General features: G+C 47.5%; 71 protein-coding genes, 1 pseudogene and 2 riboswitches. Of the genes and pseudogenes, 43 read left to right on the forward strand and 29 right to left on the reverse strand.

The genetic code is table 11. From position 1 onward, the window contains the following. The first annotated feature begins 348 nt into the window (after positions 1–348). The gene (locus KNQ13_RS05505) at positions 349–1,653 is read left to right on the forward strand and encodes an ankyrin repeat domain-containing protein (RefSeq protein WP_261974194.1); all 1,305 of its coding nucleotides are present in this window, start codon (positions 349–351) and stop codon (positions 1,651–1,653) included. A gap of 41 nt (positions 1,654–1,694) precedes the next feature. Here the strand turns inward: KNQ13_RS05505 and KNQ13_RS05510 are convergent, their stop codons facing one another. Continuing rightward, complete coding sequence (locus KNQ13_RS05510; protein WP_209548195.1) at positions 1,695–3,791, reverse strand: 5'-nucleotidase C-terminal domain-containing protein; 2,097 nt, start codon at positions 3,789–3,791, stop codon at positions 1,695–1,697. An 814-nt stretch (positions 3,792–4,605) separates the two neighbouring features. Here KNQ13_RS05510 and KNQ13_RS05515 point away from each other — a divergent pair. From KNQ13_RS05515 to galU, 3 genes are all read left to right on the forward strand, one after another. Next, positions 4,606–5,415: an ABC transporter permease gene (locus KNQ13_RS05515; RefSeq protein WP_014971349.1), complete on the forward strand. Its 810-nt coding sequence runs from the start codon at positions 4,606–4,608 to the stop codon at positions 5,413–5,415. Between the two features lie 14 nt (positions 5,416–5,429). After that, positions 5,430–6,383 (forward strand): ABC transporter ATP-binding protein, encoded by a 954-nt coding sequence (locus KNQ13_RS05520; protein ID WP_209548194.1) that lies wholly within the window; start codon positions 5,430–5,432, stop codon positions 6,381–6,383. 117 nt (positions 6,384–6,500) lie between these two features. Continuing rightward, the gene (gene galU / locus KNQ13_RS05525) at positions 6,501–7,379 is read left to right on the forward strand and encodes a UTP--glucose-1-phosphate uridylyltransferase GalU (protein WP_209548193.1); all 879 of its coding nucleotides are present in this window, start codon (positions 6,501–6,503) and stop codon (positions 7,377–7,379) included. A gap of 464 nt (positions 7,380–7,843) precedes the next feature. Here the strand turns inward: galU and KNQ13_RS05530 are convergent, their stop codons facing one another. Continuing rightward, the gene (locus KNQ13_RS05530) at positions 7,844–8,425 is read right to left on the reverse strand and encodes an LOG family protein (RefSeq protein WP_209548192.1); all 582 of its coding nucleotides are present in this window, start codon (positions 8,423–8,425) and stop codon (positions 7,844–7,846) included. 130 nt (positions 8,426–8,555) lie between these two features. Here KNQ13_RS05530 and KNQ13_RS05535 point away from each other — a divergent pair, with 130 nt between their 5' ends. After that, a complete protein-coding gene (locus tag KNQ13_RS05535; protein ID WP_209548191.1) occupies positions 8,556–8,729 on the forward strand; it encodes a hypothetical protein in 174 nt (57 codons plus the stop codon). A gap of 295 nt (positions 8,730–9,024) precedes the next feature. After that, positions 9,025–9,258, forward strand: coding sequence for a hypothetical protein (locus KNQ13_RS05540; protein ID WP_209548190.1), 234 nt, complete (start codon positions 9,025–9,027; stop codon positions 9,256–9,258). Here KNQ13_RS05540 and KNQ13_RS05545 read toward each other — a convergent pair whose 3' ends face one another. Further along, the gene (locus KNQ13_RS05545; RefSeq protein WP_209548189.1) at positions 9,259–10,131 is read right to left on the reverse strand and encodes a helix-turn-helix domain-containing protein; all 873 of its coding nucleotides are present in this window, start codon (positions 10,129–10,131) and stop codon (positions 9,259–9,261) included. A 146-nt stretch (positions 10,132–10,277) separates the two neighbouring features. Between KNQ13_RS05545 and KNQ13_RS05550 the strand changes: the two genes are divergently transcribed. The 4 genes from KNQ13_RS05550 (at position 10,278) to KNQ13_RS05565 (ending at position 12,951) form a co-directional block, all read left to right on the forward strand. Next, entirely contained in the window at positions 10,278–10,424 is a 147-nt protein-coding gene (locus KNQ13_RS05550; RefSeq protein WP_209548188.1) for a hypothetical protein, read from the forward strand. Between the two features lie 82 nt (positions 10,425–10,506). Then, positions 10,507–11,718, forward strand: a complete 1,212-nt coding sequence (locus tag KNQ13_RS05555) for a hypothetical protein (protein ID WP_209548187.1) — start codon at positions 10,507–10,509, stop codon at positions 11,716–11,718. Further along, the gene (locus KNQ13_RS05560; protein WP_209548186.1) at positions 11,711–12,454 is read left to right on the forward strand and encodes a hypothetical protein; all 744 of its coding nucleotides are present in this window, start codon (positions 11,711–11,713) and stop codon (positions 12,452–12,454) included. The genes KNQ13_RS05555 and KNQ13_RS05560 overlap by 8 nt, the downstream gene beginning before the upstream one ends. A gap of 179 nt (positions 12,455–12,633) precedes the next feature. Continuing rightward, positions 12,634–12,951 (forward strand): hypothetical protein, encoded by a 318-nt coding sequence (locus KNQ13_RS05565; protein WP_209548185.1) that lies wholly within the window; start codon positions 12,634–12,636, stop codon positions 12,949–12,951. A gap of 75 nt (positions 12,952–13,026) precedes the next feature. Here the strand turns inward: KNQ13_RS05565 and KNQ13_RS05570 are convergent, their stop codons facing one another. After that, positions 13,027–13,446: a helix-turn-helix domain-containing protein gene (locus KNQ13_RS05570; protein WP_209548184.1), complete on the reverse strand. Its 420-nt coding sequence runs from the start codon at positions 13,444–13,446 to the stop codon at positions 13,027–13,029. A 226-nt stretch (positions 13,447–13,672) separates the two neighbouring features. On the opposite strand from KNQ13_RS05570, the gene KNQ13_RS05575 reads away from it, so the two are divergent. Then, positions 13,673–14,167, forward strand: a complete 495-nt coding sequence (locus KNQ13_RS05575) for a VanZ family protein (protein ID WP_251027344.1) — start codon at positions 13,673–13,675, stop codon at positions 14,165–14,167. 95 nt (positions 14,168–14,262) lie between these two features. After that, the gene (locus tag KNQ13_RS05580; RefSeq protein WP_209548183.1) at positions 14,263–15,255 is read left to right on the forward strand and encodes an ATP-grasp domain-containing protein; all 993 of its coding nucleotides are present in this window, start codon (positions 14,263–14,265) and stop codon (positions 15,253–15,255) included. 69 nt (positions 15,256–15,324) lie between these two features. On the opposite strand, the gene KNQ13_RS05585 is transcribed toward KNQ13_RS05580, so the two are convergent. Both KNQ13_RS05585 and KNQ13_RS05590 read right to left on the reverse strand, forming a co-directional pair. Beyond that, positions 15,325–16,083, reverse strand: coding sequence for a hypothetical protein (locus KNQ13_RS05585; RefSeq protein WP_209548182.1), 759 nt, complete (start codon positions 16,081–16,083; stop codon positions 15,325–15,327). A 31-nt stretch (positions 16,084–16,114) separates the two neighbouring features. Further along, positions 16,115–17,404 (reverse strand): O-antigen ligase family protein, encoded by a 1,290-nt coding sequence (locus tag KNQ13_RS05590; RefSeq protein ID WP_251027345.1) that lies wholly within the window; start codon positions 17,402–17,404, stop codon positions 16,115–16,117. A 327-nt stretch (positions 17,405–17,731) separates the two neighbouring features. Here KNQ13_RS05590 and KNQ13_RS05595 point away from each other — a divergent pair, with 327 nt between their 5' ends. From KNQ13_RS05595 to KNQ13_RS05655, 13 genes are read left to right on the forward strand one after another with little or no spacing between them, the layout of a single operon-like run. Then, positions 17,732–18,382, forward strand: a complete 651-nt coding sequence (locus tag KNQ13_RS05595; RefSeq protein ID WP_071500720.1) for a YveK family protein — start codon at positions 17,732–17,734, stop codon at positions 18,380–18,382. Positions 18,383–18,404: 22 nt separating this feature from the next. After that, the gene (locus tag KNQ13_RS05600) at positions 18,405–20,276 is read left to right on the forward strand and encodes a polysaccharide biosynthesis protein (protein WP_209548181.1); all 1,872 of its coding nucleotides are present in this window, start codon (positions 18,405–18,407) and stop codon (positions 20,274–20,276) included. 12 nt (positions 20,277–20,288) lie between these two features. Further along, on the forward strand, positions 20,289–21,551 hold the full coding sequence (locus KNQ13_RS05605; RefSeq protein ID WP_209548180.1) for an oligosaccharide flippase family protein: 1,263 nt from the start codon (positions 20,289–20,291) through the stop codon (positions 21,549–21,551). 13 nt (positions 21,552–21,564) lie between these two features. After that, positions 21,565–22,857, forward strand: a complete 1,293-nt coding sequence (locus KNQ13_RS05610; protein ID WP_209548179.1) for a hypothetical protein — start codon at positions 21,565–21,567, stop codon at positions 22,855–22,857. Beyond that, positions 22,847–23,884 carry an NAD-dependent epimerase gene (locus KNQ13_RS05615; protein WP_209548178.1) on the forward strand — a complete coding sequence of 346 codons (1,038 nt, stop codon included), beginning with the start codon at positions 22,847–22,849 and terminating at the stop codon, positions 23,882–23,884. Before KNQ13_RS05610 ends, KNQ13_RS05615 begins: the two co-directional genes overlap by 11 nt. Beyond that, complete coding sequence (locus tag KNQ13_RS05620; RefSeq protein WP_209548177.1) at positions 23,874–25,223, forward strand: phenylacetate--CoA ligase family protein; 1,350 nt, start codon at positions 23,874–23,876, stop codon at positions 25,221–25,223. The genes KNQ13_RS05615 and KNQ13_RS05620 overlap by 11 nt, the downstream gene beginning before the upstream one ends. A gap of 12 nt (positions 25,224–25,235) precedes the next feature. Then, positions 25,236–26,579: a nucleotide sugar dehydrogenase gene (locus tag KNQ13_RS05625; protein ID WP_251027346.1), complete on the forward strand. Its 1,344-nt coding sequence runs from the start codon at positions 25,236–25,238 to the stop codon at positions 26,577–26,579. Beyond that, a complete protein-coding gene (locus KNQ13_RS05630; RefSeq protein WP_209548176.1) occupies positions 26,567–27,676 on the forward strand; it encodes a glycosyltransferase family 4 protein in 1,110 nt (369 codons plus the stop codon). The genes KNQ13_RS05625 and KNQ13_RS05630 overlap by 13 nt, the downstream gene beginning before the upstream one ends. Before the next feature lie 16 nt (positions 27,677–27,692). Next, on the forward strand, positions 27,693–28,313 hold the full coding sequence (locus KNQ13_RS05635) for a sugar transferase (RefSeq protein ID WP_209548175.1): 621 nt from the start codon (positions 27,693–27,695) through the stop codon (positions 28,311–28,313). After that, a complete protein-coding gene (locus KNQ13_RS05640) occupies positions 28,294–29,361 on the forward strand; it encodes a lipid II:glycine glycyltransferase FemX (protein WP_071500729.1) in 1,068 nt (355 codons plus the stop codon). Before KNQ13_RS05635 ends, KNQ13_RS05640 begins: the two co-directional genes overlap by 20 nt. After that, on the forward strand, positions 29,358–30,512 hold the full coding sequence (locus KNQ13_RS05645; protein WP_251027347.1) for an aminotransferase class I/II-fold pyridoxal phosphate-dependent enzyme: 1,155 nt from the start codon (positions 29,358–29,360) through the stop codon (positions 30,510–30,512). The genes KNQ13_RS05640 and KNQ13_RS05645 overlap by 4 nt, the downstream gene beginning before the upstream one ends. Before the next feature lie 23 nt (positions 30,513–30,535). Beyond that, positions 30,536–31,279, forward strand: coding sequence for a hypothetical protein (locus KNQ13_RS05650; protein ID WP_209548198.1), 744 nt, complete (start codon positions 30,536–30,538; stop codon positions 31,277–31,279). A gap of 34 nt (positions 31,280–31,313) precedes the next feature. Next, positions 31,314–32,279, forward strand: coding sequence for an LCP family glycopolymer transferase (locus KNQ13_RS05655; protein WP_209548174.1), 966 nt, complete (start codon positions 31,314–31,316; stop codon positions 32,277–32,279). 190 nt (positions 32,280–32,469) lie between these two features. Here the strand turns inward: KNQ13_RS05655 and KNQ13_RS05660 are convergent, their stop codons facing one another. Then, positions 32,470–33,081 carry an AmiS/UreI family transporter gene (locus KNQ13_RS05660; RefSeq protein WP_209548173.1) on the reverse strand — a complete coding sequence of 204 codons (612 nt, stop codon included), beginning with the start codon at positions 33,079–33,081 and terminating at the stop codon, positions 32,470–32,472. Between the two features lie 154 nt (positions 33,082–33,235). Beyond that, positions 33,236–34,489 (reverse strand): serine hydrolase, encoded by a 1,254-nt coding sequence (locus tag KNQ13_RS05665; RefSeq protein ID WP_209548172.1) that lies wholly within the window; start codon positions 34,487–34,489, stop codon positions 33,236–33,238. 159 nt (positions 34,490–34,648) lie between these two features. Between KNQ13_RS05665 and KNQ13_RS05670 the strand changes: the two genes are divergently transcribed. Then, positions 34,649–35,557, forward strand: coding sequence for a Gfo/Idh/MocA family protein (locus KNQ13_RS05670; protein WP_209548171.1), 909 nt, complete (start codon positions 34,649–34,651; stop codon positions 35,555–35,557). A gap of 101 nt (positions 35,558–35,658) precedes the next feature. On the opposite strand, the gene KNQ13_RS05675 is transcribed toward KNQ13_RS05670, so the two are convergent. From KNQ13_RS05675 to KNQ13_RS05685, 3 genes are all read right to left on the reverse strand, one after another. Further along, positions 35,659–36,288 carry a hypothetical protein gene (locus KNQ13_RS05675; protein ID WP_209548170.1) on the reverse strand — a complete coding sequence of 210 codons (630 nt, stop codon included), beginning with the start codon at positions 36,286–36,288 and terminating at the stop codon, positions 35,659–35,661. Next, entirely contained in the window at positions 36,285–36,974 is a 690-nt protein-coding gene (locus KNQ13_RS05680) for a zinc ribbon domain-containing protein (RefSeq protein ID WP_209548169.1), read from the reverse strand. The genes KNQ13_RS05675 and KNQ13_RS05680 overlap by 4 nt, the downstream gene beginning before the upstream one ends. 356 nt (positions 36,975–37,330) lie before the next feature. Next, complete coding sequence (locus KNQ13_RS05685) at positions 37,331–40,876, reverse strand: CDP-glycerol glycerophosphotransferase family protein (protein ID WP_209548168.1); 3,546 nt, start codon at positions 40,874–40,876, stop codon at positions 37,331–37,333. Between the two features lie 195 nt (positions 40,877–41,071). Here KNQ13_RS05685 and KNQ13_RS05690 point away from each other — a divergent pair. After that, positions 41,072–42,075, forward strand: a pseudogene (locus KNQ13_RS05690) (glycerate kinase). A gap of 123 nt (positions 42,076–42,198) precedes the next feature. Further along, entirely contained in the window at positions 42,199–42,768 is a 570-nt protein-coding gene (locus KNQ13_RS05695) for a hypothetical protein (RefSeq protein ID WP_209548167.1), read from the forward strand. 91 nt (positions 42,769–42,859) lie between these two features. Here the strand turns inward: KNQ13_RS05695 and KNQ13_RS05700 are convergent, their stop codons facing one another. Then, positions 42,860–43,339, reverse strand: coding sequence for a glutathione peroxidase (locus KNQ13_RS05700; RefSeq protein WP_209548166.1), 480 nt, complete (start codon positions 43,337–43,339; stop codon positions 42,860–42,862). Between the two features lie 170 nt (positions 43,340–43,509). On the opposite strand from KNQ13_RS05700, the gene KNQ13_RS05705 reads away from it, so the two are divergent. The 5 genes from KNQ13_RS05705 (at position 43,510) to KNQ13_RS05730 (ending at position 49,758) form a co-directional block, all read left to right on the forward strand. After that, positions 43,510–43,704 carry a hypothetical protein gene (locus KNQ13_RS05705; RefSeq protein ID WP_071500743.1) on the forward strand — a complete coding sequence of 65 codons (195 nt, stop codon included), beginning with the start codon at positions 43,510–43,512 and terminating at the stop codon, positions 43,702–43,704. Positions 43,705–43,944: 240 nt separating this feature from the next. Beyond that, positions 43,945–44,097: riboswitch (cyclic di-AMP (ydaO/yuaA leader) on the forward strand. A gap of 321 nt (positions 44,098–44,418) precedes the next feature. Next, positions 44,419–46,059, forward strand: a complete 1,641-nt coding sequence (kdpA, locus tag KNQ13_RS05715) for a potassium-transporting ATPase subunit KdpA (RefSeq protein ID WP_209548165.1) — start codon at positions 44,419–44,421, stop codon at positions 46,057–46,059. A gap of 17 nt (positions 46,060–46,076) precedes the next feature. Further along, positions 46,077–48,140 carry a potassium-transporting ATPase subunit KdpB gene (kdpB, locus tag KNQ13_RS05720; protein ID WP_209548164.1) on the forward strand — a complete coding sequence of 688 codons (2,064 nt, stop codon included), beginning with the start codon at positions 46,077–46,079 and terminating at the stop codon, positions 48,138–48,140. Positions 48,141–48,154: 14 nt separating this feature from the next. Beyond that, the gene (locus tag KNQ13_RS05725; RefSeq protein WP_209548163.1) at positions 48,155–48,676 is read left to right on the forward strand and encodes a potassium-transporting ATPase subunit C; all 522 of its coding nucleotides are present in this window, start codon (positions 48,155–48,157) and stop codon (positions 48,674–48,676) included. Beyond that, positions 48,673–49,758 carry a universal stress protein gene (locus KNQ13_RS05730; RefSeq protein ID WP_209548162.1) on the forward strand — a complete coding sequence of 362 codons (1,086 nt, stop codon included), beginning with the start codon at positions 48,673–48,675 and terminating at the stop codon, positions 49,756–49,758. The genes KNQ13_RS05725 and KNQ13_RS05730 overlap by 4 nt, the downstream gene beginning before the upstream one ends. Before the next feature lie 124 nt (positions 49,759–49,882). On the opposite strand, the gene KNQ13_RS05735 is transcribed toward KNQ13_RS05730, so the two are convergent. Both KNQ13_RS05735 and KNQ13_RS05740 read right to left on the reverse strand, forming a co-directional pair. Next, positions 49,883–53,467, reverse strand: a complete 3,585-nt coding sequence (locus KNQ13_RS05735; RefSeq protein ID WP_209548161.1) for an SH3 domain-containing protein — start codon at positions 53,465–53,467, stop codon at positions 49,883–49,885. Between the two features lie 198 nt (positions 53,468–53,665). Continuing rightward, complete coding sequence (locus tag KNQ13_RS05740) at positions 53,666–55,699, reverse strand: thioredoxin domain-containing protein (RefSeq protein ID WP_209548160.1); 2,034 nt, start codon at positions 55,697–55,699, stop codon at positions 53,666–53,668. Between the two features lie 759 nt (positions 55,700–56,458). On the opposite strand from KNQ13_RS05740, the gene KNQ13_RS05745 reads away from it, so the two are divergent. After that, positions 56,459–59,206 carry a chitobiase/beta-hexosaminidase C-terminal domain-containing protein gene (locus tag KNQ13_RS05745; protein WP_209548159.1) on the forward strand — a complete coding sequence of 916 codons (2,748 nt, stop codon included), beginning with the start codon at positions 56,459–56,461 and terminating at the stop codon, positions 59,204–59,206. A 22-nt stretch (positions 59,207–59,228) separates the two neighbouring features. Here KNQ13_RS05745 and KNQ13_RS15955 read toward each other — a convergent pair whose 3' ends face one another. Both KNQ13_RS15955 and KNQ13_RS05755 read right to left on the reverse strand, forming a co-directional pair. Next, complete coding sequence (locus KNQ13_RS15955; RefSeq protein ID WP_483297465.1) at positions 59,229–59,594, reverse strand: transposase; 366 nt, start codon at positions 59,592–59,594, stop codon at positions 59,229–59,231. A gap of 262 nt (positions 59,595–59,856) precedes the next feature. Beyond that, positions 59,857–60,213, reverse strand: a complete 357-nt coding sequence (locus KNQ13_RS05755; protein ID WP_209548157.1) for a hypothetical protein — start codon at positions 60,211–60,213, stop codon at positions 59,857–59,859. Between the two features lie 355 nt (positions 60,214–60,568). Between KNQ13_RS05755 and KNQ13_RS05760 the strand changes: the two genes are divergently transcribed. After that, on the forward strand, positions 60,569–61,453 hold the full coding sequence (locus KNQ13_RS05760; protein ID WP_209548156.1) for a CAP domain-containing protein: 885 nt from the start codon (positions 60,569–60,571) through the stop codon (positions 61,451–61,453). A 342-nt stretch (positions 61,454–61,795) separates the two neighbouring features. Here KNQ13_RS05760 and KNQ13_RS05765 read toward each other — a convergent pair whose 3' ends face one another. The 8 genes from KNQ13_RS05765 to KNQ13_RS05800 all read right to left on the reverse strand — a co-directional run bounded on the left by KNQ13_RS05765 (position 61,796) and on the right by KNQ13_RS05800 (position 69,724). Further along, the gene (locus KNQ13_RS05765) at positions 61,796–62,611 is read right to left on the reverse strand and encodes a MetQ/NlpA family ABC transporter substrate-binding protein (RefSeq protein ID WP_209548154.1); all 816 of its coding nucleotides are present in this window, start codon (positions 62,609–62,611) and stop codon (positions 61,796–61,798) included. A 33-nt stretch (positions 62,612–62,644) separates the two neighbouring features. Next, the gene (locus KNQ13_RS05770; protein WP_209548153.1) at positions 62,645–63,310 is read right to left on the reverse strand and encodes a methionine ABC transporter permease; all 666 of its coding nucleotides are present in this window, start codon (positions 63,308–63,310) and stop codon (positions 62,645–62,647) included. Continuing rightward, positions 63,300–64,313, reverse strand: a complete 1,014-nt coding sequence (locus KNQ13_RS05775) for a methionine ABC transporter ATP-binding protein (RefSeq protein WP_209548152.1) — start codon at positions 64,311–64,313, stop codon at positions 63,300–63,302. The genes KNQ13_RS05770 and KNQ13_RS05775 overlap by 11 nt, the downstream gene beginning before the upstream one ends. Before the next feature lie 83 nt (positions 64,314–64,396). Then, a riboswitch (SAM riboswitch) is annotated at positions 64,397–64,500 on the reverse strand. A 62-nt stretch (positions 64,501–64,562) separates the two neighbouring features. Further along, a complete protein-coding gene (locus KNQ13_RS05780) occupies positions 64,563–65,750 on the reverse strand; it encodes an aminotransferase class I/II-fold pyridoxal phosphate-dependent enzyme (protein ID WP_209548151.1) in 1,188 nt (395 codons plus the stop codon). 130 nt (positions 65,751–65,880) lie between these two features. Next, positions 65,881–66,552 (reverse strand): beta-phosphoglucomutase, encoded by a 672-nt coding sequence (pgmB, locus tag KNQ13_RS05785; protein ID WP_209548150.1) that lies wholly within the window; start codon positions 66,550–66,552, stop codon positions 65,881–65,883. A gap of 12 nt (positions 66,553–66,564) precedes the next feature. Further along, positions 66,565–67,389 (reverse strand): carbohydrate ABC transporter permease, encoded by an 825-nt coding sequence (locus tag KNQ13_RS05790; protein ID WP_028105685.1) that lies wholly within the window; start codon positions 67,387–67,389, stop codon positions 66,565–66,567. Between the two features lie 12 nt (positions 67,390–67,401). Continuing rightward, a complete protein-coding gene (locus tag KNQ13_RS05795; RefSeq protein ID WP_209548149.1) occupies positions 67,402–68,361 on the reverse strand; it encodes a carbohydrate ABC transporter permease in 960 nt (319 codons plus the stop codon). Between the two features lie 76 nt (positions 68,362–68,437). Further along, on the reverse strand, positions 68,438–69,724 hold the full coding sequence (locus KNQ13_RS05800) for an ABC transporter substrate-binding protein (protein WP_209548148.1): 1,287 nt from the start codon (positions 69,722–69,724) through the stop codon (positions 68,438–68,440). A 304-nt stretch (positions 69,725–70,028) separates the two neighbouring features. Between KNQ13_RS05800 and KNQ13_RS05805 the strand changes: the two genes are divergently transcribed. Next, the gene (locus KNQ13_RS05805) at positions 70,029–71,039 is read left to right on the forward strand and encodes a LacI family DNA-binding transcriptional regulator (RefSeq protein ID WP_209548147.1); all 1,011 of its coding nucleotides are present in this window, start codon (positions 70,029–70,031) and stop codon (positions 71,037–71,039) included. Positions 71,040–71,102: 63 nt separating this feature from the next. On the opposite strand, the gene KNQ13_RS05810 is transcribed toward KNQ13_RS05805, so the two are convergent. Beyond that, on the reverse strand, positions 71,103–71,849 hold the full coding sequence (locus tag KNQ13_RS05810) for a DUF1189 family protein (protein ID WP_209548146.1): 747 nt from the start codon (positions 71,847–71,849) through the stop codon (positions 71,103–71,105). 164 nt (positions 71,850–72,013) lie between these two features. Between KNQ13_RS05810 and KNQ13_RS05815 the strand changes: the two genes are divergently transcribed. The 3 genes from KNQ13_RS05815 to KNQ13_RS05825 are packed head-to-tail and all read left to right on the forward strand — an operon-like array spanning position 72,014 to position 77,362. Then, positions 72,014–74,398 (forward strand): glycoside hydrolase family 65 protein, encoded by a 2,385-nt coding sequence (locus KNQ13_RS05815; RefSeq protein ID WP_483297466.1) that lies wholly within the window; start codon positions 72,014–72,016, stop codon positions 74,396–74,398. Next, on the forward strand, positions 74,395–75,738 hold the full coding sequence (locus KNQ13_RS05820) for a glycoside hydrolase family 32 protein (RefSeq protein WP_209548145.1): 1,344 nt from the start codon (positions 74,395–74,397) through the stop codon (positions 75,736–75,738). The genes KNQ13_RS05815 and KNQ13_RS05820 overlap by 4 nt, the downstream gene beginning before the upstream one ends. Positions 75,739–75,757: 19 nt before the next feature. Further along, positions 75,758–77,362, forward strand: coding sequence for an alpha-glucosidase (locus KNQ13_RS05825; protein WP_209548144.1), 1,605 nt, complete (start codon positions 75,758–75,760; stop codon positions 77,360–77,362). Between the two features lie 357 nt (positions 77,363–77,719). Here the strand turns inward: KNQ13_RS05825 and KNQ13_RS05830 are convergent, their stop codons facing one another. The 3 genes from KNQ13_RS05830 to KNQ13_RS05840 all read right to left on the reverse strand — a co-directional run bounded on the left by KNQ13_RS05830 (position 77,720) and on the right by KNQ13_RS05840 (position 79,911). Beyond that, positions 77,720–78,448 carry an MBL fold metallo-hydrolase gene (locus KNQ13_RS05830; RefSeq protein WP_209548143.1) on the reverse strand — a complete coding sequence of 243 codons (729 nt, stop codon included), beginning with the start codon at positions 78,446–78,448 and terminating at the stop codon, positions 77,720–77,722. A gap of 101 nt (positions 78,449–78,549) precedes the next feature. Further along, positions 78,550–79,353: an SMP-30/gluconolactonase/LRE family protein gene (locus KNQ13_RS05835; protein WP_071500758.1), complete on the reverse strand. Its 804-nt coding sequence runs from the start codon at positions 79,351–79,353 to the stop codon at positions 78,550–78,552. A gap of 33 nt (positions 79,354–79,386) precedes the next feature. Next, positions 79,387–79,911: a YceI family protein gene (locus KNQ13_RS05840; RefSeq protein ID WP_071500759.1), complete on the reverse strand. Its 525-nt coding sequence runs from the start codon at positions 79,909–79,911 to the stop codon at positions 79,387–79,389. Between the two features lie 131 nt (positions 79,912–80,042). Here KNQ13_RS05840 and KNQ13_RS05845 point away from each other — a divergent pair, with 131 nt between their 5' ends. After that, positions 80,043–82,241, forward strand: a complete 2,199-nt coding sequence (locus tag KNQ13_RS05845; protein ID WP_209548142.1) for a phosphodiester glycosidase family protein — start codon at positions 80,043–80,045, stop codon at positions 82,239–82,241. Between the two features lie 95 nt (positions 82,242–82,336). Here the strand turns inward: KNQ13_RS05845 and KNQ13_RS05850 are convergent, their stop codons facing one another. Further along, positions 82,337–82,600, reverse strand: a complete 264-nt coding sequence (locus KNQ13_RS05850) for a metal-sensitive transcriptional regulator (RefSeq protein WP_014971295.1) — start codon at positions 82,598–82,600, stop codon at positions 82,337–82,339. Positions 82,601–82,829: 229 nt separating this feature from the next. Here KNQ13_RS05850 and KNQ13_RS05855 point away from each other — a divergent pair, with 229 nt between their 5' ends. From KNQ13_RS05855 to KNQ13_RS05865, 3 genes are all read left to right on the forward strand, one after another. Then, positions 82,830–83,375, forward strand: coding sequence for an RNA polymerase sigma factor (locus KNQ13_RS05855; RefSeq protein WP_014971294.1), 546 nt, complete (start codon positions 82,830–82,832; stop codon positions 83,373–83,375). Further along, positions 83,375–84,127, forward strand: a complete 753-nt coding sequence (locus tag KNQ13_RS05860; RefSeq protein WP_209548141.1) for an anti-sigma factor — start codon at positions 83,375–83,377, stop codon at positions 84,125–84,127. Before KNQ13_RS05855 ends, KNQ13_RS05860 begins: the two co-directional genes overlap by 1 nt. A gap of 176 nt (positions 84,128–84,303) precedes the next feature. Further along, entirely contained in the window at positions 84,304–85,344 is a 1,041-nt protein-coding gene (locus tag KNQ13_RS05865) for an MHYT domain-containing protein (protein ID WP_251027348.1), read from the forward strand. Positions 85,345–85,398 lie beyond the last annotated feature (54 nt).

Here is an 85,398-nt window from a genome sequence, read left to right on the forward strand (position 1 = left end):
TCAATGGGAGACCACGGAAATGTCTCAACTGGAAAACTGCATACGAGGTCTTCTCGGAAGAAGTGTTGCACTTAATTTGACAAACCGTCTTAAGAAAACAATTCTCCGATAAAATATATTTTAAAAGAGATGACTCAAAAACAGAAAAAATCAACTTGGAATTTTTATGGAATTATCGGTATGATAAAACAGAATAAGAAATTTAGAATAGGGAAAGTGAGTCGAGATTAATTCATGGTAAACGAAACTAGACCAAACAAGTTGCATATGGAACGGGTGACAAAGCGAGAGCATCTATACTTTGGTCTGTTGTTAATAAGTACTATATTGACATTATGTGGACTCGTCGTGGGAGTTTTTGCACTCGGAACGATTGGTGTCGCTCTCGTCGGGATTCTCTCGCTTCTGTTAGGAATCATCTGGATGCGTCAGTGGGTCCGTGTGATGGCGATACGGGCAGACGGAATTTTTATGAGTGGAAAACAACAACCGCTGGCGTATGAACAACTTCGTCAAGACGCCAAGCAATTGGGTTTTTGGAAAGTACCGGAGGTCATCTTGACCTATCACCGGACCATTACACGACCACGAACGATGGGGTTGTTTCAAAAGTATATGCTTGTGTTACCTGCTGATTATAAGCTGGATGAAACGACACGGTTTGAAATCTTACGGGAACTTGTCCACTTGAAGCAGAGTCACGAAGAGAAACGGATGTTGTTGTTACTCGGAAGCTGGGTTCCCTTTTTACGAAGTGCCTACTTACGAGCCTGTGAGGAGACGGCAGACCGTCTCGCCTTGGCGCAATTGGAGGAAGTAAACCGGATTCCAGCCCTTGTCCGGTCGGTCGTTGGTCCGGCGATATGGAATCGGTTGGATTTGACGAACTACATAGAAGAAAAACAGCAAGCCCCTTCACTCGCGATGACGCTCAGTGAACTGTTCCGCCCTCAACGATCCGTTTCATGGCGGTTAATGACAGCTGGACTAAAGACGCCGTCCCGCGCGCCGCGCCTGGCGACTGGTCTGTTCGTCAGTCTGAGTTATGTTGTGCTCGCAAGCCTCGTCTTTTTCGCGACGACGTTTGCGACACCGGAGTGGCTGACGAACTGGACAAAACCCGTCGAACAAGCAGTCGGAACGAAACAAGACCTAGGCGAAACGAAACTGATGGCGGCGATTCAAAAAGGGACACTCGACGAGATCAACAAACTGATTCCGACGAGTGACATGAAAGCCGTCGATGCAGACGGGGATACGGCGCTGCATTACCTCGGGTACAGGAAATCAAGTGAAGGGCTAGAAGACGTGTTTGATGCCTTGCTCACTGCCGGGAGTGATCTTGATAGCGTCAATGAGTTCGGAGAACGTCCGTTCATCACCGCTGTCTACAGCAACAATAAGGAGCTGGTCGCGCTTTATCTGAAACGAGGCGAAGCGATCAACCAGCAGGACGACGAGAAGTACACCCCGTTGCATCATGCGGTCGAGGGGGAAGGGACGCAGACCGTCAAGCTGTTGCTCGATCAGGGAGCAGATCCAGCGCTGAAAAATGCCGATGGGTATACCCCCCTGATGATGGCTCAGGAGTATGAACTCGATGACGTCATCGTCCTACTGAAACAAAAACAAACCCAGACCCAGACCCTATGAAAAAGGACGATCTCCCGCTTGGGAAATCGTCCTTTTCGTGATTATTTTGATTCTACTTTTGTATCGATGATGCGGCCTTCGATTGTGTACGTGACTTCGCCGAGTGACTTCGTGAAGTCACGGAGGTTTTCCCAGTCAGAGAGACCAAGATCCGTTACGCGTCCTGCTTTGTACGCGACTTCGAACGGTGTCAGACCGTCTCCACCTTTTGCTGTGAACGCATTCGTCGCGATGACGTACGTTTTCGCAAGGTCGATGGCTTCAAACGTTCCGTTGTTGTTGACTTCCATCTTCGTGACACGATCACCTTTTGCGAGTTTGCTGCTGTATTCGAACTTCATGCCCGATACGTGGAGGAATCCACCGTTTTCGATTGGTGCGACACCAACACTGATTTCAAGCAAGTTTTTGATTTCCTGACCTGTCAATTTCGCTGTTGCAAGTGTGTTACCAAACGGAAGCGTCGTCAGGACTTCACCGACTGTGAGTGGTCCGGCGTTGATTGCTGCCCGGATTCCACCGCCGTTTTGCATGGCAATGACCGTTTCAGCATTGTATTCTTTTGCTTTTTTAAGCATGCCGTCTGTAATCAAGTTCCCGAGTGCCGTTTCACTGTTCCGGACACTGACTTCTCCACGCGGGTTGACGAGTTCGTTGACGATGTTCGCGCCGACTTCCTCATTTTTCAACTCTGTGATTTGATCTGCGTACGGTTTAAGGATCTCTGCTGCTTTTACGTCTTCTGCTGCTTTCGACACGTCGACCAATGAACCGGTGTACTCTGTCAACTTCCCTTTGTAGTCGAACGTCAAGTTGAGATTGCCGAGAAAATCGCCGTATTGATAGGCTTGCGCGATGATCGTTGGTTCTGCTTTACCAGGAACGATTGTGTCATCAACGACGACTGGTGTTTCCAGTTTCGTATGCGAGTGACCACCGACGATGACGTCAATGCCGTCGACATTACGCGCAAGCAACTGATCATTATCGACTGCCGGGTTGTCGTCAAAGCCAATGTGTGTCAACGCGACGATCTTGTTGACGCCACGGTCTTCGAGCTTTTTGACCGCTGCTTTTGCGCTAGCGATGTAGTTCGCGAAGGCAACAGTTCCCGGACTCGAGATGTCCGCTGTCTCTTCTGTCGTCAAACCGAAGAAGCCGATTTTTTGTCCTTTGTATTCCTTGATGACACCTTGATAAATTTTCCCTTTTTCAGGACCGGCTGTGATCGTTTTCGATTGCAGACCAGCGAGCAACTCATTTTTGCTGAAATCGACGTTCGCTGTGATGAACGGGAATTTTGCTTTTGTGACGAAGTCTTGTAACGCTTGGTGGTTGTCTTGATCTCCAAGATCGAACTCATGGTTTCCGAATGTCATCAAGTCGTATTTCATATAGTTCATGAGCGCGAGATCCGCTTGACCTTGGAACTTGTTGAAATAAAGCGATCCCGAGAAGACATCGCCTGCGTCAAGTAAAAGTGACGGTGTACCGTCTGCTTTATAGGCAGCACGCAAATCTTTGATGACCGTCGCCCGTTTTGGTGCTTTATCGAGATTGGCGTGCGTATCATTCGTGTGCAACAAGCCGATTGAGAAATCGTCTTTATTGATATCGAGGACGTTGATTTTTGCTTTGAGTGTGATTGTTTTGCCGAGACGTGTGTAACTCGCGACGGCATACTTCGTTCCGGCTTCGCTCGTGTCGACGTTCGACCAGCGGACCGGTTTATCATAGACACGGCCTGTCGCATAGAGGACAGCCAGTGTTTTTGGAAGTTCTGGTTTTTCACCGACATAGATCGTCTGTTCTTTGACACTCTCAACGAATTTCACGGCATAGTTTTGGATCAGGATTTTGACTTCAATCGGCGATTTCTTCTTGCCATACGTCCCTTTGACCGTCTGATAGCGGTTGAAGATATGACGATCATAACTGTTCCACGTAATCTTCTCGCCCTTATATGTAGCAGGTAATTTGACCGGGGCACCTTTTGTGAAGACGAGCGACTTGAGTTTGACCGTTTTGACTTTGACATGCGTTGCTGCGGATACAGTAGTCTGGGCAACGGGCACGATTGCCGATGTCGTCAGAGCGACAGCAACGGCTGCCGCGTAAAGCGGTTTTGATTTGTACATACGTAGAAATCCTCCTTCAAAGTGGGTGTATGAATACAAGGTCGAAATGCGATCGTTGACCTCTTCTTCTACTATAAGTCGTTCTGTCCATCTGTTGCGATAAAACTTTTGTAAACTTCGTAAATTCTTAGGTCGGACGACATGACAACTCGCTCAAGACGTTTGATTTCGTCTTGTTTTCTAGTTAATTCGACCTAAAGTGATAAAATGATAACGTTTTCATTATAATCTTCCTGCGGGAAAAAAGAAACGAAAACATACATCGAAACGTCAAACATTCCCATTATTTGATAATCTATTGGTGGAATTCAGAGCAGGAGTTCTGTATGATGAAAAAATGAGGAAATTGCGGGAGGAGAGCAACAAGACGATGAAAGAGACGATTCAAGGGACAGTGATCATAGTCATTTTATGTGTGATGAGTATTCTGTTGATCTGGGGATTGTCCTCTCCACCGACGACGATTGAATTTCCATTTCCATACCATTCGCAACCGGCGCTCAGCGATGTCTTTGACATGGTTGAAGCGCTTTTTTTTGTTACCCAGAAAGCTACAGTTTGGTGTCGGTTTGCCCAATAGATTGACACGAATTTTAACGATGGCTAGAATTGATTAAGTGTATGGCACCTGCTGCCTGCTTTTTTAATAGGAAAAGAGTGCTTTGAAGAGAAGGGAGGAATATGTAACGTGCAGACAAGGAGTCTGTGCACGGTCCATCGTTCGTTTGAAGATTCGCGAACGGAGTCCGTCTTTTTTAGTCGATGCAACTGAACTAAAATACATGTACCTTTACAGATCGGAAGGAATTTAATTATGTGGAAAGAAATGAAAAGTATCATCCGCGAACAGGTGGAGAATTTTCCACTGATCCGCCGTCTTGCCCGTTATGAGATCAAATCGGCGCACGCGGAACAACGGCTTGGTCTGTTATGGGAGCTGCTCAATCCAGGCTTGCAAATCTTCATTTACTGGTTCGTCTTTGGGGTCGGACTGAAAGGGAATAAAAACGTCGACGGGGATATCCCGTTCATCGTCTGGCTTTTATGCGGGATCGTCGTCTGGTTCTTCATCAATGACGCCTTGCTCCGCGGATCGAACTCGATCAATAACCGGCTCGCAATGGTGACGAAGATGCGTTTCCCGATGAGTGCCATTCCGTCCTATGTGATTTTGTCCCGGATGTATCAGCATTTTGCGATGCTTGTAATCGTCTTTTTCGTCATCATCCTGAATGGAATCCCGATCACGTGGAAACTGCTCCAGTTACCTTATTATATGGCGGCGACCTATATTTTCGTCTACGCCTTCTCACTTTGTTTCTCGACATTGATTACGCTCGTCAAAGATATTCAACTGTTCTTGCAATCGATGATGCGGATGCTGTTTTATCTGACACCGATTCTTTGGAACATCGAGCGCTTCCCGGATGTCTTACATGGTGTTCTGCGTCTGAACCCGGTCTTCTACCTCGTTGAAGGATACCGTGCCAGCTTACTCGGCGGTGCCTGGGTCTGGCAGGAGTGGCCGACCGGACTTTATTTCTGGAGCGTGACATTACTCTTGTTCACAGCCGGAACGTTTTTACACATCAAGTTCCGTAAATCATTCACCGAGCTCGTTTAAGGAAGGAAATCGCCATGTCTATGATAAAACTCGACCATGTCACGAAACGATTTGATATGGTCACGACGACCAAAGAAAAATTTAAGCTGTTATTTAAGAACCAAAGCAAAAACGTCAAGACGTTTACGGCGCTCCGTGATGTGTCCATCGATATCGGATCGGGTGAAGTCGTGGGTCTTGTCGGAATCAATGGTTCCGGAAAATCAACGTTATCGAACTTGATTTCGGGGATCATCTACGCCAATGAAGGGGACGTCGCGATTAATGGGGAAGTTGCGATCATCGCCGTCTCGCAAGGCTTAAAAAACGTTCTGACGGGACGCGAAAACATCCACTTGAAATGTTTGATGCTCGGAATGGATGACGCCGAAATCGAACGCCGGATGCCGGGCATCATCGATTTCGCCGACATCGGGGACTTCATCGATCAGCCGATTAAAAAGTATTCGAGTGGGATGAAGTCGCGGCTTGGTTTTGCGATCGCCGTCAATGTCGATGCCGACATCCTGATTGTCGATGAAGCCTTATCGGTCGGGGATCAGACGTTTTATAACCGTTGTATCGACAAGATGAACGAGTTCAAGAACGAAGGCAAGACGATCATCTTCGTCAGTCACTCCTTGACACAAATTAGAAGTTTCTGCGAACGCGTCATCTGGCTTGAGTACGGACAAGTCAAACTTGATGGGACAACGAAGGAAGTCGTGCCGGAATACAAGAAGTTCCTGACCGAATACAAAAAGCTGACGAAAGAAGAGCAGCATCAGTACCGGAAGGATCGTCTGAAGGAACAGGCACAACAGGCGAAACCAGGGAAACAAAACGTGGATGCGGAAGATACCGTCAAACATCCGGGATGGATTTTGTCAGGCATCAGCCTGCTGGTCATCGCAGCCGGCAGTCTAATGGTCATCGATGAGACACCGTCCTTCGTCACCTTTAGCGAAGCGTTATCTAAATTGTTTTAAGATTAAAGATCATGGACGTGACCGTTCATGGTCTTTTTTTCGATGGAAACAGGGAATAGCTACTAGAAAAAAGAAATAAGAACAAAGTAGAAGTAAGTACATGAGCGGAGGGCTGTCATGAAAAAAATCAGAAAAGCCATCATCCCAGCGGCAGGGCTTGGGACACGTTTCTTGCCGGCGACAAAAGCGATGCCAAAAGAAATGTTGCCGATCTTAACGAAACCAACGATTCAATACATCGTCGAGGAAGCGGTCGCGTCTGGTATCGAACAGATCATCATCGTCTCGGGACGCAATAAACGAGCGATTGAGGACCATTTTGATCATGCACCGGAGCTTGAAAACATTTTGCGAGAAAAAGGAAAACTCGAATTGTTAAAAGAAGTGGATGCCTCGACGACGATGGCTGAGATTCATTATATCCGCCAAAAAGAACCAAAAGGACTCGGACACGCGATTTGGAGTGCCCGTCATTTTATCGGTGACGAACCGTTTGCCGTCTTACTCGGTGACGATATCATCGTCTCGGAAGAACCTGGTCTCAAACAACTGATGAAGCAGTATGAAGAACTCGACGCATCGGTCGTCGGGGTCCGGCACGTTCCGACAGAAGACACCCACCGCTACGGCATCATTGATCCACTGAATCAGACCGGACGCCGTTATCAGGTCCGACAGTTCGTCGAGAAGCCAGCACAAGGAACGTCACCTTCCAACATGGCCATCATCGGACGGTATATCCTGACACCAGCGATTTTTGAGTTCCTCGCCAATCAGGAAGCGGGGGCTGGTGGTGAAATTCAGCTGACGGACGCGATCGAACGCTTGAATGGACAAGAGAACGTCTACGGTTATGAAATCGACGGAAGACGTTTTGATGTCGGAGAAAAGATGGGTTACGTCGAAACGACACTTGCCTTTGCACTCGAAGATCCAGAGATTCAAGCGGATGTCAGAGCCTTATTACGTCACCACGTCGAAAGCTGGATAGACTAATTGAACTACCTCCACCTACGCTTCGCTAAGAGGTGGAGGATTCCTGAGTTATTCAACCTAGCGGTCAAAAATTTATCAGGCTAACCCCGTCGTCCCGACGGTTGAACGTTGATCTTGTCCGTTTCTTTTATGCGGATGCCTACTCTGCTTGGTTTTCGCTACTTCGGTCATCCGCAAGGTGAACGTTGAAGATTTTACGTGACAGACGAACTTCCTGTCACAACCCTATATCTTCAGTTTTCAAAGAACATGACTCTTTTTTTATTCCTGATTTTAATTGTTTTCAAACCAAGAGTGTCGGACAATTGACGTGTCGCAAGACACGCCTTGCCCGAAGACGATTCATCTCCTACTTGCACTTGGGCTTCTCCCTGAACGTTTAGAAGTGGGAGTATTCTCGTCTAATTTTGATAAACAAAAACAACAAAGCTCGTCAGTGAGCTTTGTTGTTGAGTCAACGTCAGTCAGGTTTGTTTCGTATTCATGTAGGTTTTTACGTGGGGTGCCGTATACGTACGGAACCGTTCGAGTAATCGTTCGGGTTCCGATTCGACAAGCAGCATGGCGGCATGTTCTGGAATCAAAAATCCCTGTGTTTCCATCTGTTGGAACAGCGTGACGAGGGGATCATAATAACCGTCGATGTTTAAGATGCCACACGGTTTTTCATGTAAGCCGAGCTGCGCCCAGGTGAAGACTTCAAAAAATTCTTCCATCGTTCCGGGACCACCCGGTAGAATGATGAAGCCGTCCGCAAGTTCAGCCATCTTCGCTTTTCGGTCGTGCATCGATTCCACGAGATGGAGTTCCGTTAGATCGGGATGGGCAATCTCTTTTTCCTGTAAGAAGTGGGGGAGAACTCCGATTGCTTGTCCGTTTGCTGCGAGTACGGCATCGGCGACAGCCCCCATCGTTCCGACGCGTGAACCACCATAGACGAGATCGAGTTTTTGGTGAGCAAGGGCTGTACCGAGCGTCGTCGCTGCTTCCCGGAAAATCGGTGTTGCTCCGTCTTTTGAACCACAAAACACTGCAAGCTTTTTCATTCTTATGTCCTCCTTGTTAAAAATCGTCTTCTGTCAACATATCATATCAAGACAATTCGAATAAGAGGGGTTTTGTAACGTTATCACGAAAACGAATAGATAGAAACACGTCAAAGTGAAGGAGGAAAAGATGAGACCAAAAACCATCGTATGGCTCGTATTGCTGATTGCGGCAATCAATCTTGCAATCGGGATTTGGATACCGGAATCACCTTCCCGGACAACGATCAGTAGCGTCTTGCTTGGGCTGGTCGTCCTGCTGGGAGTAGGATATTTCATTGCGCTGCGCCGTTCATCAAAATAAAAAGGAACCCGCTTCGTTTGCTTAGATGCAAACAGAGCGGTTTTTTAGGTCATGAGCCAATTAAAACGGAATGAAGGAATATTCTAAAAAATCTATTTTTATACACGCATTCGACATAAAGTCGGATTAAATGTAAAAAAGATACACGTTTAGTGACCTAAGACCTAGGTCGAAAGATACATTAAGTGTAAATAATGTGCAAAATGAGTGAAATATTCGTATTCGAATATCTGAAGGGGGTCTAAGGATATATGATGTTGTTACAAAGCTAGACAAAAAAATTAGGAGGTTGTTAATGATGAATTTAAAAAAGAAATTACTAATTTTAGCTGGTATAGTAACGATTAGTTTTCCAAGTACTACTATAAACGATACTGATGCAATTAATAAATCAGCAAAAAATGATTTACCTTATGAGTACTCTATGAAAAGAACAGCGAAAAATGATCTACCATATGAATATTCAATTAGAAAATTAGCAAAAAATGATCTACCATATGAATATGTTATCAGTAACAAGAAGGCATAATTAATTTAAAAAATGAGCTTTGTTTTTAAAGATGATTTGCTTATATTCTTCCATATTCAATAAATCAAAAAATATACTTGCTTTAAAATAAGATTGTTTTACAGTCTCGTAATCATAATTTAGGTTTTCTAAGCAAAATCCTTGTTGGTAGTAGAGTTGTCCTAGCAAAGACATGTCTTTAAAGCGTAAACTCTGTTGAATTGCTTCTTCAACTATGTTTAAGGCTGTTAACGAATCTTTTAAATGCAAAAGTGTTTTTGAAAAATTATACAATATTCTGATTCGATCTAATAGCAGTTCGTCACTTTCGAAATCTAAAGCAATTAATTCTTCGTAAACTTTCCTACTATGAGAATAATTTCTATTCTCAGAATATAAATTTGCTATTGCCGATTTAATTCGAATAATCATACTAGGTGAATAAAAAGTAGAAGAGTATTTGTCAGAAAGTTGTCTTAAAACTACAATACAGGTTCTGTAATCCGTTTTTTTTAGCCGATGTGCAGAAATACTATTATAAAATTTTAATAATAATGAAATTTCTTCATCTAGATGATTTTGTTGAAGTTTTAATGTAGTTTCTTCATACACTGTTTTAAATTCTTGATTTCTAAATTTAATTAATAACTCATCATCTAGGTGGAAAAAAGATTCTCTATAATTGGCATGATCAAAAAATGATGAAAATGGGACTTGTAGTTTTTTAGATAGTGCAAAGAGCAAATCAACAGTCGGAGAATGTGTCCCGCTTTCAATCTTACTGATTTCCGCTTGACTGCAAATGCCGTTCGCCAAATCCTTCTGAGTCAGATTGTGTTTCTTCCGAAGGCGGCGAAGGGCGAGACCAATCTGCGGTGACGTGAATTGATCCATCGGGTTCTGTCCTTTCTGTCCAGTGGATTTGAGAAAACGATACCTTTCTTATTATAAAAGGGAAAGGTGTCCGATACCAAGTTTTTACTTCGAAAAATCGTCAACGTGTTGTCCACCATTTTATCCGAAAGAAAGGGGTAACTCCTATGAACTTCACCTTTAAAGAATCGCGCCGGACGATGACGTCTTACGGCTGGTGCTTAAATGCTGCTAACGTCTCGGTCGCACCCTTAGCTAGTCGAGAAATGGACCGGATCAAACCACCGGCGAAACGCGAACTCAAAACTTCATAATAACGTCTCTCGACGACGTGGCTTCATTCCGTCAAAGGTCTGAAGCCCTTTTTTAAAATCATCTACTGAAAGGAGCATGGACATGATCGGACTAACGATTCTTTCTGAAAGTGAAGGCTGGCTCCACCAACTTGATCCTACTGATGCGCTTGTTCAATTTTGTGAGCAACACCGTTTTTCAATGGATCGTTATGATTACGATCAGCATACCTTTTTGGATTTCCTCGACTATATGGACTTTCAAGAATTTGAACATTATCTGTTCATCTTGCGTGGACCGGGTGAACGGACCTTGCGACTCGTCGCCTATTTACAACAACGTATGTTACATGTCCAGTTCCATTTGGTGAATGAACGAGGCGATGTCTTGTTTGGTGATCCGTATTTCTTAGAAAAACGACAGGTCCCACTGGATGCATCCATGATTCACGAACAACCGATCGAGCTACAGGACGCGATGATGTCCTTGTTCACAGGAGTCTATCCGGATACAGCAACTCGTCAGCCACAACCGTTACGCCACGTGTATGTCGAACACACCGCATTGCTGGATTCGATTGAACCTTCCTTGTTTGATCAAATGACGATCAACAGTTTGTTGTATATCGATCAGTCGACCCGGCATGACTTGCCGGTCATCGAACTGATGAGCCGGACACCGGTCCTGCTCGCGTTTTCGGATACGTTGCCGTTTCCTATCAAAGAGCGCTTGGCGACTTTTGAACGGGAGGCGTTGCAAGCTACGATGGAGCAGTGGCACGAGACGAGTGTCGTGTCTAATCCCGCGCACCATATTGGCATCCTGGATTATGCGACACTTGCCGGAATGTCCGTCTCGCACCGTTTATTCATCTGTAGTGACGGGATATTCGCGGATTACGGAAAACAAATTTCACTCAGTTCGACGTTTGATCTGAACGTCTGTCAGTTACGCGAACGGCAGTTGCTGCAAATGGATCCCTTAGCTCCAGTTGCACAACTTACGCTGTATCCTGTCCTGTTTCAGCTCGCCTCGGCCTTTCAGGGGACCAGTCAGTTCGTGACACCGTACAGCCTATTCGAGTTACCCCGGACGAATGGAAAGATTGGACCTTTGTCCATGATCGGCATTCAAAATTCGGAAGGGTGTTTTGCTTTCGAATTGACGACGAATCAGTTGTTTGAGACGGATGAGGTGTTCCTCGCGATACTCGAGGCAGATCAGAAGGAACGGTTTGATGTGTTGCCAAAACGGCTCGGTGCGGACTATGAAGCAGCGATTCAGACGTACAAGGAGTTGATCTATCATGGATAACGCATTATTATTTGGCCCGTTTTCACGAAAAGGGAGCTATTCACGTGTTCAAGTCCTCGATAATCTGTTTGCTGACGACCGATTCGTCGCCCTTTACCAAGAAACATCCGCGTTACCGGAAATCGACGAACTGATGTTGTATCGTCGCTATTTACAAAAAGAAGACCGTGTCCTGCTGTATGGGACCTTTTCACCAAACTTATTTAATAGCTTGTGTCAGGAAGGGTACGATCTTTATCTCGTCGAACCGGAACTGAACCGGATCGCCGGAATTTCGTCTCGTTATTTGGATCGCGTCTATGGATTAAGTAATGAACTGATTGATGTGATGGGAAGTGGCGCCTTTGATAAAATCGTTTTACCCGGAACGACGATTGCACGGTATTCGCGGGGAGAACTGTTAATGTTTTTCCGAAACGTGCGACAGCTGTTGGCGACAGAAGGACAATTGCTCGTCAATATCCATAATGCGCAATATTTGAAGCAACATGTTCAACCGATCGCCTCACGACGAATTCAGGACTGTACGTTATTTTACGGTCAGAAGGTCGACAGCAATCGACTGATTTTTAATCTGTATCTGAAATCAGGAGAGGACGAAAAGGTCAGCTACATGATCGAGCATCTGTATGAGCCGGATACGTTATTTGAGTTCGCGAAACTGTCCCGTTATACCGGGCGGACCTTATATGCCGGTAAAACAGTCACTATTTTGGAGTTGGATAAACTCGGGTGAAAGAAAAAGATTCTGCGTCCATCGGGCACAGAATCTTTTTTGACAAAAAAGTTCCTCAAATTGGATATAAATATTTTGAATACTAGTTTAACTAGGTCTAAAGGTGGGGTATTAAAGAAAGCAGTGCTTAATAGTCAATGTTACGATGCCAACATACAAACGGAGGATAGGTAGATGTTATGGATGAGAAGACGGCACAAGTAAAAGCGTTACAAGCCAGTTGTTTATCCTTTATCACAGCATTGTTTCCAGAAGAGACGTTTCAGTTCGTCGAGAAACAAGTTCTTCCGGACGCTTTTGGCCATACCGGAACGCATCTGACGTTCAAGTCAGCTGAGCGGGAACTGAAACTCAGTTTTGTCAGTCAAGCACATAGTCGCTTTGAACGTGTTTTTTTGGCAGAAAAAACATCGAAATCCCCTTTTTTCAGCCGAATGATGGAAGCGACATATGAAGAAGGACAGTTGTACATTCATCATGTCTTAAAGTCCGATTAAGGTGTATGAAAAAACACGATGAGACGTGTACAGGAAGGATCCTGTTCGCTTCTCATCGTGTTTTTATGCTGAAAGTTAAACTTTGATGGATTGTAATCCTTGTTGCAAAGCTTGATTGATCGACGTTGCCATCTGATCCCGCACTTCTTGGGTGAGTAGACGCCCGTCAAAATAGACTTCGGTCGAAAGTGTTAGATGGACGAGGACATCTTCGAGGACGAGTTTGAAATCAAGTGGTTGAGTCGGCTCGAGAGACTGAGCCATGAACTCCTGCAATGAAGGATGTTGGACATACTGAGGGTCGATCAGATCAATCACTGTCGTGTTCAAAGCAAGTGCAAGTCGTTCCAGTGTTTGTGGATTCGGCATACGTTGACCACGTTCGTAGGCAGAAATCGATGTGACGGTTTCTCCGCATCGCTCTGCCAAATGTTTTTGGGTGTATTGATGTTGTTTACGTAATTGCATGATTTTTTTTCCGAGCGTACGTTTCACAGGTCTCAACTCCTATTTTTGCGTCCTTGCATATAGTACTAAATAACCATTCTCATTATAGTGCAAACCTATGAAATGTAAAAAAAAGTTTTTACGGAAAAATAATTGCATGATTATGTATGTAATGGGTCGGAAATTCAGAATTTTTTTTGGTTTGGCGAATTTAGGAATGGCTAAAAAAAGAACATGCTATTCTAATACAAGAGAAATAAAGGAGGTAGACATATTGAAAAAAATTCCTTGGTCCGGTTATGTGACCGTGTTGATTGTCATCATCTTGTTCATATCCAGTTCGATGCCGTATGAAGAGCAATCCTTAAAACCCGGTTTGTCTCGATACTTAAATTTAGATTTCGTCGAACAGTTGCGGTTCATTTCCTTTGATTATCACGGAGAGGTCAGTGTCGCAGCACTGGGGGCGTCCGGATTCGTCGAGTTTTTTATTCGAAAGGCTGCCCATGTCTCGATTTTCATCGTGCTTGGAATCGCGCTGATTGATCTGACCATACGGTTGCTTCGTCCTTACCTGTTGGCGGGACTATTTGCGTACACGGTAGCCATCACGATTGCTGTCTTTGACGAGTTCCATCAGATTTTGACGGGCGGACGGACAGGACTGATTCAAGATGTCTTGCTCGATGGAACAGGTGCCTTGATTGGTATTGTATTGTATTTTTCGTTTTGGGAAAAAAAGACAAAAAAACATTTGGTCCGGATATAAGTCTTCTGTCCTAGTTTTTTTAAAAGTCAGCAGGTGTTCACGCGGTGAGGTCGAATCATTAAGGCTAACACGATTAACAAAAAGGAGTGAATCGTATGCAAGGACCTCATCTATTGATCACGAGCGCCGGCCGTCGCGCGAAACTGGTCGAATACTTTGTCCAAGAGTTTAAGACGGGACGTGTCAGCACTGCGGATTGTAATCCATTAGCACCGGCACTATATATGACGGATCAACATTACATCGTACCGAGGATAGATGAGGTTAATTACATCGACCATTTACTGCAGTTATGTCAGATGGAAGGTGTGACCGCGATCATGTCACTGATTGATACGGAACTCGGTTTACTGGCACGAGCGGCTGAACGTTTCGAAGTACTTGGTGTGACCGTTGTCGTCTCGCCTTTTGAAGCGTGTCAGCTCTGCTTGGATAAATATACGATGTATGAGTATTGTCTCAATCGAGGAATCGCCCACGCGAGAACGTATCAGGCACTGGAACCGTTTCGTGAAGCTCTTTCTTTAGGGGAAGTCCACTTACCAGTCTTCGTCAAACCGCGTAGCGGAAGTGCCAGCATCGAAGTCAGGCAGGTCGAGACGTTCGAAGAGGTAGAACAGTTATTTTTAAAAAATACGGATTTGATCGTTCAAGAACTACTGGTTGGTCAAGAGCTTGGTGTCGACGCCTATGTGGATTTGATATCGGGCCAAGTCACATCGATTTTCATCAAGGAAAAGTTGACGATGCGAGCCGGTGAGACCGACAAAAGCCGTTCGGTCGTCCGAGAAGATGTTTTCGAATGGATTGAACATGTGTTAGAAGATTCCGGACTGGTCGGTCCCCTTGATTTTGATCTGTTTGATGTTGCGGGGACGCTGTATCTGTCAGAAATCAATCCACGGTTTGGTGGGGGGTATCCTCATGCGTATGCGTGTGGTGTCAATTTCCCGGCACAACTGTTCCGTAATTTACTGCACCAGACCAATCCGCCGGAGATCGGGCAATACGCGGGTGATTTGTATATGCTAAAACATGATACGGTCACGTTGATTTCAGCGGCCGAACTGCAACACATTAAACGGTAAGCGCAAAAAAACGAGGAATGATTTCTTAGAGAAATCCATTCCTCGTTTTTTTTTGTGAAAAGAACTACGTCAAGAAATTGAAATCCGGGCTCGTTTCAAACACTGGACCGCCGATGTCCAGCTCCCGAATAAGGCGTTGATGGTCGACGTGCTTGGGACAGACCGTCCTTCCGCCCATTTCCGGTAATGGATGATGCTGAGGGCAGGGAGCTCGCGCTGAGCTTGTGTCAATGCATCGAGCACATCTTCCTCGACCCACTTCCGGCGTGGTGGTGCAATGTCGAGGCAAGCGAGGGCATCGACCCACGATCCATACTTTCGGGCAATCGTCGCGACCGTCGGATGTCCGTTTTCCTGCGCCCAAATCGAATAGGTCTGGGTCGTCAAGCGCGGAAGGACGTCCGATGCTTCGAGGAGCGCGTTGATGATGCGTTCTTCCGTCATACAGATCGAACGTGTCATCTCGATATGTGCTTCCTCAAGGGCCCGTGACCATGACCCGAAACGTAGATTGATTAACGTCAATGAGGGACCATGTTTCGCTTTTGCCCATTCCCGGTAACTGTTGCTGTGGAAGGGATGCAGACGTTCCGATGCTTCTTTGATGAACGCCAGGATTTCCTGATCGGAATAGTATGGGCGGATCGATGATAACCCAGCAGCATGTAACGCTTCACGCCATGAACCAAACACGTTGATGATCGTCGTGATCGACGGGATTTCTTTTCCGGTAGACCAGCGGGCGTAGGTTTTTGCATCTAAAGCAGGATAGGCGATACTCGCTTCGATTAAGCTATCGATTACTTGTTGTTCTGTCCATTTCTTCATGATGTCATACCCCTTTCGTGTAGGTGTTCGTCTAGGTGTGGGTACTTTCTTGTGAGGTCGTGCGACGGCGTGTCGCATAAATCAAAAAGCTGAGCCAGATGAAATAAAATCCGCTTGGTCGAATCAGGACACTTTCCGTGAACTGCAGCAACAACAACCAAAGGCTGAGTAACAACAAGATGACCGATAAGGAATCGTCGTGACGGTAATCCCGAATGAACCGGACAAGCATCAAGAGGAATGAAGCGAGATACAGCAACAGACCGATTAATCCGAATTCATACAGGTAGACGATCGGTGTACTGTGGAACGTATAGAGTGTGCTTGGTCCGAGTTGTTGTTCGAGTCCGACGACAGAAGAACCGAGACCATGTCCAAACCAAAATCGATCCACGGAAGCGCTCAGACCGGCTTGCCATAACGCACTACGTCCGTTGAGACTGATCAATTGCGCAAACAATGCATTGTTGAAAGAGATGGAACCAATCAGGATACCGGCACCTAACAGGTAAAGACCGGTGACCTGGTACCGCAATCGTTTTTCTGGAATCAGTAAAAGGGTCGTCAACAACGCGAGCAAACAAAATGAGTAAATGCCAGTCTGAGAAGCACTGAGTAATAAACCGATGAAAATCAACGACAGGACCAATCCGAAAAAGACGAGCGACCGAAGGCTACGTCGAGCGAGTGCCTGCAAGACATACATCCAGGCGATCAGACCACCGGGAACGAGCCAGGCCGCAAACGCGTTCGGGTTATTGGTCAAACTGGCAGACCTTAGAAAACCACCTTGTTCCCCGACATAAAGCTGCGACAAGGAAATCGGACCGAGTCGTAACGATTGGATGTTATCGATCGGTACATATTCCTGTCCGAACGAGACGAGTAAGGCATAAGCTGCAAGACATAAGGCTTGGTATAAAAGAATGAGGTTCAACAGTTGAAACCAACTGACGAATGAGCGAGCAGTGAGTGATAGGACGATGATGACAAAAAACCACGTCGTAAACAGATGGAGTAACGAAAGCGAAGAAGCGGTAGCTGGGCGAAATAGAAACATGATGGTGTGAAACGTAACATACAGTAAAAATAAGGTAACGAGTCGTTGTGTCAAAGCACGTGGTGGAAAATACATCGGACGGGTGACGAGATAAAAAACGACAAATAGGACGAGATAGACGAGTGTGATCAGTACATTCCAGTGATTCGGCAGGACTTCATCCGTGAATGATAACGGACGTGTCCATAAATCGACCGTCACCCAAAGTATCAGGATGAATAAGCCAATCGATTCAGGTATATTGACTGATTTTAACATCATTACTAGTATCTATCCACCCTTCATATAGGACTTATTACCGATTTTGGAGGTTCTTAATCATCAAATTTGTATTTACCCTTAATTTATTGAATATTTGCGCTTTTATTGGATGATTTTGATGAAACGGCGATCATTTTTATGTGAATCGTCTTTTTTTCGTGAAACAATCTTTTTCGATGAACTAACGATATGCAAGCATGATGACTCCTCAAAAAAATATAATCATTTCCATCAAGCTCTAATTGTTTTGGTAGCCGTTTGGAAATAAGGTGTAACCATAACCAATGTCCAGCGAACGTGTCAGGTAACGAGAAAGAGGTGAACAACGTGAATTCCATTCATCAAAAAAAGACATTCAGCGACCATGTGACGACATTAAAAAAAGGCTGGTGGATTTTCTGCTTACTGGCCATGTTATTAGCGGGTGCCGGATATGCCGTCAGCACCTACGTGATTCCTCCGACGTATGAAGCAACCGCCTACATCCTTGTCGTCCCACAGGCAAATGCGGAAACGACATCGACGACGACACTTGTCAGTACCTATCAGGATATCTTACGAAGTCCGGAAGTCATCGATCAAGTCGCCCAAAAGATGGACGTGACCGATAAACGGATCTTCGATTTGACGGATCGCCTGACCGTCGCAAGTAACTTGGACTCCCAAGTCATCGCCTTATCGGTCACCGATCGGTCAGCCGAGCAAGCGGCGATTCAAGCCAATACGATGACAGAAGTCTTTCAGGATTATGTCCCACAGTTGATCAAAACGAGTAGTACGGAAGTCTTCTCGACTGCCCGGATCCCGACTAAACCGGTCTCCCCAAACATCCTGATGAATACCGCGATCGGCGGGATCCTTGGTCTCTTATTCGGCTTATTGATCGTCTATTCCCGGGCGCTCGGAAAAAAGTCAGTCGCTGAAGAAACGAAAGAAACCGCCTATCCCCAAGCTGTCAGCCGTCCAAGCCGTTCATGAATCGAGAAAGGAGGAGCACATCATGCAGCCCCCACCATTTCAGCAGTACCGCAGACATGTCAAGATCGGTCTGCTACGGTTGATCGATGCGACGGTCATCATCGCAGCGACCGTCGTGACGTTCTATTTCTTTAATCCTCTTAATCTCACGGCAAACTTTGAACTGATTGATGCCGTCGAAATCGCCTTGATTCAATGGGTCGCACTGACGCTTGTCGCTCACTGGATGCGCTTTTATCAAATCATCTGGCGATATGCGAGCCTCCGGGACTTAGGTGTCTTACTCGTCGTCGTCGTCGCGAGCAGCTTTGTCCTCCTCGGACTGGAATATGCATTATTCGACTTTGCCGTCGAACGAGCCGTCTTTCTCCAGACCGGTCTTGTCCTGAATGGGATCTTGTTCGTCCGACTGTTGATCCGTGGACGCAGCCTGGAGCTGAAACGAGAAAATCGGACGCTTGGGAAACGGACCTTGATCATCGGTGCCGGTGCCTCGGGACAGATGATCACGAAAGAGTTGAAACAGAAAAAAGCGCATATCCTGAACGTCGTCGGACTCCTCGATGATTTGCCGGAACTAAAGGGGATGATGATTCATGGTGTACCGGTCATCGGTACGATCGAGCAGCTCGAATGTATCATCGAAGAATTCAAAATCGAGGCTGTCGTCCTGGCGATTCCGTCCTTATCCTATCCCGACCGGGTCAGCCTGCTGAACCGGATCAAACAGACGAAGGTCGAAGCGCATACGTTACCGATGCTCGTCGAACTGGCCTCCGGTCAAGTCTCCGTCAATCAAATCCGGGAAGTATCGATCGCCGATCTACTCGGACGGGAGCCGGTCGAACTCGATATCACGGAAATCGAAAAAAGCGTCAGTCAGGCGACGGTCCTCGTGACGGGAGCGGGTGGGTCGATCGGATCAGAAATTTGTCGCCAGCTTGTGAAGTTTAAACCGGAACACCTCATTTTACTGGGTCATGGTGAGAACAGTATCTATCTGATCCGGCGGGAGCTCGAAGCCACGACGGAAGGCATCACGTTACATTCGGTCATCGCCGATGTTCAGGATGCGGACCGGATGATGGACGTGATGCACCGCTTCAAACCGGATCTCGTCTATCACGCAGCCGCCCATAAACATGTGCCGCTGATGGAAGATAACCCAAGTGAAGCCGTCAAAAATAATGTCTACGGGACACGTAACGTCGCCGTGGCAGCAGAAGCAGCGGGCGTCAACCGGGTCGTCATGATTTCGACCGATAAGGCGGTCAATCCGACGAGTGTGATGGGGGCGACGAAACGGATTGCCGAGATGGTGATCCAACAGATCGCAAGGAACAGTCAAACGACCTTTGCCGTCGTCCGGTTCGGAAACGTCCTTGGGAGCCGCGGGTCCGTCATTCCTCTCTTTAAGGAACAGATCGCAAAGGGTGGTCCGATCACCGTGACCGATCCCGCGATGACCCGGTACTTCATGACGATTCCAGAGGCAAGCCGGCTCGTCATCCAAGCCAGTGTTCTCGCTGAAGGGGGCGAAGTATTTGTCCTCGATATGGGAGAACCGGTCAACATCACGACCCTGGCCCGCAACTTGATTCACCTGAGTGGTTTTACGGAAGAGCAGATCCCGATCGTCTACAGCGGTATTCGTAAAGGTGAAAAGTTGTATGAAGAGTTACTCGCAACGGAGGAGGTCCACGAAGAGCGGGTCTTCGAGAAGATTCTCGTCGGTAAGACATGCCCGTTCGGATCAATTGATCCGTATCTGCGCAACATCGCGGCAGCAATCGATGATGAACAAGCTTTACGGACGTATCTACTGGAAGCGACGAATCGAACCGACAAGATGCCGGAAACGATTCCACCGGCGATTCGGATCGCCCGGGAATGAGGGGGAGACGATATGAAATCAGCCCGGCAACTCTCACGTTTTAATCTCATCTTCATTGCGGATACGGCTTACTCGCTCCACCAATGGATGATTTTGACGCTGTTGATCAAATGGAGTACACCACTCAACATCGGTTACTTCAATTATGCTCTCGCCTTGACGGCACCAATCGTCATGTTTTGTTGGCTGAATGCCAGTACGATTTTGACGGCGGAACGGTCGGGGTTAAAAAACTTCAATTTGTTCATCAAAACACGATTTTCCTTATTGACGGTCGGCGTCTTTGTCCTTCTCGTCGTCTATTATTTCTTCGGAGAAGCCGACATTCTGTGGCTGACGTTACTCGTCTATCTGAATAAGTACATGGAGTCGTTTGCGGATCTCGCATATGGATTCCTACAAGGACACATGGCCTTCAAGGAAGTTGCTGTCTCGAAGATTTTCCGAAGTCTCGTCAACGTCTCGGGTGCGGCCTTGATTCTGTTCACGACCCATTCGATTCACGGTTTCGTTCTCGCTTTGGTCGCCGGTAACCTGATCATGCTGATTCTTTACGATTTACCGACCGTCCGGCGTGTCGGTCACGGATTCGAAAACCAGCTGATGAGCGAGCGGTATCAGACGGGGCGACAACTGTTCATCAAAGCTGTCCCACTCGGCTTCGTCGCCTTGTTGATTGCCTTGAATGCCAACATCCCACGCTTGTTCGTCGGCCATGCGATCGGCACGGAAGAACTGGGCTACTACGCGAGTATCGCCTATCTCCTTGTGCTAGGAAGTCTCTTCATCCACTCGCTTGTCGCCGTCTTGTTGCCAAACTTTTCTTCTGAAAGTGGTGAACGGCAAAGCTTACCGGAGTTGCGGAGGCTGACCCGCTCGATGCTACTGATGACGAACGCAGTCGGGATTTTGCTGATCATCGGATCAATCTTTTTTGGGAAGTGGGGACTGACGCTCTTCTACAATGCGTCATTCGTCCAGTACCATACGATTTTCGTCCTGATGATGATCGCGTCGCTCTTTTTCTATAATTCGACCGTCGTTCAAGCGTTGTTGACCGGGTTTCAACAATTCCGGGTCCAGACGATCGCCATCTTCGGCAGTGTCGTCGTCAACATCGTCGCCTGCAGCATCCTGATTCCGATGTACGGCTTGTACGGTGCGACGACCGCGTATGGGTTATGTGCCATCACCCAGATCGTTCTGTTGATTCCCGCGCTCTATCGTTCACTGTATCCCCGGAAACTGGCACTTGCGATCGAACAAAGTAGCTAAAGGAGGAGAAAACATGCGGCCGATCCTGATTGTCGTTGTCCTTGAAGCATTGCTCAGTCAACTGGTCCGACCGCTCTTTTTGACTTCTGAAGGTTACGTGGCGACACTTCTTGCCATCAATTCGGTCCTGTTGATGTTTTATCTGCTGAAACAGGCGGACACGACACCGCTGTTTCTGATTTTCGTGACAGCTTTTCTGCTCCGCTTGACGTTGATGTTAGTCGATCTGGAACTGTTCCGGCTCCCACCACATAGCGGTGACGATACGGAGGCATTCCACCTGGAAGGCTTGTTGATCTATACCGATCCGACGATGTTCAATGAAGTCGTTCGGGGCAGCTATTCGAAATTTCTTGGTCTCTTTTATCTCGCATTCGGACCGGAGCGGATGTTGGCCCAGTATTTTAACGTCATTCTCGGTATTGTTTCGATCGTCATCTTTTCGAAAACCCTGATGTTACTGAGGTTACCGATGCATTACGTGCTGATCGTAACCGGGATGTTTGCTTTCTTCGCGCAAGGGTTGTTGCTTTCACCGATCCTCTTACGTGATCAACTGGTGGCGATCGGGATCGTCTACACCTTGTACTATATGGTGCACTGGACGATGCACAAGTCGATGATGGATCTGGCACTCGCCTATACGGGCTATTTCATCAGTACGATGTTCCATTCAGGACTTGCGGTCGGGATTCTGGTCCTTCTCGTCTACTTTTCCTTCTACAATCACGAGACGCAGCGGATGGATTTCGAAGCGTCGAAAGTCCAGCGTTTGCTCGTCCAGGTCGTCATCGTCGGTTTTATCGTCTACAGCTTCCAGGAAGTATTGTTCGCGAAATTCACCCACGTCTCGGAAAACGGGCAACTGTTCAGCGGGATGAGTTACGACCGTGGGGGATCCGCCTATCTGAACGGATTGACCGTGACAGGGCCACTCGACATGATCTTGTACGCGCCGCTCCGGATGATCTACTTCCTGTTTTCACCGTTTCCATGGCAATGGTCGAGCGTGATGAACATCGCGATTTTCTTCGCGGACGCGGTGTTTTATCTCGTGCTGTTTGGTCTGACGATCTTGCACCTGAAGTATCTGAAACAACATCCTTTTGGCAGTGTGCTTCTGTTCATGTTGCTTCTGTTTCTCGTCAATGCCGTCATCTTTGGTCTTGGGACAGGGAATGTCGGAACGGCGATTCGCCACCGCTACAAACTGTTTCCGATGCTGTTGATTGTGTATACATCGATTCATTACATCCGCTATCAGGTGATTCATCACTTCGAGGAGGTCGAGAAACGTGCAGAATAAAACGATTTTAATTACCGGGATTGCAGGATTCATTGGATTTCATGCGGCACGTCGTTTTTTAGCAGAAGGGTACCGGGTCGTCGGGCTCGATGAAGTCAACGATTATTATGATCCGACGCTCAAAGAGGCTCGGTTGATCGAACTCGACCCAAAGTGTTACACGTTTTACCGCGTTTCTCTAGAAGATACCGAAGCGGTCGATCAAATCTTTGCGACAGAACAGATTGATTTGGTCCTCCATCTGGCGGCCCAAGCCGGTGTCCGGTACAGCATCGATCGGCCGGACGTCTACATCACCTCGAACATCGTCGGTTTCCTGTCGATTCTTGAAGCCTGTCGGCATCATCCGGTCGAGCAACTGATCTACGCCTCATCGAGTTCCGTTTACGGTTCGAATACGAAGATGCCGTTTGCGACGACGGATGCGGTCGACCATCCACTCAGTCTCTACGCCGCTTCGAAAAAAGCGAACGAACTGATGGCGCATACGTACAGCAGTCTTTACGGGATCAAAACGACCGGTCTTCGCTTCTTCAGCGTCTATGGACCGTGGGGACGTCCGGACATGGCCCTGTTCAAGTTCACGGAAGCGATCGCGAACGGTCAACCGATCGACCTGTACAACTACGGTGAGATGGGACGCGACTTCACGTATGTCGACGACATCATCGAAAGCATCTATCGGTTGATGCAGACGGAGCCGGTTGCGGATCCCCAGTTTGATAAAGCGAATCCACTTCCCGACCGAAGTTTCGTCCCGTACCGTGTCTTCAATATCGGCAGTCACAGTCCGATCCGACTGAACGAATTCGTCGCCTTGATTGAACAGCGGCTCGGCAAAAAAGCCATCAAACATGAATTACCACTCCAAGCGGGTGATGTGCCGGAAAGTTTTGCGGATGTGCAGTCCTTGTTTGAAACAATCGGTTATCGTCCACAGACGACGATCGAAGCAGGCGTCGATGCATTCATCGACTGGTATGAGCAGCATTATCGGCTGAAGGAGGGAGTTCAAGATGGCGCTTAAAGAAGAGTTGTATTATAAATCCCCGATATTCATTCAGAATATCTTAACTTCTCTTTACGGGAAAAAGTTGATGCAGGAACGATATGGTATGGGTTATGAGGAAAAAATCAAAGAATTAAGAGAAAAAGATCGAACGATCGACTACCGGATTGAACAGCTCGAGCGATTGAATGCCTTTCTGTTATTCGTTCAGACACATACACCTTACTACCAAAAACTGTTTCAAGAACATGACATTCGACTCCCCTTCAGCTCACTGGATCAGTTACAGACGATACCGGTGCTTGAGAAGGAGACGCTCAGGCAACAAAATGCAGCATTCCTGTCAAACATCGACGCCCCGGTCCGCGGGCGGACTGGCGGTACGAGCGGAAAGTCACTTCAAGTCGCCTTCATGCGAGAGGATGTCCAAGAACGGATGGCGCATCTCGATTACTTCAAAGAGTTACATGGATTTTATTCCGGCATGCGGCGGGCGAGTTTCACGGGTCGGACCTTGACGGCGGTTGATCAGAAAAAACCGATCTTCTGGCGGATGAACCGTCCGTTGAATCAACTCCTGTTATCGATTTTCCACATGAAGGAAGAAAATTTACCGGCGTATATCGAAGAGTTGAACCGGTTCCGACCGGCGGCACTTGACGGGACACCAACGGCGATGCTTGAAATTGCGCTGTACATGCTCAAACACAAGATTCAACTTGATTTTAAGTTGAAAGCGATCTTTCCAACAGCGGAAACGGTGACACCCGAGATGCGGCGGTTACTTGAAGAAGCCTTCCAAGCACCCGTCTTTGACCAGTACGGTTCGTCGGAAGGGGCACCGATCATCTCGGAGTGTCGCGAGCGGAAACTCCACCTGCACCACGAGACGGGGATCATCGAACCATACGGAGAGGGCGGTGAAGTCATCGTTACCTGTTTTACGACCCGCGGGACGCCGCTGATCCGTTACCGGATCGGTGACCGGATGACGCTGAGTGACGCAATTTGTACATGCGGACTGAACGGTCCGGTCATCGAGTCGATTGATGGTCGCGGAACCAGTTATATCGTCAGTGAAAAGCGGGGCAAAGTATTCGAAGGAGACATCACGACGATCGCCCGTGAATTACCGAACTCGGTCTTACGTCTGCAGGTCGAACAATACGCATTGAATCAAGTGACACTCCGCTACATTCCGGATGAACAATTGTTTGTACCGAAACACGAAAAGATCTTATTACGCGAGATGCACAAGCTCCTGGGCTCCTCGATGCAGGTGACGCTCGAGCCGGTCCGGCAGATGAAGCAGGAACCGAATGGGAAAACACTGATCGTCAGACAGTCGATGAAATAGGAGGAATCCATCATGAATAAGGCAGTCAAACACATCATAGATACGACAGCAGCCGAAACACGATCACTCCCTATCGCCAACCGTTCGATTGCCGTCGTCGGCCTCGGATACGTCGGTCTTCCCGTCGCCGTCGCCTTTGGCGAAAAAACGGAAGTCATCGGCTTTGACATCAAGGAACAGCGGGTCGCGGAACTAAAAGAAGGTATTGACGCGACACTCGAACTCAGTCCATTCGTCCTGAAGAATGCAGAAGTCGAGTACGTGACGGACGCAGGAGCCTTACAGGCAAGCGACTTCATCATCATCGCCGTCCCGACACCGATCAACGCTCAAAACCAGCCGGACTTGACACCACTCCTTCGTGCCTCGCATCTTGTCGGACGACAACTGAACAAAGGCGACATCGTTGTCTATGAATCAACGGTCTACCCGGGCGCGACCGAGGAAGATTGTATCCCGGTCCTTGAGGAAGCATCAGGACTTCAAGCCGGTGTCGACTTCTTTGTCGGCTACTCCCCGGAACGGATCAATCCTGGTGATCACGAGCATACGTTCAAGACGATCAAAAAAATCGTCTCCGCTCAAAACGAAGAAACGCTCGACATCGTCGCGGAAGTCTATGAAGCGGTCGTTGAAGCCGGCGTCCACCGGGCCTCTTCGATCAAGGTCGCAGAAGCGGCAAAAATCATCGAAAATACACAACGTGATTTGAACATCGCCTTGATGAACGAACTGGCAATCATCTTTGATCGAATGAATATCGACACACTTGAAGTCCTCGAAGCTGCCGGGACGAAGTGGAACTTCCTTCCGTTTCGCCCGGGGTTAGTCGGTGGGCATTGTATCGGCGTCGATCCATTCTACTTGACGATGAAGGCGGAATCACTCGGCTATCATCCGGAAGTCATCTTAGCCGGACGCCGGATCAATGATACGATGGGGCGTTTCATCGCAACGTCGCTCGTCAAGAATTTGATCAAACAAAACATGGCCGTCCTCGGGGCTCGCGTGACCGTCCTTGGTCTATCGTTTAAGGAAAACGTCAGTGATATCCGGAATTCAAAAGTCGCGAACCTCGTCAAGGAAATCGAAGAGTTTGGAATCGAAGTCCAAGTGGCGGACCGGCTCGTCGCAAAAGAAGAGGCACAAAGAGAATACGGCATCGATTTAGTGGATCTTTCGGACTTAAAACCGGCAGACGTGGTCATCTTCGCCGTCTCCCATGAAGAGTACGTCGAAGGGAACTGGCTGCTCGCGCAACACTTGCTCAAAGTCGGTCGCGGAATTGTCATCGATATCAAAGGGATGCTGACACCAACAGACAAACCGGAAGGGGTGCATTTATGGCGACTCTAAAAATCCTCCAAGTCTGCGCCCTCGATACGACGGCAGAAACGATGCTTCAGCCTTTGTTGCTCGCTCTCAAAAATGCCGGACACGATGTCGGAATTGCCTGTGCGGACACGGGAGCGGCGGACAAACTAGCCGCTCAAGGGTTTACGATGCATGATATCCCGATTGAACGGAAAATCGACTGGACAAGTAACTGGAAGACGATTCGCTCGATCGTCCAGATCTTAAAAGACGAACAGTACGACGCCGTCCATGTCCATACACCGGTCGCAGCGGCGCTCGGACGAGTCGCTGCCAAACGGGCCGGAACGAAACATATCGTCTATACGGCACACGGTTTTTACTTTCACGAAAAGATGGGCCGCGTCACCTATCAACTGACGTACTCGGTCGAGAAGTGGCTCGCCCGGTTTGCGACGGACTACCTGTTGCTCCAAAGTGCCGAAGACTACGAACTGGCGAACCGGAAACGGTTCAAAAACACGACCCGGCTGATGCACCTCGGAAACGGGATCGATTTGACCCGCTTTTATCCCAGCCCGCGTCAGACGAATGGTAATTTTACGTTTTTGTTCATCGGTCGGATCGTCGAAGAAAAAGGCATTCTCGAACTGTTGAACGCGTTTGAAGAGGTCGTTGCGGTTCAACCGGATACGCGGCTCGTCATCGCCGGTGAAATGATGGCAAGCGAACGGGATCAGACGACGAAACATACGTTCATGAAACGGATCCGGGAGATTCCCAACATCGATTATCTCGGTTTCGTCGAAGATGTGCCGACGCTCCTCCATCAGGTCGATGCCTTTGTTCTTCCCTCACATCGCGAAGGTGTTCCACGCTCCATCATCGAGGCGATGGCGACGGCAAAACCCGTCATTGCGACGAACATCCGCGGTTGCCGTGAAGAAGTCATCGAAGGGAAGACCGGTTATTTGGTAGAGGTCCGGGATGAGCAACAGTTGACCCGGCGGATGCTCGATCTCGTTCAGCATCCAGACGCGGCATCGGAAATGGGACGGGCAGGTTTTGAACGGGCGATGAAACACTTTAACGAAGCAGATGTCATCAAGCGGCAACTCGATCTCTTTTCGACCTTATAAAAAGGAGGACGCCACCATGAAACGGACATTCGATTTCACAGTCAGTCTACTCGCTATCCTCGTCCTGCTGCCGGTCTACCTGTTCGTCGCCTTGTTCATCTTTACGAAGCTCGGACGCCCGATTTTCTTTAACCAGGTCCGTCCCGGCTATAAAGGCGAACTGTTTAAGATCTATAAATTCCGGACGATGTCGAACGAGACCGATGCGGACGGTAAACTACTTCCGGACGCCGAGCGGATTCCGAAATCGGTCGAATGGGTACGGCGGTTGAGCCTGGATGAAATCCCACAGTTTTTTAACATTCTTCGGGGACAGATGAGTTTCGTCGGACCACGCCCGTTGCTCGTCAGTTACTTGAACCACTATACACCGGAACAAATGACCCGCCACGACGTCTTACCGGGTCTGACCGGTTGGGCACAGATCCACGGGCGGAACGCAACGACCTGGCAAGAACGACTCGAACAGGATCAGTGGTACGCAGCGAACCAGACGTTCCGACTCGATCTGTATATTTTGTTGAAAACTGTTAAGATTGTCGTCTCTTCAGAAGGGAACTCGACCGATCATCAGACGGGAATGGGCGAATTCAAAGGACTTGACGGGGGTGTCCATCATGATGTCGTTAAGCGCTGAACGATTGATCCATGATCCGCGGGAATGGAATGCCCTCGTCGCGCGTTACGCTTTAGATTGTTATTACGACTACGCCTACTTCGAGCTCGCGGAAGAACCGGCAGCGATTCCGGAGATGTATATCTACCCGACAGAATTCGGCATCCTGCTTTATCCGTACCTGAAACGAAAAATCGATGGAACGAATTTTCAAGACATCACGACTCCCTACGGGTACGGCGGACCGGTCTTCATCGGCATCTGGTCCTGCGATCAAGTCGAGGAGGTCCGGCAACAATTCCGTGAGTATTGCCATGCGGAACAGATTATCACCGAGACGATCCGCTTTCATCCGGTACTTGAAAATCAGGAACTCGGTCAAGTGTGGTGTGACACGGCAAACATCTTGCAGCAGACGGTGACGGTCAAGTTGACGGATCCGCTAGACGTAATTGAAAAGCGTTTTTCCTCGATGACGCGGCGAAATATCAAAAAAGCCCGACGCGAAGAGGTGACGGTCCGCGTTGCCCGTCCCGAAGAATATGCAAGTTTTATCCATCTGTATCGGTTGACGATGGAGAAACGTCAGGCCGATGCCCGCTATTACTTCGACGATGATTACTTTCAGCAACTGCAAAACGGGCGCTTACCAGCAGAATTGCTCGTTGCCGAACGAAACGGTACGATCATCGCCGGTTGCATCGTCCTCTACGGACAACAATTCGCCCATTATCACCTCGGGGCGTCCGATCCAGCAGAACTCGCCGCCCGTCCGAATCATCTGTTGTTCGCCGAAATGATCCGCCGGGCCAAGCACCTCGGAAAAACGGCCCTTCATCTTGGTGGTGGGACGACGCGGGAAAATACCGACAGCCTACTCGCTTACAAACGTTCCTTCAGTGATCTGCAGACAGCGTTCAGCCTTGGAACGTCGATTTTAAATCCCATGGTATACGAACAATTGTCGAACCGGCACTTGGAGCATCACGGATCGTCATCGCAGGACTGGTTTCCGCTCTACCGGACCCCAGTGCGTCAGCTGTCACGAAGAGGGGGGGAGTCATCATGAAACGTATTCCATTATCAATTCCACATCTCAGTGGTCAGGAAATACAGTATGTCACGGAAGCACTCGAAACGAACTGGGTGGCACCGCTTGGTCCGAATGTCGAAGCCTTCGAAGCGGGAATCCGTACCTATAGCGGTGCAGAAGCCGCACTTGCGACGAGTAGCGGAACAGCGGCCATCCATTTAGCGTTAGCGACGCTTGGCGTGACGGTCGGAGATGATGTCTTCTGTCAGTCCTTGACCTTCATCGCCTCGACCAACCCGATCCGGTATGTCGGTGCACGCCCTGTCTTGATTGATTCAGAACCAGACACGTGGAACATGTCACCTGCCGCCTTGCGCCGAGCGATGATTCAAGCGGCGACACGTGGCCAGCTCCCAAAAGCTGTCATCGTCGTTCATCTGTACGGGGTCGTCGCAAAAATCGAGGAGCTTGCAGCAATCTGTCAGGAATATGATGTACCGTTGATCGAAGACGCAGCGGAATCGTTAGGATCGACCATTAATGGTCGGATGACGGGCACGTTCGGCACGTTTGGTATCTACTCGTTTAATGGCAACAAAATCATTACGACGTCAAGCGGCGGGATGTTGGTCTCGTCTGATTCAGGTTTGATCGAACGGGCGTTTTATCTCGCGACGCAAGCCCGGCAACCGGTCTTACATTACGAGCATACGGAAGTCGGCTTTAATTACCGGATGAGTAACGTATCGGCCGGAATCGGACGGGGACAACTCGAAGTGATCGAGGACCGGATCAAGGCACGCCGGACGATTTTTAACCGCTATGTCCGAGCGTTTGACGGCGTCGAGGCACGTCACTACCAACAGGAAATCACCGGTAGTCGGGCGAACCGGTGGCTGACGGCATTGACGGTACCCGGTGGAACGGAGCAACGGGATCAATTGATTCTACAGTTGCAGCAAAAAAATATTGAATCGCGCCCCGTCTGGAAACCGATGCACCTGCAGCCGGTCTACCGGGATGTGCCGTACATCACGGCGAATGACGTGGACGTCAGCCGTCGTTTGTTTGAAGAAGGGATTTGTCTACCGTCTGCTTCGCAAATGACGTTTACCGAGCAGGCGCTGGTCATCCGTTCGGTTCGTCAAGGACTCGTTGAAGACGTTCGGCGAAATGTGCAGCTATGAATGTATGGGAGGGAGACATCGTGATGATCGATTTGGAGGAAGCGATTGAAGCACTCCGTCTCGCTGCGAACGGGAAAAATGAACTGACGGCAAATACCTACTTTCGCTGGCAACTGAATACACAGTACCCAAGCGTCGCAGAAATCCTGATTTTATTCGGATCTTGGCAAATTGCTCTCGAGCGAGCCGGAATCGGTCACGTTCGGGTAGCCTTTACTAAATCGGATATCATCGAGGCCTTACGCGCTGCGAAGGAGGAACTGGAACCCTTCACGAGTGCGACGTACCGTGAATGGGCCCAGCAACATCAGGCGCCGAGCTTGACCGATATCGTCCATCAATTCAACTCGTGGCAGCAGGCATTATCGGAAGCAGAAATCCTAAAGGAACGGGTGCAAGAGATGGAACGCCGGATCATCGAATCGTTACTCGAAGCGCAAGAACTCTTACCTGTTTTGACAAGTCAGACCTATATGAAATGGGCAGTTGGAAAAAACCGACCGACTGTCGCGACCATCGCTAGACGGTACGGATCCTGGAGTAATGCGTTAGAAATCATCGGTATTGAACAACCCCGCAAACGTTGGACGGAAGAAGAAGTACTTCGCATCCTGACCGAAGCGGCAGATGAACTGGACGGTTTGACGATTGCCCATTATCAACAATTCAGTGTGGGACGGGATACGCCGAGTATTGGTGTCATCACAGCCTTATTCGGCAGTTGGAGTAACGCCGTGATGATCGTCTCGAACCAACGGCAATCGTAAATCGACTTGATCCGAAAGAGAAGGGGAAATCAACATGAGAAAATGGAAGTGGCTGATCTTAACGCTGTTTGGTATCGGGTTGCTCGTTTTTTTCGGATCAGGTGGGTACGTCTATCATCAGGACAGTCAGACGGTCGAGGAAGTGGATGAACCGGTTCAAGCGAGCGTGGAAACGGCAGCATCGGGCCAATCGGATACGGACCAATCGGATACGGACCAACCGGATACGGACCAACCGGATACGGATGAGAAGTCAGACAAACCAACCGAATCGAAAGCATTATCGTTTTTATTGCTGGGTGTCGACCAACGCGGTAACGAAGCAGGCCGGAGTGACACGATCATCGTCGTGACGGTCAATCCGGAAACGGGTTCAAGCAAGATGCTCAGCATCCCGAGGGACTTGAAGACGGAGATCATCGGCAACGGTTCAACGGATAAGATCAATCACGCCTATGCGTTTGGTGGACCAGAGATGGCACGTGAGACCGTCGAACACTTACTGGATCTGCGAATCGACTACTTTGCAGAAATCAATCTCGAGGGCTTCACAGACTTAGTGGACGCAGTCGACGGAGTGACGGTCGAAAATGATATCAATTTCTCCTATTACGAGATGCAGTTTCCAAAAGGGAAGTTGGCGTTAGACGGGAAAGAAGCACTCGCTTATGCGCGGATGCGTTATGACGATCCGCGAGGCGACTTTGGGCGGCAGATCCGTCAGCGGCAAGTCGTCCAAGCCGTCGCTGATAAATTGACGGCTGACTTTTCATTGATCCGTTTCAACGACGTCTTGAGTGTTCTTGGTAAAAACGTCAAGACGGACATCCCGTTTCAGGTCGTCCGGAAACTCGCGACGGATTACCGCGCCAGTTTAAAAAATGTCGAAACGTTATCGCTTGAAGGAAGCGGGGGGATTGAATCAGATAAGATTTATTACTGGCATCCGACACCAACGTCTCTGAAACAGGTCCGGACGACGTTACAGAACGAGCTTTAATGACGAACACTTTTCGTAAACCAATCGGAGCTGAATCAAAAGGGATTACTCTTTCTTTTACGTGCTTTTTCATGTAGGAGTCTCGTGCATCAAATGATTGTTTTGAAATGAAAGCAGGGAGACGGATTTTGATATCCGCCTCCCTGCTTTGTATAAAACCGATGCTTAAGTGAACCTGAACGGTCTGTTTTTAGTTTTTTGAGCGGACAATCGTGCGGACGGGCAGGAACTTAACGGTCGCATAGATGAAATACAAAACCGTCATGATGGCAGCTGCACTCCAGACGAGTTGATAATTCACACCCGTCGTACCGAACCGGAGACCGACGAGAGCGGGCACGATCAACGTCAGCCAGCTGAGTACGATGGCGACACGTGCCGTCAAGGCATCGATGTTGAGGTTTAATCCCATACCGAGGAAGAACAGCCCCCACAGGATGAACCAGAAGACCCATGTGGCGCCACCGATCCAGTCACCTGTACTGAAGCTGACTCCGGCATAGAAGAGGGCAGCGATGGCGACGAACAACGAAAACCAGCCGACGCCACTGCCATCGAGTCCAAATAAAAACGTGATCCCGACATACAGATACGTAAAGGCAAACAAGTAGATACTGGCATAACCGAACGTCAACGCCGGATCACCGGCTGCTCCGATGACGAGCCATGTCGCGATGAAGGTCTGCAACAACCCGGTCAACAAACTGAATAGACCGGCACTCTTCAAATTGACTTTGCCGAACAACGACAGACTATTTAGAAAGAGCGCAACGCCCCCGAATAATAAACTTACATTTCCCACATGAATTCCTCCATTAAGACGTCAGACGTCTGATTGTTAGCTTAACCATATGATGAATTCGCTTCCAATGCAAGTAAATTTTCGATGGGGAAATCAAGCCGAAAAAAGACTCTTGATGTCCCTTTCAGAAGAAAGCGAATCCAAGAGTCTATTCTTAACGATTGAGGACGGAGCGTAACGTCGTCTCCGTTTGGGGGAGCGTTCCTTTTAACGTGACAAGACCGTAACGCGTCGAGCCTTTTTTGATGAAGAAGACACGTGTATAGGCTGATTCCGGTGTATACCCCGTCTTGCTGGCGTAGACACGCGTGTCTCCCGGAAGTGACGTGTTCGTATGGTACCACGTCAACGTCCGTGCATACGGTCCTTTAACGGCGGTCTGGTACGATTTACGTCCGCTGACCGTCATCAAGTAACTGTACTTGGCATACGTATTGGCAAGCTTCTGCATATCAGCTGCTGTCGTATAGTGGCTTGAATGATAAAAACCATGTGGATTCATGAAATGACTGGCGGACATGCCAATCGCTTTCGCCCGACTGTTCATCATGGAAACGAAGTTCGATTCCGAACCGGCTGTCCGGACCGCGATCGCTTTCGCCGCGTCATTGCCGGACCGGATCAGCATCCCGTTCAAGAGTTGGCGCATCGTGACTTTGTCACCCGACCGGAAACCAGCGGAACTGCTGTCGGCAGGAACGGACAACATCGAATATGTCAGTGTGAATGTCTGATCGAGTGTCCCTTTTTGGGCAGCCGCGTCATAGGCGACAAGGGCCGTCAATAATTTCGTCGTACTCGCCGGGTATCGGCGGGCAAAACTTTCTTTCGTCAGTTCATAGCCGGATGATCCAAGCTTGAAATAGCGCATCGAAGCAACCGGATAGCTGCCACTTGATGGCGCAGGTGAGCTGGTTGTCAGTTTTCTGGCGACCTGGTCGGAGACATAATAATAATTCACGGTCCCTTTGACCTTGTACCAGCCATTCGAATAAGAAACGGCGTTGAATGTAGACTTGTATGTAGCAAGCCGTTTGATGTTTTTAGATGAGGCTGTACTTGGTGATGTTCTGACATTGGCACCGGCTGTCGAGTAGACGATGATTTTGTAGGTCTTGACGGAACTGGTCCCGACTTTCGCCGCCACCTGGTTCGAGAGGTAGCGATAGGCGTTTCCGTCCTTGATCTTGTACCAACCGTTTGAATAGGAAACAGCTGTAAATGTGGCCTTGTACGGGGCGCGACGTGTGATTGTCGCGGATGAACTCGTACTTGGCTTCGTCCGAATGTTCGCACCAATCGTCGATGTGACGATGACCTGATAGCTGGCAGCTTGAGCAGGTAAGGCTGGGAGACATAATGTAATAAGTAGGACGAGTGTCAAACAAATCCTGAATAATGACTTCATAAAAATCTCATTCCCTCCTTTTGCAAAATATGTTCTTATCATAAAACAAAAAAAGGAAATTCTCTTTTTTTTCAAAAAAGTTACTCTTCCTACACCGGAAGCATGAAACCCGGTAACATAGGGAATGAGAGCAAAAGACGTGTTCAAGGAGGAAATCAGATGAAAATTGCAGTCATTGGTTTAGGGGATATCGCCCAAAAAGCGTATCTGCCTGTTTATGCAGAGCGGACGGATTTAGAGGTTTACCTCGTTTCGACGGACCGGGAAAAAGCCGAGCGATTGCGGACGGCCTATCGGTTCGCCGGAACGCTTGATTCGATTGAGGATGTGATCACAACCGGGATTCAAGTGGCGCTGATCCATTCAGCGACAAAGGTTCATGCCGAGCAAGCCGGACAGTTACTGGCTGCCGGCATCCATGTCTACATCGATAAGCCGGTTTCGCTCGAAGTCGAAGAAGTCCGGGCGTTGACAGAACAAGCAGCAGCCAAAGGGTTACATTTCATTACCGGTTTTAATCGCCGGTTCGCATCGGCGCACCGTGCCTTGCTTGAAGTCAAAGAGCCGAACGTAATCGTCATGCAAAAAAACCGGACTTCCTTCATCGAAGATGCCAAAACGTTTATCTTCGACGATTTTGTCCATGTCGCGGATACGCTTCGTTTCTTGACGGGACGCGGGAAAATCGAGAACCTGCAAGTCCGCGGCAAAAAAGAGGACGGTCTATTACACCATGTCACGATCCAGTTCGAAGCAAATGGCATCACGGCGATCGGTATCATGAATCGGAACAACGGGGTGACGGAAGAACGGGTCGAAGTGATGGGACCAAATGAAAAACGTGTCGCAACCGACGTCACGTCGGTCGAACAGATGACAAAGGGTGGAACACTTCGATTGCCGCTCGATAACTGGGAACCGACATTACGCAGACGTGGTTTCGTCGAGATGGTCGATGCGTTCATCGAGACCGTCCATGGTCATCCATCGGCATCGGTGACAGGGGAAGACAGTCTGGCGACGCACGAACTCTGCGCGGAAGTCGTCAAACGGTTGGACGAATTGTAATCATATTCGAACCGGTCATGTCGTCCGGGACAACATCAAAAAACGAACGGTTTCTCTCGACCAAATGAGAGGAATCGTTCGTTTTTTGTATCTTGTTCTGATTAGATTTTTTTCAATTGATAGACAAGTTTTCCGCCGGGACCTTCGAACGTCAATGTAAAACCAGATCGGTTAAAGACGTAACTGACAAGACCTTCCGATAAGGCGAGGCGGGCGGACAAATCCGGTTCGAAGCGAATCGATTCCGTGTCATTGCGGGGCGCGTCGACCATTCCAAAGTCTTGATAGTCAATCGTTGCAACCAGTCCATCGCGTTTCGCGAAGGAGACGTCAATTTGTCCGGTCGCAGGAAACGATCGTTCTTTCAGACCCGTATCGAGTGTACTCCGTTCGATTTGATAGGTGCCTTCGACTTGTTTCAGTTGAACAAACATCGCTTCTGCGCTTAATTGAAGGGACTTTGCCCGGAGCCGGATTGGATTGTCTTGCGCCAAGGCGAGTTGGTCGATCTTCCGGGCAATCTTAACGACTTCTTTGAAGTGATAGCTCGCTAATGCCGTTTCAAGCTGCACCATCAGTTTGGCAGGATCGTGCATCGTATCTTGACGTGTCGATTGATCGACGGCTTGCGTGTACTGTCCGAGCTCGAGTTCGGACTGGACGCCGGATGGCGGCACTTCTGTACAACCAGCCAACAGGACACAAAACAGAATGATCACGAATTGTTTCATGCCTTCACCTCCGTGCGGACGATATGTGTGATTTGCAGATGATCCGTATGTAACCGAACGTTGTACCGGACATCATACGTGACCAGATGTTGACCGGCTGATCGGGTCAGTTGATACGTCTCGACCGTCTTGATTTGAAACGATGCGCCCTTTGAAACAAACCGTTCGAAGTCAACGGTGTGCGGACGGGGAGGAATCGGGCTGTCAGACGCAGCTTGAATCGTCTGTAAGGCGGCGACTTCCGAATGAAACGTCTCGAGCGTCGCGAATTGAATCGCCGAGAACGTCTCAAGCGTATCCGTTGTTTTCGAATAGGTGGCGGTTTCCGGCACTGTTTTCGTATACTGGCGGACAAATTTCAGGACGTCGTAAGACGCCGGTGGGTCTTCTGACGAATAGGTTTGGTTATAGGCAGACATGTCATCGGACCAGTCTGCTATCGGTGAAGCCTGAACAGGCGGAGCAAGCGTCGTATGCGTGGATTCCGTTTGCGTCAGCCCGTACCAGGTGCCGACAGATCCAAGACCGATGACGAACACGATGATGAAGGATAACAAGCGTCGACTGGACGCAAGGGGATTCGGTGGGTCCAGTGTTTTTGTTTTTTTGAGGACAGGGTGTTTGCAGTAGGAACACGCTGTCTCGTCTGTTTCTAAAGGGGTTCCGCAAAGTGAACAACGTTCCATTGACAAGCCCTCCTAACGAACTCAAGAGTATATTGATGAAGATGAATCGTATTTTTGAATATCTTATTCAGAATAACATTAATTGGAAATCAAATCAAAAGCAGATTGTCTATAACCTTTGAATTCAGACGGGGTGACGCCAAAAAAGGAGTCCCTCTTTTTTCACACGCTTTCCTCAGGCTTATGTCTCTGACAGCGTACGTTTACGCTTTTTCCTGTAGGCGTTCGCGTGAAGCGAGTGATTCCTTTTGAACGAGATAAGGGTGGCAGACTTGTCATCTGCCACCCTCATTTTCTGTATGGAGAGTGACGTTTGAGTCAGTCTCTTTTGCTGTCATGTTAGTTGGTGGCACTACTCAAACGGAATAACTGCCATCCGGTTGTTCGGTTACGTCCAGTGCGTCCTCTGCAAAAAACGTATCGACGACACGTGATGCGGCCAACCCATCTTCCATCGCGCAATAGGCTTCGCGGAAAGTGTCGAGTTGCGACTGATAGTCGCTTGTCAGGCGTGGGATATCCGATAAGGCATTCAGGAACGCGTCCTCGGTTTCGAGAATCGGTCCCGGTAAATCCTTGTAGTAGTCAAGATAGAATCCACGTAATGTATCCCGGTACAAATCAAGATCATACGCATAAAAGAACATTGGCCGGTTCATGTTGGCGAAATCAAAGAACACGGACGAATAATCCGTAATCAACAGATCCGTGACCAGATACAGTTCCTGAATGTCGGGATAACTCGTGACATCGATGAAGCGCTCACGGTGTTCAGCCGGAATGCTCGGCTTCTTCGTCACGAGGACGTGCGTCCGAATCAGGAAGACGTATTCGTCACCGAGTGCCTCCGCGACGCGGTCGAAATCAAACGGATAATCAAAGAAGAACTTTCCGTTGCCAAGCGACTGATGATCACGGAAGGTCGGCGCGTATAAGATGACCTTTTTATCGTCCGACAATTGCAGCTTCGTCCGGATCGTCTCGATGGTCTTCGGCTGATTGTTCGAGAAGAACAAATCATTCCGGGGATAACCGGATTCAAAAATCGGTCCGTCGTACCGGAACGCACTCTTGAAGATCGTCGACGCATACGAACTTGGTGACAAGAGGACACTCCACTGGTTAATCGAGTTCGTGACCCGGTCGACATAGCCTTCGTCCCGTCCATGGATCTCATCCAAGTCGAACAACATCTTCTTCAACGGTGTTCCGTGCCAGGTCTGGATGTAGGTCGTCTCTTCACGACGTCTGAAGTAATGCGGGAAGTTTTGGTTGTTGACCCAGAACTTTGCCGTCGCCAGATAATAGAAATAAGCGGGCGATAACCGTTTGATGACCTTGGCGTTCGGATCACCGAGATAAAGGCGCTTGTTGTAGACCCAGACAACTTTATAGTCGAGATTCCGGCGTTTCAGTTCCTCATAGATATAACGTGGACTGTCGGAATATTGTTTACCGAGTCCACTCTCAAAGACAACGAGTTTCGGGTCGACCGGCAATCGTTGCATCAACCGGTATGCAAATTTCATCGATGGGAAGTAGAACCGGCTTCGACGATACAGGCGGAAAAGAATGTTGGCCGCTTCTGCTGTCTGAATCTGTTCGATCCAACTCCGTTTCTTTTTATAATCGACGATCGTCTGCAGAATTTTTTCCGAGTACGACGATTCGACCGGTTGCAAGAATGCTGCAGCACGTGCCTGATATTCAGGTGCCATCAAAAATGAACGTGCGGCGGTCGCCTCAAGATCTTCAAACAGTTCATCAAGCGTCGATGAAATCCGACCAGGCAACTCCTGTTCCAAATCGAGATAAGAACCTTTTGGTCCAATGAACCGAATCGGGTCGAACTGGAAGTAATGGACCGGACGATTCAAGAAGCTGAAATCGAACGCGACGCTCGAATAATCCGTCACAAGGAGCAGGCTTTCTTTCATCAAGCTTTGGACATCGCGTTCGCCTTGATGAATGACTGTGATCGGTAAGTTTTCAAAGTGACTCGTGTATTGTTGCATGTTCGGATGGAGACAAAAGACGATTTCGAGTTGATGCTCTGCAGCGAACTTGTGGAGTCGATCACTTGAAAGCAGCGTTTGGTACTGGTGATAATACTCCGACTCAAAAAATTGGAGTGGAGTTTGTAACCACGAACGCCATGTCGGGATGATCAACATCTGGCGTTTGACCTCAACGTCCTTTCGGAGCAGGGCATCGAAACGGGACAGACCGGTAATCCGGACTTCACGTTCCGGGTAGCCCATGTCTTGTGTCACCAGTCGTTTTTCCCGTTCTGAACTGACGAGGAATAAATCCGTATCAAAGGCCGGTGCAAATTTTCCGTACTGGTCATCCATATTTTTGGTACCAAGGACACCATGTTGGATGAAAATCCGATCCGCTTTCATCTTCCGTTTAAACGGTTCGGATTTTAGGGGATACAGGTATTCCGCATGGTGTGTCCCGATGACTTTTTTCGCCATCAAGGCATGATAGATATGTTCCTTGGACTTGAACGGTAACGCATGACCAAGTTGTTCGACTTGATTGTATTCGTTCGAATCGGGATCGATGACATAATAGACAGGACGGTCCGGGTATGTCTCACGCATATATTTAAAGAAATGATACCCATTGTCTTGTGCTTTGTAAGGACGTTCCCCGACGAGCCAGGTATTCTTTTCGGCAAACAGGCGATACAGGGGTGCAAATTTCATCATGTGGTTCAAATACGTATAATTGTCATTGGTGAATTCGGTCATCTCAAACGAGAGATTCCGATGACCGACCGTGAAGTACGGGATGATATGCATCGTAGTCGCCTCGCCCTGACCCCGTGTCTCCGGCGTCAATTGACGTGTGATGTAACGTGCCCGTCCGAGACGAAGCAATGTCGATTCAGCTCGGTGATAATACTCAAGCGCGACAAACGCGTCATAGATTCCTTCCTGCAGGACCTGATGTTCGCGGTGCAGACGGGTCCAGTCGATGACGGTCCGGTACGTATACCGGTAGAGACCAAATTTGTCGGCACTGCGGACATTGTCATAGACCCAGTCGATCGGCACGGGAATCTGCTCACCCGTTTCCCGGTGAACGAGCTGTAACGTTCCTTTTTGGATGAAGGCATGCCGAGTGAAGATTTTCCCTTTGATTTCCGTTTGATCGGCGACGGGACAATCAATCAAATCGATTTGCATCTTCGGTTTGACTTTAGGCTCTGTATTTAACAACATCCGCAGATTACCTTTGAGATCCGTATACAGATGGGCGGTATGTTGGAAATCCGGATCAATTAACGGTTTTAAGGGAGCGGCAATCCGTGTTTCCGAAAAACGACCGAGGATGATTTCACGTGTGAAGAGATCATCGGTAATCGTGGCGCGACTCGGTAAGCCGTTTGTTTCCCACTTCTCGAGCGTCGTGGGTTGGAAATCGGCTAGACGTTTCGAAAATTTGAGCCAAAACGAAAAACGTCCGGAAGGTAGATCGGATTCCATTTCCGTTGTATCTTCGGACTCATCTGCTTCTACTGCGGTCAGTTCGTCTTCCGCTACGTCTTCAAGCGATGCCGTTTCTTGCTCGGTGAGACTCTTGTTTTCCAAAGCACGGTCGACGAGAGTCGGCAGCACGTCATGCGTCAGTGAAAATGAAAAATGACTGCCGCCTGTCGTATGGATATTGAGTAATTCGATGACCTCATTTAATTGATGATCGCGAATCAGTAGGGATTCGACCGTCACCGCCGGGTCAGACAGTTGACCTGTAATGGTCTGTTCTTGGAATGTCGAGTCGAGCTGCAAGCTTTGTTTAAACTTGGCGCGACGTGAAGTTGTTTTTTTCGGTTTTGGCAAGACGGAATTTCCGAATCGTGCCATCCGTAATAATGTTTTTGAAAGACTCACAAAATAGGACCTCCTCATGAAAAAATCGTCTGTTTTCGACGTCGAAAACAGACAAAACGTGTCGTGTGCATGACAATTATCATATCATATTTTAATTTTTTTGGATGGGAAAAATTGAGACGCATGAATTGGGAGGGATCAGGATGCATCACTTCATCTGCATCGACAGCTTCAAAGGCTGTTTGAGTTCGTCTGATGCAGCGCGTGCTATCCGTATGGGTGGACCCTGACGCGACAATCGACTGGAGTCCTGTAGCGGATGGGGGAGAAGGGACACTTGCAGCGTTATCCGCGAATGGATTTCGGGAACTAACAGCGATGACGATAGACTTAGCCGGTCGTCCGATTCGGGTAACCTATGTCCAAAAAGGTCAGACCGCCGTGATCGAAGCCGCGACAATCTGTGGGCTGCACTTGAAACGGCCGGAAGATGCTGCACTTTTGCTGGATACACGGGGTATCGGGCGTCTAGTAAAACAGACTTTGGCGACCGGCGTATCGGATCTGTATCTTGCACTCGGGGGCACCGGGACGACGGACGGTGGGCTTGGTTTGTTGTCTGAACTGGGCGCTCAATTGTTGACGAAGACCGGTCGGCCGATTCCTTGGCAGACGAACCCGCTGCTTGAGACGAAGCAGATCCGATTGCCGAAAGTGATTGACGGCTTACATGTCTTGGCAGACGTCACCGCGACGTATGCCGGAAAAACGGGGTCTGCCCACGTGTTTGGTCCGCAAAAAGGATTGACGGCACAACAGATAAAGTTACTGGACGCCCGGTTAAGTCATCTCGGACAACAACTTGGAGTGGAACATGTGGCGGGAGCCGGTGCTGCCGGGGGACTCGGTGGAGCGGCTTACGCACTAGGGCATCGATGGAGTCAGGAGCGGCGTACATTCTACAGCAGATTGGCGTCGAAGCGCGGATCCGTCAGGCGGATTATGTCTGGACAGGAGAGGGGCGGATTGATCGCCAAACAATGATGGGAAAACTTCCGGCAACGGTCGTCGCTTTCGCAAATCGCTCGAGCGTCCCGTGCATCCTGCTCGCAGGAGAGGTCACCGAACGGTTGGAACAAGCATGGATATGCGAAACGATTCATGACCCGGACGAAGAAATGACGCTTGACCCAGTCATCACGAAAAAACGACTGACGCGCCGCGCGGAACAAATCGTCCGACGGCTCATGACGAGATGAACGGGACAACAAAAGACAATTTCTTTAATTTAGGGGAATGGTTGGTGGGAACAGGAATGAAGGACTGCGGCTTAGGGTAAAAGAAGTTATACTACTCTATCAATTGGAAGGCAGGTCACAATCATGATCAATCAGTCGATTCAACTCTCGTTTCGGCAAGTGCGGGCACTCGTCGAACATACATTATTGTTATTTAAGGAGCTCGATCAACAACTCGCCAATCGGGGATACGAGCCGATTCTGCCGGACGTCGTCCAAACGGAACATGGATTAAGTATCCATCAAACCAAGGACAGTGCAGAGTCTCTTGTCCCGCATTTTCTGACACGGTCCTACACCCGTCAAAATGAGAAGGTCTCGAACCATGCGTTGATCGTCTCGGTGCAATATACCCATCCGTTACACGAACGATTTGATCCGATCGTTTTGGTTGGTGACGTGATGTTCAAACAGCCGAAACAGACGACAAAATTATTACTCGACAAACCGTGGTTGTTAAAATATGCCGCCTTTGAATCGACGGCGGCTGCTTCTTTTGAACCGACGGGAAAACGTTTCCGGACGCAACCGATTGAAGAAATCGAGTGGCTGGACGTCTGGGGACATCCGTTCACTGAAATGCGGGATGTCGAAGACGTCAAAGTATTGGCAGAAGAAATGATAAAAGGACACTTAGAACCAGGAACAGCTTGAGTGGATCTGGATGAATCCGACATCAAAAAAGTTCTATTTCGATGATTTATCGAAATAGAACTTTTTTTGTGATTTGTTGGTTAAATCGACTTTAGACAGTGACGACGATCCGCTCAATGGCTGCCACTAAATCAGTCGGGTTCGTTTTCGGCGCAAAACGAGTCACTTCCCCGTCACGCGTGACTAAAAATTTCGTGAAGTTCCATTCGATCTCCTGCTCGCCCGTCGTGTTTGGTGCAAGTGCCTTCAGCTCGGCGAACAGAGGGTGTGCCGTTTCACCGTTGACGTCGATTTTTGAGAAAACAGGGAACGTCACGCCGTAGTTCATTTGGCAAAAACTTTGAATTTCTTCATCCGTTCCCGGATCTTGACCGGCGAACTGGTTACCGGGAAAACCGAGGACGACGAGTCCTTGTTTCCGATAATCTTGATGGAGTTGCTCAAGTCCTTCGAACTGTGGTGTCAAGCCACATTTACTTGCCGTATTGACGATCAGCCAGGCTTGTCCCGGATAATCTTGTAACGTTGCGTCGGTTCCGTCGATCCGTTGAAAAGTCTGTTCTTGTAACATCTGATGATTCCCCCTTATCGTCTTAAAATCAGTGTACCAAACGGGTTTGACTTTCGCCTGAAAAACGTCTGCCTGGTGACAATCCTTTCACAATACGGTGTCAGCCTCCCAGAACGATTATGAAATTTGATAGAATACAAAAGACTTTGGAAGGAAAGGAGAGATGCCACATGAGAAAGATGTTGAAACAATCGCGTGTTGTCATGATCGCGACGCTTTGTCTTGTCCTGGTCGCAAGTGTAATCGTTTTGCTGACCCTCGAATTCGAACGCGATATTGTGATTCTTGTTTCTGGAGTGGTTGCCCTATGGGTGACGATGCTAGCTCCTTTGACGGTCCAGACCAAATGGAATGAACAATCTTAAGTCTTGTTTATTCAAAAAAACCGCAGCCCGATTCCTGCTGAAAGGATGTGTTCCATTCAGATGAAGGAACCGGTAACTGCGTTTTTTTTCCTTCTATAGCACACGTTCTAAAAACACTATTTTTGTAAAAGAAGTCATCAAAAAGTCTGACTATATTTTTTTTAGAAATAGGCTTTACATCCTTAACTAATCGGAGTAATATCCATCTCATCAACGAACACTAACATGTTAATGCTTCGATCTCAAAGTACGCCGAGTTCATGATTGAAGCGGGGGACCCAACCGTCACGACACGTGACACGGGGTGAATCTTCTCAGATAAGAGAAGTAGGGCGAAATCCTAGGTATGCCCGAATCCGACAGCTAACCTCGCAGGCGTTTTAGGAGGGAACGACTCTTATTCAGTGATGCCAATTTTTAAAGGCGATGCTGGGGCCGTTACTGCCTCGCATCGTCTTTTTGTCGTGTTTAATTGTAAAAATATTGAATAATATGGAGGTAATTGTATTATGGGCGAATTGTGGGTACTCCTTATGTTTGGATCGTTTTTTGCCGTCTCGTTTGGTCTGATCCGACTGATTGAACGGGTGCAGTGGAAAGCGGGTGATCGGAAATGACTTGGTTTTTACTCGCTACCGGTTGTATCGTCTTTTTATATTTAAGTTATTGTCTGATGTATCCTGAAAAATTCTAACAGCATAGGAGAAAGAAATCATGTGGACTCAATTCATCGTACAATTTTGGATTTTACTTGTCATTGCGCTCATTTCTGCGGTACTGCTCGGACGCTACATCGGCACATACTTCGCACCGGTGCATCTTCGGAAAAGTGATTCGCTCGGACGAGTCGAAAAACGTTTCCTGCACATGCTTGGCGTCGATGAACGCAAACAAGACCAGTCGTGGGTCGGTTACGCGAAAAGCTTGTTGCTCGTTAATCTGTTGTTTTTTATCGGAGGATATCTGCTGCTTCGTTTTCAGGGAATGTTACCGTTTAACCCGAACGGTGCAGCGAATCTTGATTGGTCGACGGCGATGCATACGACGATCAGCTTTATGACGAATACCGATCAACAACATTATTCAGGCGAAGCACTGTCGTACTTGTCACAGACCTTTGTCCTTGGAACGATGTTGTTCGTTGCACCAACGATGGCGTTTACAGTCTGTATGGCCGTCATTCGTGGACTCGCGAATCAGCCGCTCGGTAATTTTTATGCCGATTTCGTCCGCTTCATCGTCCGGATCTTGTTACCGATTTCATTTGTATTCGGATTACTCATGATTCTGCTCGGTGTACCGCAGACATTTGGTGGTGCGGTCACGGTCACGACGCTTGAAGGAGCAAAACAATTCATCTACCGTGGTCCCGTTGCTGCGTTTGAAGTCATCAAACAGCTGGGGAACAACGGCGGTGGATTCTTCGGAGCTAATGGCGCGCATCCGTTTGAAAATCCAAACGGACCTGTCAATTTCATTCAGATGTTCTTGATGTTGCTGATTCCGATGTCGCTCCCGATTGCGTATGGGAAAATCATCAACTCGGCAAAACAAGGCCGTCTCTTCCTCAGTGTGATGACATTGTTGTTCATCATGATGACGTTTGGTATGGCCGGAAGCCTATTTGCGAATCCGACTGCGCACGGTCAAGAGTTACGGTTTGGTCAAATCGGATCGGCTTTATACAGCTCGATTACGACGGCAGCTGAGACGGGGGCCGTCAACTCGATGCATGATTCACTCCATCCACTCGCTGGACTAATTCAACTCGGCAATATGATGTTGAACGTCGTCTACGGCGGGGCGGGTGCCGGCTTCCTGAACGTCTTACTCTACGCTTTCGTCGCTGTCTTCTTGACGGGCCTCCTGATTGGTCGGACACCCACCTTCCTCGGGAAAAAACTGGAAACGTTTGAAGTCAAACTGATTGCGAGTACGTTACTCGTTCCGCCGTTCTTGATCCTGGTCGGGACAGCGATCTCGATGTCCGTCGCTCCGGGACTCGGCGCGATTTCAAATCCTGGTCATCACGGTTTATCACAAGTGTTGTACGAATTCACATCAGCAACAGCGAACAATGGATCTGGTTTTGAAGGACTGGGGGATGCCAATGTCTACTGGAACGTCTCGACGTCGTTTGCGCTGTTCTTCGGTCGCTATATTCCGTTGATTTTAATGCTGGCGATTGCTGGATCGTTAAAGGCAAAACCGTCCGTCCCACAAGATGAATTTTCGTTTAAGACAGATACACCACTTTTCGGCACAGTCTTCCTCGGTACGGTCGTACTCGTCGGTGCGCTGACATTCTTGCCAGTGCTCGTACTTGGACCGGTCGCGGATTGGCTGACGATGTGAACAGGAGCTAATGAGAAATGATGGAACAAGTAAAACACCAACCAACTGAGCAGGAACCAAACCTTCCTGAAAGAGAAGCGAAATCTGCCGTCAATCCATCGATCGCGAAACAAGCGACGATTGATGCTTTCAAAAAATTAAATCCGGTGCATATGGTGAAGCAGCCGATCATGTTCGTCGTCTGGATTGGTTGCCTGCTGGCAATCGGCTATACGCTCTTCATCGATGAGATGCGCGGTTTCAACTTAGCGGTCAGCATCATCTTATTTTTGACCGTCTTGTTTGCGAACTTCGCCGAGTCGATTGCCGAAGGGCGGGGGAAGGCGCAGGCAGACTCGTTAAAAGCCTCGAAAGCCGATGTCATGGCCCGGAAACGGGTTGGACAGATGATTGAAAGTGTTTCATCGGCGACGCTGCGAAAAGGCGATATCGTCTACGTCCGGACCGGCGAGTATGTACCGGGTGATGGGGAAATCATTAAAGGGCTGGCCTCGATTGATGAATCTGCGATCACGGGCGAATCGGCACCCGTCATCAAAGAAGCGGGCGGCGATTTTTCATCGGTCATCGGCGGAACACTCGTCGTCAGTGATGAGATTGAAGTCCGGATCACGAGTAATCCCGGAGAATCGTTCCTCGATCAAATGATCGCCCTCGTCGAGGGAGCGAGTCGTCAAAAGACGCCGAACGAATTGGCGCTGTCGACACTCTTAACCAGTTTGACACTCATTTTCTTACTTGTTGTCATGACGTTACCCGTCTTCACAAACTATTTGGGATTTGAATTATCCGGTCCTATCCTGATTGCCCTGCTCGTCTGTTTGATTCCGACAACGATTGGTGGGTTGTTATCTGCGATCGGAATTGCCGGGATGGACCGGGTAACCCGCTTCAACGTCATCGCAATGAGCGGGAAAGCCGTTGAAGCAGCAGGGGATATCCAAACGATCATCCTTGATAAGACCGGGACAATCACATTCGGGAACCGGATGGCGTCCGATATCACCCCGGTCGGCGATGTGACGCAGGAAGCGGCGTTTGCAGGCGCGATCCTCTCTTCGCTTGCGGATGAGACACCAGAAGGACGTTCGGTCCTGGAACTGGCAGAACTTCGGGAGATGCCGATCAATCACGACAAGTTGCAAGGGGCGGACATCATTCCGTTTCGGGCCGAGACACGGATGTCGGGACTTGATTTAACAGATGGACGACGCGTCCGCAAAGGGGCGGGACAAGCGATTCAACAATGGGTCACGGAACAAGGTGGTGTGATTCCGGATAACCTTCAAACGACGGTCGATCAGATTGCCCGTCTCGGCGGCACACCGCTCGTCGTCGCCATCGATCAGACGATCTTAGGTGTCATCTATTTGAAAGATACGGTCAAGCCGGGGATGCGGGAACGGTTCGACCGCCTGCGTGAGATGGGGATTAAAACGGTCATGTGTACGGGCGATAATCCGTTGACGGCAGCAACGATTGCCCGGGAAGCCGGTGTCGATGATTTTGTCGCGGAATGTACACCGGAAGATAAGATTCGAGTCATCAAGCGTGAGCAGGAAGCAGGTCATCTGGTTGCGATGACCGGGGACGGCACGAATGATGCGCCGGCACTGGCCCAAGCGGATGTTGGACTTGCGATGAACAGTGGGACTCAAGCGGCCAAGGAAGCGGCGAACATGATTGATCTCGATTCCAATCCGACAAAAATCATCGAGGTCGTCGAAATCGGCAAGCAGTTACTGATGACGCGTGGCGCCTTGACGACGTTTTCGATTGCCAATGATGTCGCGAAGTACTTTGCGATCATCCCGGCGATGTTCATGGTCGCGATTCCGGAGATGGAGTTGCTCAATATCATGCGGCTCGATTCACCGACGACCGCGATCCTGTCGGCATTGATCTTTAACGCCATCATCATCCCGATGCTGATTCCGCTCTCTATGAGAGGGGTTTCCTATAAACCGATGACAGCCGATCAGTTACTTGGACGGAATTTATTGATCTATGGTCTCGGTGGGGTCATCGTTCCCTTCATCGGCATTAAAATCATCGATGTCTTGCTCGCAAGCATCCTATAAGGAGAAAAATAACAATGAAACAAGCCATACGTGTGACGGTTTTCATCACAGCATTATGCGGGATCGTCTTTCCCGCGTTACTGACCCTGTTTGGTCAGTTGCTCGTACCGGATAAAGCAGAAGGTTCACTCTTGCAACAAAATGGAAAATTCATTGGATCGGAATTGATCGCCCAACCTTTCACGTCGAAGCAGTATTTCCACGGACGTCCATCGGCAGTCGATCAATTAGCGGGAGCATCTGCTGGGGATAACCTAGCAGCATCCAACCCGGAGCTTGGTACGAAGATGATGGAATTAGAGAAACAGAACAAACTGGTCGGACGTTCGCTTCCGGACGATGCCCGCGTGACATCCGGTTCTGGCTTCGATCCGCACATCTCGCTTGACTATGCACGGGCACAAGTAAATCGTATTGCAACCGAACGGGATCTCGCGCGTGATGAAGTCCGACGGTTGATTGATCAAGAAGCTGGTAATCACGAATATGTAAATGTGCTGTTGCTGAATCTCGCGCTTGATCGGAGTCAATCATGACACGAGGGAAGTTGAAGCTGTACATCGGCTCAGCTCCCGGTGTCGGAAAAACGTATAAGATGCTTGCAGATGCTCATGCCTTAGTTCGGGAAGGAAAAGATGTCGTCATTGGTCTGATTGAGACGCATGGTCGCCGTGACACGGCAGAGATGATTGGTCGATTGGAGCAAGTCCAGCTACTCGACGTTCATTATAAGGAAAAGGTTTTTCTTGAAGTGAACGTCGATGCGATCATCGCCCGGCAACCGGACATCGTCCTGATCGATGAGCTGGCGCATACGAATGCGCCGGGATCCATCCGTAAAAAACGGTATCAAGATGTGTCGACGCTGCTTGACGCCGGAATTAATGTCTACTCGGCCGTCAACATCCAGCATTTCGAGAGTCTGCTGTTTAAAGTCAAGGAAGTGACCGGCGTCGAGGTCCGGGAACGGATTCCCGATCCCTTCCTTGGTGAAGCAGATGAAATCTTACTGGTCGACGTCACACCGCAAACGTTACGGGAGCGACTGGAACACGGGAAAATCTATAAAAAAGAGAAGATTGAACAAAGTTTGAATGCCTTTTTCTCGCTGCAAAATTTAGCGAGCTTACGTGAACTGTCGCTCCGACAAGTCGCGGACGAGGTCGACGACCAAGTCTATCAAGCCCGTCTGCTGATCGAAAAAGATCCGACATTGTTGCAGGAACGAATTCTTGTCTGTGTTCAACTGAATGAGAATGCCCGGAAGTTAATTTACCGGGGATTTCGGATGGCGAGCCGGCTGAAGGCAGATCTATACATCCTGACGATTTTACCCGGACCGGAAAACAAACTTTCCGCCAATCAAAAAGAAGTCCTCGCCATGTTGCGCGAGAGCGGTTCGCTTTTTGATGCGGAAGTTTTGATCCGGATTCAAGGGGATCGTTCGATTGCCGCGACCATCACGGCAGTCGCGAAGCATCACCGCATCACACAGATCGTGCTCGGTCAATCCGCCCGGACCCGGTGGCAGGAAATCCGGCGCGGCTCGATCGTCAATCAGATCATGCGTCAAAATCGGGGCATCGATCTGCAAATCGTCGCTGATGATCAAGTCTGACAGGATGTCTCTTCCGCGTAAATGCAGGAGATGTCTTCCGCTAGGCTAGGACGACTGAAAGCACAAAAAAACATCCAGGCAACGAATCGGTTGATTCAATGTCTGGATGTTTTTGGTGTGTCGTTTAACGTGCGAAGACCGGAATATCGAAGACAGCCGTATAGCTTTCCATCTGTTGATAGAGGTTATAGATCTGAGTCGTTTGTTTAACAGCCCAGCCCATATCCGTCGCGTACTGGTGAACACCAGGACGCATCGGACTCCAACGCATCTTGTAGAGGGTGTTTTGATCATATTGATTGTGGATATACTTTGTACTGATAAATTCAGCGCCGCCGATGATCGCGGCTTCTGGTGTGAACCAGCCTTGGCTGTAAGCGTACGCTGCGCCTGTGTTGATGGCGTCGTAATCGTATGCGCCGATGCCGTACATGTTATAGACAGTCCGTCCGTTCCAGACGACACCTGTTGCCAGTGTCGAAGAACCGTTACCTGTTTCAAGCAAGGCATGTGAAATCAGGTAGGCTTCGTTTAATGAATACTTCGCTCCCGCATCGATGAAGGCTTGTCCACAGCTCCCTGTCGTACACTTCCCGAAGATGCCTTTTGTCGCAAGAATCTTGTTCAGTGTCGCAGCCGTTGCACCTGTTGATTTTGATAAATCAAGGAATTGATAGTAAGCCGATGATTGGCGATCGACTTTCAATGGATCAGCCGTGTTACGGACATCTGCTTCGAGCGCATTCAACCAATAAATCGTTGAATAGCGTGTAGTGGATGTATAGACACGCGGATACGTCGTATAGAAACCACTGACGTTTTGATACACCTTGATCATCGTGCTCGGTTCAAATTGACCGTAGACATGACTGGCTGTCGTCGCGCCGGACCGGATGTTAAGAGGTGTCGTTGCCGTGACGCTGGCAATCGTGCCGTTGACCGGATCAAGTGATCCACCTAAGCGGACATAGCTCGCGCTGACATACATCAGTTTCGAGGCATACAGATCTGTTTGCGGTGGTGGATTCAGTTTCATTTGGGCACTGATGAAGCTGTCAAACGTATACGGCGTCGCGACTGAATTGTAGATATTTAATTTCGACGACGTCATGACGAGTGTCCCGTTGTACGCATACAGCGTCTTCCCTTCGTAGGAAACTTCATACCAGTTGCCGATTTTCCCTGTGACGGGTAATACCGTATCAAGTGGAACCGAGGCAACTAGCTGATACGCATCACCGACATATGACCGGAGCAAAGTCGTTCCTGTTGCCCGGATAAACGATTTTTCGATTGGTTCATAACTGATTGGTGAAGTCGGTTGACCGAGTTTGATGTAACCGGTTTTTCCATTGACGGTTACTTGATGCCACTGTACGTTTGCAGACGTCGTGACAAGCGTTTTTGTCGTATAGACGTTGCCTTTGTTTAATGTGGCAATCGTTGCGGATGAATCTTTTGCTTCACTTTTAACAGCGATTGGTGCATCAAGTAAGAAGCGGACTTCCGGAATTACGTTTGTTTCCGTAAATTCACTTAATGTCGAAACAGCGGCATAACCGCTTTTCGCACCATAGGTGATCTTCATCCAGTTCCCGACTTGTCCCGTTACAGTGATGACGGTATCACTCGGAATCGTCGTGAGGGAAGCGTAAGAAGGACCGGCATATGAACGAAGTGGTGTCGTGCTAGACGTTTTATACTTCGTTGCGGGCAAGGTTTTGTAGGCAATCGATGTTCCTTGATTTACGCGAACGTAACCCGTTTTTCCATCGACTGTCATCCGGTGCCATTGTTCAGAACGACCGTTCGTGACAAGTTGTGTCGTGTAGTAGACGTCGTTGTTCGTTAACGTCGTCAACGTATCGGCTGTCGAGTGATGCGATGTTTTGACATCAACCGATTTCGACAAGACAAATCGGGAAGCCGGAAGTGTCTTTTTCGTAATCAGTTCCGTCATCGTGTTCGCAGTGACATAACCGGTTTTACCGTTAGAAGAAACTTTGTACCAGTCTTGGATTTTTCCGATGATCTGGACGTTGGTACCGTTCGTAATCGTTGCGATAGCCGCATACGAATTACCCGCATATGTACGCAATGCTGTAGTAGCGGTTGCTTTCATTGCCATATTTTCCGGTGCATAGGAGACCGGTGTACCTTGGTCGACCGGGATGTAACCTGTCTGACCGTCTTTTGTCACACGGTGCCATTTCGACGAACCGTTCGTAACGAGTTGATTGGTTTGGTAGATATCGTCTGTTTTAAGCGTCGTGATCATCGTTGCTGTTGCTTTTGGCGCAACTTTCATCGCGACGTCCGTTTTAAGCTTGAAGTCCGCTGTCGGAATCGATTGTGTCAAAACATGATCGGTGAAGGTCGCGCCTGACGCATAACCTGATTTCCCGCCGTACGATACTTTATACCAGTTGCCGATTTGACCTTGGATCTTGATGACGGTGCCACTTGGAATCGTTTTGACGACACCGTAAGAAGGACCGGCATACGAGTGAAGGGAAGTCGCCGTCGTTGTTTTCAAAGAAAGATCGTGCGTCGTATAATACTTGATCGTTTTTCCTTGATTGATTTTGACGTAACCTGTTTTACCGTCTTTTGAGATTTTGTGCCACTGCTCTCCCGTCGAATTCGTCACGAGTTGAGTCGTGTAGTAGACATTGCCTGTTTGTAAACTGGCAAGTGTCGCACTAGATGAAAGTGGTTTTGTTTTAATCTCGACTTCAGTTGATAATAGGAAACGAGATGCTGCTAATTTCACAGTCGTCGTGTATTCAGCAAGTGTTGCAGTTAAGACATAGCCTGTTTTTCCAGCATACGTCACACGATGGTAGAGACCGGATAAAGCGGTCGATTTGACGATGGATCCGCTTGGAATCGTCACGAGTGGACGTTTTGTACCAACCGTCGTATCATACAAAACTGTCGAAGCTTTTGTCTTGAAGGCCGTTTCTGGAATCGTCGTAATCTCTTGTTTAGATGAACCGACGAATGCTGCCTTATGCATGTAGCCTGATTTTCCGGCATACGTGACATTGTACCAGTCGCCAATGCGTCCCGCTGTTTGAAGCGATGTCCCGGTCGGAACGACGAGCTGGCGGGGGTAAGAAGTCCCGGCATACTGACGCAAAATGTATCCATCTGTCGTCGTCAACGTCGCTTTTGATAATTTCGTGTAGCTGATTGGTGTTGCGTTGAGCGAACGAACATAAGCGGTCTGACCGTCATACGTCACGCGGTACCAAACTTCGCCCAATGAATTCGTGATCTTTTGTGAACTGTAGTACGCATCCTGTTCATTTAATGTTGCGATGACAGGAGCTGTCGTCGACGCTGATTTGTGAAGCGTCGTCTTTTTTGAGACGAGAAAACGTTGTCCCGTGATGCTTTCTTTCTTGTCGTATGCTGCTAGATATTTTGACGCGACATATCCCGTTTTTCCGTCGTATGAAACTCTTCTGAAGTGGCCAGAAGACGACACATACGTGGATGAAACGATAGTTCCGGTCTTGATCGTCAACAAGCGTTTCCGTGAAGATGTCGTTTTATCATACAGATAAGTATCGGTAGACAAACGATAGGTCGTTGGTTTCGTCGTCGCGGCCTCAAGTGAGGGGCTGTAAGAAACGAGAATGCCAAGGACCATAATGAAGCTGACCAGCATCTTCAAGATTTTCGTGAATAGTGTCGTGTTCAAAGATCGTATCCTCCTAGTTAGAATTCGTCCGAAGACGTATCGGGCTCTAGGATGTCAATTCTAAGGTGTGAAATTAATTTGCCTATTCTTACTATCGACAATAAAACATTTATCTACAGTATATTTAGATTTTTTTTGAAAAAAGGGGTTTAGTTTTTTGAAAAACCCTTCTGTTTCAGGAAACAGAAGGGAATCGAATCATTCGATGATCTGATGGAGGAGTTCCGAGAGGTTCGTTGTCGGGCGTTCGCACTGGAAGTCTTGGCACAGATAAGCAGTCGGCTGTGAATCGATGAGATGATAGTCCGCGATAAAGGGGGCGACTTTTAGAAGAGTTTCTTTTTTGCCGACGAGCAACGAAAGTTCCGGCAGGCGTCGTTTATGAAGGTCTGCCAAGAACGGTTCAATCGTTTCGAGTGAATCCGTCAACACGATTAATTCTTTTGGTTCTAACCAGGTCCGGACATAGGCACTTAATAAACTCGCAAAACCGGTTGGCTGTGACTCGACTTCCAAAGCAAGTGCCGAAAAAACGTGCTGGGCAAGCTCGCGATAATCCGTTCGCCCTGTCAGCTGTGACAGACGAATGAGATTCAAGACAGCGGTGCTGTTTCCAGCCGGCTTCACACCGTCATAGACATCTTTTGGGCGTACGAGCAGCGTCTCATTCTCGACAGAAGTAAAGAAAAAGCTACCCTGCTCATCACCAAAGTCCTGAATCATTCGATCCGTCAGACGGAGTGCTTGCTGGATGTAAACGGTCTGTTGCGTCGTTTGATGCAATTCCAGATAGGCTTCCGTCAAAAAACTGTAGTCGTCAAGAAACCCATTTCCCTGGATGTGACCTTCCCGATAACGAACACGCAGCCGATCGTCATCCATCAGATGGGTCTCGAGGAAGGTCAAAGCGCGTAGCGCGACATCGGTGTAGTGGTGGTTATCAAACACCCGTCCTGCCTTCGCATAGGCGGAAATCATCAAAGCGTTCCAAGCTGTCAGGATTTTGTCATCTCGAAATGGACGGACGCGTTGAATGCGGACGTGGAGTAAGGTCTGTCGTTCTTGTTCGAGTTGGAACAATGTTTTCTGAACGGTACGTCCGATATCGTCCGCAAATTGTTGAACGGATTGATTGGTCCGTCGAAAGACATTGCGGCCGTCAAAGTTCCCTTGCGGCGTAACTTGATAAAACTGTGGGAAAAGGGCGTCTTCGCCAAGGGCATCCAGGAGCTCGTCATAGGTAAACGTATAAAACGTCCCTTCACGACCTTCGCTGTCCGCATCTTCTGCAGAGTAAAAGGCACCATCCGGAGACAACAAATCGCGTTCGATGTACGTAAACACTTCTTCCGCATACTGTTTGAAGCGTTCACGACCGGACACTTGATATGTCTCGATGCATGACGTCGCAAATAAAGCATTGTCATACAACATTTTTTCGAAGTGGGGAATGTCCCATCGTTCATCGACCGTATATCGACAAAGACCAAAACCGACATGATCGGTAATTCCACCATCGCGCATTGCCGTCAGCGTCCGCATGACCATCTGCAAAGCCGTTTCATCTTCTGCGAACCGGTAGTAATCAAGCAGGAATGTCAGCAGTGAAGGAGACGGGAACTTCGGTGCTTCGCCAAATCCTCCATTTTGGACATCAAACTGACGCATCGCTTGATCAAATGTGTCATGGATCAGTGTTTCATTTAATTGACCTGTTGTGTTGGCGGACGTCACATCCGTCAATGCTTGAATGATTTCGTTACCAACACGTTTGATTTTTTCCGGATCCGTCCGGTAATGTTCACTCAGTTGCAAGATGACTTGGCGAAAGCTGGGACGGTTGAATTGAGGTGTCTTCGGAAAATAGGTCCCGATGTAAAACGGAGACTGATCAGGTGACAGAAAAACGCTTAGGGGCCAACCGCCTTGTCCGTTCATCAGTTGTGCTGCCGTCATGTAAATCTGATCGATATCCGGACGTTCTTCACGATCGACTTTAATCGAGACGAAGCGTTCGTTGAGCATACGTGCCGTCTCTTCATCCTCAAAACTTTCATGCGCCAGGACATGGCACCAGTGGCAGGTCGAATAACCAATCGATAAGAAGATCGGCTTGTTCGTCGCTCGGGCGATGGAGAACGCTTCTTCTCCCCACGGATACCAGTCAACCGGATTCGTAGCATGTTGAAGCAAGTACGGACTCTTTTCATGGATCAATCGGTTCGTCATCATCTGTCTAAAACCTCTTTTCTTCTATAATAATGTCGTTAGGAACAGCGTTCACTTAACGATACCGATTTTTTTAAGACGAATCAACGTAGAGCCGATTTCGTAGAAATAGATATTCCCAGAAAAAGATTGACTTTATAAAATAAAATGTGATATATTAAATTTTGTCATGAATCGGGGATGATCACTCATGTGAGAATCCATCACTAAAATACACAATTTAATAATCAGGTCAGGATTTTTAGACCTTACTGACAAATGAGTCAGACATAAGTCATCGCTTTTATTTTGTCCTTCTTCTGTTCTTTTAGAAGAAGTTGACCCAGCAAGATAAACCTTCCATTCGATACTTTTCAGCTCATTCCGAGCGAAATTCTAAAAATCCCAGTAAATACGCAACCCAACGCGTAACTTGATTCTTGCTAAAACGCTTGATTCAGCTGGCGCGGCCAAGGAGCCGTAACAACGAAAGAGAGGTAGGGCTTTCGTCGTTTCAGGTGTTTTGATCACCTGTATCCTCGATTCTCATGACACCTAAAAAACAGACACGCTGAGAAGGCGTTTTTTTTATGTCTTTTTTTAATCCTTTTAACAGACAAGAGAATTGAGATGACACGTAAAGGCGAATGATTATTTTTTGTAAGCGTTAACAATTAATTCTTTTACGAATATTAGGGTCTTTTTTTACATAAAACATACACTGTTAGCAAATATATCTGATAATATAAAGAAGTGTCAGAAAATTCATAGGGGGTCAACATCATGAAGAACGGCAGTACGTTTGGGAAGTGGGCATTGGTCGGAGCGTTAACAGCAGGAATTCTTCCACAAGCAGGAATCACGGTCGGGGCAGAAGGCGAAGGCGTCATCTTGTCCGAGTACATAGAAGGATCGAGTAACAACAAAGCGATCGAGATTTATAATGGTTCGGGGCAAATCATTAACTTAGCCGATTATACGCTTGTTCAATATACGAATGGTGGACCAACGGAAGCAAAAATCACGCTTTCAGGGACGATTGATCCGGGCAAAACGTTTGTCATCGCGAACTCAAGTGCCAATGCAGACATTAAAGGGAAAGCACAACAAACAACAGGATCATTGAACTTTAACGGAAATGATCCGGTCGCCTTGAAAAAAGGCGATGTCGTCCTCGACATCATCGGACCGGTCGGATCAAGTACCGACTTTGCAAAAGATACGACACTTGTCCGCAAGACCAACGTGACAGCAGGATCAAAAACGTACGAGCCGTCGCAGTGGACAAGCTTACCGGTCGATACGCTGACGGACCTTGGGAAACATGCTGCAGAAGCGGGTGACATCGTCGTTGCACCAACGGCCTCACCGGTCGGAGAAGTGGAACGTGGCGATCAAGTCACGTTGACAGGTGAAGGAACAATTCACTACACGATCGACGGTTCGATACCAACGGCAGAAAGTCCGGTTTACTCAGGACCGATCACGATCAATGACGCACTGACGATTCAGGCGATTGTCGTCAAAGATGGCAAAACGTCTTCCGTATCAACATTCAAATACTACATCGCTCCGCCAATCACGAAAATCAGCAACATTCAAGGCGTCGCACATACGTCTCCATACGCGGATCAACTCGTGCGGACGACAGGTGTCGTTACGTATATCGTCGATGCAAACAACTTCTACATGCAGGACCCGAATCCGGATAACAACAGTAAAACATCAGAAGGTGTCTTGGTTTATGCGAAAAACCATGGTGCAGCAATCGGACAAATGGTCGCGACGACAGGTTACGTCAAGGAATGGTTGCTTGGCGGATACAGTGACAAATTCGATACGGATCTTGCCGTTACAGAAATCAGTACGGTCAATCTCGTCAAGGGTGCCTTGAATACAGGATTGCCAGCAAGTATCGTTCTCGGGGAAAATGGTGTCTTGATTCCGACGCAAGTCGTCGATAATGATTCGTTTGCTGAATTCGATCCAGCTGAAGATGCAATCGATTTATATGAAAGTGTCGAAGGCATGCGCGTCGCACTTCCGAACGCCATCGTCACGGGACCACAAGCGAACCGGACGATTCCAGTACGGACACAGACGGCGAGCAAGGACTACACGAAACGTGGAACACCGATCTTAACGGCAGATAACGTCAACCCGGAGCGCCTGTTTGTTGAAATGGGTAGCAGCTCATACCGGGCGAAATCGGGCGACCGTTTTGAAGGAACGATTGAAGGCGTCATGAGTTATAACTATTCGGCATACAAAGTTCTTGCCAAAGCAGTGGATTTACCGACATTGATTACGAGTGAAGTCGATCGTCAGCCAACGAATATCGAAACAGGTGATTCACGTCTGACAGTCGCCTCATACAATGTAGAGAACTTTGCCTCGACAGCAGATGCCGGAAAAGTCGACCGGGTTTCAGAAGGTATCGCAACATTCCTGAAAACACCGGACATTGTCGGTTTGACAGAAATGCAAGACAATGACGGCGCGACAGACAGCGGCACGGTCGATGCCTCGAAGTCGTTCGAGACTCTGATCGCCGCAATCGAAGCGAAGACCGGTGTCCGTTACGCGTATACCGATATCGCACCGGAAGATAAAAAAGATGGCGGACAGCCGGGTGGAAACATCCGCGTCGGTTTCTTGTACAATCCGGCACGTGTTTCGCTTGCGCCAGGTGAAAAAGGGACAGCAACGGAAGCAGTCTCGGTTGAGAATGGTAAAGTGACGAAAAATCCGGGACGTATTCAACCAACGGATCCAAACTTCACAAGTTCACGGAAACCGCTTGTCGGAGAGTTCATCTTTAAAGGTGAGTCGTATCATATCATTGCCAATCACTTTAACTCTAAAGGTGGAGACGGAGCAGACTTTGGTAAAAATCAGCCACCTGTCCGTAAAAGTGAAGTCCAACGTCATGCGATTGCCAAAATCGTGCAAGATTTCGTCAATGAACTCGAAACAGAAGTCAAAGAAGCGAACGTCGTCGTTCTTGGTGACTTAAATGACTTCCAGTTCTCAAAAACACTTGATATCCTCAAAAGCGATAACTTATGGAACACGGTGGACGATCTTCCAAAATCAGAACGTTACTCATACGTCTATAACGGAAATGCCCAAGTGCTCGACCACATCTTGATTTCAAAAAATCTAAAACCGTATACGTCTTCTGATATCGTTAACATCAACTCCGATTATATGGAAGCGGACGGTAGTGCGAGTGACCATGACCCGGCAATCATCTCGATTCAAGGAATGGAAAGTGCTGTTGCGGTCAACGGAAAAGCGGAAATTGGAAAATGGCGTGCCGTTCAAAAAGGAAAACATATCTTCATTGAACGTCAACTTGCTGGGAAGTGGGATAAAGCGAGTGAAACGCATGCTGATCAACAAGGGGATCTACTTGAATTACGTGTCTCCCAAGGTCGCCCGTACATCCAAGTGAAAACGAAAAAAGGAAAAACGATCTGGCTCGAATTATCAAATGGTTATAAATTAAAAGAAACAACGAAATACTGATAGCAAAATAAAAAAAGCGGACTTAATTGTCCGCTTCAGATTGTAGACAAACCCTCATTTCAACGTTGAAATGAGGGTTTGTCTTATGTAGTCGTATAAAACGGTGTGAAAAACAAGGATTCCCACCGGAATCCCATGACCAGTTCGCTAATTTTTTGAGGTTCAGGGCACTAAAAGTAAGCATCGCTTGTAGCGTTGTTTTTTTCAGACCCCGATATCGGGCCCAACGCATGCCATGCTTTTCTTTTGCGTCTGCGAAGACACGTTCGATGCTAGGTCTGCCGTTATTTTCACAATACAGTTTCTCTACTAAAGGATAGATGAATTCAAAGTCCATGACTTGATTCACTTTTCGAACAAGATGGTCCTGCGGGACCAGTTGTTCCAATGTGATGGTGTTGGTCTCTTTTTACCATCATAATGATTCCTCCTCTTTCGAATATCTATGCTAGTTTTATACCCGGAAGCGTGAAAGAAAAAGCGTTTTTTCGCGCAAAATCGCTTCCTAGGGAAAAACAAGCAGGAGCGACCCAGCAGCGCAGCGATGCGGCGCGATGCTTGTCCCAGGAAAACGATTTGAAGCGAACAAAAAAAGCGGTTCTTCTCAATCAAGAGAAAAACCACTACTTTGTCTTCAGTCTGAAGCGGACTTAATTGTCCGCTTTTTTGTCTGTTTGGATAAAAAGTGAGAAAAAAGACAGCAAACTGATGGAAAGAGTAAGTAGTAAAGCGAGGTGTAACGGGATGGAACGGAACATGTACATGAAGTGGATAATGATCAGCAAAAGGATGATGGCAAGACCAGGAATAAATTGTTTGCGTAATAAATGACCGACACCCGGCACAAGCAGTTCAAAACCAAACCGCTGACTGATATGGACTTCTTCATGGGCATTGGCGATACTGAACGAAACGGTCAGTAAAACTAAAATCATCCATCCGGAAAACAAATACTGCTGGATTGGCAAAAACGTAATCGATTCGTAAATAAAATAAAGTAGGATCATGGCATACTCCTTTGGAAGTAGATATTATATAGAATTTCCTTATTTTTTCCTTACGAGTTCTAATGATAGCGAGGGTTTTCGGGAACGGCAACAACATTTAAAGGGAATAAAAATAAAAGAATGTTCACACATTTTAACAACAGGGAAAGAATAGTTTATTTTATGTATGATAATGGTATGAGAATGTGATGAACAAAGACGTCAGACCTCTTTTACATAGAAAGTCAGAAATGTGTCGAAAGTGTGAAGGGGAATACGGAATCGTGTGATTTCACTTGAAACGATAGCTTAGGCTGTTCGAACGGACTCGTTTCTTTTAAAATTAGGGTAATGGAACAAATGAGGAGGCAGACACATGAAAAAGTGGTTAGTGCTTGGAGTAGCGGCAGTCGCTTTCTTTAGTTACGAAAACACCCCCATGGAACAGGCGGAGGCGGACTACCCGAAAAGCGGGGGAACGCTGATTGATCGATATACGAGTGAATACCCGGGTTATGACTGGGAAGTGAGGCGAACAGCGTCTGAAGAGTTTGTGGCGCTGACAAAAGACGGTAAAGATTACGGGAAGTACCGTTCGAAAAACGGTGTGACGACGCAAGGAGCCGTCCTGAATAAAGATACGGAAGCGACGCTTGCGAAAAAAGGCTGGAAAGCCGTCAAATCGTACCGGAAGGGGAATACAAATTATTTGTTGAACCTCGATCATGCTGCCGTCTATGAAAAAAAGGACCGGTATGTCACGTACTTCTTTGATCAGCACGACGGCAATAAGGTCAAAGCGACACTTGCCATCCCGAAAGACGTGGAAGCGAAAAAAAGTGGTTTCTATGGAACGGCTTCGAGTGCGTTACGGACAACGGATGAGAAATTGATGTTGCGCCTGATGAACTGGGACCGTGCTGATTATAAACGCGGGACACTTGCACCCTATCAGGCGTTAAAGCCGGTTACGCGTGCGCACAGTGAGAACATGGCAAAAAATAATTTCTTCTCCCATACGGATCCACAAGGACGCGACCCGTTTGATCGGATGAAAGCAAAAGGGATCCGTTTCTCGACAGCTGGAGAAAATCTGTCGATGGGATATCCAAATGTCTTTGCAGCACACTGGGGTTTGATGAACTCGAAAGGACACCGCGACAACATCATGAACAATGATTTCAAGCAGGCGGATGTCGGTGTGGCTTTCCGTGACAACTCACCGTACTTTACGATTAATTTCCGGACACCGTTGAAGTGAAATTTAAAACCAAGCAGTACTCTTAGCCTCAATTTTGCGAAAGCAGGATTGAGGTTTTTTTGATGAGAAGAATACTGTCCTGTTTGCTGTCCCGTCTTTTTCCACTCGCTTTTCTCGGGCGGAACGCAAGCCGTGGTCATCTGTTCGATGACCGGGTCTCGCCTGTTCCTGACGGAAGCGAAGCTTCCTTTTCCCGTAGAAGTCGAGCGGAAGCCGTGACGTCAGATTCACTATAATTGCTTCACTCAAAAACCCTCTCCATCATTTCCATCCTTGAAAAAGGACGTGGAGAGATGTAGAGGGTTTTTATGAGGCATTCATGAATCGATCGGAAAACTTAGATTATTTTGCCCAATCCGGTTTACTGAATCCTTTGAATGACTTTTCAATGACGGCATTAAAGTCATCCGATTTGACGACAGCCGTCAATTCTTTCGCCAGTTGTTTATCTGCATTGGACGTTTTGATGGCGACCAGGTTACGATACTGCTCATCCATTTTTTCGAGTGCCAACGCATCGAGTAAATCAAATTTCGCTGCTAACGCGAAGTTGCCCGGAACGGCAGAAATATCAACACTCTCAATGGCACGCGGTAATTGGGCAGCCTCGAGTGGCTTGATGACAAGTTTCTTTGGATTCTTGACGATATCTTTTTCAGAGACCGTCAATGGATCCACATCGGCTTTCAGTTCAATCCAACCTTGTTCAGCGAGCAGGTTCAGTGCCCGGGCCTGGTTCGTCGGATCGTTTGGTGTTGCGACTTCTGCGCCTGTCTTGACGTCATCAAGCGACTTATAGGATTTACTGTATAAGCCCATCGGTGCCGTCGGAACAGTGATCAGCCCTTTAAGATCGAGGTTCTTTTCCTTCGCGAACGTCTTCAGATAGATCGAGTGTTGGAACAAGTTCGCGTCGATGTCGCCGCTGCCGAGCGCGATGTTCGGCTGGATATAATCGCTGAATTCAACGATTTCGACTTTATAGCCTTTCTTTTCAAGACCAGGCTGAATCGCTTCTTTGACCATGTCACTGTAAGGACCGCTCGTCGCACCAATCTTGATGGATTTGGTTTCTTCTTTCGCACTGCTGTCACCGCAACCGGCAAGAATCCCGGCTCCCAGTAATCCTGTTGCTAAAAAGGCATATCGTTTTTTCATATTCATTATCTCCTTTAAATTTCTCTATTTTAGTTACCGTTTGTCGGCACGACGGGCCAGTTGATTGCCGAGTCCTTGAATGCTTTGGACGATGACGACGAGCACGATGATCGTCACAATCATGACGACGTTATCGTACCGGTAATAACCGAAGCGGATGGCGAGGTCACCGACACCACCGCCGCCGACGATGCCAGCCATGGCAGAAAAGCCGATCAAGCTGATCGTCGTCAACGTCACTGCTTGGATGATCCCGGGAAGGGCTTCCGGTAACAGGGCGCTGATGATGATACGAAACGGTGTTGCGCCACACGCCTCAGCAGCTTCGATTAAGCCCGGTGGAATCTCACGGAGTGAGGTCTCGACGAGTCGGGCGAGGAACGGAATGGCAGCAACACTTAAGCTGACAGAAGCGGCCGTCGGTCCGATCGTATTATTGAGTAACAGTTGCGTCAGCGGAATCAAGGCGACGAGTAAGATAATGAACGGTAACGAACGTACGATATTGACGAAAAAGTCTATGATGCTTCGAACGAAGATGTTTTGGAAAAACAGTCCCCGATCGGTGATGAACAGAAAAATTCCCAGTGGAATCCCGATGATGAGGGCGAAACCAAGTGAAATTCCGACCATCAGGGCCGTTTCGCCTAACGCTTTGAGTAAGTCGGGTAACATCGTTTGGATCCGATCAAGCCACATCTTGAATCACCTCAAGTGTGTGGAGTTGTTCTTCAAGCCAAGTGAGCGCCCGGTTGACATGAAGCGTCGGACCGGTCAGGCTGACGATCAAGACCCCGAAGGCGACGTTCTGGATATAATCGACCTTGCCGTGAAGGATGCTGACCGAGATATCAAACTGTTTGATCGCTTCCGATAACGTACTTTCACCGGTCTTCTCACCTGTGAATTGCAGGCGGATGATTTTACCGGGTGTCGTTCGGAGTATCCGTTCCGGCAACTCGATTTGAAGCGCCGTATCGACGTAATGTTTCGTGACGGCATGTGTCGGTTGGCTAAATATGTCGTAGGTCTTTGCAACTTCGACGACTTCACCGTGCGCCATGACGGCAACACGATGGCAAATCTGTTTAACGACTTCGATTTCATGTGTGATCAAAATGATCGTCAAGCCAAGTCGTTCATTCAAATCCTTGAGAAGGTCGAGGATTTGTAAGGTCGTGACAGGATCCAGTGCCGAGGTCGCTTCGTCACATAACAGGACACTCGGATTGTTGGCAAGCGCTCGGGCAATCCCGACACGTTGCTTTTGACCACCACTGAGTTGGCTCGGAAAATTCGTTTCGAATCCTTCCAGTCCGACAAGAGCGACGAGTTCCTTGATCCGGTTTGGAAACTCACTACCTTTGACGCCAGCTGCTTTTAAGGCGAACCCAATGTTGTCGGAAACATTCCGCGATTGAATCAATTGGAAATGTTGAAAGATCATCCCGATCTTTAGGCGCAACTCCCTTAGGCTGCCTTTTGAGAGGTCGGATAGTTTGATTCCCGATACTTTGACCGTTCCTTGTGTCGGTGTTTCGAGTCCGTTGATTAAACGGAGTAACGTACTTTTTCCGGCACCGGATTCACCGATGATGCCAAAGATTTCTCCTTGCTGAATCGTTAAGTTGACGTCACGCAGGGCGAAAATCGGTGTCCGGTCCCGTACGAACCGTTTGGTGATGCCTTTGAATTCAATCATCTGTTGTTTCCTCCCTATACAAAAAAATCGCCTTTTTCCAGTTAAGAGCAACCAGAAAAAAGCGACGAAGTGTAAGATTTCGTAACTTATCTCTCAGAATGAAACATTCTGTAGGATGTGGCACCGTTCCTTAAAGGTGGTTGCCGGACGTCGTTGGGCCTAATCCCTCGGTCGCTCTCGATAAGTAGTTATGCTGTTGGGATTTACTTTAACGGAAATCATTCCCATCTGTCAAACGTTTTTTCAGAATTATTCCGCAACGGCTTGCTGAAACAGATTGAGCTGACCAATCCGTTCGGCGGCTTCGACCAATCGTTCGGCGTCGGCAATCAAGCTGATACGGACGTAGCCTTCGCCATATTCACCGAAGAAATGTCCCGGTGTGACGGCGACATGTGCCTCGTCCAGCAAGTGGTCGGTAAAGCTTTGTGACGTAAAGCCGGACGGGACCGGCAACCAGACGAAGAACGAACCACCAGGAATCGGTCCGTCCCATCCGATGTTTTGTAATTTACCGAACAAGGCATCGCGACGGGCTTCATACAGTGTACTCAGCTCACGGACGCACGTCTGATCACTGGAGAGGGCGACGGTCGCTGCGTGCTGGATGGGTGTGAAGGCACTGACGTATAAGTGTTCCTGGTACGTTTCGATACTTGAGATGACGGATGGATTCCCGATCGCAAAGGCGATGCGGAAGCCGGACATGTTGAAGCGTTTGGATAACGAAAAGAGTTCGATTCCGACGTCTTTCGCTCCTTCGGTCTGGAGGAAACTTCGGGTCGGACCATCAAAACTAATGCCGCCGTATGCCAAGTCATGGACGACACAAATGTCGTTCGCGTCAGCGAAGGCGACCGTCTGTTCAAAGGCTTCCGCCGTCGCCGTCGCACCGGTCGGATTGCTCGGGTAGTTGAGGAACAACATCCGCGCCCGTTCGACATCCGTCGTATCGAGTAACGTGTAGTCAGGTAAAAAAGCATTTTCCGCAAGGAGCGGTAATGTGATCGGATAAGCACCTGCTAATGCCGCGCCGGACAGGTAGTCGGGGTAACCGGGATCGGGAACAATGACACCTTCACCCGGATTGACAATCGTTTGCGGCAAGGCGACGATGCCGGCTTTACTGCCGAGCACAATGGCGACCTCAGAAGCAGGATCGATCGTCACACCGAACTCGGATTGATAAAAATCGGCTACGGCCTGCTTCAGGAAATCATGGCCACGAAATGGGGGATACTGTAGGTTGGTCGAGTCGTCAATCGCCTCCTTCAAGGCATCCAAAATATGTACAGGTGTCGTTTGGTCCGGGGTTCCTTGACCAAGTGTGATGACATCGTGGCCGGCTGCTTTGACGGCACCAATCCGCTGAGCGAGTTCAGCAAAGACCGGAGTGGGCAGCCGATCAATCGCGATCGATGGGGCGAAATGTTTCATCTGTTTTCCTCCTTGTTAGGTATTGTCGTCAAGGATAGCGAATTTTCAGTCAAAAGAAAAGGGTTTTTTCAAAAAGAAAAACACAGGACTTTTAAAAGGGGATGTTCCCTCAAAAGTCCTGCGGTGAAAATTATTTTGAGAATACGCCGGATAAGGTGGAAAATGAAAGCTTCGATGTATCGGTCAGCACAAGATCCGCTGCGCTTAAAATATCTGCGTCACCAATGGCGATTGCGCGCATTCCAGCGCTCTTGATAGCCTCAACACCAGCAGAGGCATCCTCAATTCCGAGGCAATCTGTTGGAGCGACGCCGATAGCTGTTGCTGCCTTTAAAAATACCTCTGGATGAGGTTTAGACTTTTCGACTGTCTCTGCATCGACGATATGATCGAAATAGTGATCGACCTCAAGTCGTTCTGAGACAAACTGTGCATTTTTAGAAGCGGAAGCCATTGCGATTTTGATCTTGTTTTGACGCAAATCCTTCAGTAAATCGATGATTCCGGGAAGAACATCCTGTGGCGTCAAATGTTGAATGGACTCAACATAATAACGGTTTTTCTTTTCGGCCAGAGCCAATTTTTCAGCTTCAGAATACCGGTTATTTGCTTGTCCGAGTGAAAGGATACGCTCAAGCGAGTCCATGCGGTTAACGCCTTTAAGTGTCTCGTTGAATTGACGGTCGAACGGGATAGAGAGTTCCTGTCCGAGTTGTTGCCAAGCCAGAAAATGATGTTCGGCAGAGTCTGTGATGACGCCATCTAAATCAAAGATGACGGCCTGTGGATAAGGTGTAGACATAAAAGTTCCTCCTTACTTATCTCCACCGATTCGTAATCCTTGCATGAAATACCGGTTGAGTAAGATGTATAGAATGATGATTGGAATGATCGAGACGACGGACGCTGCCATGATGTAATTCCATTGGGTGGCGTTTTGACTTTGGAACGATTGAAGACCAAGCGTTAACGTATATTTTTCTGGCGACGTGATGTAAAGCAAGGGCTTCATGAATTCGTTCCAGAAACCAAGGAAAATGAAGATAGCCTGAGTAGCAACGGCAGGACGCGCCATCGGAAAGACGATTTTCCAGAACGTCTGGAAACGATTTAATCCATCGACTTGAGCGGCTTCCTCGATTTCCTTCGGGAAGTTGATGAAAAATTGTCGCATCATAAAGATATATGCGAAGTTGATGGCACCTGGCAAGATAAGGGCAGAATAAGAATCAAGTAACCCAAGTGATTTCATGATGAGGTAATTCGGAATCAGCAGAATCTGTCCGGGAACCATCATGACGGCAAGAATGAGTAAAAACCAGTAATTTCGACCGGCAAAACGAAGACGTGCCAGTGAGTAACCAGCCATTGTGTTAAAGATGACGTTCAAGATGGTTCCGGTCGTTGCGACGATGAACGTGTTCATGACCCATTTCGGAAAGAGTGGATCACGGGTAAAGATATAAGCAAAATTATCGAGGGTCGGCTTTTCGGGAAGTAGATTCAATCCGCCGGATACGATTTCTGCATAAGGTTTAAACGCAGCAAGAACTGCCCACAAAAAGGGATACAGCGTCACGAGTCCGTAAAGGATAAGGACGCAATACAGTAAAACACGGGGCCATTTTTTCGGTTTCATATTCGGACCTCCTTAGTAATGAGACTCTTCTTTATTTAACCGTCGGGCAATCATCGAGACGGTGAAAATGACAATCGTCAACAAGATGGCAAGAGCTGATGCATATCCCATCGTTCCGAGCGTCTTGAACGCATACTGGTAAATCAATAAGGAGAACGTCAGTGTCGCGTTATTCGGACCGCCCGATCCGCCGGAGATGATATAGGCTTGGTCAAATAGTTGGAAACAGCCGATCAATCCCATTAAAATCACGTAGTTTGTAATCGGAGCAAGGTTTGGAACTGTGATTTTCGTCAGTTTTTGCCAAGCGTTTGCTCCGTCTAAATCGGCTGCTTCGTACAGTGATTTCGGAATGTCTTGAAGCCCTGCTAAATAAATCGTCATGTAGTAGGGGACGGTTGCCCAAATGTTCATGACCATGATTGAGGCAAGGGCAAATTGTGTTTCATTCACGAAGTTAATCGGTTCCGGTAAGATACCGACTGAAACCAGTGCATTGTTGACAGGACCGTTTAAGCTGAACAGAAACATGAAAATCATCGTTAAGGCGGAGCTTGATGTCAACGTCGGTAAAAAATAAATGGTTCTAAAAGTATTTTGAAAACGAATACCTGAATTGAGAACCGCCGCCATAATCAGGGCGATGATGGTTTGGATCGGAACGACAAAGGCGACGTATCGAACCGTATTTTTGAGTGCAATCCAGACACGTTCATCCTGTAAGGCGTTCGAATAATTCGTTAGACCGGTGAACTCAAAACTGACACCGCCAAATAGATTAACCCGTGTAAAGGAAAGGAATAAGGAATAGCCAATCGGAATCAATGTAAAGACCAGCATGATAAAAATCGTTGGCAACATGAACGTATAACCCTGTAAACTTTCGCCTTTACGTGCCCGTTCTTTTTTGGGTTTCGGGGGGCGGCTGGTTGGAACAACGGGTTGCTGATTAGAATGAGGAACACTTGTCATAGGAAAGCTCCTTTCAAGTTGCGAGTAAGAAGAAAACGCCCAACCTCCAAATTGGTCAGGTGAGCGTTCTCGTTGATCACTTATTCAACTGTGTCTTGATATCTTTATTGGCAGTCTTTTCGGCTTTTTTCATCGCCTCTTCTAACGATATTTCGCCTTTTAAAGCGGCAGGAAACTGATTGTTATATTCCCGGGCAATAATGGAAAGTGTGTCGCCTTTTTGCCAAGGTGTCGCATATGCTCCAGCTTTAACGAACGGGGCTTTGATTGGATCCTCTTCAAGTTTCATCTCGTTTGCGACAGATTGAAGGGATGGCAATGTTCCGGCACCGTCTGCCCAAATTGTCATTCCTTCTTTTCCGGCGGCGTATTTAATGAATTCCCACGATGCCGCTTTGAATTTTGTTTGAGCATTCATCGAATAACTGACCGTAAACATCATCGAACCATTTTTGTCATTGATGGTTGGTGTTTCTTTTGTACCAAATTTCACGTCTTTGAAGTTTTGTTTTAAATGAGCAACCGCCCAGTTTCCTTCGATCATCAAAGCTGCTTTTTGTGCGCCGAATGAGTCGCCTGCCCATCCTTGACCTAAATCTGCCGGACGGCGAATCAGTCCTTCTTTATACGCGTCAACGATTGGTTGCAGTTGCTCGATTTGAGCCGAGTTACTTAAGACGGCATACCCTTTATCGTCCGTAATAGCTGTTCCGCTTGCTTCCATCACGAAGAGATGGCGTGCCAATTCCGAAGTCGTAATGGCTGGTGATACTCCTTTTGGAAGCTTGTCTTTTAACTCAGAAAGAAAGGCCGGCCAATCTTCTGATTTTGTCGGAATGTCGTCTGGTGAAACACCAGCATCTTTAAGTAATGCTTCGTTGTAGTACACACCAAGTGTTGAGTAGTCTTTCGGCAATCCGTACTGCTTTCCATCTTCCGCTGTGAAGGCTTTATAGGCAGGAGCGTAGTAGTCTTCTTTTTTAAAATCTTTTGTCTGCTTCATATAGTCATCGAGTGGTGCGAGGACGCCTTGCTTAGACAGTTCAGGAGAAAGGAAGGCATCTACGTAAAATACGTCAGGTGCTGTTCCGCCGACTAAATCGGTTTGAAGTTGTGTCTGATAATCGTTATAGATTTTTTTCTTCACTTTAATCCCGGTTTGTTTGGTGAAGTCCTTCAGCATCTTATCCCAAGTCGTAACCTCTGCTTCAGTTCCTTTCCAAGAGCCGACGGTAATCGTTTGTCCTTTTAGCTCGCTTGGATCAGACGATACTTCAGCTTTGTCGTCCTCAGTCGACGAACAGGCTGCCAATAACACAGAAGTCGTTGCCAGTAATGCCAATGCGGGTTTCCAAGTTTTCATAAGAAATTCCTCCTCGTTCCGAAACGTTTTGTAAAAACCGATATTTCTAAGGGATATGAGAATCCGTGCTTTCTATGCAAAATAAACGTAAGACTCAAACCTGTATAGAAAACGCTTTCATCTCTCGGAAGTATCATACTACTTAAACGTTTCGGATGGCAAGTGTTTTTAGTTTTTTTACATTTCTGTTTATATATTCGTTGATATTGCACTCTTTAAACGTAATAAAGTAATATGAATATAAACGACGTAAATCGATGAATGATTGATTTGCCAAAACGTTTTGAGTAGGAGGGGTAAAGAGTTGGCTACATTAAAAGATATTGCCCGCGAAACGGGTTTTTCTGTTACGACGGTATCCCGTGCGTTAAATGGTTATTTTGACGTGAGTGAAGGAACGCGAACAAAGATTGAACAGACCGCCAAGAGACTTGGGTACAGTCCGAACATCATTGCACGTAGTCTTGTCACAAAACAATCGAAGACGATCGGATTCATCGTGACGGATTTGAAACGTGAGAGCATCAAAGATAATTTCATGTATGAGACGTTATGTGGCGTGTCGGACACGCTAGCTTCGACGACCTATGAGTTCGTTGTTTTGAGTACCTCGACAGCGAAACAAAAAAACAAAACCTATCGTCAAATTTGTGCCGAACGTCAATTGGACGGTGTCGTCATTCAAGGATTGAAAATCGAAGATCCTTATTTGATCGAAGCGATGGACAGTGATACACCCTGTGTCTTAATTGACATTCCGATTGAGGGTGAAAAAGCAGCTTATGTCACTTCCAACCAATTTGAGAGCGCAAAGCAGGCGGTTAAGTATCTAAGGCGGATGGGACATGAGAAGATTGCTTATATGAATGGTTCTGAGCATGCCCATGTCAGTCAGATTCGAAAAAAAGCATACGAAGAGGCCCTGCACGAAACAGGAGTTGAACTTGATCCGACATTGGTTGTCAACGGGGATTTTGAAGAAGAAATGGCAAGGCGTGCTGCCTTACATTTACTGTTGAATCGGTCAGACGTCTCGGCATTTTTTTGCGCGAGTGATGTGATGGCACTTGGTGTCATGCAGGCAGCTAAAGAGTTGGGGATTCAGATTCCGAAGGATTTATCTGTAATTGGTTTTGATAATATCTTACTTTCACGTTATATCACCCCTAAGTTGACGACGATTTCCCAACAACCATATGAAATGGGAAGTGCTGCGGCTGAGATGTTAATTCAATTGATTGAAGGTCATGACGGAGAACGGCAGATTGAACTGAAAAATGAATTGATTTTACGCGAATCAACTAGCAATCGATGAGTGAGTTAGATACCAGATATAAATAAGGGATGTTCCTGTTGAGGAGCATCCCTTTGCTTATGGTCATGTCTCGTTATCAATTGAACGGATGGCGAGTAAAGCGAAAGTGGCGATGCTTGCCCAGTAAAGAAGTGACATGAATCCGATTTGGAAACCGAAAAGATCAAGTAATGTCTTGATGAGAATGGGCAGTGTTACACCGTAAGCTGTTAGCGTCCAAGCTTGGCGGTAAGTGATGTCGTGCATCCGTTTGAAGCTGCGACCTGCCAGCGCAAGAAGGCTGATGAGGACGATGTGAACGAACAATTGCAACATAAAATCGACATACAGATAGATGGGTGCGAACCATTTTAATTGCTGGTCGAGAACGGCTGCTCTTTTAAGCACTTGATCATACGTGAACTCGCCGTTTTTAACGAACGGAGCCTCGGAATAACGGTTAGATTGGAGCGGATAACCTTTTCGTCCGTAAGACCAGGTGTCCTCTTCAAGAAGCAGGATGTTCTCATAACGAAGGTTTTCGAAGGATTGATCAGAACCGATGACGATCAAAGAATTGATCTGACTTAACAAAATAACATCCGATTTTGCTGTCACTAATTTTCCGTTTGCCACATGCAACTGTGTCTCTTTTATCGTCGGAGAGATTGGTTCGGATTGACGTGTTGAAAAAAAGACAGTCAGTGCAAAACACAAGACCAAAAGGCTGAACAGGTAAAAAATCGTTTTCCAGATCGATTGATTCCGCCAAATCGTAGCTTTTTTTGCCTGAAAAGTTACGGAAATCAACCACTGATCAAGAAGATTCATAAATTCACGTCCTTTTTCTGAAACGTTTAAGTATATATTCGGATTATACATGGTTAGACCCTCAAAATGTCAATGTTAAAAAGAATGATTGCTTTGCCGAAACGTTTCGGATAAAATGAAATCGACTTATAAAGTAAGCGCTTTATTATTTTCGAATTGAAAGGATGATCGGATTGACGACTGAAATCATGAACTATTCGACCGGACAAGCAGAATATAAAAATTGGTGTGTGGCAGAAGAGCGGTTTGACTCACAGTTTTTAGGAAAAGCGGAAGCGATTTTTTCATTAGGGAACGGGTACATGGGAGCACGTTCGACAACGGAGGAGCGATATGTCGGAGAAGTCCGGAATACATTCGTTGCAGGAACGTTTAATCGATTTGCAGAAAATGAAGTGACTGAGTTACCGAATGTTGCGGATGTGATCGCGATGGAATTTTTCTTAAACGGTACACGATTTGACTTAACACTTGGAAAAATTCATCACTATAAACGCCAGTTGGATTTAAAGCGTGCCGAGTTAGTACGGGAAGTTGACTGGGAAGCGCCGACAGGGGAGCGGTACGTATTGGAATTCAGACGATTCATTTCGTTAGCTGATCGTCACTTGGTTGGACAACGTATTACGATCACGCCTTTACAAGAGGCGGCCTTAAGAGTGATCTCCGGTATCAACGGACAGGTCACGAACAGCGGAGTCCAGCATTTTATTGAGGGTGAAAAACGTTTGTATGAAGAGGTGTATCTTCAACAAGTCCAAAAGACATCAGAATCAAAAATTGACTTTGTATTGAATACGACCCATCGTTTCATGAAACAAGATACACCGGTCCAAGTGAAAGGGTTAATCCAAATGGACCGCAGAAAAATTGTTTATGATTTTAAACAAATTGCTCTGCAGGCAAACGAGCCGTTTGTCATTGAAAAGCTCTCAACGATTCATACGAGCCGTGATAATGATCAACGGCAAGCAGACTACACGCTGGAGTCGTTGCGCGAGGAGAGTCTGACCGAATTAAAAGAAGCAGCGGCGGCAGGATATGAAACCAAATTCCATCAGCATACTGCGGAGTGGGATCAACGTATTTGGTCCGCACTGGATATTGAAATCGAGGGAGACGGCGGTTTTGATCAGTTGGCCATTCGTTTTGCGCAATACCACATGACGGTGATGACGCCTGCTCATGACCACCGAATGAACATCGGTGCAAAAGGTTTGTCGGGTGAAGGATATAAAGGGCACACGTTTTGGGATACGGAAATCTTCCTGTTGCCGTACTTCATCTACACCCAACCAAAAGTGGCGAAGAGTCTACTGGAATACCGTTATCAAACATTACCGGGGGCACATCGGAAAGCGCTTGAGAATGGATATGAAGGAGCGATGTTCCCTTGGGAATCTGCCTGGCTTGAGGATGGAGAGGTCACGCCAGTTTATGGAGCGGCGGATATCGTAACGGGAACGGCGACCAAGATTTGGTCAGGATTCATCGAGCAACATATCACATCAGATGTTGCTTTCGCGACGTGGCAATATTATCAAATCACGGGTGATGAAACGTTCATGGAAGAGTCCGGATATGAACTCATTCTAGACACTGCGAAGTTCTGGGCTTCGCGTCTGGAGTGGAATGATGCAGCAAAACAGTATCATATTAATCAAGTCATCGGACCGGATGAGTACAAAGAACACGTAAATAACAATGCGTTTACGAACTATACAGCCCATTGGAACATTCGAAAAGCGATGGAGTACAAAACGGCACTCGAACAGACGAAGCCGGCACTTTATGCACGTCTTGATGAAAAAATGAATTTAGCGAAAGCTTTTGCGAAATGGGAAGAGTGTATACCACTTCTTTATTTACCGGTAATTCGAGAAGACGGGGTGTTACCACAAGACGATACCTATCTCTCTAAAGAAATCATTGATTTGACGAAATATAAACAGCAAACACATGTCGGTTCGCTGTTCGAAGATTACAACCTAGAGCAGGTGAATGAGATTCAAGTTTCGAAGCAAGCGGATGTCATGATTTTATTTTACTTGCTTGAAGATTTATTTGACCAAAAAACCAAGCAGGCGAACTGGTCTTACTACGAACCGAAGACACTTCATGACTCATCACTCAGTCTTTCGACACACTGTGTGTTAGCAAGCGACATGGGGGAAACAGACCTTGCATATGATCTGTTTAGTCGCGCAGCCCGAATCGACCTTGGTCCGAACATGAAAACAAGCGATCATGGCATTCATGCCGCCTCATTGGGTGGCATTTGGCAAAGTGTCGTCAACGGATTTGGTGGTGTCCGGATGTTGAACGGTCAACTTCGGATCAATCCGAGATTGCCGAAGGCCTGGGATCGCCTTGCTTTTCCGATTCATTGGCAGGGAGAGCGGCTCGAATGTACGGTGACACGAGATACGCTCAACATCAAGCAAGTGACGGGAGGACAGCCGGTCTCCTTTACGCATGATGGAAACCTTTATACAATCGAGCGGGAGATTCAACTGCCGTTACAACAACAGGTCAGTGAAACGCGATGACATATCGACCAATCTACCATTTCACTGCGCCGAGTGGCTGGATCAATGATCCGAACGGACTCAGCCAATGGAACGGTGTTTATCATTTGTTTTATCAATGTCATCCCCATTCCACTTTTTGGGATGACATGCATTGGGGTCACGCGATATCGCGTGATCTTTTGCACTGGGAGCATAAGCCGATTGCGTTGTTTCCGGATCAACCGTATGACCGAGGTGGCGTTTTCTCAGGAAGTGCAGTCGTTGTCGAAGATGAACTCTGGTTATACTACACAGGAAACCAATGGATCGATCAAGAACAGGATCAATTGATTCAAGTGCAGTGCCTCGCTCGGACAACGGATGGCGAACGATTTGAGAAAGCGACAGTGAATCCCGTTTTGGCGTCGCCGCCTGAAAATATGAGTCCTCACTGGCGTGACCCGAAAGTTTGGTTTCAGGAAAATTATTTTTGGATGGTGCTCGGAAGTAAAGATGAATCTAGCGGACAAGTACTGTTGTATCGATCAATGGACGGGAAAGAATGGCAATATCGCGGTGTTTTAGCACGAGATCCCCGTCTCGGTTATATGTGGGAATGTCCGGATCTGTTTTCTTGTAACGGCGTTGACATCTTGCTGTTTTCGCCCCAAGGCATCGAAGCGAAACAAGAGCGGTATCAAAATCTGCATCAATGTGGTTATGTCACCGGTCAACTCGATCTTGAACAGACGAGTTTTTCGCATGGTGCGTTTTGGGAGTTGGATCTGGGACATGATTTTTATGCGGCGCAGACCTTTCAAGATGAAAAGGGCAGACGGATTTTGATCGGCTGGCTATCGATGTGGGAGGCGGATTTTAAGGAGCGGGCAGAGGGGTTTGCGGGAATGATGACTTTGCCGCGTGAACTCACGTTTGAAGAAGGACAACTGTATATGAGACCGGTTCAAGAATGTGAAACACTACGGTCCAAGACAGTAATGGACGAAATTTTTTCGGGGAATTTACGGCTGGTTACTCCAATCGGATTTGAACTTTGCATTACAGGCAATCGACTGCCTGGTACATCGCTTAGCCTATTCCTTGGTTCTTCTTTTGAAATCAGATGGGATGATGAAGGAATAAGTATGAAGCGAATAGGGGAAACATGTGAAGAAGAGCGAATAAGTAAACGAGTGGTGACATCGATGGACGAAAGACTATTTGTTGATGCCTCCTCGGTGGAATTATTTTCTGAGGATGGACGTACCGTATTCAGCAGCCGTTTTTATTCAACTGAAGAACGTGTTCTTCAAGTAGAGTCTGCCGATCAAGTATCTGACATCAGAATGTGCATGTATGAATTAAAGCAAACCATGTAAACATAGAGGAGGAAACCGGATGAATCGAACCTGGTGGAAAGAAGCTGTTGTCTATCAAGTGTATTGGCGCAGTTTTAAGGACTCGAATGGAGACGGGATGGGGGATTTGCGTGGTGTGATCGAAAAAATGGATTACATCGCGTCGCTCGGTGTTGATGTCATCTGGTTGAACCCCTGTTATACATCACCCGATATCGATAACGGATACGATATTGCGGATTATTACACGATCATGGAAAAAGCGGGAACGATGTCCGACTTGGAAAAGTTAATCGCTGCAGCCCATGACCGGGGATTGAAGCTGATTCTTGATTTGGTCGTCAACCACACGAGTGATAAACACGCATGGTTCAAGGATGCGCGAAGTGGCAAGTCGAGCGAAAAGGCGGACTGGTACATTTGGCAGGATGGGGTAAAAGGGACACCGCCGAATAACTGGCGCTCCTACTTTGCACCGAGCCCCTGGACGTGGGATGAGACGCGCGAACAATATTATTTCCACTCGTTTGCATCCGAACAGCCGGACTTGAACTGGGAGAACCGAGACGTGCGCCAAGCTGTTTATACGATGATGCGGTGGTGGGCAGATAAAGGAATTGACGGCTTCCGGATGGACGTCATCAATTTGATTAAGAAACGAGCGACGTTTGATGATGTGGAAAACCCACTCGATTTGTCTTACTTAGGCAATCAGCCGGGTGTCCATGACTTTTTACAAGAAATGCACCAAGAAGTCCTTGCCGGAACGGATCTCTTTACGGTAGGTGAGATTCCATTCGTCGGACCGGAAGATGGTTTACTGTATGTCGGGGAAGACCGGAACGAACTACGGACACTGTTTCATTTCGAAGTGGCGGATGACATGGAGACGATGGACTTACCGCGGTTTAAACAAATTCAAAAACGATGGTATGAAGCGTTGTATCCGCACGGTGTAGCGTCCCAGTTCCTGAACAATCATGACCATACCCGTCAGGTGACGCGGTTCGGGAGCGAACGGTATCGGATTGAAAGTGCGAAGTTACTCGGACTGATGTTGCACACGTTACCCGGCATTCCGTATATCTATCAAGGCGAAGAAATCGGGATGACCGGTATCCGGTTTTCTGATCCAGATGCCTATCAGGACGTTGCCTTTCGGAATCAGTATGCAGAACGCATTGCAGCTGGAGAATCACCCGGTACGGTCCTGTCTTCGATGCAGATGCGGGCACGGGATAATTCACGGACACCGATGCAGTGGAATGCGAACAAAGCGGCAGGATTTACGGAGTCCAATTATCCTTGGATGACGGTCAATCCGAACTACCTCGACATCAATGTGGAGGCAGCGGAACAAGATCAAAACTCGGTTCTCGTTTTTTACCGCACCTTGATTGCCTTGCGGAAAACACATCCTGTCATGGTGTACGGTGTCTATCGTGATTTAGCGATTCAAGATCCGTATTTGTATGTTTATGAGCGGGAACTCGACGGTGTGACATGGCGGATCATCTTGAATCTTCATGATGAGGCGGTCACGACGACACTTTCTTTACCAAAGGAACAGCTCGTGTTGTCGAATTATGAAACCGGTGACACGGTACAGTTAGCACCGTATGAAGCCCGGTTGTATCAATACTAAGAAAACGATAGGACAAAACGAGGCTGGGGCATAACTCAGTTTCGTATACGCCATCACGCTTCTCTCACGCGCTTTCCTCAGGCGAGACACAAGTCAAACGATCTGCCCGTTCGGACAGATCGCCAGGTCTTGTTTGTCTCTGACAGCGCAAGTCATCTTGCGCTTTTTCCTGTAGGAGTCGCGTGATTTCGTCTTAAAAGAAAAATGTCACGGAAACATGAATGAACTGCACCCCAACTGGTAGATACTTTAAAAAAAGTGTCTACCAGTTAGGGTGCAGTCCAGATGATGGCCATTCCTCTTTTTCTTTAAAAATCAGCTAGTTATGTCCCAGCCGCTTTCTTTGTGTATTGGCGTTTAGATATAACCGTTTCGTTTTTTAGAAGATAACAGCTGTTCGAATCGGTCGACGGCTTGGCGCATATCAAAGCTCGGCGCGACGACAAGTGGTCCGTGACCCACTGCCAGCACGTCCGGTGTTAATTCTGTCAGCTGATGGGCGGACTGCAGTGCGACTTCCTTGTCCCATGTCGCAAGAGACGGGAACGGGAACTGCCAGCGTGTGTCGCCTGATACGGCTAGTCCACCCTGTGTTTGAAACGCATCACCGGCAATCAGTGTCCGGCTGCCTTCGTGCCAGAGGGAAATCGAGCCCGGCGTGTGACCGGGTGACGCAATGACACTTAAACTGCCAATTTGTTGTCCGCTTTCTAGTAACCGGTCGGGACGCGTCTTGATGTTTTTCGGAATGCCGCCTTTAAGAGGCGTCGTTTCGCCTTCGCGTAACGATTCGTCGCCGCTGAGAAGGGCGGCGTCCCGGTAGCTGATCGAGACTTCAGCGAGCGGGAAGGCACTCGCTAAGAAATCCAGAGAACCGACGTGATCCGCATGCGCATGCGTCAAAACGATGGACTGTAACGGTTTATCAAAGGATTTAACGACGGAATAAATCGCTTTTGCATTCAGTGAGATTCCCGTGTCAATCAAGGTTAAGCTGTCTGCCTCTTCAAATAAGTAACAGTTGACCGGGAAAAAAGACGGGGTCGTTTGCAGTTGATGAAGTCGTTCAATCGTTGAAATATGCATCCAGGTACACTCCCTCGTCAAAGTATTCGCTTCTTCTTCAGTATCGCCTGTTTTAGTACAGGCGTCTACAAAAAAACTCCCTAAAAAGGGAGTCGGAAACATCAATACGTGACTTCGAAAACTGCACCGGCATGTTCCGAGTCGTCACCGTCCGCGGCCGTCGTAACGAGCAACCGGTCTTCATACAAAATCGGACATGTCGGATTGGAAACAGGAAATTCTACATGGTCGAGCTTTTCGCCTGTTTCAAGATTCCAGCGTGTCAGGCATGAGCCGGCATAATGGGCGATGAAGACGTGACCGTCCGTGTCTTTTGTCATGCCGTCCGGGAATCCATCCTCGTCTTCTAAATCGATGGCGACACGACGGTTCGTTAACGGTTGATCCGCCGCATAATCAAAGGCATAGACTTTTTTAGTCGGTGTATCGATGTGGTAAAGCGTCTTACCATCTTCCGACCAAACCAGTCCGTTTGAGTTCGTTAAGTTCTCGAGCAAGACATCAACTGAGCCGTCATGACGCAAACGGTAAAGCGAGGCGGTCTCGCCGTCTTCCTCATTGATGCTTCCGGCTACATATTGACCGGACGGATCGAGTTTCCCGTCATTCATCCGGTCAGATTCAGGTAGTGTCAACTGTGTTTCCAGTGAGAGGTGTCCTTCTTTTACATCAAATGTACCAAAACCATGAGCAGACGTGACCCGAAGAAAATCAGGAGCATCCGTCAAAGCAATCGATGTGATTGCACTTGGTAATTGATACGGTTTTAGTGCTTCTGTCGTTAAGTCATATGAAAAAAAGAGTTGATTCGGAATATCAACGAAATAAAATCGTTTTGTTTTAGCGTCGTAGACCGGTGATTCACCGGTCTTACAAGAGACATCGATAAAGAGTGATACTGTCATTTCATTTCCCCCTACAAGTGCTGTTACCTCTGATTAAGCGTGAATGAATTCGAGATGCAACTGGAACTTGACGTCACTGCCGACCAAGACACCACCGGCTTCGAGCGCGACGTTCCACGTCAGGTTGTAATCCTCACGTTTGATTTTCCCATCTACTTCAAAGCCGGACCGTGTATTTCCCCAAGGATCGACGCCACTGCCTTCATACTCAACCTTAAACGTTTCAGTCCGTGTCACATCTTTAATCGTCAAATCACCCATTACTTCATATTCGTCACCCGCGTGTTTTTTAAACGATGTTACGCGGTAAGTAATGTTCGGATATTGTTCGACGTCAAAAAAGTCAGCTGATTTCAAATGAGTGTCCCGATCGTTACTTCGTGTGTCGATCGTTGCGACGGGAATCGTCACGACGGCAGATGCATTTTCTAAATCATGGGCTTCACCGCTGACATCAAACGTAAAATCACGAAATTCACCTTTTACCTTTGAAATCATCATATGTTTGACTGTGAATGTGATGGAGCTGTGGTCTTGATCGAGCTGATAGGTGGTCATGTTCGATTCCTCCTCGTTCGATTCACTTCAGGTATGCCTTTAATAGTTCCTTTTTATCTTGAAAACAAAACATTGAAATAATTATGTAATTTTTTACCTTAAAAAGGCATAATGTATACTGGAGGTGTTTTATGAAAAGGAAATTATGTATTTTATTGATTTTATTAGGCGTATTTAATTTTCAACAAATAACATACGCTGAAACTATTTCTAAAAGTGTCGACTATACAGTCAAACAGGAAAATACATCTGGTGTTCCGCAGACGATTCAACAACTTACTGTGCGACCTGATTCAGGAAATCAATGGATGACGGTAAAAGGACGTGATCATGTACTAGCCACCGAATCACTGCCTTCTCAAGTAAGTCGATCTACTGCGTCCGGAAATCGTGTGGTTGCTGCCATTAATGCTGATATGTATAAAGTCGCAAGTGGTTTACCAATCGGGTTGCAAATTCAGCAGAATGCAGTACTCGTCAGCCATAGTGTAAAAGAGTCTGCACTGAAGTTTCCTTCGTTCATCATAAACGGACAAGGGAAACCGGAAATCGGTTCTTATGGCGTTGTCGGAACATTAAAGTCTTCAGCAAAGTCCCTGACAATCCATTCTGTTAACCGAAATGAAAATCTGGATAATCGAATTGGTATTTTTACAAGTGCCCACCATCTATCTAAAAAAATTAATTTCGTGGGATTATCGGATGCGATGAAAAAAGAAGTGGCAATCGTGACGATGAAGGGAAGTTCGGTTAGAGCCTTTAAATTAGGACAACGCTATTCGTTTACAGTAGGTCGGACAGAAACGACTTTTCGATCGAACATATCGATTCCGGCAGATGGAGTCGTATTGATGGCGTTCGGCAAACAAAAGAAGTTGTTACTCGACTTGTTGAAAGAAAATAAGGTAACTACTCAATTTAACCTCATTCAAATGTCGAACTTACAAGTAAGAAATGACATCGCAGAAGCGGCTTCTGGGTACAATTGGCTGATCAAAGACGGGATCGGTCTAGACCTTAACACAATTTCTGAAAATCATGATCGTTTCTTGATGATTGTCCGAAAGGCGCGGACATTGATTGGGGTGACAGCGGATCAAACGGTTCATATCGTAACAGTGGACCAAGGAAGAACGACATCAAAAGGATTCACGATGCTCGAAGCAGTCGCGCAGATGAAACGATTAGGCGCTGTTTCAGCGTTAGCATTTGATGGAGGAGGATCGACGGAGATGATGGTCCGACGGGCCGGTGAGTTTCCGGTTCGAACAGTAAACGTTCCGGCAGATGGAAGAAGTCGATCCATCACAAACAGTTTAATCGTTTCAACACGCTATGTTCCGGAAAAAAAAGCCGCCTATATGATTATTCCTGAGCAACCGGAGTTGTACGTGGGTGAAACGCGTCAGTTGACCATCAAGTTGACCGACAGAAACAGTCAACCAATTGATGCAAATCAGAAGAAAATAATATTAGCCGGTACAGGTGTTAGCGGGATGACTGTAAAAGCGCCACTTCAACCCGGAAAGTGGACAGGACAATTGGCGGTTGATCAAATCAAACGGTCGGTCACGATCAATATCACAAACCGTTTATCAGGAATGACCTTTAACAGCGGAAAACCCCTACTTCTAAAAGTCGGTCAGAAGATCCGCTTGACGAGTGATGGATGGTTGAATGGCCGGAAAGTCACGATTCCATTAAATGAAAAGAAATATCAGCTGAAACAACCAATCAGCACGATTTCTAATGATGTTTTGACAGCTAAGAAACCTGGGAAAACCATACTTACATTATCAGCGGGCGGACAAATGGTATCACTTCCGATTACTGTGACGGCACCGACAACTTCTACGAATCAATCAACGGTGATTGATTCCTTTGAAAGCGGCGTCTATATATCGAAATCGCCCTATGTATCCAGTTATTCGACAATGTTAAGTACAGAGCAAAAGTCAGCAGGTCGGTCAGCGCTTAAGCTGACATACAACTATTCCGGCTGGTCCAAGCAAAATGGAGCCATGTATATCACGAACGCGAAGTGGAAGATTACTTCGCCTGCAACAAGATTGTCCCTTGATGTATATGGTGATCAAAAAGCACCATGGTTACGTGCGCAGTTAAAGGATGCGGGAGGACGAAGTCATACGGTCGATTTCGTGAAACGGGTCGACTGGACAGGGTTCAAAACTGTTCAAGCAAAGCTGGATCCGACATGGCCTGCCCCAATTCAGATACAATCGCTGTATTTTGTAGAAACGGACGTAAAGAAAAAAGGAACGGTGCAAAAAAGTAAAGTGTATCTCGATCAATTGAAGGTATGGCACTAAACGTACATAGTGTGAAGTATTATACTGATATTTAAAAAAAGCTGCTCCGACTTATGACCGGAACAGCTTTTTTTGAGAGAAAACATCTATTTTTTTCACCGACTTTTTACTAACAAATTTACCGCTTCCTTGACCAATTCTTCGGTATCACCTTCACCGGATTTTTCGGCTTCTTTCACGCATTCAATCAAGTTCGAGCTGACGACGACACCAATCGTCCGGTCGATGGCAGAACGAGTCGCCGACAATTGCGTGATGACGTCCCGGCAATCCTGTCCTTCTTCCATCATCCGTAAAATACCACGGAGTTGTCCTTCGATCCGACTGACCCGATTTTTCATTTTACGATCGTAATCCATTCATTTTCCTCCGTTCTAAGATGCAATCCGACTATTCGATACCTTTATGCTATGCCCATCACGGTATTATTGTCAATCTAGCCGCTTTCGAGCTATATTTTTTAGTAGAATAGGGAATATGGATGTGGTGGACAAAAATTGAGAAAAAACTAAAACTAAAACTAAAACGATTTTGCGTCAGCTTGCGTATACTATATGATAAGGCTGACTGATCACAAGGAGGAGAAGGATGCATACTCAATCCGATGAATCGCTTTATCATCAGATGCGCAGTGGAGATGAACAAGCTCTCGAAGTGCTGTACGAAAAGTACGAAAGGCTATTGTTCTCATTCGCTCATCGCTTTACGAACAATGATCGTTTATCAGAAGAAGTCATTCAGGAAGTCTGGATGAAGATATGGAATGGACGGGTCGACTTTAATACCGATAAAGGGAAATTCTCCTCTTGGATATTAACGATTACCCGCAACGCTGCGCTGGACTGTTTAAGACGTGAAAAACGACAGCCGACGATTGAAGTCGAAGAGCGCGACGGCGGATACGATGAACCAGTCGAACGAACGGTCATCCAGCGTGAAACCGCATCTGAAGTCCGAGATGCCGTCAGTGAATTGAAACCGGATCAACAAGAGTTAATTGAACTCGTTTATTTTACAGGGTTAACGCAACAACAAATTTCAGATCAATTGAATTTGCCGCTCGGAACGGTAAAAACAAGAATCAGGAGTGCAATTCAGGCACTTCGGAAATTATTAGACGGGAGGGAACGTTGATGGAAGAACGTTGTCATGATTTAATTGACTACTTCAACGGAACATTATCAGCTACCGATCGCGACGCGTTCGAAGCACACTTGGCGACTTGTGACGATTGTAAACAGGCGTTTCAAGACATGCAAGACTTGATGCTGCCCATCGCGGAATCACTTCCGGAACGACCGATACCGACAGGCATGAAATCAAGAATCCTTGGGGAAGTTCTCGGATCAGCGAATGAACCGATGAAACCTGCTTCTGCGGAACCAGCGCGCAAGGAAACACCGCAAGTGTCTGAGCTGGAATCGGCTCGGACGCAAAAACAGAAAAAACGCGCGGTCCCACTGGGGTGGTTGATGAGTATCGCAGCGGCTTTACTCCTGTCGCTTGGTGCCAACGCGTACTTCCTGTCACAGGATGAGTCTTCTCCGACAGAAGAATTCGCGATGGACGAAGTCAAAGGAATGGGAAACTTTGAAAGTACGGCATCCATTAAAGGATCGAGCATGATTTTCACGAAAGACGAAAAAGAATACATGCTCGTCCAACTAAAAGATTTGCCACCGCTAAAAGAAGGTGAATTGTACCAGCTGTGGACGATTCAAGGAGATACACCACGCGCGAACGGTGTCATCGAAAAAGACGGAGAAGCAGCGGCGGTCTTCCCGCTAAAAGGAGACGGAACGATTGATGCCGTCGCCATCACCGTCGAACCAGAACCAGATCTAGAAAAGCCGACCGGTGAAGTCGTCGCGTCTGTTGCTCTATAAATCGATACGATAGTCAGATGCCGGAATTCCGGCATCTTTTTTTGTCTTTCTTGAGTTTAGTCTTCTATTTCAGAAAAAAAACATCCGTTCTTACGAAATTTCATGAGAAGACTGAAGAAATGATGGGAAGTAGACGATACTAATAGGAATGTCAGTCAAAAAGAGAGGCACTTACCATGAATGAATGGATCATCTTAACGAAACACTATGAAGAGACATTGGTCATCCTATCGGTCATCGTCGCCATCGTCGGATCCTATGCCTCACTGGAATTAAATCGTCGACTCGCAAAAGCGGTCTCTTTAAAAAAACGAGCTTTATTTTTGTCATCGATCACGATGGGACTGTCCATTTGGGGCATGCACTTCGTCGGTATGGGGGCGTTTGAATTAGCTGTACCGGTCAGCTATGACTGGGTCTTGATGTTTTTATCAATCGTTCCGGCTGTCACAGCAGCCTGGATTGCGTTTTACTTATTATATTATTCGGAGTTGACGCGTCAGAAAGTCATCGTCGCAGGCACATTGGTCGGAATCGGGATTGCGATGATGCATTATTTAGGCATGATGGCGGTACAGTTTAACGGAGATATCCGGTATGACGCGGCATTGTTCACCTTATCGATCGTGATTGCCGTCACAGTGGCGTATGTCGCCTTGCTGCTTCTGTACATGACACGTCATGTCAATAAAAAACGGATCCTGATTCCCGTTGCGGTATTGATGGGATTTGCGATTTCGACGATGCATTATGTCGGTATGTTAGGGACGACGTTTTGTATCCCGGAGTCGTCGGCACTTGAGATGGCGGATCGACCGGTCACATCGAATATTCTAGGTGACGTCGCGATTCCCGTCTTCTTCATCATCATTTTGATCGCCGGTCTCTATATTCACCTTGAACGACGCGCCTTGCAGATGATGGCCTACACGGATCATTTAACAGGATTACATAATCGCCGTTGGCTTGATTATCATATGGAAAAAGTTGATGCCCAGTATAGCCGGACCAGACAACACATGACGATGGCGTTACTTGATTTGGATGGATACAAATGGATTAATGATACATTTGGATTCGATCAAGGGGATACGGTGATTCGCCAATTCGCAGACCGAATCAAAGGATTGCTGGGGGAGGATGAAGCTTGTATTCGATACAACGGAACCCAGTTTTTCCTGAGACGAATTGTAATATTAAGTGCAACACCTAGCTGAAAACACAAAAAAACCCATAACGACCTCGTGTAGAATAGAGTTACCACACAAAAT

Source organism: Exiguobacterium sp. s128, assembly GCF_018618815.1.
GTDB lineage: Bacteria > Bacillota > Bacilli > Exiguobacteriales > Exiguobacteriaceae > Exiguobacterium_A > Exiguobacterium_A antarcticum.

Coding starts and splice junctions, on each gene's coding strand:
- kdpB (WP_209548164.1), top strand. CDS start 46,077: ATGATGGAACAAGTAAAACACCAACCAACTGAGCAGGAACCAAACCTT.
- KNQ13_RS05560 (WP_209548186.1), top strand. CDS start 11,711: ATGGATAACGCATTATTATTTGGCCCGTTTTCACGAAAAGGGAGCTAT.
- KNQ13_RS05760 (WP_209548156.1), top strand. CDS start 60,569: ATGAAAAAGTGGTTAGTGCTTGGAGTAGCGGCAGTCGCTTTCTTTAGT.
- KNQ13_RS05515 (WP_014971349.1), top strand. CDS start 4,606: ATGTGGAAAGAAATGAAAAGTATCATCCGCGAACAGGTGGAGAATTTT.
- KNQ13_RS05540 (WP_209548190.1), top strand. CDS start 9,025: ATGATGAATTTAAAAAAGAAATTACTAATTTTAGCTGGTATAGTAACG.
- KNQ13_RS05790 (WP_028105685.1), bottom strand. CDS start 67,389: ATGAAACCGAAAAAATGGCCCCGTGTTTTACTGTATTGCGTCCTTATC.
- KNQ13_RS05650 (WP_209548198.1), top strand. CDS start 30,536: ATGATCGATTTGGAGGAAGCGATTGAAGCACTCCGTCTCGCTGCGAAC.
- KNQ13_RS05830 (WP_209548143.1), bottom strand. CDS start 78,448: ATGCATATTTCAACGATTGAACGACTTCATCAACTGCAAACGACCCCG.
- galU (WP_209548193.1), top strand. CDS start 6,501: ATGAAAAAAATCAGAAAAGCCATCATCCCAGCGGCAGGGCTTGGGACA.
- KNQ13_RS05850 (WP_014971295.1), bottom strand. CDS start 82,600: ATGGATTACGATCGTAAAATGAAAAATCGGGTCAGTCGGATCGAAGGA.
- KNQ13_RS05625 (WP_251027346.1), top strand. CDS start 25,236: ATGAATAAGGCAGTCAAACACATCATAGATACGACAGCAGCCGAAACA.
- KNQ13_RS05530 (WP_209548192.1), bottom strand. CDS start 8,425: ATGAAAAAGCTTGCAGTGTTTTGTGGTTCAAAAGACGGAGCAACACCG.
- KNQ13_RS05680 (WP_209548169.1), bottom strand. CDS start 36,974: ATGGAACGTTGTTCACTTTGCGGAACCCCTTTAGAAACAGACGAGACA.
- KNQ13_RS05550 (WP_209548188.1), top strand. CDS start 10,278: ATGAACTTCACCTTTAAAGAATCGCGCCGGACGATGACGTCTTACGGC.
- KNQ13_RS05590 (WP_251027345.1), bottom strand. CDS start 17,404: ATGATGTTAAAATCAGTCAATATACCTGAATCGATTGGCTTATTCATC.
- kdpA (WP_209548165.1), top strand. CDS start 44,419: ATGTGGACTCAATTCATCGTACAATTTTGGATTTTACTTGTCATTGCG.
- KNQ13_RS05835 (WP_071500758.1), bottom strand. CDS start 79,353: ATGACAGTATCACTCTTTATCGATGTCTCTTGTAAGACCGGTGAATCA.
- KNQ13_RS05795 (WP_209548149.1), bottom strand. CDS start 68,361: ATGACAAGTGTTCCTCATTCTAATCAGCAACCCGTTGTTCCAACCAGC.
- KNQ13_RS05705 (WP_071500743.1), top strand. CDS start 43,510: ATGAGAAAGATGTTGAAACAATCGCGTGTTGTCATGATCGCGACGCTT.
- KNQ13_RS05630 (WP_209548176.1), top strand. CDS start 26,567: ATGGCGACTCTAAAAATCCTCCAAGTCTGCGCCCTCGATACGACGGCA.
- KNQ13_RS05810 (WP_209548146.1), bottom strand. CDS start 71,849: ATGAATCTTCTTGATCAGTGGTTGATTTCCGTAACTTTTCAGGCAAAA.
- KNQ13_RS05670 (WP_209548171.1), top strand. CDS start 34,649: ATGAAAATTGCAGTCATTGGTTTAGGGGATATCGCCCAAAAAGCGTAT.
- KNQ13_RS05780 (WP_209548151.1), bottom strand. CDS start 65,750: ATGAAACATTTCGCCCCATCGATCGCGATTGATCGGCTGCCCACTCCG.
- KNQ13_RS05765 (WP_209548154.1), bottom strand. CDS start 62,611: ATGAAAAAACGATATGCCTTTTTAGCAACAGGATTACTGGGAGCCGGG.
- KNQ13_RS05585 (WP_209548182.1), bottom strand. CDS start 16,083: ATGAAGAAATGGACAGAACAACAAGTAATCGATAGCTTAATCGAAGCG.
- KNQ13_RS05510 (WP_209548195.1), bottom strand. CDS start 3,791: ATGTACAAATCAAAACCGCTTTACGCGGCAGCCGTTGCTGTCGCTCTG.
- KNQ13_RS05740 (WP_209548160.1), bottom strand. CDS start 55,699: ATGATGACGAACCGATTGATCCATGAAAAGAGTCCGTACTTGCTTCAA.
- KNQ13_RS05860 (WP_209548141.1), top strand. CDS start 83,375: ATGGAAGAACGTTGTCATGATTTAATTGACTACTTCAACGGAACATTA.
- KNQ13_RS05580 (WP_209548183.1), top strand. CDS start 14,263: ATGCAAGGACCTCATCTATTGATCACGAGCGCCGGCCGTCGCGCGAAA.
- KNQ13_RS05565 (WP_209548185.1), top strand. CDS start 12,634: ATGGATGAGAAGACGGCACAAGTAAAAGCGTTACAAGCCAGTTGTTTA.
- pgmB (WP_209548150.1), bottom strand. CDS start 66,552: ATGTCTACACCTTATCCACAGGCCGTCATCTTTGATTTAGATGGCGTC.
- KNQ13_RS05865 (WP_251027348.1), top strand. CDS start 84,304: ATGAATGAATGGATCATCTTAACGAAACACTATGAAGAGACATTGGTC.
- KNQ13_RS05605 (WP_209548180.1), top strand. CDS start 20,289: ATGAAATCAGCCCGGCAACTCTCACGTTTTAATCTCATCTTCATTGCG.
- KNQ13_RS05770 (WP_209548153.1), bottom strand. CDS start 63,310: ATGTGGCTTGATCGGATCCAAACGATGTTACCCGACTTACTCAAAGCG.
- KNQ13_RS05775 (WP_209548152.1), bottom strand. CDS start 64,313: ATGATTGAATTCAAAGGCATCACCAAACGGTTCGTACGGGACCGGACA.
- KNQ13_RS05655 (WP_209548174.1), top strand. CDS start 31,314: ATGAGAAAATGGAAGTGGCTGATCTTAACGCTGTTTGGTATCGGGTTG.
- KNQ13_RS05840 (WP_071500759.1), bottom strand. CDS start 79,911: ATGACCACCTATCAGCTCGATCAAGACCACAGCTCCATCACATTCACA.
- KNQ13_RS05635 (WP_209548175.1), top strand. CDS start 27,693: ATGAAACGGACATTCGATTTCACAGTCAGTCTACTCGCTATCCTCGTC.
- KNQ13_RS05600 (WP_209548181.1), top strand. CDS start 18,405: ATGCAGCCCCCACCATTTCAGCAGTACCGCAGACATGTCAAGATCGGT.
- KNQ13_RS05610 (WP_209548179.1), top strand. CDS start 21,565: ATGCGGCCGATCCTGATTGTCGTTGTCCTTGAAGCATTGCTCAGTCAA.
- KNQ13_RS05800 (WP_209548148.1), bottom strand. CDS start 69,724: ATGAAAACTTGGAAACCCGCATTGGCATTACTGGCAACGACTTCTGTG.
- KNQ13_RS05745 (WP_209548159.1), top strand. CDS start 56,459: ATGAAGAACGGCAGTACGTTTGGGAAGTGGGCATTGGTCGGAGCGTTA.
- KNQ13_RS05555 (WP_209548187.1), top strand. CDS start 10,507: ATGATCGGACTAACGATTCTTTCTGAAAGTGAAGGCTGGCTCCACCAA.
- KNQ13_RS05675 (WP_209548170.1), bottom strand. CDS start 36,288: ATGAAACAATTCGTGATCATTCTGTTTTGTGTCCTGTTGGCTGGTTGT.
- KNQ13_RS05535 (WP_209548191.1), top strand. CDS start 8,556: ATGAGACCAAAAACCATCGTATGGCTCGTATTGCTGATTGCGGCAATC.
- KNQ13_RS05520 (WP_209548194.1), top strand. CDS start 5,430: ATGTCTATGATAAAACTCGACCATGTCACGAAACGATTTGATATGGTC.
- KNQ13_RS05620 (WP_209548177.1), top strand. CDS start 23,874: ATGGCGCTTAAAGAAGAGTTGTATTATAAATCCCCGATATTCATTCAG.
- KNQ13_RS05755 (WP_209548157.1), bottom strand. CDS start 60,213: ATGATCCTACTTTATTTTATTTACGAATCGATTACGTTTTTGCCAATC.
- KNQ13_RS05825 (WP_209548144.1), top strand. CDS start 75,758: ATGAATCGAACCTGGTGGAAAGAAGCTGTTGTCTATCAAGTGTATTGG.
- KNQ13_RS05695 (WP_209548167.1), top strand. CDS start 42,199: ATGATCAATCAGTCGATTCAACTCTCGTTTCGGCAAGTGCGGGCACTC.
- KNQ13_RS05645 (WP_251027347.1), top strand. CDS start 29,358: ATGAAACGTATTCCATTATCAATTCCACATCTCAGTGGTCAGGAAATA.
- KNQ13_RS05845 (WP_209548142.1), top strand. CDS start 80,043: ATGAAAAGGAAATTATGTATTTTATTGATTTTATTAGGCGTATTTAAT.
- KNQ13_RS05815 (WP_483297466.1), top strand. CDS start 72,014: ATGATCGGATTGACGACTGAAATCATGAACTATTCGACCGGACAAGCA.
- KNQ13_RS05855 (WP_014971294.1), top strand. CDS start 82,830: ATGCATACTCAATCCGATGAATCGCTTTATCATCAGATGCGCAGTGGA.
- KNQ13_RS05700 (WP_209548166.1), bottom strand. CDS start 43,339: ATGTTACAAGAACAGACTTTTCAACGGATCGACGGAACCGACGCAACG.
- KNQ13_RS05820 (WP_209548145.1), top strand. CDS start 74,395: ATGACATATCGACCAATCTACCATTTCACTGCGCCGAGTGGCTGGATC.
- KNQ13_RS05640 (WP_071500729.1), top strand. CDS start 28,294: ATGATGTCGTTAAGCGCTGAACGATTGATCCATGATCCGCGGGAATGG.
- KNQ13_RS05725 (WP_209548163.1), top strand. CDS start 48,155: ATGAAACAAGCCATACGTGTGACGGTTTTCATCACAGCATTATGCGGG.
- KNQ13_RS05665 (WP_209548172.1), bottom strand. CDS start 34,489: ATGAAGTCATTATTCAGGATTTGTTTGACACTCGTCCTACTTATTACA.
- KNQ13_RS05545 (WP_209548189.1), bottom strand. CDS start 10,131: ATGGATCAATTCACGTCACCGCAGATTGGTCTCGCCCTTCGCCGCCTT.
- KNQ13_RS05730 (WP_209548162.1), top strand. CDS start 48,673: ATGACACGAGGGAAGTTGAAGCTGTACATCGGCTCAGCTCCCGGTGTC.